We start from the raw sequence: 114,485 nt of genomic DNA, 5'->3' as shown, positions 1-114,485 counted from the left end.
AGGGCGGCTCGATCGATGAAGTTCAGCAGTACGAGGATCCAGAGCACGCCGAAGATCTGGAAACGAACGCGCGAAGGCCGCACGGTGGAGGGCAATGACATGAGGACGACTCCTTTGTCTCTCGGGGAATGACGTCAGTCGGGTACCGACGTCACGGGGTGCTGCGAACCATGCAGCGGTCGGGTCAGATCCGCGAACCCGCGACGGCCACGGCGATGTCGAAGGCGTTGTTCGTCGACGTGGGGTCCGCGATGCCCTGCCCGACGATCTCGAACGCGGTTCCGTGCGCGGGCGTGGAGATCGCCACGGGCAGGCCGCCCTGGATCGTCACTCCGCCGCTGAACCCCAGCAGCTTCATCGCGATCTGCCCCTGGTCGTGATACATCGTCACGATCCCGTTGAAATCGCCGCGCTTGGCAGCCAGGAAGATCGTGTCGGAGGGGAACGGCCCCTTGACGTCGATCCCCTCGGCGGCGGCCGCTTCGACGCCGGGGCGGATCTCATCGATCTCCTCGCGCCCGAAATTGCCGTTCTCGCCGTTGTGCGGGTTCAAGCCGCACACGCCGAGACGGGGCTCGATCCCGGCATCCGTCAGCACGCCGTGGAGCAGACGGATCGCGGCGGCGACCTTGTCCGCCGTGATGCCCTGCGCCACCTGCGAGATCGGGATGTGGGAGGTCACCCGCGCGGTCCACAGATCACCGAGCACATTCAGCTCGGACGTGGTCCCGTCGAACTCGAGCCGTTTGGCGAACCATCGCAGCTCGTCTTCCTCGCGCATGCCCGCGAGGTGCAGGCTCGTCTTGTTGAGCGGCGCGAACACGATCGCTCCGACGCGGCCGTCCTTGGCGAGGTCGACGGCACGCTGCAGCTGATGCAGCGCCCGCTTTCCCGCGGCCTCGCTCACCTGTCCGACGGCCGGCGGCTCGGCCGGCGCCGTTCCGTCGTCGAGGACGGTGATCCGCCCTGGAGCCGGCTCGCCGACCGGAGGCATCGGCAGACCGGCGTCCCGGAACGCGCTCTCGACCTCGGTGAGGTCAGCCAGCACGTACACCTCCGCCTGCTCGAGCACGCCCGGGCGGGAGAGCGTCTTCGCCGCGAGCTCTGGACCGATGCCCGCCGGATCTCCGAGCGTGAGCGCGATACGAGGTCGATTCATGGTTCACTCCTGTCATTCATCGCCGTAGCGAACGGGTCGTAGCGGGGCGCCTCAGTGACCGGGGACCTGGTCCTCGACCAGCAGCGCGTCTGCCTTGGCGCTGAAGTAGCGCGTGGCCCACATGAGGATCGCGCCGAGGAACGCGAACACGCCGAGCGAGACGACACCCCACGCTCCGCTGTCGGTCGGCACGGACTCGTTCACGCCGGTGCGCATGATGGGGGCGACGAATCCGCCCAGGTTTCCCAGCGAGTTGATGAGCCCGATGCCCGTCGCCGCCGCGGCGCCGGTGAGGAACGACGTCGGGAACGACCACGTGATCGGTCCCGTCGACAGGAACGCGGCCACGGCGATCGTGATGGCGATGATGCCGAGCAGGCTCTGCCCGTTCGCACCGGCCCAGGCCGAGACGAGGATCGCGACGCCCGTGATGAGGAAGAACAGGGTCCCCCAGTTGCGGCGGCGCTTGACCGAGGTCGCGAACTTGCCGACGTAGTAGCAGGCGAACAGGCCCACCGCCCACGGGATGGCCGAGACGAGCCCGACCTGCCAGCCGACGTCCTGTCCGATGAGGCCGGACACCTGCTGCGGCAGGTAGAACGTGGTGCCGTACACGGCGATCTGCAGGCAGAAGTAGATGATCGTGAAGTACCAGACCTTCCAGCTCACCAGAGCCGGCCAGATGCCTCGTGGACCGTCGGACTCCTTGACGGAGTCCTCGTGCTCCATGACCGACTTCAGAGCGTGCTTCTCCTCATCCGTGAGGAACTTGGCCTTCTGCGGCGAGTCGACCAGGAAGTAGAAGGAGGCGATACCGGCGACGACCGCCATCATGCCCTCGACGAAGAACATGACCTGCCAGCCGGCCCACGGCGTGAACTGGTCGCCGAAGCTGATGAGCCCGCCCGACAGCGGCGCACCGAGCATCTGGGAGAACGGCTGCGCCAGGTAGAACAGCGCGAACATCTGCACGCGGCGCTTGTTCGGGAACCACTGCGCCAGGAACATGATGACACCCGGGAAGAGACCGGCCTCGGTCACGCCGAGCAGGAAGCGCAGGATGATGAACATCGTCTCGCCGTTCACGAAGGCGAACAGCGATGCGACGATGCCCCACGTGATGGCGATCCGGGCGAGCCAGAAGCGGGCGCCGAACTTGTCCAGCAGCAGGTTCGACGGGATCTCGAACAGGGCGTAGCCGATGAAGAATATGCCGGCGCCGAGCGCATACGCGCCGGCGGAGATGCCGCGGTCGACCTCCATGGCGGCTTCGGCGAATCCGACGTTCGTGCGGTCGAGGAACGCCACGAAGTAGAGGATGATCAGCATCGGCATCAGGCGGAACGTCGCCTTGCGGATGCCGCTGGCGAGGTGCGGGCTGTTGAGCAGGCCCTGCGCGACGGTGACGTTCGCGCGCGTCGTCTCGCCGAACTCGGATGAGGACACGATGAGGCTCCTTTGAGCGGTCGGGTGGGTCGGGTGGGTGGGGGGGACAGGCCTCAGCTTCCCAGCGCCGGGATGATCATGACGAGGCCGACGGCCACGCAGATCACTCCGAGCACCAGGAACGCGATGCGGCCTTTGGACCAGGGTCGGGACATCAGGTCACCGTCCTCTCGTCGGGACGGTGACGGACCGCCACTTCTCGTGTTCGAGAGCGCGGGGATTGAGAACCGTACGCGGCGCTCCGCCGCGGGACGCCGTGATGATGGCGTGGTTCGCACTGGCGACGACGGCCTCGGTGTAGTCCGCGGTCCAGCACAGCGCATGAGGAGCGAGCGTGACGTTCTCCAGAGAGAGCAGCGGATCGTCGGGAGCCGGCGGCTCAGGCTCGAAGACATCCAGTCCCGCGGCGCGGATCGTTCCGTTCTGCAGAGCAGCCGTGAGCGCATCCTGATCGATCAGAGCACCGCGCCCGACGTTGACGATGGCGGCCGTGGGCTTCATCCGGGCGAGCTCCGCGCGCCCGATCATCCCGCGGGTCGATGCGTTCAGGGACGCGCACAGGACGACCACATCGGCGTTCAGCGCCTCCCCGAGGGAGACCAGGGGAACGCCGAGGAGCTCGGCCTCGGGGCTCGATCCGCGGCGATTGACGCCGATGACCCGAAATCCGGTGGCGAGGAGCATCCGGGCGAGTTCTGCGCCGACGCTCCCGAATCCGACGATCGCGACAGTCGAGCCATCGGTCGCCGTACCGCGCCAGCGCCCGCGATCGCCCCAGCGGTCCTCCGTCACGATCGTGTGCTTCTGCACCAGGTTGTGCGTGACGGCCAGCACGAGAGTCAGCGCGGCCAGCGCCAGCGGGCGCCGGATCGCGTCCGGTGTGTTGGTCACGATCACGCCGGCATCGCTGCAGGCGTCGAGGTCGATCGTGTCGTATCCGGCTCCGAACCGCGCGATATGCCGCAGGCGGGGCGCCGAGGCCAGGGCGGCCGCACCGAATTCGCGATGTCCGAGCGAGTACACGGCGTCGAGTTCCGCGAGGTCCGCGTCGGTTTCCGGGTGCGCGTCGATCACAGACCACTCCACGCCTGCGGCTTCCAGGTCGGCAAGACCGAGATCGCCGTGGACGCTCGTGCCGTCGGGCTCGATCGCGTCATCGGTGATGCCGAGTCGATACGTCATCAGGACTCCTTCGGGACGGCGGACATGGGCCGGCGGACGAGAACGGTGTAGGCGACAGCGGCAAGCGCCGCGATGATGCCGCCGATGATGAACGACGGCGCGTAGGACCCGGTCGCGTCGGCGATGATGCCGGTGAGCAACGGCGCGAACGCCCCGCCGAAGTAGCCGCCGAAGTTCTGGATCGCGCCGACCGACGCGACCTGCGACGAGTTGACGATGTCACCCGGCATCGCCCACGCCGCGGCCTGCATCGTGGCGACGAACCCGAGAGCCACGGTCATGACGATCATGGCGAGAGTGAGATCGCCGACGAGCGGGATGAGGCAGATCAGCGCGCCGGCGACGATCGCCGCCACCGACATGACGCGACGCTTCGCCGTGAGCGGGTCGACGCCGGAGCTCTTCGTGTAGCGCGTCATGACCCACCCGCCCGTGATGCCGAGCACGGCGGCGCCCACGTAGGGCACTGCGGCGAGCCAGCCGGAGCCGGCGATGGTCACACCGCGCTCCTCCTGCAGGTACAGCGGCAGGAACACGATGAAGATGTTCCAGATCCAGATGACGCAGAAGAACCCGGCCATCATGCCCCAGACCTGGCGGTGCGCGAACAGCCGCAGCCACGGCACCTTCGCGGCGCCGGTGTCCTGCTTCTGCTCCTCGGTCTTGATGAGCGCGAGCTCCTCGTCCGAGATGTTGGGGTGCATGTCCGGACGCCGGTAGAAGATGTAGAAGGCCGCAGCGAGCACGAGACCGAGAACACCGAGGAACACGAAGATCGCGTGCCACCCGAAGGCGAGCAGGATTCCGGTCAGGATCGGTGGCGCGATCGCGGGACCCCACTTGGATCCGGAATCCCAGATCGCCGTCGCCTGCCCTCGCTCGGATCGCGGGAACCAGTCCGCAGTCAGACGTGCGCTGGCCGGACCGTTCGGGGCCTCGGCCGCACCCAGCAGGAAGCGGAAGGTCACGAAGTGCCACATCGCCGAACCGACCGCCATGAGTCCCGTCGCGATCGACCATCCGGCGATCGCGAGGAAGTACATGCGCCTCGCCCCGAGCTTGTCGACCAGCCAGCCCGCCGGGAGCTGTGCGAACGCGTACGTCCAGCTGAAGACCGTCCCCAGCAGGCCGATGTCGGTCCGCGTCAGCCCGAGCTCCTCGATCAGTGCCGGCGCGGCGATCGAGATCGCGCTGCGGTCCATGTAGTTGAGGATGCCCGCGGCGAGTGCCCAGGCGAGGATCCACCACCGCAGATTCTTGATGGTTCTGCGGGTGGCGGATTCTCGTGCGGGCGCGGTTGTCTGACTCATGTCACTCCTTTGTGGTGGTCGTACGTGCCGGGATCGTCAGTGCATGTAGAGGCCGCCGTCGACGTTCAGGGTCTGGCCCGTCACGAATCCGGCATCCTCGCTGATCAGGTAGGCGACCGCGGCGGCGATGTCCGTCGGGGTGCCGATGCGCGGCAGCACGCCGTCGGCGGCCATCGCGGCCTTGCGCTCGTCGGTCAGTGTGCCGCCCATGATGTCGGTGTCGATGGGTCCGGGCGAGATGACGTTCGCGGTGACCCCCACCGGGCCCAGCTCGCGCGCGATGGAGCGCATGAGCCCGATGACGCCGGCCTTGGATGCCGAGTAGGGCGTCTTCGAGAACGTGCCGCCGCCGCGCTGAGCGGACACCGACGAGATGCCCACCAGGCGTCCGACGCCGTTCTCGGCCAGGGTCCGCGCGACGCGCTGGGTGATCCAGTGCACGCCCTCGAGGTTGATCGACTGCACGCGGTGCCACTCCTCGGGCGTGACCTCGAGGTACGGGATCGGGGAGGAGACGCCGGCGAAGTTCACCAGCGCGACCGTCTGAGGCAGCTGCTCCTCGAGGGCGTCGACGGCGGCGACGGCCTGCTCGCGGTCGGCGACGTTCGCCCCGACACCGGCCGCGCGGACGCCGTGCTTCTCGGCGACCTCGGCCGCGGTGCGGGCTGCGGCCTCGCCGTCGACATCGATGATGCCGATGTTCCAGCCGCGCTCGGCGAGGTAGAACGCCGTGGCGCGGCCGATGCCTCGGGGGCTCGCCGCACCGGTCAGGATCGCGGTGCGCTCTGCGGGAAAGGGAGTGGCCATCGTCGGCTCCTTCAGCTCTGTGCGGGGTGGATCGGGGCGGGGCCGAGCTCGTCGACGAGCTTCTTCATCGCGACGTAGGCCTTGTTGCGGTAGGCCACCAGCTCGGGAGTGCGATCGGCGGGGACGTCGAGGAATCCGGCGCCCGACTTCGTGCCGAGCTTGCCGGCCTCGACGAGGTCGGACAGCGCCTTCGGCGTCGCGAAGCGCTCGGGGAACTCGGTCTGCAGCGACGCGTAGCAGAAGGCGTACACGTCGAGCCCGGCCATGTCGGCGATCGCGAACGGCCCGAAGAACGGCAGCCGGAATCCGAACGTCGTGCGGACGATCGTGTCGATGTCCTCGGGGCTCGCGACACCCTCCTCGACGAGCTGGGTGGCCTCGTGGAACAGCGCGTACTGCAGGCGGTTCAGGACGAAGCCGGTGGCGTCCTTGACGCGCGCGGTCTCCTTGCCGGTCGCCGCGACGATCTCCTCGACGACGGGCAGGATCTCGGCATCCGTGCCGGCGTGCGGGATCAGCTCGACGCCCGGGATGAACGGCGCCGGGTTGGAGAAGTGCACGCCGAGGAACCGCTCGGGGTTGCTGACGGCTTCCGCCAGTCGCCCGATGAGGATCGTCGACGTGTTGCTGCCGATGACCGCGTCGGGGGCCGCGGCCTCCGAGATGCGGCGCAGGGTCGCGTGCTTGATCTCGATCTTCTCGGGCACGGCCTCCTCGATGAACGAGGCGCCGGCCACGGCATCCTCGATCGTCGCGGCGGTCAGGCGCTCCGCGATGATCGCGGGAGCGTCGGCCGGGAAGAGACCGTCCGCGGCGAACTGCTCCGCCTCGGTGATGAGACGCTCGCGGTTGCTGCGGGCGATGTCGATGTCGACGTCGGCGATGCGGACGTCGGCGCCCGACAGCGCGAGCGACTGCGCGATGCCGCCGCCCATGTATCCGCTGCCGATCACGGCGTAGACGGGGCGTTCCTGTTCAGTCATGTCAATCGTCTCCTGTCGATGTCAGACGGCGTCCGGGAGGAGCGTCCGCAGGTAGTCGCGGTTCGTGGCGCACACGCCGAGGCTGTCGCCGCCGTACTGCTCCATGAGGAACGGGCCGCGGAAGCCGATCTCGATCGCGCGCGCGACCATGGCGCGGTAGTTGATCAGCCCGAGTTCGAGGCTCGTCGGCACCGAGGTCTGCCACGTGCCGTCGGCGGACTCGTCGCGCGTGTAGTTCTTGACGTGCCAGTAGTTCGCGTACGGCAGGGTCTTCTCGTGCATCTCGCGCCAGTCCTCGATCGGACGGTGCAGACGGACGAGGTTGCCGATGTCGGGGTTCAGGCCGACGTTGTCCAGCCCGATCTCCTCGATGAGGCGCACGGCGCTGTCGGCGGTGCCGAGGTAGGTGTCCTCGTACATCTCCAGCGACATCGGCAGACCGACGGATGCCGCGTGCTCGCCGAGCTCGCGCAGGCGCTTGACCGCGAGCGCGCGAGTCTCGGCGTCATCGGGGTCGACGGGGCCCTGCGCGGTCCAGAACCACAGCGCGCTGCGCTGCGCCTCGGTGAACGGCTGGTGCAGCCCGGTCGAGAACACCTGCATGCCGAGCTCGGCGGCGGCATCGATGGCGCGGTGCGCGTAAGCGAGGTTCTCCTCGCCCTTGCCCGGCTCGATGACGCTCTGGCGCTGGACATGGACCGAGATGAGCTGGACGCCGTGACTGCCGGCGATCGTCTTGAGCTCGTCGCGGCGCTCGGCGGTCAGCTCCGATGGGCGGATGTGGCTGTCGGCGATCTCGACGGCCGTGAAGCCGAGACGCTCGATCTGGCCGAAGACGCCGTCCCAGGTCTCGGCGGACGCATCGTGCATGCGCGTCCCGTCGGGGGCGACGGGTGCGAACCCGTGCATGCAGACGGCGATGGGCCAGTTCTCACTGGTGAGGGGCGACGTTGCGGTCATGACGACTCCGTTGACGATTCTCTCCGACTTCTCGTCGGTCTTCATAGATCCTATAGGAAATAGAGCAACGCGCAAGCGCGCCTGCAACGGCCCCTGACTCACGCATCCAGAACAGCCGTGTCGCCTCTTTTGCGACACCTTTCGACAATTGCGCCAGGAAGTATCTGTGGCGGATGCCGAGAAGTGTCGCGAAACCTGCAGGGGGCTGGGAGGGACGATCGGACGATCGAGGGGATCGGGCGGTCAGGCCTGCTCGAGGTCCAGAGACCGGGCGCGCACCTGCTCGATGTGGCGCGTCATCAGTCGCTCCGGAGCATCGGGGTCTCCGCTCGCGAACGCGTCCACGATGGCCTCGTGCTCCGCGATCGCCTCGCGCACGTCGGTCACGCCGTGCATGGCGGACTGGCGCATCCGATGCAGCTGCGCGCCGAGGGAGTCCGACATCTCGTTGAGATAGCGGTTGCCGCAGTGCTGGAAGACGACGCGGTGGAACGCGGCATCCGCGGCGAAGTACGCCGTCGTCAGCTCGACATCCGACGACTCCGCCCGCAGGGCCGTGATCACGCGCTCGCCGATCCGGCGATGCTCCTCCTCGGCGATGCGCAGCTCCTCCAGCATCTCCTCGGATGCCGGCGTCGCCAGGCGTGCGGCCCGCGCCTCGAGCATGATGCGGGCCTCGAACAGCTCCTGCAGCTGTGCGAGCCCCAGCGGCGGCGCCACCCGGTACCCTTTGAGCGCCTCGCGCGTGACGAGTCCGGTGCGCTCCAGCTGCACCATCGCCTCGCGCACCGGGGTGGGCGACACGTCGAGCTGGCGGGCGATCGTGTCGATGGACAGACGCTCCCCCGGCGCCGCCTCGCCGCTCAGCAGCAGCTGCAGGATCCGCTCGTACACGTGATCGCGCAGCCCGCGCCGCTCGATCGTCGTCTCGAGGCCACGCAGTCCCCCGTCGCGCTCTCCCGCCATCCGTCTTCTCCCTCGCACCCGGCGCTCACGCCGTCAGTGATGCCGCTTCATCGAGAATGGCACGAACCGCGGCCGGCTCGTGCGCGAACCGGCCGAGGAACAGGCCGTCGACGCTGTCGGCGATGCGCGTGAGCAGACCAGGACCGGCGCTTCCGCCGTAGATCACCGACGCGTCCGCCCCCGTCTCCGCCCGCAGCCGGGCGCAGACGCCGCGGATGTGCTCGGGCTCCGCCGGCTCCGGGGCGCCGATCGCCCACAGCGGCTCGTACGCGATGACGATCGGACCCGTGATGCCGGCGTCCGCCGCATCCGACAGCGCGGAGCGGATCTGCGCGAGGCAGACCTCGGCCGCGGAATCCGGATCCCTGCGGTCGGTCTCGCCGACGCACAGGATCGGCGTGAGTCCGTTGCGCAGGGCCGCGTGCGTCTTGGCGGCGACGACCTCGTCGGTGTCGCCGAACATCCGCCGCCGCTCGGCATGGCCGACCTCGACGAAGCGGCAGCCGAGCTCGGCGAGCACCGCCGCGGACACCTCGCCGGTGAAGGCGCCGGCATCCTCGGTCGCGACGTCCTGCGCTCCCACGGCGAGCGCGCCGGCATGCTCGATCGCCGCGGGAATCGACGGATACTGCGGGATCACGAACGCCGTGACGGACTCGCGGGCCGGATGCTCGGCGAGGATCCCGGCGACTTCCGAGACCCACTGCACGGTGCGTGCGTGCGAGAAGTACATCTTCAGGCTCGCGCCGATGAGCATCCGCCCCGCCATGTCAGCGGCCTTCGTAGGCGCAGATCTCGTCGACCTTCTCGGCCGAGGCGCTCTGCGGGTCGAACGTGTACGTCAGCCATTCCTTCGCCAGTCGGCGCGCGAGCTCGATCCCGACGACGCGCTGCCCCATGCAGAGCACCTGCGCGTCGTTCGAGAGCACCGAGCGCTCGACGGAGAACGAGTCGTGCGCCGTGACGGCGCGGATGCCGCGGACCTTGTTCGCGGCGATCGCGACGCCGAGACCGGTGCCGCAGATGAGGATCGCCCGGTCGGCCTCGCCGGCGGCGACCTTCTCGGCCGCTGTCGTCGCGATGGTCGGGTAGTTCGTGTGCCCGTCGGCGTCCACGCCCACGTCGACGACGTCGGACACGAGCGGGTTGCTCAGCAGGTCGGCTTTGATGCGCTCCTTGTAGTCGAAGCCGGCATCGTCGGAGCCGATCACCAGTCGAAGTGCCATGTCAGTCATCCCCCTTCAGGATGTCGAGGACCGTGTGAGTGATGAGCGCGAACGAGACCGCGCCCGGGTCGGGAGTGCCGAGGCTCTTGTCGCCGTGCGAGCGGGCACGGCCGAGCTTCGCTGTGAGCTGCGCCGTCGCCTCGGCGGCTTCGGTCGCGGTCTCGGCCGCGGCCGTCCAGGCGGTCACGAGGTCGTCGCCCGCATCCAGCCCCTCGGCCAGGCGATCGGCGAACGGGACGATCGCGTCGATCATGGTCTTGTCGCCCACCGTGGCTTTGCCGAAGGACATCACGGCGTCCTTCATGCGCGCGACGCCGGTGCCCACGGCCGCGGAGTCGACGCGAGCGTCGTCGCCGAGCGCCGTGCCGAGGGCAACGAGCATCTCGCCCCAGATCGCGCCGGAGGTCCCGCCGCCCTTGTCGGCCCACGCGTCGCCCGCATGCTGCAGGGTCGTGCGCGCGCCGGCCGCGCCGTCCACGGCTTCGGCGGCGGCGGACGCGGCGGCCCGGCTGCCGCGCTGCATGCCGATGCCGTGGTCGCCGTCGCCGGCGATGCGGTCGATGCGGCCGAGCTCCTCGGCCTCGGCATCCAGCATCGCGGCCATGGCGGCGAGCGCCCGGCCGATCGTCCCCGCGGCTTCGCGCGACTCGTCGGTCGAGGGCCCGATGACGAGCTGCTCCTCTTCGGCCGCGACGGCGTCGACCGCGATGCGCCCCTCGACCGCCCCGCGACGGAACGCCGGAGTGTCGCAGGCGGCGTGCCAGTGCTGCTCGAGCTCGTCGTCGAGCCACAGCAGCGTCAGCGAGACGCCGGCCATGTCGAAGCTCGTGCAGAACTCTCCGACCTCGGGCGAGACGACGGTGATGCCGGCCTCCGAAAGCAGACGGTCCACCTCGGCGTAGACGACGTAGAGCTCCTCGTACTTGACGCTCCCCAGGCCGTTGAGGATGGGCACGACGCGCGCGCCGTCCCGATCGACCCCATCGGGGATCTCCGCCAGCAGCGAGCTCACGAACAGCTCCGCGAGGCCGGCGGCCGTCGGCACGTCGATCTCGTCGATGCCCGGCTCGCCATGGATGCCGAGGCCCACGGCCATGCGCCCCTCGGGCACCGTGAACAGGGGCTCGTCGGCGCCGGGCAGCGTGCACCCGCTGAAGGCGACGCCGAGCGAGCGGGTGCGCTCGTTCGCGGCGATCGCGAGGCGCTCGACGTCATCGAGACCGAGACCGGACTCGGCGGCGGCACCGGCGATCTTGAAGACGACGAGGTCACCGGCGATGCCGCGGCGCTTCTCGCGCTCGGTCGCCGGGGCGCTGGAGATGTCGTCCGTCACCGTGACCGTTCGGCAGTCGATGCCCGCCGCACGCAGGCGCTCCTGCGCCTGCCCGAAGTGCAGGACGTCTCCGGCGTAGTTGCCGTAACTGAGCAGGACTCCACGGCCCTCGTGCGCCGCCGTGGCCACGGAATGGACCTGATGCGCGGACGGCGAGGCGAAGAGGTTCCCCATCACGGCGCCGTGGGCGAGGCCGGGACCGACGAGTCCCGCGAAGGCGGGATAGTGCCCGCTGCCGCCGCCGATCACCACCGAGACCGTGGGCTGCGCCCCTCGGGTGGAGCGGACGACTCCGCCGGTGACCGGGCGGACCCATCGGGCGCTCGCGGCGACGAAGCCGGCCTGGGAATCGGTGGCGAAGTCATCCGGATCGTTGAACAGGCGCGTCATTGCGATCTCCTTAGGCGCGAACAGGCACGGCGCTTCCCGAACCTCGTGGCAATCCTATAGGAAATTGGATCAAACTGCACCCGTCTCCGCGCCGGCCTCCGCCAGCCAGTCGGCGTCGGCCTCGCGATAGTCCTCGGGGATCGCTGACGCGGGCATCGAATCGAACACGCGGTGCCACGACTCGGCACGGGCGAGCGCCGCGAGTCGATGCGCGTCGGGGAGCGCGGCGCGCAGCCGGTTCAGGGGCGCGAGGTCGCTCCACACCTCCAGCGCGGCATCCGCCACGCGCTGCACGCGCGGATCGCCCTCGGCGGCGCCGAGCGAACGCGCGCAGACTCCGAGCGGGACGCGCAGGGCTGCGAGGGGGGACGCGGCGACGGCATCTCCGAAGTCGAAGAACCGCACGCGTCCGTCTCGCGCGAAGGCGTTGTCGTCGTGCAGGTCGTTGTGGTCCAGCGCCAAGGGGAGCCCCAGCTCGGCCACCCGCTCCCCCGCGGCGCGTGCCTCCCCGAGGGCGCGGGCGACGCCGGGACGGAACTCCGCCGGGATGCTCCAGGTGTCACGCGCGCACTCCACGTACCCCTCCGCGTCCGCGGGGTCGAGCGCCGTCATCGCGAGCTCGCCCAGATGAGCGACGGACGCTCTCGCCAAGAGCATCGCCTCGCGCACGAGCACCTCCCAGCCCGCGACATCCATCCCGCCGCTCGCGCGGACCGTCGGACCCTGGTCGGCGGTGAGCAGCAGATCGCGGTCGACGTCCACGGCGACCGGCGGCACCACGCGCTCGGGATCCACGCGCGCGAGCACCGCGACGATCCGCGCCTCCTGCTGCTGCCCAGGGCAGTTCTGCTTGACGAAATGGACGCCCGACTCGGACTCGACCCGCCACACCGCAGCCCAGGGCCGATCCTTCACGCGGCGCATCGAGACGACCTCGCCGACGCCGCTCGCCACCCAGTCGCGGAGGTCGTCGAGGAACTCACGGGACGCCCAGACGTCCGGCGTCCAGGTCACGTCGCTACCTCAAGAGGCCCAGGCTCGCCAGCGCCTGGCGGATGAGCGTGCCGCGTCCGCCCTCCATCTCGGCGGACACCTCGTCGGATGCCGCGTCCTCGGGCGAGAACCACGTCACCTCGAGCGCATCCTGCCGGGGCTCGCACGTCCCCGTCACCGGAACGACGTAGGCGAGCGACACCGCGTGCTGCCGATCGTCGTGGAAGGCGCTCACGCCGGGGATCGGGAAGTACTCGGCGACCGCGAACGGCACCGGCTGCGCCGGCAGCAGGGGGAACGCCATGGGTCCGAGATCGTTCTCGACGTGCCGGAACAGCGCGTCCCTGATCGTCTCGCCGAAGCGCACGCGACCTGACACGATGGTGCGCGTCATCTCGCCCAGCGGCGTCGAGCGCAGGAGGATCCCGACCTCGGTGACCTGGCCGACGCCGTCGGTGCGCACCGGCAGCGCCTCGACGTACAGCATCGGGAGCCGGCGCCTCGCCTCGGCGAGTTCGAACTCACTCAGCCAGCCCGGATTGCCGGCGTCCGCCGGCGCATCGCCGAACCGCGGGAGGTCGTCGTCGGAGTCCTCGGGTTCGGGGTCGGGCGTGCGGACGGTCATGGGACATTTCTATCAGGCAGGATGGTCGCGTGGATGAGGAACTGAGGATCGACCCCGCCGCGACGCGCTGGACTCCCGGCGAGCGCTCGGGACGTCCGCTGCTGGTGCTCCTGCACGGCTACGGGGCCGACGAGCACGATCTGTTCGGGCTGGTGCCGTTCCTGCCGGAGGGGATCGACGTGGCGTCGGTCGCTGCTCCCCTGACACCGCCCTGGCCGACGCCCGGTCGATCCTGGTATCCGATCGAGGGGCTGACCGCGCGCACTCCCGACGCGACGACCGCGGCCGCCCGTGCCCTCCTCGCCTGGGTGGATGCCGAGGCCGCCGGCGCATCGTCGGTGGCGCTGCTCGGGTTCTCGCAGGGCGCGGCGGTGTCGCTGCAGGCCCTGCGCCTCGAACCGGAGAGGTTCGACGCCGTCGTCGCGCTCAGCGGCTACGCCACGCCGGGCGACCTGCCGCGGGACGCCGAGCTGGCCGAACTGCGACCCGCGGTGTTCTGGGGCCGCGGCACGCACGATGACGTCATCCCGGCCGAACTGATCGCGCACACCGCCGCCTGGCTCCCCGACCACGCGGACCTCTCCGGCCGCGTCTACCCCGGCCTCACGCACAGCATCTCGGAGGACGAGCTCGCCGACGTGCGCGTGTTTCTCGAGAAGTGGGTGCAGGCGAGCGCCTGAAGGCTAGCCGTTCCGCGGCTCGTCGTCGTCCGGCCCGCGTTCGCCGTCGGCCTCCGGGGCGTCATCCGGCGCGCCGTCGTCCTCGGCATCCGCTTCCGGAGGCCGGTGCCGTCCCGCCGCCCCGAAGGCCACCGCGAAGCCGACACCGATCGCGATGCCCAGCGCGATGCCCACGCCCATGTTTTCCAGCGCGACCCCCATCGCCACGCCGACGCCCATCCCGAGCGCGATGCCGATCCCCCAGCTCGCGCGCTGACGCGCCTCGTGCGGACTCATCCCGTCATCAGCCATGCCCCCACGCTACGCAGGCGCCCTCGCCCCGGCATCCCCCGCACGACGGACCCTGCAAGCCGGACGCGACACGCCCGGGTTGCACGCACGGGAGCGCCCGGGTATCCTCGACGAGTCCTGTCCGCCGTGTCTGGAAGTCCCTTGATCTGAATCGTCGCCTCCGCGCCCCTCTTCCCGCGCGCTGACCCGACGATCCTTCACGGACACGGCATCCTCCGTCCCCTCCCCGGGGATCTCCCTTTCGCGGCCCCCGACGGCCCGGGGGCGAGGAGCCCCGGTGTCAGTGCACCCCGCACTCGACAGGAGACACCATGTCAACCCCGACCCTTCACGCATCGGTCACTCTCGACCGCGTCACGTTCACCTGGCCAGACGGCTCGATCGCCCTGGACGCGGTGTCCGGATCCTTCGGCGCCGGACGCACCGGCCTCGTCGGACGCAACGGCTCCGGCAAGTCCACGATGCTGCGGCTCATCGCCGGCGAGCTCGCACCGACCTCCGGCACGATCAGCACCAGCGACGAGGTCGCGTACCTTCCGCAGCGGCTGACGCTCGACACCGGGCGGAGGGTCGCCGAGCTCCTCGGCATCGCCGACGCCCTCGACGCCGTCCGCGCCATCGAGTCCGGAGACGTCGACCCCGCGCATTTCGACGCGGTGGGCGACGACTGGGACATCGAGGCGCGGGCCGCGGCGTCCCTCGCGGAGGCCGGCCTCGATCCTTCGTTCCTGGACCGCCGAGTCGGGGAGCTCTCGGGCGGTGAGGCCGTCCTCGTCGCGATCGCCGGCATCCGCCTGCGACGCGCGCCGATCACGCTTCTCGACGAGCCGACGAACAACCTCGACCGCGATGCCAGGGCGAAGCTGGCCGACATGGTGCGCTCCTGGAAGGGCACGCTGATCGTCGTCAGCCACGACCTCGCGCTGCTCGAGCTCATGGACGACACCGCCGAGCTGTACGCGCACACGTTGAGCGTGTTCGGCGGGCCGTACTCCGCCTGGCGCGCATGGCTGGATGCCGAGCAGGATGCCGCCAGGCAGGCCGAGCGCGATGCCGCGCAGACCCTGAAGAAGGAGAAGCGTCAGCGCATCGAGGCCGAGTCCAAGCTCGCCACCCGCGCCCAGATGGGGCGCAAGGCCTTCGAGGAGAAGCGCGTCCCGAAGATCATCATGAACGGTCGCAAGCGCGCGGCCCAGGTCTCGGCCGGGAAGCTGCGCACGGAGGTCGCCGAGAAGGAGGCGGTGGCCCGCGAGGCCCTCGACGCGGCGGGCCGGCGCGTGCGCTCGGACGACTCGATGAAGATCGAGCTGCCCGATCCGCTGGTCTCGCGCAGCCGCCGCATCCTGACGATCGGCGACGGCGAGCGCGAGTGGATCGTGCAGGGACCCGAGCGCGTGGCGCTGATCGGACGCAACGGCGCGGGGAAGACCACGCTGCTCGAGCGGCTGGTCGCCTCCGGCGCGGATCTCGCAGAACAGCACGGATCTCGCAGTGGCCCAGCGGATTCCGGCGAGAAGCCCGCCGCTCTGCGAGCTCTCGCCCACACGGATCGGATCGGGTACCTGCCGCAGCGCATCGACGGGCTCGACGAGACGCGCTCGGTGTTCGACAACATCGCGGCGAGCGCACCGGGGATCGGAGAGAAGGAGCTGCGCAACCGCCTCGCGCGCTTCCTGATCCGCGGCGGGACGACCGACCGTCCGGTGGGCGCGCTCTCCGGGGGCGAACGGTTCCGGGCGGCTCTGGCGAAGCTGCTGCTCGCCGATCCCCCGCCGCACCTGGTGGTGCTCGACGAGCCGACGAACAACCTCGACCTGGACACGGTCGATCAGCTCGTCGAGGCGCTGCGCGCCTACCGCGGCGCCGTGCTCGTCGTCAGCCACGACGACGCGTTCCTCGAGCGGCTCGACGTCGATCTCACGCTCGAGATCGACGAGGAAGGGGCGCTGGTGCAGGTGAGCTGAGAGGCCTCGGCAGCGCCCGCCCCGGCGGGCCTGGATAGAAACCGGCAGCCCGGCGTCGACCCGGGAACCCGCCCGCGCCAATGCCCGCCCCCGGCGGGCCTGGATAGAGTTGAGCGCTATGGGCGCGTCACCGGATCTGTCGACGTCCGCGGCGATCGGCACGGACGCGCACGTCCCGCGCGCACAGGTGATCGCCCAGGCGTGGGCCGGTCTCGGCCCGTCCATCGCCGGCCTCAGCAACGGCAGCGGCCGTCCCCTGGCCCGCACCGTCAAGCTCATCCTCGAGCCGCTCGTGATCCGTCCCGTGCAGAACCCGCACCTGGCGGGTTCGTCCCTGTCACGGGCTGCGGCGCGCGAGCTGTCGGCGCGCATCGGGGCTGCGGCGGAGGACCTCTGCGCGACGGCGGAGTGGTTCGCGATCCTCAAGAGTGCGCGACGCGCGCTCGGCATCACGGACGGCAACCCGCAGGAGCGCTACTTCCAGCGCTGCTTCGAGCTCGCCCGCACCGAGGGCCCACCGGACGCGGACGATCCCACGACGCATGAGATCGCCACGGCGACCGTGGCGGAGATCGCCCAGGCGGACGGCGCCTCGATCCTGAACCGCATCCGGGAGGTGCTCCTCGATCCGTCCGCGGCGGCGGAGCTGGAGGCACGGCTCGCGGCGGCCTGGAGCGCGCGGCGCACCAGTGACACCGTCTCCGTCGATGCGCCGCGTGTGGCGGCCGTCCTGGAGGCGTGCGCGACGAACGGGCGGTCGGCCGCGGACTTCGCCATCCTCGTCGACGAGAGCGCCGGGACCTCCGCGTCCGGTGCTCTCGCCGATTCCGGCGCCGCGCGGCTCCTCGGGCTCACGGAGCACGATGACGTCCCGGTCCCCCGCCTCGGATCGACGGCGTCCAAGCGCGATCTGCCACGGCCGTTCGATCGGTCCGTGTTCGAGCGGCTGTTCGCCGCCCTCGCGGGCGGGGCGCCGGCGGACGTGGGCCGCGACGCCGAGGACATCCTTCACGACGAGGTCGCCCGGTGCGCCGCGCCCTGGGAACTGGCGTCCGAATCCGCCCGGGTCGTCATGCTGCTCGGCGCGGAGGCCTCGCATGCGCTCGAGCCGGCGGACCTGCTCCGTCCGACCGCCGCGCACCGGCATCTGCGGGACCGCTGGCAGCGCGAGGCGTATGTGCGCCGTGTGCTCCGGATGCCATCCGCCACGAGCGGCGTCCCGGAGGCGATCGCCGCCGACGTGCACGCGGTGCGCCAGGGATATCTGCGCCGGCTGTGGGTGCGGTTGCACGGGCGCGAGCTGCGCGGCACCGAGACCGCGGCAGCCGATCTCTGGGACACGCTCGACGGCGTCCTGCGATCTGTCATCATGGACCAGCGTCACCGCCTGAAGGCGGCGCTGGGGCGCGAGCAGGAGGGGGCGGCGTGAGGATCGGCATCCGCATCGACGGCGACCGTGCCCTCGTCGGGCCGTCGCCGGGGCCGGTGGACCAGACGGCGGGACCCGCGGAGCCCTTCACGACCGCGCTGATCGAGGCGCGTGGAGCACTGCTGGCCTGGAGCGTTCCGCCCGGACGCTTCCCGGATGCCGTGGTGCACGCCCCGGACCAGGCGGCCGAATGGCTCGCCGACGTCTACGGGCCGGGCGTGGCCGCTGCCGTCGCGGACGTCGATCGCCGCACGGAGGCCTCCGCCGAACCCGCCGCGATCGTCCTCGGCGACAGCGCCGAGCTGACCGGCCCGGTGCGCACGCTCGCGCTGCTGGGGTGGGCCGCGCGCTGGTGGCCCGCGGGAGGCTCCGTGCCGGCGCTCGACACCGGGCTGCTGGCCGCCGAGATCGCCCTCGCCGCGCACCGCGTCGACCACCTGCTGGACGATGAGGAGGCGACGGAGCGCGCGCTCGCCGAGGCCGCGGATGCGCCGAGCGCCCTGGAGCGCGTTCCGGCGCGGTTCGCAGGCGAGGCGGAGGCGCTCTCCGCTGCGCTCTCGGACCTCGCCGAGGATCACGGCGTCGTGCTGCGCCCCGTCGCGGCAGCACGCGATTCGTGGGCCCTGGCGGCGGGCGGATCCGTCAGCGCCGCCTCGGGCGTCGAGATCGCGCACGGCAGCGCTCCGGTCAGCTGGGCAGACGTCGCGCCGCAGTCCGTCGCCGCGGATGCCGAGGCGACCTGGTCGCTGCGCCATGTCGGCGGACAGGCGGTGCTGACCGTCGAAGTCGCCCCCGTGCCCGGCGCGGATCCCGCCGATCTCCGCGCGCGGTTCGGCCCCGAGGAGCGGGGCATCGACGTGCGGCTCGAGGTGGACGGCACGGTGCTGCGCGGATCGACGGAGGTCCCGGCATCCGTCGCCCTGCTGCCCATCGAGGAGCGCGTGCTCTGGGTGAGAGACGTGCGGATGACGTCGGTCCCCGGCCCCGCGGAATCGCCGGAGGCACGACAGGCCGCGCTGGCCTACGCCGCCGGTCGACGGACCGATCCCGAGGCGAGCCTCGCCGAGCGCACGGCCGGGGCTCTGCGATGACGAGCGGTCGCGACCCGCGCGCGGTCCAGGGACGCACGCCCCTCCCGCCGAGATGGCACGCCTTGCGCGACCGCAACAACGCCGCGGCGGAGCTCCTGCACGCGGGCGACGCGGCGGCGGCGCAGGACCTGCTGCGCGAGACGCTGTCCGCTCTCGAGGACACGGACGATCCCTCCGGATGGGACCTGCGGGCGCGCGTGCAGCTGAACCTCGCCGCGGCGCTGGAGATGACCGGATCCGCCGCCGACGCCGTGCGTCTCACGGAGGCCGCGGTGGCCACGGCGTCCGACGTCCTGAGCCGGCTGGGCGATGAGCACGGCACACGGACCGTGCTCGTCAACGGCATGCTCGCGCGGGCGCAGAGCCTCGCCCTGCTGGATCGGGTCGACGACGCGCTGACCCAGATCGATGCCGCCGAGGGCGTGCTCGACGCGTACGACGTGGGGCAGGAGCCCCTGCTGCGTTTCTCCTCCCGCAACACCCGCACGGGCCTGCTGATCGGCCTCGGACGACTGCACGAGGCGGAGGCGGAGGCCCAGCGGGCACTGACCGCGGCCCTCGCGGTCGACCCCCGCCTCGCCGTCCACGTGTACGTGAATCTCGGCGCGATCGCGCAGCGCACCGGCGACGAGCAGGCCGCGTGGGAGTACATGCGCATCGCCGACGGTCTGCAGGGGGAGAGCGCGGATGCTGTCGGCACCCAGCTCCTCGCCGAGAACCGCGCCCGCGTGGCGATGCAGCAGGGCCGGCTCGACGAGGCCGAGGAGGCCTTCCTCCGGGCGACGGAACTCGCGAAGGCGGCTGGGCTCGGCACCCGCCTCGCCGCGGCCAGGACCGGACTCGCGGCGGTGTATCTGCAGTCCGGCAACCCGGCTCGTGCCGCCCGGCGCCTGCGCGAGCTGATCGCCGACATGGATCCGGCCGCGGATGTGCACGAACGACGGGAGGCCTGGGGATTCCTCGGCGACGCCGAGTCCCGGCGCGGTCGATTCGCCGTCGCCGACGAGGCGTACCGCACCGCGCGGGATCTCACACGGTCGGCGCACGAGCGCTGCCGGGTCAACCTGCGGCGCGCCGAGATGCACGCCGAGTGGGCGAGCGTCACGCCTCGACCCCGCACGCGCGTCGAGCGGCTCACCGAGGGTCTGCGGCTCGCCGTCCCCGTGCTGCTGACGACGGAGGCGCTGCGCGGGGACTTCGCACCGGGTCCGGTGCGCGAGCGCTGGAGCCTGCAGGTGGCCGCACCGGCGCGCGAACTCGCGTTCCGTCTGGCCGTCGCGCTCGGGGACGGTGAGACGCTGTTCGCGCTCATCGAGAACGCCTCGGCCTCGGCGACCCTGCTGGCCGAGTCGATCGAGGCGCAGGATGCCGCGGCGGACCCCGACGCGCACGTGCCCGATCCGGCTCTCCGCGTGCTCGCACCGGTCGAGCCGGACCCGGCCACGGCCGAGGCCGCGGAGCTGCTGCCGGCGGCGGCATCCGGCTTCGTCGCCGATCAGGGTTCCTCCACGGCGGGGCTGCGGTTCGCACCGCCGCCGCGCGTCGTGGCGATCCCCGGCCGGCCGCCCGTGCTCGAGGAGCACATCCGCGCGGCGGAGGAGGAGTACGGCGTGACGATCCGCTCGGCCCATGCGGTGGTGTCCTGGTGAGGAACTGGCGCGACCTGAAGCATCTGGGGCCGGTGCGCGTTCCGCAGCGCATCGACGCCGAGCAGGTGCTGCGCGATCTCCCCGCCGGACGCGCTCCGCGCGCGCGGTTGCGCTATGTCGACGGCGACGACCTGTTCGTCAACTGGATCTGGGACCATCAGCCCGACTCGCCTCGCATGACGGTCATCGAGCGCCGACTCGTGGCCCCCGCGCTGGAGGCCCTCGCCCTGGCCGTGCCGACTCCGTTGCCCGGGGAGAGCGGTGAGCAGGCCCTGGTGCGGGCGTTGTCCAAAGGCCCGCTGATGGACCTCGAACGCGAGCAGCGGCTGGCCGAGACGCTGACCGCCGCACTCGTCCCGGCGTGGCTGGGCGCGGAGCTGAACGTCCTCGAGGCGGCCGGCCTGCGGCCGCACCTGCGCGTGCAACTGTCGCCGTCGACGTCGCACCTGCCGTGGGAGCTGCTCAGCACGTCCGACGGCGAGCGCGGCATCGACATGGTCGACGTCTCGGTGCTGCTGCCCGCGACGCTGCGCAACGACCCCGCACGCCGCGTGGCGCCGCCGTGGCGGCCTGGCGCCCCGGTGGCCGCGGTGCTGGATCCTGTGGTCCCCGGCTTCCCGGCGCACAGCGATCTCGGCAGCGTCCTGGGTCCGGTCGCGCCGGACGCGCCGCTGGCCGCGATGGTGCGGCGCCTCGGCGACCGGGTGCGACCCGCCGGAGACGCGTTCCGCCGGGCGGACATCGATCGCGCCGCGCTCGCGGATGCCGCGGCCGACGCCGGACGCCTCCTGTACGTGGGCCATGTGACGGCGTCGACGCATGCTCTCGATGCGCGCATGCATCTGTCCGACGGCCTGGGCTCCCCCGGGCTGGCCCAGCCGCTGGGCCCCCACCGCCCGTACACCGCCGCCGACATCGCCCTCGGCGCACCCGGTCTCGACCCCCTCGACGCACCGAACCGCGTCGCGCTGATCGCATGCGATTCCGGCGGCGATGCGCGCTTCGCCGAGCCGACCGGCCTCACCGCCGCCTTCGTGCACCGCGGAGCGGAGTACGTCACCGCGACCCGGTGGACACTGCCCACCGAAGCGGGTCTCGCCCGTTTCGGCACCGATCTTCGGGGCGATGCAGAGGGGATGCTGAGCGAGGCCGTCATCGCGGTGGACGCCGCGCACGAGGCCTCGGATCCGGTCGCGGCCCTCGGTGCCTGGCAGCGAGAGCAGAGGCGGCGCTGGACCGCGACCGGCGATCCGCGGTTCTCTCCGGTCATCTGGGGGGCGCTGGCGACCGCGTGGGCCCCGGCGGCTCCGCGCTGAGCCGCCGCGGACGACTCAGCGCGGAGCGCGTCGCGACCGCATGGCCCTGGTGTGCCCGAGGGCGGGATCGGCGGCCAGCGCCGCGTACGTCTGGGACTCGCGCGCCACGAGCGCGACACGCCCCTGCTCGTCGCTGAGGATCCCCCAGCCGTAGCGCTTGCCGAGCGGCGAGGACCGCAGGCACGGCTGTCCCTTCGAGAAGAACTCCTCCCGCGCGGCGGAATCGTCCGGGTCCATACCCCGACGCAGTGCGTGGACCGCGAAGACGACGTCATCGGACGTGTGCGCGTACGGCTCCTCGGCGATCAGCCGGTACTGCAGCGCCGCGATCGTCGGCGGATCGCCTGCCGGCGGCTCGGTCGCGTGGTCGGTCGGACAGTCCTCGGCGACCTCGATGAACGTCGCGCGATAGTTCGTCGTGTGCGTCGCCATGCTCTCAGGATGCCGCGTGCCGCCGACATCGTCGACCCGATGTCCGGGGCACGGACCATGATGGAGGGATGGGCGATGTGCTCGAACGCTTCACGCCGGCGACCCAGGACTGGTTCCGCGGCGCCTTCGCCGCACCCACCGCCGCGCAGGCCGGCGCCTGGGACGCGATCTCGGCCGGCAAGCACGCGCTCGTCGTCGCGCCGACCGGATCGGGCAAGACGCTGTCGGCTTTCCTGTGGGCGATCGACAGCATCTTCCGGGAGCGGACGGAGACGGCATCCGGATCGACGGACGAGGGCCTCCCGCGGACGCGCGTGCTCTACATCTCGCCGCTGAAGGCGCTGGGCGTCGACGTCGAGCGCAACCTCCGCTCCCCGCTGGTCGGCATCGGGCAGTCGGCCAGGCGACTCGGCATCCCCGCCCCGTCCGTCACGGTCGGGGTGCGCTCCGGCGACACCACCTCGAGCGACCGCCGCAAGCTGGTCGCCGATCCACCGGACATCCTCATCACGACGCCGGAGTCGCTGTACCTCATGCTCACCAGCCGAGCGGGCGAGACGCTGCGCGGCGTGCACACGGTCATCATCGACGAGGTGCACGCGGTCGCCGCGACCAAGCGCGGCGCGCACCTGGCCGTCAGCCTCGAACGGCTGGACGCCCTGCGGCGCGCGCGGGGGGCCGAAGGTCCGGCGCAGCGCATCGGCCTGTCGGCGACCGTGCGCCCGATCGACGAGGTCGCCCGGTTCCTCGGCGGCTCCGAGCCGGTCGAGATCGTCGCACCGCGCGCGAGCAAGACCTTCGAGCTCGGCGTGGTGGTGCCGATCGAGGACATGACCAACCCGCCGGCACCGCCCGGAGCGCCGCCCCCCGTCGACGGCGAGCCCGCCGAGTACTCCGAGGTCACCGGATCGGTCTGGCCGCATGTCGAGGAGGCGATCGTCGATCGCATCCTGCAGAACAACTCGACCATCGTGTTCGCGAACTCGCGCCGACTCGCCGAGCGGCTCACCGGCCGGCTCAACGAGATCTATGCCGAGCGCATGGGCGAGAGCCCGCCGCCCGCTGCGGCACGACGCGTCCCCGCGCAGATGCCCGCTCAGGGCGGAACCACCGCGGGCGCCGACCCTGTGCTCGCCAAGGCGCACCACGGGTCGGTGTCGAAGGAGCAGCGCGCACAAGTCGAAGAAGAGCTGAAGTCCGGCGTCCTGCGCTGCGTCGTGGCGACCAGCAGCCTCGAACTCGGCATCGACATGGGAGCGGTCGATCTCGTCATCCAGGTCGAGGCGCCGCCCTCCGCGGCATCCGGACTGCAGCGCGTCGGACGCGCGGGCCACCAGGTCGGGGAGGTCAGCCGCGCCGCGCTGTTCCCCAAGCACCGTGGAGACGTGCTGCACACCGCGATCGTGACGGAACGGATGCTGGCCGGCAGGATCGAGGCGATCGCCGTGCCGCGCAACCCGCTCGACATCCTCGCCCAGCAGACGGTCGCCGCGTGCGCGATCGATCCGATCGGCGTCGAGGACTGGTTCGAGACGGTCCGCCGCTCGGCGCCGTTCCAGTCCCTGCCGCGCTCGGCCTATGAGGCCACGCTGGATCTGCTCGCCGGACGCTTCCCGTCCGACGAGTTCGCCGAGCTGCGCCCGCGGCTGGTGTGGGACCGCGACGCCGGGACGCTCACCGGACGCCCTGGGGCCCAGCGCATCGCGGTCACCAGCGGCGGGACGATCCCGGATCGCGGTCTGTTCGGCGTCTTCGTCGCCGGCGAGTCGACTGGAGCGCGCGTCGGCGAGCTCGACGAGGAGATGGTCTACGAGTCCCGCGTCGGCGACGTGTTCACGCTCGGCACGACGAGCTGGCGGATCGCGGAGATCACGCACGATCGCGTCAACGTCATCCCCGCCTACGGCCAGCCGGGGCGCGTGCCGTTCTGGCACGGCGACGGCATCGGCCGACCCTTCGAGCTCGGCGAGGCGCTGGGCGCCTTCTCGCGCGAGGTCTCCACCGCGGAGCCCGCGAAGGCGACGCAGCGCCTGATGGATGCCGGGCTCGACGCTCTCGCCCGCGACAACCTCATGGCCCACCTGACCGAGCAGCGCGCCGCCACGGGGACCTTGCCGACCGACCGGACGCTCACGGTCGAGCGCGGTCATGACGAGGTGGGCGACTGGCGCGTCATCCTTCATTCCCCGTACGGAATGAAGGTGCACGCGCCCTGGGCGCTGGCGATCAACGCCCGCGTCCGGGAGCGGCTGGGCGTCGAGGGGTCGGCGGTCGCGAGCGATGACGGGATCATCGTGCGGATCCCGGATGCCGAGAGCGAGCCGCCAGGGGCGGAGCTGTTCGTCTTCGACCCCGACGAGCTGGAGCAGCTGGTGACGGAGGAGGTCGGGGGTTCGGCGCTGTTCGCCTCCCGGTTCCGCGAGTGCGCCGCGCGGGCGCTGCTCATGCCGCGCACGAATCCCAACCGCCGCACCCCGCTCTGGCAGCAGCGCCAGCGCTCCGCGCAGCTGCTGGAGGTCGCACGTCGTCACCCCACGTTCCCCGTCATCCTCGAGACGCTGCGCGAAGTGCTGCAGGACGTCTACGACCTGCCGTCGCTGCGCCGACTCGCAAGCTGGATCGCCGACCGGCGCGTGCGGCTCATCGAGACCGAGCCGGCGCAGCCGTCGCCCTATGCCAGAGACCTGCTGTTCGGCTACGTCGGCGCGTTCATGTACGAGGGCGATTCGCCGCTCGCGGAGCGACGGGCCGCGGCGCTCTCCGTCGACCCGGCGCTCCTGGGCGAACTGCTCGGCACGGTGGAGATGCGCGAGCTGCTCGATCCGGACGTCATCGCGCAGTTCGAGCGCGAGGCCCAGCGGCTCGACCCGGCCCGCCGCACCCGCGGCCTCGAGGGCGTCGCCGACCTGCTGCGGATGCTCGGGCCCCTGGATGCCGCGGAGGTGGCGGAGCGCCTGGCGGACGAGGACGACGCGGCCGACGACACCGGTCCGTCGAGCGAACGCGACGCCGCGGACGCCGTCGCGACGCCCGCGCGACGTGCTGCGGCATCCGCTCACCTCGACGACCTCGTCGCGGCCCGCCGCGCGATCGCCGTGACCGTCGGCGGCGTTCCGCGCATCGCCGCGATCGAGGACGCTGCGCGCCTGCGCGACGCCCTGGGCGTCGCCCTGCCCACCGGCATCCCGGTGGCGTTCCTGGAGCCCGTCGCCGATCCGCTCGGCGATCTGGTCGCGCGCCATGCGCGCACCCACGGCCCGTTCACGACGGAGGCCGTCGCCACCCGCTTCGGCATCGGAACGGCCGTGGCGCGGCACACCCTGCAGCGGCTCGAGAGCGCAGGGCGCCTCAGCAGCGGCTACTTCCTGTCCACCGCCGAGGCGGCCCCCGACGCGGGTCCCGAGTGGTGCGACACCGAGGTGCTCCGACGCCTGCGGATGCGCTCGCTCGCCGCGATCCGCGGCAGCGTGGAACCCGTGGAGCCTGCGGCGTTCGCCCGGTTCCTCCCGGATTGGCAGCATCTGTCCCGTCCGCTGGAAGGACTCGACGGCGTGCTCGCCGTGATCGAGCAGCTCGCGGGCGTGCCGATCCCGGCGAGCGCCTGGGAATCGCTCGTCCTGCCGTCCCGCGTGCGGGACTACTCTCCCGCGCTGCTCGACGAGCTCACCGCCAACGGCGAGGTCGTCTGGGCGGGGCACGGGACGCTCCCCGGCCGTGACGGCTGGGTCTCGCTGCACCCGGTCGATCTGGCTCCCTTCACGCTGCCCGACCCCGATGAGACCGAGATCGCCCCGGACTCGCTCGAGGCCCGCCTTCTCGGGGCCCTCGGTGCGGGAGGTGCCTCCTTCGCTGCGCACCTGCGGGACCGGGTCGGGGCGGAGAACGAGCAGTCGGTCCTCGACGCTCTGTGGGCGCTGACCTGGTCGGGACGCGTCACGAACGACACCTTCGCGCCGGTGCGCCAGCTGCTCGCCGGCGGATCGCAGGCGCACAAGGCCGTGCGGCGCGCCCCGCGCGCACGCACGTACCGGGGCGTGTCCTTCGGGGGGTCGACGGCGCGTCCGACGATCACGGGAGGGCGCTGGTCGCTGCTTCCGGCCGGCGAGACGGACCCGGCGCGCCGCGCCACGGTGACCGCCGGACTGCTGCTGGACCGGTACGGCGTCGTCACGCGCGGCTCTGCACAGTCCGAGGGCGTCCCGGGCGGCTTCGCCCAGGTGTACCGGGTGCTCGCGGGGTTCGAGGAGGCTGGGCACTGCCGCCGCGGGTACGTGATCGAGAAGCTCGGGGCGGCGCAGTTCGCGGCGTCCACGACGGTCGACCGCCTGCGGACCTTCGCCGGGCTCGCCGACCCTCCTCCGCGCCATGCGGTCACCCTCGCCGCGACGGACCCGGCGAATCCGTACGGGGCCGCGCTCCCCTGGCCGCGGCGCGACGGCGTCTCCCACCGCCCCGGCCGCAAGGCCGGCGGCCTCGTCGTGCTCGTGGACGGCGCGCTCGTGCTGTACCTCGAACGCGGTGGCCGCACGGTGCTCGCTTTCGACGAGAACGAGGAGACGCTGCGTGCCGCGGCATCCGATCTCGCCGCGACCTCGCGCGCCCGCCGGCTCGAGACCCTGACGGTCGAGAAGGTCAACGGCGAGCCGGTGTACGGAACCGCCTTCGCGACCGCACTCCAAGAGGCCGGCTTCGTCGCCACGCCGCGCGGCTACACACTGCGCAAAGCCGTGTGAGACAGCCCGGCGTCGGACGCGTCGACGTCCGGGCCGCCCTCTACGCTGGAGGCATGGTGCGGGAGTTCGGGATCGGAATCGGGATGCTCCTGAAGGGATTCCGGTTCTGGAGCGTGCGCCCCGGCCTCATGGCGCTCGGCCTGCTCCCCGCGTTCCTCGCCTTCCTGCTCCTCGCCGCGGCGCTGATCCCCTTCGGCCTGAGCCTCGGCATCCTCACGGACTGGGCGACGCCGTTCGCCGACGGCTGGGTCACGCCGTGGCGCGAGATCCTGCGCGTGAGCCTCGGCATCGTGATGTTCATCGCCGCGCTCGCGCTCGCGGGCGCCGTCTTCACCGCCCTTACGCTCACGATCGGCGACCCGTTCTACCAGCGGATCTGGCGCGGAGTCGAACGCGAATACGGCACGGAACCGACGGGAGAGACCGGATTCTGGGCAACCGTGGGCGAAGGCATCCGACTGATCGCCCTGGGCGTCCTCGTCGCCCTCCTGACCCTCGCGATCGGGTTCCTCCCCCTCGTCGGCGGCCTCCTCGCCTCCGTGACGGGTGTCGTCCTCAGCGGACGCCTGCTCGCCCGGGAGCTCACGGGCCGCGCCTTCGACGCGCGCGGCCTGTCGGCCTCGTCGCGGTCGGAACTGCTCTCCGTCCGCCGGGCTCGCGTGCTCGGCTTCGGCGTCGCGACCCAGCTGTGCTTCCTGGTGCCGCTGGGCGCCATCATCACCATGCCGGCGGCCGTCGCCGGGTCGACGATGCTCGCACGGTCGCTGGTCGAGCACCCCGCGGAGACAGCGGATGCCTGAGGGCGACACGGTCTTCCGGACGGCACGTCGCCTGGACGCCGCCCTCGCCGGGCAGACCGTCACGCGCTTCGACCTGCGGGTCCCCCAGGCGGCCACCGCGGATCTGACCGGACGCACCGTGCACGGATGCGTCTCGCGCGGCAAGCATCTGCTGCTGCGCGTCGGCGAGCACACGCTGCATTCCCATCTGCGGATGGAGGGCGCGTGGTACCTGTACCGCCCGGGTGAGAAGTGGCGGCATCCGGCGTTCCGCGTACGCGCCGTCGTCGGCGCCGCGCGGCGCGAAGCGGTCGGCGTGGACCTCGCGGAGGTGCAGCTGCTCCCGACACGGGACGAGGACCGGTTCCTCGATCACCTGGGCCCCGATCCGCTGGGTCCGTCCTGGGATGCCGAGGAAGCCGCCCGACGGCTGAGAGCGGACTCGCGCAGCATCCATGTCGCCCTGCTCGATCAGCGCAACGTCGCGGGCTTCGGAAACGAGTACGCCGCCGAGCTGCTGTTCCTGCGGGGGATCCTGCCCACGACGCCGGCCGCCGAGGTCGATGCCGGCGCCCTGCTCGCCCTCGGGGTGCGAACGATCCGCGCCAATCGCGATCGCGTCGACCGCACCTTCACCGGCGTCGCCCGGCGCGGTGAGACGGACTGGGTGTACGGACGCGCCGGCCGCCCGTGCCGGCGCTGCGGAACGCTCATCCTGCGGGGTGAGCAGGGCGCGGATCCGACCCGCGAGCGCGTCACGTTCTGGTGTCCACGCTGCCAGAGATGACGATCATCCCGCTGCGGGAATGAAATCGCCCCTTGCGCGGTTGTTGATATATCCGGGAGTCTCCGGAACGGGAGGAAACGTGGGCAAGAACTACATCGATATCGAGGACGACCAGGGCGAGACGCTGCGCTACCGCAAGCACGCCAACGGCCGCGGCCTCGTCGCGCACGGCGCGAAGGTGCACCCGATGGCGATCATCGAGGCCGGCGCCTATATCGAACCGGGTGCGCGCGTGGGCGCGGGGGCGAAGGTCGCCCGCGGCGCCTGGGTGGAGCCGGACGCCGTGATCGGCGAGAACGCCTCCATCGACGCGCACGCGCACATCGGACAGGGTGCCGCCGTGGGCGCCGGGGCGCACATCGGCGTCCGCACCGAGGTCGGCGCCGGAGCGCGCATCGTGCGCGGGTCCCGCATCGGCGACGACGAGACGGTCGCCGCGGGCCTCACGATCGCCACCGACCGAAAGGGCCTCTGGCTCGCGGCCTGACCGTCGTGAGAGAGAGCGACGCCGCGAGAGGAACGGTCCGAGTTCTCTCGTGCGCGAAGCGGTTCCTCGTATGACGCAGTTGGCGGCGCACACGACGAGAGGGCTTCAGCTCGCGTCCGCGATGGGCGGCCGCGCACGCTGAGACGCTCGCCCAGTCCGTCGCGGGGGCGATGCCGCGAGCGCACCGAGTAGCCTGGGGGCGTGGCGAAAGCGGGGAACGGCGCACGAGGCGGACGCGCGGGCGGTGCACGTCGCCGCACGCCGGCCGGCCGCGCGCCCGCGAACAAGACCTCCGCGAAGAACGGGACGGCGAAGAAGGCCTGCGCGAAGAAGGCCCCGGGCGTGAAGGCTCAGAAGCCGTCGCGCGACGAACGGACACCATCCCGCGCGGGGCAGAGCGCGCCCGCACCCGCCGCATCCGAGCAGCGCAGCTTCCGTCTGGGGGCGATCCCCGGTGCCACCCCCGGGAAGTGGATCGACACGTGGAAGCAGCGCATGCCGCATGTCCCGCTGGAGCTGGTTCCGATCAGCGTGGCCGGACAGCGCGAGGCGTTGCAGGACCTCGACGCGGCGCTCGTGCGGCTTCCGATCGAGGATGCCGAGCTGCACGTGATCCCGCTCTACGAGGAGCTGCCGGTGGTGGTGGCATCCGTCGACTCGCACCTGCTCGCGGCGGACGAGCTGGACGCGGCCGACCTCGACGGCGAGGGGCTGCTCCGTTCGGAGGAGGACGTCCTCGCACTCGATCTTCCCGGCACGACAGCCGCCGTCGCCGGCGCCGTCCCGACGACTGCCGACCTGATCGCCACCGTCGCGACCGGAGTCGGCATCGCCGTCGTCCCGATGTCGCTGGCGCGACTGCACCACCGCAAGGACGTCGAATACCGGGTGCTGCGCGGCGGTCCGGTCTCGACCGTGGCCTTCGCGTGGACCCGGGAGCCCGAGAACGACTACGTCGCGGTCTTCGTCGGCATCGTCCGCGGCCGCACGGCGAACTCCTCCCGTTGAGGGGGCGTCCGTCACCGTCGGACACGCGCCGTGCCGACGGTCGCGGACTGGCTAGAATCGCCGGATGGCCTCGCTTCTCTACATCAGCGTGCGCCCGGAGCGGGCCGCGGCCGATGCGGAGTACGCGTCGTTCCGTCGGGGCCTCGGCGTCGCCGAGCTCGACCGGCTGGATCTGCTCACCGCCCCGCTGGATCCCGCAGCGGTCACAGGCCACCGCGGGATCGTGATCGGCGGCTCTCCGCTGAATGTCACCGACCCCGCCCCGACCGCCGAGCAGCGGCGCGTGGAGTCCGATCTCGAGCGGATCGCCGCGGCGGCGATCGACGGCGGCACCGCCGCGTTGTTCACCTGCTACGGCATCGGCGTCGTGACGAGGATGCTGGGCGGCATCGTCACGGTGGACCACCCGGAATCCGCTTCCGCCGTGACCATCCGCGCGACCGAGGCGGCCCGGCAAGACCCGATCTTCGGCCCGAGCGGTCCGGAGCTGCACGTGTTCACGGCGCACAAGGAGTCCGCGGCGCAGACCCCGCCGACCGCCGAGCTGCTGGCGGAGGGGGATGCGTGCCCGGTGCAGGCGTACCGGGTCGGCACGCATCTGTACGCTACGCAGTTCCACCCGGAGCCGAGTCCCGCCGACTTCGCCGAGCGCATGACCTTCTACCGCACCAAGGGCTACTTCGACGCGAATGCGTTCGACGCGGTCCAGCAGCGCGTCCTGGCGGAGACCGTGACCGAGGGCGAGGCGCTCCTCGCCCGCTTCGCCGCGACGTTCGCCTCGCCGTGAGACGTCGCCTCGCCGTGAGACTTGGCCTGCTGGGTGAGACTTGGCTCACCTGACCAAGTCTCGCTCCACAAACCAAGTCTCGCGAGCCGCGGTGGGGCGGGGGCGGGCGGGGGCGAGGGTGGCGGGGACGAGGGGCGGGGGCGGGGGCGGCGTCAGGTCAGGAGGGAGAGCTGGTCGCGGAGGTATGCCTCCAGGGGCATGAAGGCTCCGGATGCCGACCATCTCACGTGCGGGACGCCGTCGATCATCGAGAGCGGACCCGAGGATCCGCCGGCATCCACGGCATCCACGTCGATGACGCTCCATCCGACATGGGCGACCTCCCCCTCTCCGAACCCGCCCCGCAGCGCCCACTCGCGGCGGACCGCCCGTTCCCGAGCCGATTCGGCCGTGTAGCCCCGGCGGCCGGCATCGGCGGCACGCAGCACTTCCGCCGTCGCGAGCGCCGCATCGTCCGTCAGCAGCAGCACTCCGACGTGCCAGGCCTCACCGACCCGCACGATGCGGTCGCCGCGGAACCGGGAGTGCCGCTCCTCGCCGAGGCCTTCCTTGCGCACGCCGGCGAGCGCCGTGCGAGCCTGCTCCAGAAGCGCGGATGCCGACATCACAGCTCGCTGACAGGCGCGTTCTTCTCGGCGGCCGCGAGCCGCGCCGCATCGCCGCGCAGCGACATCGCGATGAGCGGATACAGCAGCACCGACAGCATCCCGGCACCGACGAGCGCGGCCGCGATGCCGGAGTCGAGCATCCCCTGCTCCACTCCGATCGCCGTCACCGCCACGATGATGGGCAGGCCCGTGGCGGACAGCAGCGCCAGCGCCGAGCGTTCGCGCAGGCCGGCGCCGGCCGGAGCCGAGAACTGGGCGGCCGCGCCGCGGAACACCAGCAGAGCGACGAGGAAGACGGGGACGAGCGCGAGCGCCTCGGGCGAGGAGAGCAGCGCCTCCAGGTCGTAGGTGATGCCGGTGTAGAGGAAGAAGATCGGCACGAGGAAGCCGAACGCGATCGCCTCGATCTTGCTCTCGATCTCCTCGGCATCCTCCTTCGGCGCCCGCGCCATGATGATGCGCCAGACCGCTCCGGCGACGAACGCACCCAGCAGCATGTCGAGGTCGAGGATCACGCTGAGCGCCACGAGAGCCGCGATGAGCAGCAGCACGAAGCGGATGCCGAACTGGTCGGACGTGTGCAGCGTCGCGCGCAGGAACGCGTGCAGCCGCCCGTGCGGGGTCCGATGCGCGATGACGACGACGATCGCTGCGAGCACGACGAAGGTGAGGAGCACAGCGGTCGCGACCCAGGTCGTCCGCGTGCTCAGGAAGATCGAGATGGCGATCAGCGGCAGGAACTCCCCGACCGCTCCGATCGCCGTGACCGTGCGCCCGAAGGGCGCGGACAGCTCCCCGGCATCCCGCAGGATCGGCATCAGCGTACCCAGCGCCGTCGAGCTCAGCGCGATGCCGATCACGACCATCCCCTCGCCCGGTGCGAAGAAGAAGCCCAGCCCGATGCCCAGCACCACGCTCAGGACCCAGCCGAGCGACGCCCGCACGAGCGGCTTCCCCGCGAGACGACGGAAGTCGATCTCCGACCCCGCGATGAAGAACAGCATCGCCAGGCCGAACTCGCTGAGTTTGTCGAGAACCTCACCGGTGTCGACCCAGCCGAGCACCGCGGGTCCGATCAGGATGCCGAGGACGAGCTCGAACACGATCACCGGGACGCGCAGCACCGGTCGCACGCCGCGCGCGAGCAGGGGCGCGAGCACCGCCATCAGAGGGACGAGGATGAGACCGGCTTCGCTCGCGTTCACGGAGTCAGAGTATCGGCACCGTGCGCGTCGGACGACGGCGTCCGGCCGAGGATTCGTCACGATCGCGACCGACGGGGCAGAATCGAGCGAGACCTTCCAAGGAGCATCCATGTCCCAGCCCGACACCGCCCGTCTGCTCATCGCGTGCGACGACCAGCCCGGCATCGTCGCCGCCGTCGCCGGCGTCCTCGCCGAGCACGGCGCGAACATCATCTCGCTGGACCAGCACTCCACCGACTCCGAGGGCGGACGCTTCTTCCAGCGCACCGTGATCCACCTTCCGGGTCTCGCCGCCGCGCGACCAGCGCTGGAGGCCTCGATACAGCAGGTGGCCGATCGCTTCGGCATGGAATGGTCGCTGCACGACGCCTCCCGCCGCAAGCGCGTCGCGATCTTCGTGTCGAAGTACGACCACTGCCTCATGGAGCTGCTGTGGCGCGCGCAGCGCGGCCGGCTGGACATCGACATCACGATGGTCATCTCCAACCACCCGGATCTCGCCGACGCGGTGCGCACGTTCGGCGTCCCGTTCGTGCACATCCCTTCGGGCGACAAGCAGGCCATGGAGCGGCGCCAGCTGGAGATCCTCCAGGGCAACGTCGACCTCGTCGTGCTCGCGCGCTACATGCAGATCCTCACGGACTCGTTCATCGAGGAGCTCGCCGCCCCCGTCATCAACATCCACCACTCCTTCCTGCCGGCGTTCGTCGGGGCCAACCCGTACGCCAGGGCCAAGGAGCGCGGTGTGAAGCTCATCGGCGCGACCGCGCACTACGCCACCGCCGACCTCGACGAGGGCCCCATCATCGAGCAGGACGTCACGCGCGTGACGCACTCCGAATCGGCCGCAGAGCTGCAGAGCCGCGGCGCCGACGTCGAGCGCCTGGTGCTCGCCCGCGCGGTGCAGTGGCACGCCGAGGACCGCGTGATCGTGCACGGCCGCTCGACCGTCATCCTCTAGGCCGGTACCCCCGCCACGAGCTCGTCGAACAGCTCGGATGCCGCATCCCACCGCGCCAGCGGCGCGCCCTGTCCGAGCCACAGCGACTGCAGCTCGCCGAGGTTCTGCGCACCGGCGGCCGTGCGGAAGCGACCGGTGAGCCAGTTCTGCATGGGGAACGGCGCGATCGTGCCGCTCGCCTCGATCGCCCGGACCGCGCGGTTGCGCGCACCGCGGGCCAGGCGCCCGCTCATGGCGCGGGTCAGCACGCTGCCGTCCGCCGCCGTGCCCCGGATGGCGGCGCGGTGGGCGTCGTTCGCCGCCGACTCAGCGGTCGCGAGGAACGCCGTGCCGACCTGCACCGCGGAGGCGCCCAGTGCGAAGGCGGCAGCGACGCCGCGGCGATCCGCGATGCCGCCGGCCGCGATCACCGGCACGCCGACGGCGTCGGCCACCTGCGGCACGAGCGCGACCGTGCCGACGAGCGACTCCTCGGCAGGGCGCAGAAATGATACGCGGTGCCCGGCGGCCTCCATGCCGCTCGCGACGACAGCGTCGACGCCGCCCGCCTCGAGCGCCAGTGCCTCCGCGACCGTCGTGGCGGTCCCGACGACTCGGATGCCGCGGTCGCGTGCTTCGGCGATCAGCTCCGCGGACGGCACGCCGTAGACCACGCTCAGCACCGCCGGCGCGGCCTCCCATATCGCTTCGAGCTGCTCGTCGAGCGACGGCACGTAGCGATCGGGACGCGTGGGGACCTCGACGCCCACCGCCTCGTAGAAGGGTTCCAGCGCCTGCGCGAACACGGCGTGCTGCGGCCCCGGGTCCGCCTCGTCGCCCATCGGCAGCCAGATGTTGAATGCGAACGGGCTGTCGGTCACGGCCCGCAGCTCCGTGGCGGTGCGGAGGATCCGGTCGCCGTCGTAGCCGTACAGCCCGTACGACCCGAGTCCGCCTGCTTCGCTCACCGCGGCGGTGAGGGCGACGGACGACAGGCCTCCGAACGCACCGAGGACGATCGGATGCCGGATGCCGAGGAGTTCTGCGAAGGCGTTCATGGTCCGAGGCTACGCCCGACCTCGGCATCCGGTCGTTCCCGTGACGCGCTGTCAACCCCCTCCTGCCGCCCGGAGCCTTCGGCCTACCGTCGAGCCAGGAGGTCACCATGAGCACGCAACCCCACACCCCGACGACGACCCATGACGCCTGGGGCGCCGGAGATCCGCATCTGCGCATCACCCGCGGCGACGACCGGCTGATGTTCCATCTGCGCGACGACGTGGTGCGGATCGGCTCCGCCGCCGGCAACGAGCTCGTTCTGCCCGGCGCGGAGGCGGTCCACGCCACGATCACGCACGACGAGCGCGACGAGTACGTGCTGACGCTGCACGGCCCCGGTGAGACGAACGCGGCGTCTCAGGACGCGTCCGGCGAACGCACCGAGATCCTGCGCACCGGGGCCCGTTTCACGGTGGGCGAGTGGGAGCTGGTGTTCGGCCGCGAGGAGTCCGCGGACCACGGACGCCCGTACGGGGGACGCCAGGGCGGCGAGCTCTCCGATCAGGATCTGCAGCCGCCGCGACCGGACTACCGCGCGGACGCCGCGGCGACGAGGAAGGAGCACGCGGCAGACTCGGCGCAGGACGGGCCGGAGGCCGCCCCCGCCGAGGCCGAGGACCCCACGACATCGAACGCCTCGGGGCAGGGCGGTTCGGCCGACGGCTCCGAGCGCTCCTCGACCACCCGGCGCCTCGCGGGTGACAAGCAGGGCGCGACGGCTCCGGACGAGGACGGCGCCTCCGACGAGCCCTGGAGCTGACCTCTCCGGCCCTCACCGTGTCGACACGGTGAGGTACTCTCGGCGTATGGCGGACGCGTTCGAGCAGCTGATGAGCTTCGTGCTATCTGCGCTCGGGCTCGTGACGATCCCGGACACCGCCCTGCTGGGGCTGGCCATCGCGATCGTCGCCGCCCTGGCCGTGGTCCTGCTCTCGTGGACCGGATTCACCGCGGTCGGCAAGGACTCTCCGCCTCACCCCCTGCGCGCCATCGATGCGTCGACTCTGCTCTCGCAGAGCGATCCGGATGCCGCCGGTCATCCCCGTCCGCGAGCGCCGGGAGCCGTGCGCGCCGTGTGACCCGTCCGTTCGCGTCGGGACACGGCAGACGCCGCACCCTCCCGACGCATCGAACGGACATCCATGGACCTCTTCTCCTTCCCTCCCCTCGCCGCGCTCCTCGACGCGGCCTACGGCGCCCTTGCGGGCCTCGCCGCCTTCCTCGAACCCGCGGCCGGCGCCTCCGCCGCCGCTCTCGCGGTCGTCGTCGTCACTCTCGTGGTGCGCGCCGTGCTCATCCCGGTCGGCATCTCGCAGGCCAGGGCCGAACAGATCAGGGCGCGCCTGGCGCCGAAGCTCCGGGCGCTCCAGCAGAGGTATGGGACGAGCCCCGAGCGTCTCCAGCGCGAGACGATGAAGCTCTACCAGGACGAGAACACGTCGCCGTTCGCGGGGTGCCTGCCCGTGCTGCTGCAGGCGCCGGTGGTGGGCATCCTGTACACGCTGTTCCTGCGCACCGAGATCGCGGGGCATCCCAACGATCTGCTCGCCCACGACCTGTTCGGCGCGCCGCTCGGGACCAGTCTCGTGCACATGCTGGCGGCCGGTCCTTTCTCACTTCCGACCCTCACGGTGTTCGGCGTTCTCGTGCTCGTCATGGTCGTCGTCGCCGAGATCACCCGGCGCGTGTTCCGTCCGACGCCGGTCGAGGACTCGCCGCTGTCCTCGCCGGGGATGCTGCGGGCGATGAGCGCACTGCACTATCTGACCGCCGTCTTCGCCGTGTTCGTCCCGCTCGCGGCGGCGCTGTATCTGACGGTCACGGTCGTGTGGACGCTCGCACAGCGCGTCGTGCTGCGCCGGCGCTTCCCACTTCCGGCCTGACACGGACGCCCCGCGGCGGCGGCCACGCGCATACCGCCGGGCGGGGCGGCGGTCAACCCGTTTGAGTCCCTCCCCTCCCGGCACGCATCATGGGCGCATGCTCGCCCCCGCTGTCCGCCGCTCGACCGCCGCACTGTCCACGTGCACCCTCGCCCTCGCCCTCACCGGATGCCTCGGCACCGTGCCCGTGGATCCGGACGGGACCCTCGATGCCGCCCGGGGAGGAACGCTGCGGATCGGGGTGAGCCTGGATCCCGGGCTGGCCGAGGCGGGGCGGGACGGACCGACCGGGCCGCTCGTGGACCTCGCCGAGGGGTACGCGGAGTCGATCGACGCGCGCATCGACTGGGTTCCGGCGGGCGAGGAGACGCTCGTCGGCATGCTCGAGGAGGGCGAGGTCGACCTGGCCGTCGGCGGGTTCAGCGCGGACACGCCCTGGGCGGATCGGGTGGGCGCGACGCGAGGATACGCCGACCTTCCCGGCCTGGACGGCCGCACCGTGGTGTGGCTGGTGCCGGCCGGCGAGAACGCGCTGCTCTCCGACATCGAGCTCTACCTCGACGGCGAGGCCGGATCGTGAGCCGCGGCGACCCGCATCGTTTCGGTCGCACCGACCTGCCGCCCGAGCAGCATCGCGCCCTGCATTCCGCGATCCGGTGGGAGTACTTCACGATCGGGTACACCATCGTGACGATCACCGTCGTGGCCTTCGTGGTCGGCGGTTCGCAGTCGATGCGCACGGCGTGGATCGAGGACATGCTGTCGCTGCTGCCGCAGATCGCCTTCCTCACCGCGCTGCTCCAGGTCCGCCGCCGCCCTGACGTCGATCACCCGTACGGACGGCACAGGGCGATGGGGGTCGGCCATGTCGTGGCCGGGGTCGCCCTCGCGACCGTCGGACTCAATCTCGCCTTCGAGGCCGTCTCGGGCCTGGTCACCGGTGACCATCCGACGATCGGCACCGTGAAGCTGTTCGGGGTCACGGTGTGGCTCGGCTGGCTGATGGTCGCCGTCATGTCGGTCATCGTGATCGGTCCGGTCTTCTTCTATGGCCCGGCCAAGGCGCGCCTCGCACCCCTGCTGCACAACAAGCTGCTCTACGCGGATGCCGACATGGCCAAGGCCGACTGGCAGACCAATGCGGCATCCATCGTCGGCGTCATCGGCATCGGCCTCGGCGTGTGGTGGCTGGACGGCGTGGCCGCCCTGTTCATCTCGATCGGCATCGTCCGCGACGGGTTCCGCAACACCCGGTCGGCCGTGGCGGATCTCATGGACCAGCGCGCCCGCACCTACGACGACGAGGAACCGCACCCGCTGGGCCGCGAGGTGACCGAGTACCTGCGCGGGCTGCCCTGGGTCGACGAGGCCGCCGTCCGCATGCGTGATGAGGGCCAGGTGTTCCACATCGAGGCGTTCGTCACGACGCGGCGCTCCCGCGTGCCGCTGCGGTGGCTGACGGAGGCGTCCGCCGGGATCGCGGCGCTGGACTGGAAGGTGCAGGACGTCGTCGTGATCCCGGTCGAGGAGCTTCCCGACGAGGCCGACCGCGGCACGGACGACTCACCCGCGCTCCGTCGCTGACCGGACCCCGGCTCGTCGGAGGCCCGGTCGGCGACGGGTCGTCATTTCTCGGGAGGGAAGTGCGGGATCTCGAAGGGCCGCGTCGAGCGGTCCACCTCGGCGGCGGCGACGGCCGCGTCGAGATCCGCGAGCAGTTCGTCGAGGTCGCGGTAGCGCGAACGGTTCGGGCACGGGCTGCGCAGCCACAGCACCTCGATCGCGCCGATCTCGCTCTTCTCGGCGTAGGCGACCATGCGTGAGGGGTCCGTATGACCGCGCGTGGCGTCGCAGATGCGCCAGCCGGTGTGCCCCAGCGGGACGATCTCCCAGGCGGGAGTCGCAGGCGACGGAGGGTCGGTGGGGGCCACGATGCTCACAGCGCCTTCCCCCCGGTCACCGCGAGGACCGCTCCGGATGTGTACGATGACTCGGCCGAGGCCAGGTACACGTAGGCTCCCGCGAGCTCGGCCGGCTGCCCGGCGCGACCGAGCGGGGTGTCCGAGCCGAAGTGCGCGACCTTCTCGCCGTCCCAGCCCGTGGCGGGGATCAGCGGCGTCCAGATCGGCCCCGGCGCCACCGCGTTGACCCGGATGCCGCGCGATCCGGCCTCCTGCGCGAGCGCCTTGACGAACGCGACCTGAGCGGCCTTGGTCATGGCGTAGTCGATGAGTCCCGGCGACGGCTCGGCGGCCTGGATGGAGGCGGTCACGATGATGGACGCGCCCGGTTCCATGGACGGATAGGCGGCGCGGGCCGAGAAAAGGAGTCCGGCGAGGTTGGTGTCGAACACGCGGCGCATGTCCTCGGTCTTCAGGTTCGCGAAGCCGCCGACGTCGTGCTGGTAGGCGGCGTTGAGGACCAGGACGTCGAGTCCGCCGAGGGCACGGCGGGCCTCGACGACGGCGTCTGTGGCGAAGGCCTCGTCGCGGACGTCCCCGGCGAGGCTGAGCCCCGTGCGTCCGGCGTCTCTCACGAGGCCGAGCGTGTCCTCGGCATCCTCCTGCTCCTCGGGCATGTGCACGATCGCGACATCCGCTCCCTCTCGGGCGAACGCGATCGCGACCGCTCGACCGATGCCGGAGTCGCCCCCGGTGATGAGGGCGCGGCGCCCGGCCAGGCGACCGTGGCCCACGTAGCTCTGCTCGCCGTGGTCCGGGGTGGGGCGGGTCTCGTCGGTCTGCCCCGGCTGCGTCTGCTGCTGGGGCGGGAACGGTCCGTCGGTGTGCGCGTAACGGGGGTCTTCGGCGATGTCGGTCATGTCGTCCTCGCGTGTGGGGTTCGCTCGTGGGGGAGGGTCGTTTCCGAGCATCTCCGCCCGAGGAGCGGAGAACCAGGGGGTTGACAGGGCGGATCCGCATCGCCTTCGCGCGGGCCCGCGCGCGAGAGCGCTCGACGGGGATCTGTCAACGGGGCTGACCTCGCCCCCTGGCAGCGCGAACCTGAGGATCCGCCGACGAGAGGAGCCGTCATGTCCGGAACACGCGCCATCCCCGAAGAGGAGCTGCCGTTCCCGCCCGAGCGCCGAGAGGAACGCGATCCCGAGAACACGGATCCCGCGGACGCGGAGGCTATGCCCGGCGGCGTCGAGCAGCCCGACACCCAGGGCACCGACCCGCTCGACGCCGAGATCGGCGAGGAGGGCCAGGGCGACCTCTCCCCCGAGGACGAGCCGGATGTGCTGGCCGCCGATGCGGACCGCGCCGACGCCGAGCCGACCGATCTGCGCGACGAGGCCCCGTGAGCGGGGTCGGCGACCAGGGGCTGCGCCCGGAGCACATCCAGTCGCAGCCCCCGGACGACGAGCAGCTCGCGGCGGAGGCCGAAGAGGCCGAACGGCGTCCGCGCGCACCGCGTCGGCCGGACGAGCCTCCGGTGGAACCGGCGGATCAGGGACGACGCGCCGACGGGGGCAGCCTCCGCACCCAGCGGAACCCGTAGCCCTCCAGTTCGACGACGACGCGACCGTCACGCGTCTGCACCGGCTCGGCCGACAGGAGATCCGTGACGGTCGCGTCGTCGTCGATGCCGAGCGGTACCTCGATCTCGACCGTCCGCGCATCCTCGACGAGGTTGTGGACCGCGAGGAAGACGATGTCGTCGGCTCGGCAGGCATGGGCGAGCACGGCGTCGTCCCCCGTCTCGGGCAGCGAGAGCTCGCCCCACGCGATCTCCGGTGCCGACCGGTAGCGGGCGATCAGGAGCCGGATGAACGAGAGCAGCGAATCCGGATCCCGCAGCTGATCGTGGACGTTGACGTGCGCCGGGGCGTATCCGTCGCCGGGGATCGGCGGCACGCGCGACGGCCGAGCCGTCGAGAAACCCCCTGACGGTCCGCCGTGCCACTGCATCGGGGTCCGGATCGCCGCGCGGTCCGGGGTGGCCGGGATCTCGCCCATCCCGATCTCCTCGCCGTAGAGCAGCACCGGGGCCCCGGGAAGGGAGAAGAGCAGGCTGTACGCCTGCCGGATGCGACGCGGGTCGCCGTGCAGCATCGGCGCCAGCCGCCGGACGATCCCGCGCCCGTATACGCGCTGCCGTTCGTCCGGGGCGAGCGCATCGAACACCTGCGCGCGCTCCTTCTCGGTGAGCTGTTCGAGCGTCAGCTCGTCGTGATTGCGCAGGAACATCGCCCAACCCTGACGCTGGTCGATCACGGGTCGGCCGCCCAGCACGCGCGCGAGCGGTGCGGCCTCCCCGCGGACCAGGGAGAGGAACACCGCCTGCATGGTGGCGAAGTCGAACTGGAGCTCGAGCTCGGTCGCCCCGTCTCCGAAGTAGGCCAGCTGCTCGTCGTGCGGCAGCCCGACCTCGCCGAGCAGCGCGGCGCCGCCGCGCCGACGGCCCACGAACCGGTGCAGTTCACGCAGGAATGCGTGAGGGTCGGTGTCGTCGGCCGCCCCGGGCGGCGAGATGAGGAACGGGACGGCGTCGAGCCGGAAGCCGTCGACGCCGAGCTCGGTCCAGAACCCGACGACCCGTGCGATCTCCGCCCGCACGGCGGGCTCGGCGAGGTTGAGGTCGGGCTGGTGCCGGTAGAAGCTGTGCAGATAGTACTGATCCGTGCGCTCGTCGTGCTCCCAGACGCTGTCCTCCTCTCCGGGGAAGACCGTCTTCTGAGAGGTGCGCGGCGGCCGATCGCGCCACACGTAGTAGTTCCGGTGCCGTGAGGAACGCGAGCGTCGGGCCGAACGGAACCAGGGATGCCGATCCGAGGTGTGGTTCACGACGAGATCCATGATCACCCGGATGCCGCGGTCGTGCGCGATGCGCAACAGCTCGACGAAGCCGCCGAGGTCTCCCAACCGCGGATCGACGCCGGTGAAGTCCGTGATGTCGTAGCCGTCGTCGAGGTCGCGGGTGGGCTGGAAGGGCATGAGCCACAGACAGGTCACACCCAACTCCGAGAGATAGTCGATCCGATCGCACAGCCCGGCGATGTCGCCGACGCCGTCGCCGTCGGAGTCCTGGAACGTCTCGATGTCCAGGCAGTAGATCACCGCCGTGCGCCACCACAGGTCGCTCGTGTCCGCCGGTCTCACAGCAGCCTCCGCAGCTCGGGGAGCAGCTCCCTCTCGCACCGGGCGAGGAAGTCCGCCTGGTCCTGGCCGACGTGGTGCAGGTAGATCCGGTCGAAGCCCTCGGCCACGGCGGCGACCCGCGCCGCGAGAGCGGCGGCCGAGCTCTCGACGAGCACTCCGGCGCGCAGCCTGTCCTCGGTCGGGTCCGCGAGCGCGTCGAACTCCTCGGGCTGCTCGAGATCCCACATCCGATCCGGCGGGATCGTCGAATGCGCCCACTGGTCGCGGGCGAGCGCCAGCGCCTCGGCATCCGATTCCGCCAGGCTCACGTGGATCTGCACCGCCGTGGGCCCCGTGCCCCCGGCCGCCCGGTACGCATCGTGCGTCTGCGCCGCGGCGGCGGGGTCCGTCCCCACCGTGATCAGGCCGTCCGCCCACTCGGCGACCTCGGCCGCGGTCTCCGGGCTCACGGCCGCCGCCAGCAGATCCGGTGGTGCATCCGGTCTGCTCCACACCCTCGCCTCGTGGACGCGCACCTCGCCGTCCGCGTTCACCCGCTCTCCGGCGACGAGCGCGCGGATCACCTCGGCGCACTCGCGCAGCCGCCGATCACGGTGCTGCTTGTCGGGCCACGCATCGCCGGTGACGTGTTCGTTGAGCGCCTCCCCGCTTCCGAGCGCGGCCCAGAAGCGTCCGGGGAACATCGCGCCCAGCGTGGCGACCGCCTGCGCCGTGATCACGGGGTGGTAGCGCTGACCCGGAGCCGTCACGAGACCGATCGGGAAGCGCGTGAGCGCCAGGGCGGCACCGATCCAGCTCCAGGCGAAACCGGACTCGCCCTGTGCGAGGGACCACGGCGCGAGGTGATCCGAGCACATCGCGGCATCGAAGCCGGCGGCCTCGGCGTCCCGCACCGCCTGCAGCAGTGCTTCCGGCGCCACCTGCTCGTGCGAGGCGTGGAATCCGATGACGACCATGGCCGCGATCAGAGCACGGTGTCGGGCTCGGCGCCGCGTGCCTCGCCGCCGCCGCCCTCCATCAGGTCCTTGAAACGTCCGAGGTCCCGCTCGGCCGCGCGCTCGTCGAGACCGATCAGCGCGCCGGCCTTCTCCGTGAAGGTCTCCGGGACCCACGCCATCTCCAGCGCGACGCGCGTGCGCTCGGCGTCGATCGAGGTGAACTGCACGACACCGCTGTGCACCTTCTCCCCCTCGCTCGCCCAGGCGATGCGCTGGTTCGGCACGGCGTCCGTCACGCGCGCGTCGAACTCGCGCTCGACCCCGCCGACGTTGACCACCCAGTGCGAGCGGTCGTCCCCAAGGCGCTGCACGCTCTTGACCATCGACATGTAGTACGGCATGTCCTCCAGACGCGCCCACTGCTCGTACACGGCGCCCAACGGCGCCTCGACCTCGGTCTCGGCCTTGATCACTTCGGCCATGTCACTCATCTCCTCACTCGGTTCCCTTGTTCCGGAACGGATCAATCTACGGATGCCGGGCCCGGCGCCGGCCCGGGGTTGACCGCGTCGGCTCGAGCGCGTACGGTCCCCTCCCTGGTAGGCAGATCCCGTTTCGCCGGGCCCTCGATCACGCGTCCGTCCGGCGCGAACCGCGAGCCGTGCAGCGGGCAGTCCCAGCTGCGCTCCGCGGTGTTCCACTGCAGCACGCCGCCCAGGTGCGTGCAGACGCCGGACACGGCGCAGGCCCGCCCATCGACGACAGACTCCGCCACGGGTTCGAGACCGCGCCGTGTCATGCGCACCCGATCCCGACCCTCGGCGTGCGACTGCTCGGGACGCGCCCAGCCCCGGGCGGCTTCCCCGGCCACGCGCGCGTTGCTCGCGATCATGGCGGCCGCGCCGGACGCACCGACCCTGCCGTGCGCGAAATGCTCGGACCACGCCGGGGCGACCCCCTCGATGATGCCCGTCAACGCGAGAGCACCGGCCACGGCGTTGGTCATGCCCCACTTCGCGAACCCCGTCGCGGCCAGGACCCTCCCGTGCGTGCCGGGCTGGATGCCGAAGAACGGCCGGTCTCCGGCCATCCGGTAGTCCTGCGCCGCCCACCAGCGGTCGCGCACCGCGCCGGGGAAGGCCTGGGCCGTCCAGCGGTCGATCGCCTGCAGCCGGATGCGCGTGTCCGCGTCGCGTCCGGTCGGGTAGGAGCTGCCGCCGACCACGAGCAGCGGGCGCTGCTGCTCGTCCCGGCCTGATCGCAGGGAGCGCGTCACCTCGTCGACGCAGAGGAACGAGCCGTCCGGGATCATCGCGGCATCGGGCAGCCGGTAGGCGGCGACCATCTGCCTGGTCGGCGTGAGCTTCGCGAAGAACGCCCGACGATCGATCACCGGGAACCCGGTCATCACGAGCAGGCGCTCTGCGCGCAGCTCCCCCGTCGTGGTCGTGACGCGCACACCGCTTGCGGTCGCGTGCGCGCCGGTGAGCCGGCAGCCTCCGATCAGGCGCACTCCCAGGGAGACGGCCTGGTCCGCCAGTGCCCCGAGCACCCGCATCGGATGCAGCTGGGACTGATCTCGCAGCAGCAGAGCCCGGGAGACCGGGAAGGGGAGGCCGATCCGTCCGGAGTCCTCCTCGACGGCGAGGCCCGCTGCACGGCAGGCCTCCGCCTCGGCGCGCACGGTCTCGCTGCCCGCCTCCGTCATGGCGTAGGTGACAGAGGTCCGGCGCTCCTCGGCATCCGGGATCGCGGCGATCTCCGCACGCAACCAGTCCTGACCGTCGATCTGCGCCTGGGCGTAGGCCGCCAGCGCACGATCGCCGGCGCTGCGGCGCAACCGGGAGTACACGGAGCCCTGCAGCAGGCTGAGCTTGGCGGTGGACGCGCCGGTCGTCCGGGCGCCGGCCTCCGCCGCGTCGATCACGGCGACGCGGCGGCCGGCGCGGGCCAGCATCACCGCAGCGGCAAGGCCCGCGAGACCGGCGCCGGCGATCACGACCTCGCTCTCGACGACGGCCTCGGCGGCCATCCGGATCCGCGGCCCCGTGTCGCGCCACAGCGCGCGCGGGCGTGGTGTCGTCGTCACGTGGATGCTCCCTTCGTCGTCCGTCGATCCGACACCGCGGCGGCGGGTGGGGACAGGGCCTTGACATTCCGTACCGCCTAACCGGCCGCCGGGTCGCCGTCAATCCCCTCCGCCCGCGGCGCGCGCGTCGCTACCGTGAGCGCATCGCATCCGCGTCCGAGCACCAGGAGGAATCATGGACACGACGACGACCCGCTATGCGGGCAGCGCGATCCAGGTGATCGCGCTCATCTTCGGCATCGTCTTCGCCATCGTCGGCATCGCCGGGTTCGTGCCGGGTCTGACCCACTCGGCGGAGCACCTCGGCGCTGCGGGCGCCGGCTCGGAGGCGATGCTGGTCGGCCTGTTCCAGGTCTCGGTGCTGCACAACATCGTGCATCTCCTGTTCGCCGTCGCCGGCATCCTCTCCGCGATCGGCCCCGCGGCGTCCCGCGCCTACCTCTTGTGGGGAGGCGTCGTATACCTCGTCGTCTGGATCTACGGCCTGTTCGCCGTGGGCGATGACGCGATCAACATCATCCCCGTCAACCACGCGGACAACTGGCTGCACCTGGGCCTCGCGATCGTCATGATCCTGCTCGGCCTGCTCGTCGGGCGGGCGCCCCGCGCACGGCCCGCCGAGGCGCCGCCGCTGCGGTGAGGCCGGGCATGAGCGATGTCACGGTCTTCGCCCCGTCCCCGACGCTGACCATCACCGTCGAGGATCACCCCCAGGGTTCCGAGATCCACGTCCACGCCGGCGGGCAGGGCGTCTGGCAGGCCCGGATGCTGCGCCGGTTGGGCTGCGAGGTCACGATGTGCTGCGTGCTCACCGGCGAGATCGGCAGCACGCTGGGCCACCTGCTCGAGGACGAGGGGCTCCGCGTCGTCTCCGTGGAGCGCGCGGGACGTGGTTCCGCGTACGTCCACGATCGCCGCGGCGGGAAGCGCGTCGCCGTCGCCGAGGAACAGGGCGATCCGCTGGGCCGGCACGACCTCGACGATCTCTACACCCGCATGCTGGATGCCGGATCGCGATCGCGCATCTCGATCCTCAGCGGACCGGCGGGCGACGAGACGGTGCCGGCGGACATGTACCGGCGGCTCGCCGCGGATCTCCGCGACGAGGAGCGCCGGGTCGTGGCCGACCTCGCCGGGGACCGCATGCGCGCCGTCCTCGCGGGCGGCGTCGACGTGCTGAAGATCAGCCACGAGGAGCTGGCCGGCGACGGCCTGATCACGGACGACTCGACAGCGGGCATCCGCGCCGCCATGCGCCGGCTGCGCGAAGAGGGAGCGGGCACGGTCGTCGTCACGCGCGCCTCCGATCCGCTGCTGATGATGGACGACCGCGGCACCGTGGAGGTGTCGCTGCCCGCGTTCGCCGAGGCCGAGACCCGCGGGGCGGGCGATTCCCTCACCGCCGGGGTCGTCGCGGGTCTCGTGCGGGGAGAGCCGCTGCGCCGCGCCATCACCCTCGGCGCGGCGGCCGGAGCGCTCAACGTGACCCGGCACGGTCTCGGGACCGGCGACGGGGCGGCCATCCGGAGCCTGCGCGACCGCGTGCGCCAGCGCACCGTCGACGCGGAGGAGGCGCCGGTCGCGGAGGAGCGCACGAGCCCGGACGGCCTCGCCGCGCGCGCTGCTCCCGAGGAGGACCGATGACCCGCGTGCTCGTGACCAACGATGACGGCATCGACGCACCTGGACTGCACGCCCTCGCCGCCGCTGCCGTCGACGCCGGCTTCGACGTCGTCGTGGCCGCACCGGCCACGCAGTCCAGCGGGTCGAGCGCCTCGATCCTCGCCGAGGAGGCGGACGGGCGGATCCGCATCGAACGCCGAGAGCTCGACGGACTGGAGGATGTGCCGGCTCACGCGGTCCGCGGCGGCCCCGGTCTCATCGCACTCATCGCGGCGCGCGGAGCGTTCGGAGTCCCTGCCGACCTGGTCCTGTCGGGCGTCAACCACGGCGCGAACGTGGGCCGGGCCATCCTGCACTCCGGGACCGTCGGCGCGGCGCTCACCGGAGGCATCGGCGGAACCTGGGGCCTGGCCGTCTCCCTCGACGTCGGCATCGAGCCGGCAGCGTGTCATTGGCGCACCGGAGCCGACGCCGCGCTGCGGGTCGTCCCCGCGCTGCTGCAGCGCCCGCGCGGCGCCGTCGTGAACGTCAACGTTCCCAACGCTCCGGAGATCCGAGGGTTCGTCGAGGCACCTCTGGCTCCGTTCGGCATCGTGCAGACCACGCTGACCGAGGCCGATGAGCACTACGTCCGGCTCGCCGTGGAGGACCTGCCGCTCACGCCGACCGAGGACAGCGACGCGGCTCTGCTCGCCGACGGCTGGGTGACGGTCACCGGGATCGATCCGGTCTCGAGCTGCTCCTTCCCGTTGCCGGACGAACTCGCCGGCCGGGATCAGAGGACCGGGTTCTCCGCGGTGACGGGTTCGCCGCCGTCCGCGGGCTCCGGCACGAGGTAGAGACCGCCCGGCGCATTGGCGGTGAACGCCAGAGCCTCGATCCAGGCGCGATTGATCGCGGGCGAGCGGCTGCCGTAGTACTTGAACACGAGCGAACTCGACGAGTGCACCCACACGGTCGTGCGCCCGCCGCCGACGCTGGCGTCCTCGCGCCAGGAGAACGGGAACGGCTCCCCGCGGCGCAGCTTCGCGCTGATGACGAGCTGGATGTGCGTCAGAGCGCGGTCCTCGATCTCGACCTTGACGCCGCCCTCGTAGATGAACTTTCCCATTGCGGCATCCTTTCGTCGTGAGCCTTTCGGCCCCGGCTCTGTCGTGCTGGCTCCCCCCATGGGTAGCGTAGCCGTATGGGCATGCTCTACTACGGTTCCGCGTCCGAGCCGATCCAGATCGAGGACCGGGCGCTGGCGCACCTCAAGGTCGTGATCGCGACGAAGCTGCGCCGCAACGAGAGCTTCACGTTGTCCTGGCGTCACCCGGACGGCGACGATCCGGGGCGGTCGACCATCTGGCTGCATCCGTCGATCCCGATGCGGTTCGTGTTCGACGACCCGGAACCGCCGGAGCTGCACGGCGAGTGGATCACCGCCATGGCGAACTCCGCGAACTCGAGCGGCGGCATCACCCTCGTGCCCGAGGATCTCGAGACCGACTGACCGGAATCACTCCGACTCCCACGCCGAGACCCTGTGCGGGGCACCGACCGGCTTGGACTCGGCGGAGCCCCGCTGGCGCAGCACGATCGACAGCAGCACCATGGCCGCGACGGCCAGGAACTCCGACTGCCAGTTCTGCAGCGTGCGGTCCCAGAAGTCCGGGCTGACGAGATACTCCGACCAGGTCAGCGGGGCGGCCCCGTGCTGGGCGTTCTCCTCGTTGATGACGGCGACGCCGGCCAGCGACTGCACCAGCCATGACAGCACGAACACCGCCCCCATCACGATCAGCAGCGAGTTGCCGTACAGCGTCGTCCGCCATCCGCCGGCCCGGGCCCAGGCAGGGGAATCCGGGCGGGCGTAGCGCCCCACGAGCTGGTCCTCATCGCTGCCGGGCCCCTCGTCACCCGGTTTCTTCGACTCCGGCGACCCGCGCTGCACCAGCCAGATCGTGGCGGCGATGAAGAAGAAGAACTGCAGGAACTCGGACTGCCAGTTCTCAGCCACGTCGACGACGAAGTCGCTCGAGAACACGAACTCCCAGAACCCTTGCGCCGCCTGCCCGTGGTGCAGCAGTTCCTCGTTGGTGCGCAGGTGCCCGGCGATCGCCTGCCCGATCAGCGCGAGCAGGAACAGGACGATGAAGAAGAGGCCCAGGGCGTTGTCGCGCAGTATCCGTCGTGTCATGAGTCCGACCATGCCGCTCGACGCTGACGGGTACAAGGGGTTGACGTGTCCGGCGCCGCGTGTCAACCCCCGTGGGCGGCCCGGCGCCCGCTCGTATCGTGGCGCACGTCCACACGAGAGGAGCACCATCATGACCCTGGTCAGCGACATCATGACGCCGGGCGCGCGATGCATCGGCGAGAACGACTCGCTGCACGTCGCGGCATCGGTCATGGCAGAGCTCGACGTCGGATCCCTGCCGATCTGCGGCGAGGACAGCAGACTGAAGGGGATGCTGACCGACCGCGACATCGTCGTCAAGGCCGTCGCGAGAGGCATGGACCCCGAGACGACCCGCGCAGGCGTGCTGGCCGAGGGCAAGCCCGTCACCGTCACGGCAACCGACGACATCGCCATCGCGCTCGAGCGCATGCAGGAGCATCAGATCCGCCGTCTGCCGGTGATCGACGATCACCTGCTGGTCGGCATCGTCACCCAGGCCGACATCGCGCGGTCGCTCCCGGCGACCGACACCGGCGAGACCGTCGAGCGCATCTCGCTCTGACACGGAAAGAGACCGACACGGGCGAGACCGTCGAGCGCGTCTCGCTCTGACAAGAAGGAGAGCAACATGCCACGCAATCAGCGTTCGCGTCTGAAGGACCCCGAGCTCTACGAGGAACTCCGCGAGGACGGCGCGTCCAAGGAGAAGGCCGCACGCATCTCGAACGCCGCCGGCGGCACGAAGAAGGGCCGGTCCGAGGTGGGCCGCCGCGGCGGCGAATCGGGCAGCTACGAGGACTGGACGGTTCCCGAGCTCAAGAAGCGCGCCAAGGAGCTGGGGCTGAGCGGATACTCGGACAAGCGCAAGAGCGAGCTCATCACGGCGCTGCGGGATCACTGAGGGGTCCGCGTTCCGCCGCGCCGCGTCGCGAGGTCCGGCCGCGTGCGACGCTCACCCCGATGCTGGCGGTGACGACGAATCCGATGGCCACGAGCCTCAGTGCCCTGGCGTGCTGGCCGAGCACGACCCAGCCCGCGAACGTCGCTGTGGCCGGCTCGAGGCTGAGCAGGATGCCGAACACGCGCTGCGGAAGGCGACGCAGAGCGGCGAGTTCCAGCGTGTACGGGATGATCGAGCCGAGCAGCGAGGTCACGGCCGCGAGTGCCAGAAGAGCCGGGTCGGCCGCGACGGCGACGGCCGCCGGGACGCCGAAGGGCAGCAGGACGGCCGACGCGACGACGAAGGCGACCGCGAGTCCGCCGCTTCCGGGGATCACGGCACCCGCGTGAGCGCTCGCGCGGATGTAGAGCGCCCAGAAGGCGGCCGCGACGAGCGCGAACAGCACGCCGAGCGGATCCAGCGGGTCCGCCCCGATCAGGCCGTCCACCCCGAGCAGACCGATCCCGATCACGGCGAGCGCCAGCCACCCGGCATCCCGCAGGCGCCGGGTGAGGAGCGCCGAGAGCACGAGGGGTCCGAGGAACTCGATCGCGACGGCCGGACCGAGCGGGATCCGTTCGATCGCCGCGTAGAAGGCGCCGTTCATGCCCGCCAGGGTCAGCCCGAACAGGATCGACGCCCGCCACTGCCGACGCGTCCAGCCGCGGACGGCGGGGCGCACGACCAGGATCATCACGAGCGCTGCGATGCCCAGGCGCAGCGCTGTCACGCCCCACGCGCCGAGTGCCGGGAACAGCTGCGCCGCGACGGCTGCGCCGAAGGACAGCGAGACGCAGGATCCGAACACGAGCGCCGCGCCGAGATACGGGCCGGAGGGAGTGCTCGGGGGCATGTGCTCCAGACTGCCATGTGCGCGGCAGCTCAATCGCCCGGACGCGGGTCCGCCTTCGTCTGCGGCATCCGGCGAGCGCGCACCCGGACGACCGCAGGGATCGCGTGCCTCAGCGCGGCGCCAGCCCGACCCGCAGCGGGGCACCGGGCGCTGCGGCCGCGGCGAGCGCGACATCGGCGTCGCCGAGCGGATGGACCGCTCCGACCATGTCCGCGAAGGGGTACGCCCTCCCCCTCCCGGCGAGGAACGCGACCGCATCGACCAGGTCCGTGCCGGTGTAGTTGTGCACCCCGGTGATCGTGACGAGGCGTCGCACGAGGTCCTCGGCGTCCAGGGCGACCGGTGCTGCGGGGAACACGCTGCCGACGAGGATCACGGTCCCGCCGACGTCGACGGAGGCGATGGCCTCGGCGACCGCGTGACCGGAGGCCTCGATGACCACGGTCGGCGCGGCATCGTCCGCATCCGGCTCCGCGCCGAAGCGCTCGGCGAGCAGCCGCCGCTGGGCCGAAGGATCGACGACCGACACACGCGCCCCGAGGTCCGCCGCGATCGCCGCCGCCGAGAGACCGACCAGCCCCGCCCCGTACACGCGCACGGAGACGCCCTCGAGATCGCGGCCGGCACGCGCGACAGCCGCCCAGGCCGTCGCCGTCGCGCAGGACGCCGGAGCGAGCGCCGCGGCCGGCAAGGATTCCGATGCGCGCACGATCGCGGTTCCGCGACGCAGGTGCACGTGCGTGGCGAAGCCGCCGGTCAGCTCCCAGCGCGGTTCGATCCGCTCGTGACCGTACTTGGCGAGTGTGCGGCACTTCTGCGGCAGACCGCACTCGCAGCGGTTGCACGTCCCGCAGGAGACGGTGACCGACCAGACCACACGATCCCCGACGCGCAGTTCACCGCCGTCCGCGGTGCGCGCTCCGCCGTCGCCGAGCGCGATCACGCGCCCGACGCTCTCATGACCCAGCACGACCGGCACGGGAGACGGGCGATCACCGCGGACGGTGTGCACGTCGGATCCGCAGATCGTCGACAGCTCCACGGCGACGAGCACATCGCCGCTCGCGAGCGCCACACCGGGGACGGCCACGGTCTCCAGCGGCATCCCCGCACCCAGCCAGACGCGCGCCGTCGCCGCCGGTCGCAGCGCGACGTCGCGCAGCTCGGCGTGCGGCAGCAGGGTGCGCACGTCAGCCTGCCAGGGCGGGAACGGCGAGCAGTCCGCGGGCGCTCAGCGCGGGAAGAAGGCGGAGCTTCATGAGGACCTTTCGGTGTGGGAGGGGTGATCCGCATGCCACTCTGACACCGACGACGCCGAGATATATACCTACGTCGGAAGAGTTCAACCTGCGTTCACCTGGACTTCTCCGAGGTGAACTCGGGAAGAACTCACCATCGACTCCGCGTTCGGACAAGTAGTATGCCTATGTGGCTGAAGCTGTGTACACCCAGATCGCCGACGACCTGCGCGAGCAGATCGCGTCGGGAAACCTGCGACCCGGCGACGACGTCCCCACCGAAGCGGAGCTCGCCGCCCGATGGAGGACCTCTCGCGGGCCGATCCGCAACGCGCTGGCCGCGCTGCGCGGCGAAGGGCTCATCGAGACGACGCGTGGTCGTCCGGCCCGGGTCGTCGCGCGCAAGGCCGATCAGGCCGTGGACGTCTCGGTGCCGTTCACGCGCTGGGCGCGCGAGCTCGGCGTGACGCCGGGGGCGCGAACCCAGCAGGTGAGCCTGCGCCGGGCCGGCGCCGACAAGGCAACCGCCCTCGGCATCGACCCCGACGACACCGTTGTCACGGTGGTGCGCCTGCGTCTGCTCGACGGCCGCCCGACCATGCTCGAACGGCTCTGCTACATCGAGCCCGTCGGCCGGCTGCTGCTTGACATCGATCCGGATGCCGTGTCGATCACCGAGTTCCTCGGCTCGAAGGGGCATCCGATCGTGGGACTGCAGCACGAGATCGACGCCGTGGCGGCGGATGCCGAGGACGCGGAGCTCCTGCGCGTCCCCCTGGGCACGCCCATCCTGCGTCTGAGCCGCATCTCGCGCGGCCCGGACGGCCGCATCTTCGAGGCCTCGGAGGACCGCTACCTCAGCGATGTCGTCCGGTTCACGGTCGCGGCATCCGGGATCTCGGACGACGGCCACTACATGCGCGCCGTGGGCGGGTGAGGGGGGCACCACCCCGTTCAGGTGGTCGGCCCCGAAACAGACGATCGCGAGCGCGCATCCATGGGAAGCCGTGATGCCGCGCCCGCGATCTCGGCGCTGGGGACGCCGTACTCTGGGGAGCTTTCAGGCTATGCGGACCCCGAAGGGGCCCGATAGCGCCGAACGTCGAGTCCGTCTACGACTTTCGTCCAGTTCCTCGCGCTTTGCCTCTTTCCCGCGCGCGAGGCGCTCTCAGCCGGCAGGGCGGATCTCGGGTTGCGGGCGGGCGATGGGAAGCCGGGCGACGACCCGCCACAACCCGTCGGATTCCCCGGCGCTGAACTCGCCGCTCGCTCCGAGCACCCGCTCGGCCATCCGTCCGATGCCGGTGCCGCTGGACGGCAGGTCGCGGCGCGGTGTCGCCGGCAGCGGGCTGCTGATCATGAGGCCGACCGCGTCGTCGTCCACGCTGAGGCGCAGCTCGATCGCACCGGGCCCGGCATGCTTGAGGATGTTCGTGGCCGATTCACGCACGATGCGGGCGAGGATGATCTCCGCGGATCGCGGGATGCGCTGGTCGGCGGGGTCGGCGTCGGCAGTGACAGCGTGGCCGGCAGCCTCCAGCTCCTCGCGCGCCTCGTCGATGGCCGCCGCGAGGTCGCCGGTCTGCATTCCGGCCGAGCGCGGCCCGTCGTCGGCGAGCTCGATGACGAATCGCAGATCCGTCATCGCCTTGCGGGCGGCCGCGCGGATCGCCTCCTGCGACTCGGGGCGGGTCTCGGCGTCGTCCAGCATCTGCACGTGCAGCGAGATCACCGTGAGGTGATGCGCGATGCTGTCGTGCAGTTCGCCCGCGATCCATCGTCGCTCGGCGAGCACGGCCTGGCGCTCCTGTTCCGCGCTCGCGGCGAGCTGCTGCTCCAGACGCCGGCCGCGAGCGAACGCGAGCCGCAGAGCGAAGCCGACGCCACCGGCGACGGTGGCGAAGATGAGGTAGATGCCGACGTTGACCGGGACTCTCGTGTCGCCGTACGCGATGATCGCGGCTGCGAGGAGGAACCCGCCGGTGTAGGACAGGATCAGCGATGTGCGCCCGAGGCGCATGACCAGGGCCGCGGCCACCGCTGCGGTGGTCAGGACCTGCGTCTCCGCCGAGACGAGAAACGACAGCGCGAAGGCGAGGCCCAGCGCGCATGTCGCCAGCAAAGGCGAGACGAGGAAGAGGGCGAGGATCGCCGTGGTGAGGATGCTCACGATCGACCGTGAAACGTCCGCCCCCGGCGTGGAGATCAGACCGATGACGTCGAGGAGGACGATGCCGACGATGATCGCCAAGACGACGATGCGCTCGATGGCGCTCAGCTTCTCCCCCGGACCCAGCCGGAGGACGTCGGGCGCACCCCGGGCCGACCGGTCTGAAGCCATGGTTCAGTATCTCCTATTCGCCAGGTACTCTAGCGATAGAGGCCGAAGAAGCGTCCGAACTGCTCCCAAAAAGACATAGTGATTCACCTCCCGTGATTGGTCGTTCGTCCAGCGATGACTTCATCTTCTCGGTGGAGCGCGAGCGGCACATCTGACTCCTGGACAGACTTCATTGGCCAAAGGTCCAGGTCGCTTCGCGTCGTCCGCTCAGCCGTTAGGCTTCCTCCATGCCGGAAATCCGCGTCCTCATCGTCGATGACGACCCTTTGGTCCGCACGGCTCTCGCCCACTTCGTGGCGCGCGATCCCGAGATCGACGTCATCGGCCAGGCCGAGGACGGGCGGGAGGCGATCGGCATCGTCGAGCGGGACCGCCCTGACGTGGTGATGATGGACGTGCAGATGCCGGAGATGAACGGCATCGAGGCGACCACTGTGATCGCGCAGCGCTGGCCGGACATCCGGGTGCTCGCGGTCACCACGCTCGACGGCAGCGACACCGTGCTCCCGATGCTCAGTGCCGGCGCGGCGGGGTACCTGCTCAAGGACTCCACTGCCGAGAGCATCGTGGCCGGCGTCCGCGAGGTGCACGCCGGCGGCAGCTCGCTGTCTCCGCGCGTGGCATCCATGCTCATCAAGCACGTCCGCGACACCGAGCACTCCGGCGCGGACCGGGAGGCGCTCGAAGCGCTCACCGACCGCGAGACAGAGGTCCTGGATCGTCTGGCCGCGGGCATGTCGAACGCCGAGATCGCCCGGGCGCTGATCGTGTCCGAGGGGACGGTCAAGGCGCATCTGGGGCGGATCATGTCCAAGTGGCACGTGCGCGACCGCGTGCAGATCCTCGTCACGGCCGCACGAGCGGGCCTCGTCGACTTCCGCTGACACACCCCACCGGTGTGCGCGCCCTCACAGGGCGAGCAGCACGATCCCCGCCACGACGACCGTCGAGGCCGCGATCCGCCGAGCGGGCCGGGGCTCACGGAGTGCGAAGGCACCGAACAGGCTCACCAGCACGACGCTCACCTCGCGCAGCGGCGCGACCAGGGCGACCGGCGCGAGCGTCATGGCGTCACACGACTCGGGTCCGGCGCACCCGGGCGATCACCAGCGCGATGAGTCCGAGCGCGATCAACAGGACAGCCCAGCCGAGCCCCGCGACGATTCCGCCGGTGACGGCGAGCTCGGGGAGGTCGACGGTCACGGAATCGGATGCGGTCACCGCCGTCGACCCGCTCATCGCCGACGCGGTCGCGGCGTTGACGACGGCGTGCGCCTTCGCCTCTTCGGCCGTGACCGTGTACGCCACCGGACCGCACTCGGCGGAATCCCCTGGTGCCAGATCGCCGATCTCGCAGGGGATCGCGCCACCGAGCTTCGGGTCGTCGATCGTGATGTCGGTGAGCGTGACCGCCCCGGTGTTCGTCACCGTGAACCGGAACTGCACCGTGTCGCCGGCACTGACCTTCGCGTCGCCGTTCGCATCCACGTAGTCGCCACCGGTCTTCTCGACGGCGATCGCCGGCTGCGCCTCGATCGGCGTCGTGACGGTGTCCGTCGCGGTGACCGGCGTCCCGCCGGCACCCCCTGCCGTGGCCGTCGCCGTGTTGACGATCTGTCCTGCGTCGATCTCGGCCTGCGTGAGCGCCACCGGGTCGGCGCGGCAGATCACCATGTCACCGGGCGCGATATCGGTCGCCTCGCAGACGATGTCGCCGTCGACGCGGGCGTCCTCGATGACCACGCCGGTCGCGGTCGTCGTCCCGGTGTTCGTCACCGCGAACGTGTAGGCGACGGTGTCCCCGGCATCCGCCTGTCCGCTGCCGTTCGCGTCCTCGATCGCCGCGGCGGACTTGACCAGCGAGATGCCGTCCTCGCCGCTCACCGGCACGTCCGCCGTCGCGGAGTCCTGCACTGCGCCGCCAGCGCCGGCGCCGGTCACGGTCGCCTCGTTGTGCACGCTTTGCGCGTCGACGTCCTCCTGTGTGAGCGTGTACACCACTGGACCGCAGACGATCTCATCACCGGGGACCAGTTCGGCTCCCTCGAGGGCGGTGCAGTCGATCGCGCCGCCGAGCAGCCCGTCATCGATCGCGACCTCGTCGATCACGGTCGTCCCCGTGTTGCGCACCGTGAAGGTGTAGGAGATCTCGTCGCCCGCGCCGATCCGTCCGTCGCCGTCGGCGTCCACCGGCGCCGCGCCGACCTTGTCGAGGGCGATCGCGTCGGTGCCGGAGATCACGACATCCGCGCTCGCGTCGTCCGCGACCGCGCCGACGACGCCCTGCGCCGTGACCCTGGCCTCGTTGTGCACGACCTGCGCCTCGACGTCGTCCTGCGTGATCTCGTACGGGTACGGGCCGCACGCGATCTCGTCGCCCGGGGCGAGGGATGCGCCGACCAGCGCCGGGCAGTCCAGTGCACCGCCGAGCCTGTCGTCCGTGATCGCCGCATCCGTGAGCGTCGTCGTTCCCGTGTTGATCACCGTGAACGCATAGGAGATCTCGTCTCCCGCGCCGATGAGTCCGTCACCGGTCGTGTCGACCGCGGCGCTCGGCGTCTTGGTCACCTCGACGGCGTCCGTTCCCTCGATCGTGGTGTCGGCCTGGGCGGTGTCCTGCACATCCCCGTCCGGTGCCTGCGCGTCGACCGTCGCCGTGTTGCTCACGACGCCCTGGTCGACGTCGTCCTGGGTCAGCGTGTACGCGATCGGCCCGCACACGATCTCCCCGCCTGGGGCGAGTGGCCCCGCAGCCGGGCAGGGGACGGGTCCGCCCAGCATCGGGTCCGTGACGAGGATGCCCGTCAGGGTCGTCGTGCCCGTGTTCGTCACCGTGAACGTGTAGGCGATGCCGTCGCCCTCGCCGAGCGCCCCGTCGCCGTCGGCGTCGACCGGTTCGCCGGCCGTCTTGGTCAGGCTCACACCGTTCGCACCGGTGATCGTCACGGTCGCCTGGGCGTCGTCGGTCACCGGGCCGGAGGGTCCGGATGCCGTGACGGAAGCCGCGTTCTGCACATTGCCGGCATCCACGTCGGCCTGGGTGAGCGCGTACGCGACCGGCCCGCAGTCCGCCGAGTCGCCCGGCGCCAGCACCGCCCCGGCGAGCTCAGGGCAGTCCAGCGGCCCTCCGAGCATCGGGTCATCGATCGACGCGCCCGTCAGTGTCGTCGTACCGGTGTTCGTCACCATGAACGAGAACGCCACCTCGTCTCCGGCGCCGATGCGACCGTCGCCGTCGACATCCGTCGGAGTGCCCGCGGACTTGACGAAGGCTGTGGCGTCGGTACCCGTGACCGAGACGTCCGCCTCGGCCTCGTCCGTCGCCGAACCCGTCTCCGAGGTCGCGTTCACGGTCGCCGTGTTGTGCACGGCGCCTCCGTCGATGTCCTCCTGCGTCAGGGCATAGGTCAGCGGGCCGCACTCGGCTTCGTCGCCGGGCGCGAGGCTCAGCCCTTCCAGAGCCGGGCAGTCCAGAGCCCCGCCCAGCAGCGGGTCGTCGACCGATGCACCGGTGAGCGTCGTCGTACCGGTGTTCGTCACCGTGAACGAGTACGTGATCTCGTCGCCCGCACCGATCATGCCGTCGCCGTCCGTGTCGGTCGGCGCCGAGGCGTCCTTCGTGAGCGCCACGCCCGTGGTGCCCGCGATGAGCACGGTGGCCGATGCCTCGTCCTCGACGGGGCCCGACCCCTGCGCCTCGACCGTCGCGGTGTTGTCCCGTTCAGCGGCGTCGATGTCGGCCTGCGTCAGGGTGTAGACCACCGGCTCGCAGTCGAGCTCGCCTCCGGGCGCGAGCGTGGCGGGCCCGTCGGCGAGGCATCCGATGTCACCGCCGAGAAGCGGGTCCTCCACGGCGGTGACGGAGAGGGTCGTGGTGCCCGTGTTGCGGACCGTCAATGTGTAGGAGACCTCGTCGCCGGCGCCGAGGAGCCCGTCCCCGTCGGCATCCGTGATGTCACCCGCGGTCTTGATCAGCTCCACCGCGTCGCTGCCCGCGACGTCGATGTCGGCCTGCGCGGTGTCGGTCACCTCTCCGCCGAGCGCCTCCCCTGTCACGCTCGCCTCGTTGTGCACGGTGCCGGCGTCGACGTCCTCCTGGAGCAGCGCATAGGTGATCGGGGCGCAGTCGACCGCGTCGCCGGGTGCCAGCGCGACACCGGCGAGCTCGGGACACGCGACCGCTCCTCCGAGCATCTCGTCCGTGATCTGGACGTCGCTGATCGTCGTCGTGCCGGTGTTGGTGACGGTGAAGGTGTAGTTCACGGTGTCTCCGGCGCCCAGCACCCCGTCGCCGTCCGCATCGACCGGGTCCGCCGCCTGCTTGTCCAGGCTGATCGCGCTGACGGACGGAACCGCGGTGGTGACCGCGTCATCGTCCGAGACGGGTCCGCGCGGCGTGCCGGCCGTGGCGGTGGCGGTGTTCACGACCTGCCCCGCGTCGATGTCCTCCTGCGTGAGCACATGGACGATCGGGCCGCAGGCGGCATCGTCGCCCGGCGCGAGGGTGACGCCGTCGAACGCCGGGCAGTCCAGTGCGCCGCCGAGGAGGGGATCGTCGACGGTCAGATCCGTCGCGGTCGTCGGTCCGGTGTTCGTCACCGTGAAGTCGTACGCGATCTCGTCACCGGCCCCGATCGCGCCGTCCCCGTCCGCGTCGACCGGCGTCCCGGCGGTCTTGACGAACTCGATCTCGCCGCTGCCGGTGATCGGCGTCGTCGTCGAGCTGGTGTTGTCGTCGGGGTCGGGGTCGGCCGTGGCGGAGGCGACCGTGACGGTGTTCGTCACCTCGGTGGCCGCGGTGGCGGGATCGACCGTCGCCGAGTACTGCAGTGTGCCGCCGGAACCGGACGGGAACGACGCCACGACGCAGCGGAACTCGCGGCCCTCGATCGTGCAGCCCGGGGTCGTCGTCGTGATGTCTATGAGCTCGGGCGGAAGGGGATCGGAGATCACCATGTCCACGGCGGCATTGGGTCCGCTGTTCTGCACCGTGAGCGTGTAGGTGATGCGTTCGTTCACCGCCACGGGATCCGGCGTCGCGGACTTCACCACGGAGAGATCTGCGGACGCGGCGACGACGACATCGGCCGTGCCGGTCAGGTCGACGCTGTCGGGATCGGCGGTCTCCGAGGCGGCGACGGCCGTGTTGGTGAACGTCCCCTCGGCCGTGCCGACCGCGGAGATCGCGAGGGTCTCCTCTGCACCGGGCTGCAGCGCGCCGACCGCCCAGCCGTCGATCGACCAGGTGCCGACGGATGCCTCGGCCGAGACGAGCGCGATGCCGTCCTCCACGGTGTCCGTCACGAACACCCCCGTGGCGGTCGACGGCCCGTCATTGCGCACCGTGACGAGGTACGAGATCGTCCCGTCGAGCGCCACGACGGGGGTCGACGTCGTCTTCGTCAGCGACACGTCCGCCGAGGGGGCGAGGGGCACGTCCACGGTGCTCGAGTAGTTGGCGTCGTTGGGATCCGGCGTGGCCGACCCGACCGTCGCGGTGTTGCTGAGCACTCCTGTCGCGTCGGCGGCGATGACGCCGTCGATCGTGACGGTCACGGACTGATCGGGTTCGAGGTCGCCCAGCAGGCAGCTGCCGATGGAACCGGTGATGCGGCATCCGTCGGTCGGAGTGGAGGGATCGAGATATGCCGTCGGCAGGAAATCGGCGACCGTCACGCCGCGTGCGACGGAGGGTCCGTCGTTCGTGACCGTGATCGTGAACGACTGGGGCGTCCCCGGGACCCCCGTCGCGGGGGACGCCGTCTTCTCCACGCCGACGTCCGCGCTCTGCGCGACGGTGACCGTCGCCGAGGCCGAGTTGTTCGCCGTGTCCTGATCATCCGCCGGCGCTGCGACGGAAGCGGTGTTGATCAGCTCGCCCGCCGGCGCGTCGGCAGCCACCGCGACGCTCAGCACGATCGTCTCTTCGGCTCCCGGTGCGAGGGCGTCCCAGTCGCAGCGCACCCGGGTACCGCCCTCTTCGACGCACGTCCCGGTGCCCGGCTGGGACAGGCCCAGGACCGTGATGCCGGCGGGAAGCGCGTCCGTGAGCACGACGTTCGCCGCCGTGGAGGGGCCGGTGTTGCTCACTCCCAGCGTGTAGGTGAACGTGTCCCCGGCGGTGACGGTCTCGGCCGATGCGGTCTTCGTGACGGCGACGTCGGCGATGATCGTCGGGTCGAAGGCTGCCGAGCTGGCGTTGTCGATCGTGTTCCGCTCGGAGGTCGAGGTCGTGACCGTGGCGGTGTTCTGCACGGCGCCTTCGGCATCCGGTGCGAGCACGACCGTCACGGTGGCCTCGGCCGATGCCCCCGGCGCGAGCGTGCCGACGGCGCAGGACACGACCGATCCGTCGAACTCGCAGGTGGCGGCATCCGAGTCGACGCTGACGAATGTCGTCGCCGGGTCGAGCGGATCCGTGATCACGACGTCCGTGGCGGCCGAAGGACCGCCGTTCGCGGCGGTGAGCGTGTACGTGACCTCACCGCCCGAGACCGGGACCTCCGGCGAGAAGGTCTTCTCGATCGAGACGTCCGTCACGGCCGTCACGGTTCCGGATGCCGTCGCGCTGTTGTCGCTCGGATCGGGGTCCGTGGTGCTGCCGGTCGCCTGCGCGGTGTTCACGAGGGCCGATCCGGGGACCGCGCCGGCGGACAGCGTGCCGGTGACCGTGATCTCGGCCGAATCGCCGACTCCGAGCGGACCGCCCGTGCAGTCCACGGTCGTGGTCACGGTGCACGTCCCGGACGCGGTCTCGGCCTGGACGTCTTCGAGGCCGGCCGGGACCGGATCGGACACGGTGAAGTCCGCGGCCGACTGCGGTCCGTCATTGGTCACGGTGATCGTGTACGCGACGGGTTGTCCCGCCACGAGCGGCGAGGTGTCGAGGGTCTTCGCGATCGCGAGATCCGCCGCGTCGCCCACCGGCGTCTCGGTCGTCTGCGTCGTCGACACGCGGTCCTGCGCGACCACCGGGTCACGGAAGGCGACCTGGGCCTCGTTCCGGATCGTGCTCGCGGCACCGGCGACCGCCACGGTCGCGTCGAAGGAGAACGTCGTGGAGGAGCCCGCAGGCAGAGCTCCTCCGGAGGTGGCGGTGGCGAGATCGCCCAGTCGCACACGGACCGTGCGATCGCCCGCCGCGTACTCGCCGCGGTCGTCCCCCGCGGCGTCGGTGAGCGCTCCGGCACCCGGGCCGTTCACGATGCGCAGCGACCCGGGGACGAACTCCAGTCCGGGGTCGAGCACGTCGGTCGCCACCGACTGCGCGGCCGGGTTTCCTCCGTCGTTGCGGGTCGTGATCGTGTAGCGGAGCACATCGCCGACCTCGGCAGCGGTGCCCGCGGTCGTGAGGTTCTCCACGGTCTTGTCGCTGATGAGGCACGGACCGGTGCCGAAGGTGATGTTGTCGAGCAGGTTGCCCACGGCCGCGTTGCCCCCGGCGGAGCTCACGGCCTCGAAGGCGAACCGTGTCGTCGTCTGACCAGCCGGGACGACGTACGTGCCGGAATGCGTTCCCCAGCTCAGGCCGTCAGAGAGGTTCGGTCCGTTCTGCACCGGCGCAGCGGGCGGACCGATGAGCACGCGCATGACGTCGGTCCCCTGACGGCCGCGGTGGTTCAGCGACCACGACAGCGTCTGCCCGGGGGTCGTCGCGACATCCTGGTAGAGCCGGCTCGCGCTGTACGCGTTCAGTTCGGCGAACTGCTTGCCCTCGGCCGAGGCGACACCGTTGAACCCGCTGCTCCAGATCTCGATCTTGTTCTGGACGTCGTTCGTGAACCAGCCGGGCACCGCCGACTCGTCCAGGAGCGAATAGCGCCCGGCCGGGACGGTGGGCTGCTCGAATCCGCCGTTGACGAGAGCCACCGAGTCCTGGCACATCGTCGGATCCTGCGCCGCCACGGCGGGGACGGGCGCCGCCGTGTCGACGACAGCGCCGAGCAGCGAGGCCAGCAGCAGGGCGCCGGCCGCCATCGCCGCGCCGCGGAAGGTCTTCGTTCGGGTCACTGCGGGCACGACAACGTCCTTTCGGGGCCTGCGGCCATGGTAGCGACAGGGCCGTCGGTGCAGAACCGCGAGTAATACGATCGAGGTGATGCCCGCGCACGGAAGGTCCCCCATGCCCGCTCCCTCTCCCGCCCTCGCGCACGCCGAGGATCTCGCCGACTTCGTGTCGGAGTCGCCGTCGAGCTACCACGCCGCCGAGGAGGTCGCGCGCCGTCTGGAGGCCGCCGGATTCACCCGCCTGGACGAGGCCGACCCCTGGCCGGCGCAGCCCGGTGGACGGTTCGTCGTCGTCCGCGACGGCGCGGCGATCGCGTGGGCCGTGCCGTCGGACGCGCAGGCGACGACCCCGGCGCACATCTTCGGCGCGCACACCGACTCCCCCGGCTTCAAGCTCAAGCCGAAGCCCACCACGGGAGCCCGCGGCTGGCTGCAGGCGGGCGTCGAGGTGTACGGCGGGCCTCTTCTGAACTCCTGGCTCGATCGCGAGCTGCGGCTGGCGGGTCGCCTCGCCCTCGCGGACGGACGCGTCGTGCTCGCGGACACCGGCGCGCTGCTGCGCCTGCCTCAGCTCGCGATCCATCTCGACCGCGAGGCGAACAGCGGTCTCGCGCTGGACAAGCAGACGCAGACGCAGCCGGTGTGGGGCCTCGGCGACCCGACGGCCGAGGACCTGCTGGGCGAGCTCGCGGGCTCCGCCGGGGTGGATGCCGCAGACATCCGCGGTTTCGACGCGGTCGTGGCGGATGCCGCGCGCGGCGCCGTCTTCGGCAAGGACGACGTGTTCTTCGCCTCGGGCCGCCTGGACGACCTCGCCTCCGTGCACGCCGGCGTCGCCGCGCTCGGCTCGCTGGCGTCCGACGCCCTGGCCGGCGGCGTGATCCCGGTCCTCGCCGCTTTCGACCACGAAGAGCTGGGCTCGGCATCGCGATCCGGCGCGGCCGGCCCCTTCCTCGAGGACGTGCTGGTCCGCGTCTACGCCGGCCTCGGCGCCGACGCGACCGAGCAGCGCCGTGCGTTCTCCGCATCCTGGTGCCTGTCCAGCGATGTCGGGCATTCGGTGCACCCGAACTACGCGCACAAGCACGACCCGGTCGTCCAGCCGCTGCTCGGGTCGGGCCCGATCCTGAAGATCAACGCGAATCAGCGCTACGCGACGGATGCCGTGGGATCGGCGGCCTGGAGCTCGTGGTGCGACGCGGCCGGCGTCTCGTCGCAGGAGTTCGTGTCGAACAACGCCGTCCCCTGCGGGTCGACGATCGGACCGATCACGGCCACGCGCCTGGGCATCCGGACCGTGGACGTCGGCGTCCCGATCCTGTCCATGCACTCGGCGCGAGAGCTCGCGGGGGTCAGCGACCTGCACGACCTCCGTCGCGTCGCCGAGGCCTTCTTCTCGGCCTGACACTCCGCGTGATCGAGCAGAGACCGGATCGATATATCGGATGGGCTCGGCCCCGGATATATTGAAGTGCCCCTCTGTCCCGAACCGGAAGACGACACGATGGCACGCACGACGACGACCGCCTCAGAGCCTCGACGCGGACGGCGTTCGATCCTCGCCCTCTTCGCCGCCGGGATGCTGGCGGTGACAGCCGCCGGTGGGACGCTGCCGGCCTCTGCCGCGACGACCACGACGTGGGCGACCTGGGCACCCCTCTCCGGGAGCGCCAACGCGTACACCACGGACATCTCCTTCGTGGACCGCCCGGCGCTGAGCGCGAGCGTCACGAGCGACTCCCGAGCCGGGCAGGTGGGCGTGATCTCGGGCGCCTCGACCTGGCTCTCGGAGGGGACGCCCGTGGGCGCGAAGTACGGCACGAGCCGGAACAGCCCGTACCTCAACCTCCGGCCGAAGGCCGACAACGCCTCCTCCCCATCCACCACGACGTACTCGTTCGACCGCCCGACCCCGGCATCCGGCTGGGCGTTCGTGCTCGGCGACATCGACGCCGACGCGGTCCGTCTGTCCGGCGTGACCGCATCGGGGGCCGCGCTGACCGCCGCCGACCTCGGCTTCCAGGGCGGTTTCAACTACTGCGCCGACGGCGTCGCCGGCAAGCCCTCCTGCACGGGGGCGGCCGACGACGTGCCGACCTGGGATCCGGACGCGCTGACCCTCACGGGCAACGCCGCGGCCCTCGACACCTCGGGTGCTGCGGCCTGGTTCGAGCCGACCGTCGCGATCTCCTCGCTGACCGTCGAGTTCACGCGCCGCTCCGGCTTCCCCGTCTACCAGACGTGGTTCACCATGCTCGCCCGCGACATCACCGGGACCGTGTCCGACACGGTCGCCGGGGACCCGGTTCCGGGTGCGACTGTGACCCTGGTCGACGCGAACGGCTCCGTCCTCGGGACGACGACGACCACGGCGGACGGCACCTACCAGTTCCCCGGCCAGGTCGCCGCGGACGGGTACACCGTGACGGTGACGCCTCCCGCCGGGAAGATCGCCGTCACTCGCTCCGGCACTGCGGACCTGCGGACCGCCGATGCCGCGGTCGATCTCACCGTGCGCGACATCGTCCCGGTGGCGGTGTCGGGCACCGTCCTCGATGAGGCGGGCGACCCGATCCCCGGGGCCACGGTCACGATCCCGACGGATGACGGCCCTCTGACCACCACGACCGGGCCGGACGGCACCTACCTGTTCGACGAGGTGCCGGTGGGAACGTGGCAGGCCGAGATCACCGTGCCCGACGGCTACACGCTGAGCGAGGGCCCCGGGCCCTTCACGGTGCCGGCGGGGGACGAGACGCCGATCGAGGGCCAGGACTTCGTGCTGGCCGAGAATCCCTCCCTGTCCGGCCAGGTGACGGCGGCCGGGGTCGGGGTCCCCGGCATCACGCTCCAGATCGACGGGCCGAGCGGTCCGCTGACGACGGTCACGGACGCGGACGGCAACTACGCCTTCCCGCGCCTGGACAGCGGGGACTACGTCGTGCGCATCGTCCAGGAGGACGTCCCGGCGGGGATGTATGTCTACACCGCATCTCGCTCTCATCCGGTCGGGGACGAAGACGTGGTCGACGCCGACTTCGCGCTCGGCCGGTTCGGCACGGTCGCCGGAACCGTCCGGGACGACTCGGGCGCCCCCGTCGAGGGCGTCACCCTCACGCTGACCTCCGTCGGCGGGCAGGAGACGCTCACCACCGACGCGGAGGGCGCGTACAGTGCGACGACGCTGCGCAACGGCCGCCACACGGTCGAGGTGACGGCCCCCGAGGGGTACGAGATCTCGGGCCCCGCGACGATCACCGTGACGGTGACGGACGCCGGTGAGGTGTACGTCGAGCAGGACTTCACGCTCATCGCGGTCGACCCCGGCGGAGCCGACGCGGATGCCGACGCTGACGGCGGGGACGCCGACGCGGGCGGCTCGGCGGACGCCGGCGGCTCGGATGCCGACGCCGCCGGTGCGGCGGACGGCTCCGGTGGCGACGCCGAGGGTGCCGGCGGAAACGACGGATCCGACGACCTCGCGACGACCGGGTCGGCGCTGCCGATCACTCTGCTCGCCGTCGGCGGAGCCGCCCTCGCGGTGGGTGCCGCTCTGACGCTGCGCGGAAGGCGCGCCGCCGGCCGCTGATCCCCCGGGGTCCCGCTGGTGCCATGATGAGTTCCAGCGGGGCCGGGGATGGCCCCATCAGGAGGCCGCCATGTCCGACAAGATCGCGACGGTCCCGGGGCTCGTCGAGCGCGCCGGCATCGAGATCATCCCCGAGTCCGACCGTACGGCGAGACCGCGCGACCTGTTCTGGCCGTGGTTCGCGGCCAACGTGTCGGTCTTCGGGATGTCCTACGGCTCGTTCGTGCTCGGCTTCGGCATCTCCTTCTGGCAGGCCACCCTGGTCTCGGTGGTCGGGATCGTCGTGTCGTTCCTGCTGTGCGGTCTGATCGCGATCGCCGGCAAGCGCGGCTCGGCGCCGACCATGGTGCTCTCCCGCGCGGCGTTCGGCGTGCACGGGCAGAAGGTCCCCGGCATCGTCTCGTGGCTGACGTCGATCGGCTGGGAGACGTTCCTTGCCATCATGGCCGTGCTCGCGACGGCGACCGTCATCACGCAGCTCGGCGGCGACGGCGACAGCGTGGGGCTGAAGATCGTCGCGACCGTCATCGTCGCGGCGCTCATCGTCGCGGCATCCGTGCTGGGCTATCACACGATCATGAAGCTGCAGTCGGTGCTCACCTGGATCACCGGCGCCGTCACGATCGTGTACATCGTCCTCGCGGCGCCGAGCATCGACCTGGCGACCGTCATGGCACTGCCCGCGGGCAACCTCGGTCAGGTGACAGGCGCGCTCGTCATGGTCATGACCGGGTTCGGTCTGGGCTGGATCAACATCGCGGCGGACTGGTCGCGCTACCAGAAGCGCACGGCGTCGGACGGCGCGATCGTGGCCTGGAACACCATCGGCGGATCCGTCGCCCCGGTGATCCTGGTGGTCTTCGGGCTGCTGCTGGCAGGGTCCGATCCCGAACTGAGCGCGGCGATCGCCGCCGATCCGATCGGGGCCCTGGCGACGATCCTGCCGACCTGGGTGCTCGTGCCGTTCCTGCTGACCGCCGTGCTCGCGCTGGTCTCCGGCGCGGTGCTGGGCATCTACTCCTCCGGGCTCACGCTGCTCAGCCTCGGCATCCGGATCCCCCGTCCGTCCGCCGCGGCGATCGACGGCGTGATCCTGACGATCGGGACGATCCTCGTCGTGTTCTTCGCGCCCGACTTCCTCGGGCCGTTCCAGAGCTTCCTCATCACGCTCGGCGTGCCGCTGGCATCCTGGGCCGGCATCCTCATCGCGGACATCCTGCGGCGCAGGAGGGACTACGACGAGGACGCGCTGTTCGACAGCCGCGGCCGGTACGGGTCCTGGGACTGGACCTCGATCGGCACCATGATCGTCGCGAGCGCGATCGGATGGGGACTCGTGATCAACACCTTCGCCGAGGCGGCTCCGTGGAACAACTGGCAGGGCTACCTGCTGTTCCTCGTCGGCGGACGCGACGGCGAGTGGGCGTACGCGAACCTCGGCGTGTTCTTCGCGCTCGTGCTGTCGTTCCTGGTGACCTGGTTCGCCAGGGCCGGGAGGATCCGGCGTCAGGAGCAGGCGTGAGCGACTGGCTGGTCGTCATCGATCCTCAGGCCGTCTTCGCCGCACGGGACTCGGAATGGGGATCGCCGTTCTTCGACGAGGCCATGCCGCGCATCCGCGCGCTGGCGGAGGCGTTCCGAGACCAGGTCGTCGTGACCCGGTGGCTGCCGACAGCGGACCGGTCGACCTCGTGGGGCGACTACTTCGCGGCGTGGCCCTTCGCGGATCGCCCGGCGGACGACGCGCTGTTCGACCTCGTCCCGGCGGCCGCCGGCCTGTCCCGGCATCCGACTGTCGATCTGCCGACGTTCGGCAAGTGGGGTCCCGAGCTCGAGTCCGTCGTCGGCCGAGGCGCACGCGTGGTGCTCTGCGGAGTCTCGACGGACTGCTGCGTGATCTCGACGGCGCTGGCGGCGGCGGATGCCGGGGCGCACGTGACCGTCGCCGCTGATGCCTGCGCCGGATCGACGGCAGAGAACCACGCCGCGGCGCTGCAGGTGATGGGGCTCTATCCACCGCAGATCGTCGTCACGGACACGGCAGACGTGCTCGCCGGGCGCTGAGCGGCTCCCGTCAGGCTGCGCGCGTCGCGGCGACGAGTTCCGCGGGGCGCCCCTTCCAGGGCGCCCCGTGTCCGGGGAGGATCCACGACGCCTGCACCGCACTCAGGCGGTCCAGCGACGCGTTCGCCTCCGCGGCGTCGTCGGTGAACGGCGCCGGCTGCGCGCCGGCGCGCCCGGTGAGCACATGGCGCGTGGTGAGCGCGTCGCCGACGAACACGGCGTCCACCGCGGGGATGTGCACGGCGACACTGCCGGGCGAGTGTCCCGGCATCCCGATGATCACCGGCGCGCCGGGCAGGTCCAGCACGTCGCCGTCTGCGACCTCGACGACCTCCGTCAGGAACTCGGGCTTCATGCCCTTGCGGATCCCGTAGGCGAGAAAGCCGAGCGTCGGACCGATCCTGGCCGGCCCCATCGGGGTCTTGGGCTTCTCGCCGGTGCGGGCGCGATGCGCGTCGGCGGAGTGGACGAAGATCGGGACGCCGGTCTCACGGCGCAGTCGCTCGGCGAAGCCGATGTGATCGCTGTCGCCGTGCGTGAGGACGAGCCCGCGGACGTCCGAGAGCGGGCGCCCGATCGCGGCGAGCTCCTCCTGCAGATCGCGCCAGTGCCCGGGCAGCCCCGCGTCCACGAGCGTGATGCCCTCGGGAAGATCGATGAGATAGGACGCGACGATGTCGTTTCCGAGACGGTCCAGCTGCGGGGCGATTTCCATGACATGTCCTTCCAAGACCGGGCATGGCTACGATACGTAGCTATGATGGCTAATGTCAATAGCCATCATCAGGAGGACGGAATGCCGACACCGGAACGCACCACGTACGCGGACGTCGTCGCCGCGGGACGCTCGATCCTCGAGGCCGCGGGTTTCGAGGGGCTCACGATGCAGGCCGTGGCCGCCCGGGTCGGCGTTCGACCGCCGTCGCTGTACAAGCGGGTGCGCGACCGGGAGGCGCTCGTGGCGGCGATCGCGGAGTCCGCGATCGATGACCTCACCGGCCGTCTGCACTCCGCAGGCGGCGACCTCCCCACCCTCGCCATCGCCTACCGCGCCTTCGCGCACGCCTTTCCGGAGAGCTTCCGGCTGATCTTCACGACCGCCGCGCCGCAGGCCGCCCTGCGGCGGGCGTCGGAACCAGTTCTCGACGCGTGCGCTGCACTCGTCGGCGAACAGGACGCCCTCGAGGCCGCTCGACTGTTCACCGCCTGGGCGACTGGGTTCCTGCAGATGGAGCTGGCGGGCGCGTTCCGCCTGGGAGGCGACGTCGACCGCGCCTTCGCCTACGGCCTGCATCGGATCATCTCGAGCCTGGAGGGCTGACATTGCGCCCCATGACTCCCGCATGCGGTAAGAATATGTCCGTGCGGTGAGCCGTGGTCCGGTGCCGATCACCGCTGGGGAGGGAGCCCTGCAGTGATTCGCGTGCCCGAGGATGCCGGGACGGCCGCCGTCGCCGGCGTCGTCGATCGTCCCCGCCTGTATCGGATCCTGGACGCCCCGGGCATCCGGCTGTGCGTGATCCAGGGACCGAGCGGGATCGGCAAGACCACTCTGCTGCGCAGCTGGGCGCTGCAGCAACCCGACGACCAGCCCCGCTCCTGGATCGCCCTCGGGTCGGGGATCGGGAGCCGGCAGGCGTTCTGGCAGCACGTCGTCGCGACCGCTCGCCGACTGGGAACGCTGCCGGAGGAGGCGGCGGGCCGGGTCGGGGGCATGCTCGGCGACGGTGCCGATCCCGTGGACGTCGCGATCGATCTCCTCACCGGCGCCGGTGCCGTCACCCTGATCCTGGATGCCTACGAGCACCTGGGCGACGCGATGGCGGAGATCGATCAGGATCTCGTGCGGCTCGTCGCCGCCGTGCCCGCCGTCCGCCTGCTCATCACGACCCGATCCCATACCGCCCTGGCGGAGCTCGCTCTCCAGGATGCCGGGGCGACACGGATCATCACGATGACGGATCTCGCCTTCACCGAGGACGAAGTGGGCACCCTCATCGCGGAGCAGACCGGGGTCGATGATCCCCGCATCGTCCGCTCCATCCTCCGCTCCACGCACGGGTATGCGCTCACCGTGCGCGCCGCGACGCTCGCGCTCGCGCACCTCGGCCGCATCCCGCATGTGGGGACGATGGAGTGGGATGCGGTGATGGCCGCCAAGCTCGAGGCACAGCTGCCCGACCCCGAAGCCGTGCGGTTCGTGACAGCCGCGAGCGTGCCGCCGTACGTCGATGTCGAGCTCGCAACACGCTTGACCGGCCATCTGGACGCCGGGGCGGTGCTCGACATGCTGGAACGGAACGGCTTCGGGCGCTGGATTCCGTACGCGCGCAACCGGCCCGTGTTCCAGTTCGTCGAGACGATCCGTGACTCCTTCCGATCGCGGGCGTCCGATGACACCGAGGGGTTCCTCACGTCCTGCGTCACCACCGCCCTGTGGCTGCGGGAGAACGACGACGTCGACCAGGCGCTGCTCTTCGCGATCGAGGGCCGCGCTTTCGACCTGGCCGATGGCATCTACGTGCAGGTCGTCACGACGAATCCGGACAGCTACATCACCGACCGCTTCCTTCCCTCGCTGCGGACCGTGCCCGAGACCGTTCTTTCGGAACGACCGATGCTGGCGTTCGGGCTGGGGCTCGCCCTCACTGCCCACCCTCTGCTGCGATCCCAGGCTCCGCGCATCTTCCGCATCGCCGTGGAGTCCTCGGCACGTCCGTCGTACATCGAGCCCTCGGTCGACGCGTTCACCCTCGCCGCCATGCGTGCCATCGCCCGCCGACTGGCACTGTCGTTCCGCGACTCCGCGGAAGCCGGCATCCCGGCGGCACGACTGATCGACGAGATCGATCCCGCTGTGCTCGCGCACGCCGGCGATCACGTCGGGACCGTCCTGCGCCAGTTGAGCTACAGCCTCTTGCAGGGAGGACGGATCGAAGAGGGGCTCGCCGCGATGACCCGCTCCGTGACGCTGTGCACGAGCCAGACCGCACGGAACTACTCGATCGCCTACGCCGCCGGAGGCGCCGCGTTCACGGGAGACCTCGTGCATGCGCGCTCGCACCTCGCGGCCATCGACCGGGACGCCTGGCCTCAGGAACTGCGCCGCTCGTACATGACGGGACTCGGCCTCGTCGCCGAAGCGTACCTGCTCCTCGACGCGCTGGATTTCGCAGCCGTGATCGACCTGCTGCGCGGCATCGACACCTACATGCCGCTCGCGGAGTTCTGGCCGTTCCACACCGCCGTCTCCGTCGTGGCCCGGCACGGACTCGGGCAGGGCAGAGCTGCGGCCGATCGCGTGACCGCAGCCCTGGCGGCGCCGTTCCCGCCGCCAGGGGTCGGCGACAACGTGGCGACCGAGCACCTCCTCGCCGTCCTCGCCCATGTGCGCGTCGTCGTGGGCGATGCGCGTTCCGCAGCGGGGCTGCTGGACGGGCAGCCCACGGACAGCGTCCATCTCGCGAGCGCCCGGATCGCGGTGCTCCTGGCCGCCGCCCAGGACGCCGCAGCGCTGCGCGAGGCGCGCGCCGCACTCGAGTTCCCGGGGCACACCGCACGCACACAGGCGGCGACCCAGACCTTCGCCGCCGTCGCCGCGCTTCGGCGGGGCCAGGATGCGGACGCCTGGGACTGGCTGGGATCTGCATCCGTGATCGCCGACACCCACGGGGCGCGAGCGCACGTCGCACTGCTGCCCGTCCACGACCGGTCGCTGCTGGTCGACTTCGCCCGCAGACGGGGATCGACGCATCTGCAACGCTATCTCGACGTGCCCTCGCTCGCCGCCTCCCCTCGCTCGTCGCCGTCCGTCACGCTCACGCCCAGGGAGGGCGCCGTGCTGGAGGCGCTCGCCGAGCACGGCAGCATCCGCGAGATCGCGGCAGCCCTCGTCGTCTCCCCGCACACCGTCAAGACGCAGCTGCAGGGGATCTATCGCAAGCTGGGCGTGTCGTCACGGCACTCTGCCGTCGCCGTCGCGCGCGACCTGGGCCTGCTGGGTTCTCGCCCGCACCGGGTGGATTAGTCCCGGTACCAATTCCGCGGCATCCCGGGTGAAACGTGTCATCCGCACTGTCGTCGCCTCCGTCGATCACGCCAGAGTCGTCAGGTAATCGAACCAGGGGGAGGCCTGACGTGGCATTCATCACACGTGCGACAACGTCATCATCAGCGCACCGGACAAGAAACGGACGAGCCGCCGCTGTGGCGGTGCTGCTCGCCGGAGCCGTGGGGATCGGCGGCTCGATCGTCGCGGCGTCGCCGGCATATGCGGCACCGATCCACGAGATCACCGGCGAATGGCTCAGCCCGCCGGCCGAGATGAAGTCCGGCGACCCCGTGGTCGCCGACTGGCGGGTCAACGTGAATGACGACGCGCAACCGCCGACCAACGAGCCGGTCGAGAACGTCATCGCGACCTTCCTGATCACCAACGGCGAGTTCGCCGAGATCCCGGACATCTGCCTCACCGAAGGCGTGGATCCCGTCTCTGCCGTCTCCGAGGACGGGCTCGTCCTGACCTGCAACCTCGGCACCGTCGACATGGGCACGGCCGTCGCAGTGCAGACCCCGGTGCTCGCGGACGGCCCGACGGGAAGCGAGCTGACTCTGGGCGGAGAGATCGACGGGCAGGCCGTCGATCTCGATCCGATCCCGATCGTCAACCCGTTCCTCATGGACGTCGACGTGACGAACCCGCCGGCCCGCGCGCTGTGGGACGAGGACCGAACCACCATCACGATGGACTTCCCGTGGACCGTCTACCTCGGACGCAACAGCGACCAGGGTCCGGCTGATGTGACCTACCCGCTGCGGATGACCTCGTCGACGGGATCACCGATCTCCATCGGCACGAGCTTCGACACGACGACTCCTGGGGGCGGGTGCCTGCCGCGCCATTCCGGCAACGGCAGTCATCCGCTGACCGTGGGGGCCACCGCTGACGAGGACCGGCTCGCCCCCTTCGTCGGATCGTGCGAACTGGTCGAGGTCGACGCCGCAGCCGGTCGCTGGGATCTCGTTCTGACCGGACTGGACTACTCCCTCGAGCAGGTGCCCACCCTCTCGGGCGACGGCAGGGCGCTCCCCGTCGACCGCAACGCGATCGCGACAGGAACGCTGTGGTTCCAGGTCGACACGGTCGAGGCGGGATCGCTGCGGATCGATGTGCTGCCCGTGACATACACCGCACCGGGCGGCCAGACGATCGCCGACGACGTCGCGAACAACACGACCGACAAGGCGTACACCCGCGCAGGCTCGTGGACAGCGGCCTGGAACCGCACGTACACGGACAGCGGCGGCACCAGCTGGGACGACTCGTACCGCGTCGCGCCGGGCACGCTCGTGAACCAGCTGGTGAACAACAATCACCGCACCTGGGCGCCTCCGGGTTCGACGCTGCCGTTCGGGAACTGCCTCGCCCTCGACACACGATGGGTGAGCTTCGAATCCGCGGACGTGCGCAATGTCGCCGATCCGAGCGCGCTGCCGATCGAGTACTACACCGGCGACAGCCCGTTGCTGGACCCCGAGAACGACGCGTACGATCCCGACGTCTTCGACTGCGGCACCGCGTCCGGATGGAGCACCTCGGCGCCGGCCGACCTCTCCGAGGTCCGCGCCGTGCGGGTGATCTACCCGTTCACCGAATACGCGAGCACTCCGAATCTGAACGCGCCGATCCAGTTGTTCGCCTTCACCCGCATCTCCGAGGACGCGCAGCCCGGCCAGGACATCTGGATGTTCGGGTCGGTGCTCCGCGGACAGGGCGAATGGGTCGGGCCCGACGGCGGGAACTCCCTCACGCCGACCCCGGACGCCCGCTACCCCGACACGAACGGACGCCGCGACATCCTGCGCATCGCCACGGTGTTCCCGGCGATCGAGAAGGACGTCGAGCGCGCGACCGTCGTCGCCGGGGTCCCGGTGGAGTACACGCTCACGTACTCCGGCAACGGCACCGGCATGGTCCCCGAGAGCGTGGACGACTACGTGATCGAGGACAGGCTGCCGGCCGGCATGTCGTACGTCCCCGGATCCGGCGACCCCGAACCCCAGTCGGTGGAGCTGGTGGACGGGCAGTACGTGCTGCGCTGGGTGCTCGACGGCGTCGAGACGAACACCGAGCACGAACTGACGTACGAGGCCGTCGCCGACAGCAGCATCGCTCCCGGTCAGCAATTGACGAACACCGCCGTCGCCGAATACGGACCCAGCGCATCGCAGCCGGCCGATGCGACCGTCACGACCTCGAGCAACGGCTACACCACGATCCTGAAGACCAGCGACGTGGACTACATCCGCAACGACGCCGGCGACGGCGTCGGCACCGGATCCTGGACGGTCGAGATCGAATCGCACGATCCGTTCGACCAGGACTTCACCGACACCATCGACATCCTGCCGTACAACGGCGACGGCCGCGGCACGTCCTACTCCGGCTCGTATTCGCTGGACGAGGTGGTCGCGCCGGATGACGCCACGGTGTACTACACCGACGCCGACCCCGAGACGCTGTCCTTCGATCCGGCCGACGCCTCCAACGGCGCCGCAGGTGCTCCCGACGGGAACACGGTGGGCTGGACCACGACGAAGCCGGAGAACCCGACCGCCGTCCGTGTGATCGGCGGCACGCTCGAACCGGGCGGATCGTTCTCCTTCCAGGTCGTCATCACGACGGACGGCGCCCAGCCCCGCGACACGTACGTGAACAGCGCCCAGGCGCGCGCGGAGCACACCACCCTGGTGATGCGCACGTCGGCCTACCTCGCGATCACCGACTACACGGTGGAGAAGACCTCGAACCCGCGCGGCGAGACGGTCGTTCCGGGGCAGGTCGTCGAGTACGAGGTCACCGTCACCCAGCAGGGAGAGGTCCCCGCGGGCGCGGTGTTCTCCGATGACCTGTCGGACGTCCTCGACGACGCCACGTACAACGGCGACGTCTCCGCCAGCATCGGCACGGCGACGATCACCGGTGACCGGCTCGCATGGGAAGGAGAGATCCCCGTCGGCGGGACCGCGACCATCACCTACTCGGTGACGGTGAAGTCCACGGACCTGATCGAGGCCGAGGGCGACTGGATCCTGCAGAACGTCGTCAGTTCTCCGGGCTGCCAGTCGGAGGGCGATTGCCGCCCGCCGCACAACCCGGTCGGCGACTTCCGCTTCTCCAAGACGTCCGATCCCGCGTCCGGTTCGGACGTCGTCATCGGCGACGTCGTGGACTACCACGTGCAGGTGACCCACATCGGCGAGGCCGCAGTCCCGGGCGCGAGCCTGGTGGACGATCTGACCCAGGTGCTCGACGACGCGGAGTGGAACGACGACGCGGCCGCCAGCGCCGGTGAGGTGGAGTACGCCGACGGCGAGCTCACCTGGACGGGGGATCTCGCAGTGGGGCAGGTCGTCGACATCACCTACTCGGTGACGGTCACCGGCTACGGCGACTGGCTGCTGTCGAACCTGGTGACCGACGGCTGCGCCGAGGGCGATGACGACTGCGTGCCGCCGCCCCCGCCCGGACGCTGCGTCCCCGCCCCCGATGAGAACCCCGACTGCCGCACCGAGCACCGGATCGGCGGCTACGAGATCTCGAAGTCGTCCGACCCGGTGACCGGCTCCGAGGTGCAGACCGGTGACACGGTCGCGTACACCGTCACGGTGACCCACGTCGGGGAGGCATCCGTCCCGGCTTCCTTCACGGATGACCTGAGCGACGTGCTGGACGACGCGATCTGGAACGACGACCTGGCGGCCTCGGCCGGCGAGGCCGCCTTCGAGGGGAGCGAGCTCGCGTGGTCCGGCGACCTGGGCGTCGGAGATGTCGCGACGGTCACCTATTCTGTGACCGTCGTCCCGGAGGGGGACCTCACGCTGCGGAACGTGGTCGCACCGCCGCCCGGCATCCGCTGCGTGCCGACGGAAGGTCAGGACGAGGCCTGCACCACCGAGCATCTCAAGGGACGATTCGAGTTCTCGAAGACCTCGGACCCGGCCCCGGGCTCCGAGGTGCACGAGGGCGACATCGTCACCTACACGGTGACGGTGGCGCAGGTGGGGCCCGCGGCGGTCGCCTCGGCCTCGGTCGTGGACGACATCTCGGCCGTCCTGCCCGTCGCCTCGTGGAACGACGACGCGAAGGCCTCCTCCGGCACGGTGACCCGCATCGGGGACGAGGTGCGCTGGACGGGCGATCTGGCCGTCGAACAGGTCGTCACGATCACCTACTCGGTGACCGTCGGCGATGAGCAGGATGCCGAGTTCCGCAACGTCGTGACCAGCGACGATCCGCGCGGCACCTGCGTCGACGCCGCAGACGGCAACCCCGACTGCGAGACCGCGCACCGCACCCCGGGTCCCGGCCTCGCCGGCACGGGCCTCGAGCTCTCCCCCTGGGTGCTCGCGTCCGCGACGGTGCTGCTGGGCGGCGGCCTGCTCGTCCTCCTGTCGTCGCGGCGGCGGCGCATCGTCGCGCAGATCGAGGATCACGACGACCTGTCCTGAGGACCGCACGTCGTGATCGAACGGCGGATGGGGCACCCGAGGCCTCATCCGCCGTTCGCCCGTGACATCTCATCATTGTGACGCCCGCCAAATCCACGTAATATTTTCGGCATGAGCACCGAGAACGAGCGCGCGCTCGAGGACGGCATCGTCACGGACCTGCGCGACAGGATGACCTACGGCTCCTATCTCGAACTGGATCGGCTTCTGGATGCGCAGCATCCGGTCAGCGACCACCACGACGAGATGCTGTTCATCATCCAGCACCAGACGACCGAGCTCTGGCTCAAGCTCGTGCTGCACGAGCTGTCCTCCGCGCGGGACCTGTTCGCCGCGGACGATCTCCGCGAGGCCCTCAAGCGCATCGCGCGCGTCAAGCGCATCCAGGACGTCATGACCCAGCAGTGGTCCGTGCTGGCGACGCTGACCCCGACCGAGTACGCGCAGTTCCGCGGGTCGCTGGGCAACTCCTCCGGTTTCCAGTCCGTCCAGTACCGCGCGGTCGAATTCGCCCTCGGCAACAAGAACGGCCGGATGCTCCAGGTGTTCCGCGACCATCCGGAGAACCTCGCGCTGCTCACGGCGGAGTACGAGCGGCCCACGCTGTACGACGAGTTCCTGCGCTTCGCCGCACGGCGCGGACTTCCGGTTCCCGCCGAGATCCTCGACCGCGACGTCCGCGAGCCCTACCGTCCGCAGCCCGAGCTCGTTCCCGCCATCCGACTGATCTACGAGGACCCGCAGACGCACTGGGACCTCTACGAGGCGTGCGAGGACCTCGTCGACCTCGAGGACAACTTCCAGTTCTGGCGCTTCCGGCACCTCAAGACCGTGACGCGGACGATCGGAATGAAGACCGGAACCGGCGGATCGACGGGTGCCGCCTTCCTGCAGCGCGCCCTGGAGCTGACGTTCTTCCCCGAGCTGTACACGGTGCGCACCGAGATCGGCGGCTGAGGTGCCGGCCTTCCGGCAGGTGCCCGGCGGACTGGTCTGCGGCGGGTTCACCGACCACCACGTTCACCTGCAGCTGGTGGACGCGGCGGCCCTCGCGACCTCCGTGCTCGGCACGGTCGTCGATCTCGGCGGGAATCCGGCCGTGCTCGCCGATCTCGCCGGTCGCGCTCCGGCGGCGCAGGCACGACCGCGGATCGACATCGAGTTCGCCGGGGCCTTCCTCACCGCGCCCGGCGGCTACCCGTCCGACCGCGCCTGGGCCCCCGCCGGTTCGGTCCGCGAGATCCCCGACGCCGATGCCGCGGCCTCCGCCGTGTCCGAGATGAGAGCCGCCGGCGCTTCCGTCATCAAGGTCGTCGCCCACAGCACGGCGGGCCCGGTGCTCTCGGACGCACTGTTCGCCACCGTCGTCGACATCGCCGCGTCGTACGGACTGCCGGTCGTCGCGCACGCCGAGGGCGCCGGCGAGGCGCAGCGTGCGGCTCGCCTCGGGGCACGGATGCTCGCGCACGCCCCGTTCAGCGAGAGCCTGACCGAGTCCGAGATCGCCCAGCAGGCGGCATCCGTCGAGTGGATCTCGACGCTCGCGATCCATGACGGCGACACCTACCGGATCGCGGTCGACAACGTCCGCCGGTTCCACGCCGCCGGCGGTGTGGTGCGCTACGGCACCGACATGGGCAACGGGCCGACGCCGGTCGGGCTGAACCCGCGGGAGATCGCCGCTCTGCGCGAGGCGGGCCTGGACGACGCCGCCCTCCTGCGCGCCCTCGCACCGCAGGACCCGGCGGACCCGGCATCCCGCCTCCTCCTGCTCCCCGGCGCGACCGCCGAGTCCGCCGATCCGCTGCTCGCCCGACCGCTCGCTCCCGAAGACCTGGAGGCCCTGAGATGACCGATCTGCTCGCCCTCGCCCGCGACCTCGACGCCGCAGACCCGCTCGCCCCTCATCGGCGCGCCTTCTCCGAGGCGCCGGGCGTGCGCGCGTACCTCGACGGCAACTCGCTCGGCCGGCCGCTCGCCGCGACCGCCGACCGGATCGCCGGCTTCGTCCGAGACGACTGGGGAACCCGCCTGATCCGCTCGTGGGACGAGCAGTGGATGCAGCTGCCGCTGCAGCTGGGCGATCGCATCGGCCGTGCCGTCCTCGGCGCCGATGCGGGACAGACCGTGGTGGCCGACTCCACCAGCGTCCTCATCTACAAGCTCCTGCGAGCGGCCGCAGGGTACGACCGTGCGCGGACGGAGATCGTGATCGAGACGGGCAACTTCCCCACCGACCGGTTCCTCGCCGAGGGCGTCGCCGCGGAGTGCGGCCTCACGCTGCGCTGGCTGGAGCCGGATGCCGTGACCGGCGTGACGGGCGACGATCTCGCCACCGTCCTGTCGGAGCGCACCGCACTGGTGTGTCTCAGTCACGTCGACTACCGCTCTGGGACCGTCGCCGACATGCCCGCGATCACCGCTCTCGCGCACGAGGCGGGCGCGCTCATGATGTGGGATCTGTGCCACTCCGTGGGCGTGATCCCGATGCAGCTGGACGCCTGGGGCGTGGATATCGCCGTCGGCTGCACCTACAAGTACCTGAACGGCGGACCCGGCTCCCCCGCCTTCGCGTACCTGCGCCGCGGGCTGCAGGGGATCCTGCGGCAGCCGATCCAGGGCTGGTGGAGCGCCGCGGATATCTTCGCGATGGGCCCGGAGTACGTGCCCTCCCCCGACATCCGGCAGCTGCTCAGCGGAACCCCTCCCGTGGTCTCGATGCTCGCGATGCAGGACATGCTGGGCCTCATCGAGGAGGCCGGGATCGAGGCGATCCGCGCGAAGTCCATCTCCCTCACCGATCTCGTCCTGCGCGCCTACGACGCGGAGCTGGCGCCGCGCGGGGTCCGACTGCTCAGCCCGCGGGATGCCGCCGTGCGCGGGAGCCACGTGTCGATCGGGCATCCGGACTTCCAGCGCGTGACGCAGCAGCTGTGGGCGGACGGCGTGATCCCGGACTTCCGCTTCCCCGACGGCATCCGTCTGGGGCTCTCCCCGCTGAGCACCTCGCACGTCGAAGCCGTCACAGGGCTCCTCGCGGTGCGGGACGCCCTGTGAGCGAGGCCATCCCGCCCGTCGCATCGGAACTCGCGAGCGAGGACGACTTCGATGCGCGCCCCGGCAGCACCGTCTCGCTGCTGCGCACGATCGTGGGGCTGTACCTGCGTCCGCTCGGCGGCTGGATCGCCGCCGCCGACCTGGTGCGGCTAGCCGGCGATCTCGGCATCCCGGAGTCCCGGGCGCGCACCGGGATCGCCCGGCTGAAGCAGCGCGGGCTGCTGCAGGCCGAGCGCGCGAGCAGGGCGGGGTACCGCCTGAACCCGACGGCGCTGCGGATGCTGGAGCGCGGCGACCGCCGGATCTTCGCCGTGCGCCGCATGGCACCCGGCGACGCGTGGTGCCTGATCTCCTTCTCGGTCCCCGAGTCCCGGCGCGACGTGCGCCATCGGCTGCGACGACGGCTGCAGTGGATCGGCGCCGGCCTCGTCTCCCCCGCACTGTGGATCTGCCCGGCCTTCCTGCAGGACGAGGCCGACGAGATCCTCGTCGAGCTCGGCATCCGCGACTCCGCCGTGCTGTTCCGCACCGAGACGCCGCAGGTCGCCGGTCGGCTGGCGGACGCCGTCGGGCAGTGGTGGGACCTGGCGGCGCTGCGCGCGGAGCACGAGGCGTTCCTGTCGGCGGTCGCGGAGCTTCCAGATGCCGCGACCGACCGCGACGCGTTCGCCGCGTACGTCCGGCTCATCGACGCGTGGCGCGTGATCCCCTATCTCGACCCCGGTCTGCCGACCGACCTGCTGCCCGCGGACTGGCCGGGCGAACGCAGCTTCACGGCGTTCGCGACGCTGTCCGCCGCACTGGCCGAACGCGCCCGCGCGCACGTCGGTCTCCCGGACTGACTCGGGCTCGGGCTCGGACACCGGCTCGCCGCCGCGGCGCCCGTAGGATGGTGCCGAACGCATCGGCGGACCGGACGGGAGCAGCATGTCGACACCGCGTCGCTTCCCTGCGGCCGTCTACCGCCACGGCGAGGAGCCCGATCCCCGCTTCACGCTCGCGAACGAGCGCACGCTGCTGGCCTGGATCCGCACGGCGCTCGGCCTGATCGCGGGAGGCGTGGCGCTCGAGGTGCTCGGTCTCGACCTGCATCCGCAGCTGCGCCTGGCCGCCTCGCTCGTGCTCATCGTCGCCGGGATCGCGACGCCCGTCCTCGCGTGGCTCGGGTGGGTCCGCGGCGAGCGCGCCATGCGGCTCTCCGCACCCCTTCCCGGGTCGCTGCTCGCGCCGGTCGTCGCGGTCGCCGTGACCGTTGCCGGCGTCCTGGTGCTCATCGCGGCGCTGCTGTGACGCGATACGATCCGGGACTTCAACCGGAGCGGACGCAGCTCGCGTGGCGCCGCACCGCCCTGTCGATCGCGGTCGTCTCCCTGATCGCCGCCAGGGCGCTGCCGATGATCCTCGGCTCGGGTGTGTGGGTCGTCCCCGGGATCGCGGGTGTCGCGGCATCCGGAGCCCTCTGGGTCCTCGCCGCGCGCCGCGCCCGCGCGGTCGACCGCGCCCTGTCCCCCGTCCCGCATCCCGATCGGATGCCGGACGGGAGACTGATCGTCGCCCTCGTCGGGTTCACCGCCGCGGCCGGCGCGCTCGCACTGATCGTGCTGCTCGGAGTCGCGCGCTGAGGCGGCGCACCCGTCGAGCGACCGGGTTCAGCCGGCGATCTCGCGGAGGAACGCCGCGACGTTCTCCTGCAGCTTCAGGATCCGCAGATCCCGGGCGGTCTCGCGGTCGTAGCCCTCGTATGCGAGCGGCGGCAGCAGCCGCACGGTGCGGGAGCAGCCGAACTCGGCGCACACGAGGGTGCCGATCGTGTCGCCGTTGCGGCCGCGCGGACCGGCCAGGCGCGCGGCGTAGAACTGGACGTCGTTGCGCAGCGTGACGTCCTCGCACCACGTGCACTGCGCCCGGGTCCGGATGCGCTGCTCGGCGCGCTGGAGCAGCGCCCCGGTGAGGACGCCGTCGACCTCGGCCACGATGCAGGCGCGGCGCGGATGCTTGGCGTCCACCCAGCCGAGATAGTCGAGACGGTCGAAGTCGAGTTCGGCGAAGCCGGCTGGCAGAGTCAGAGTGGCGGCCTCCTTTCGGGAGGCGTTGAGAAGGGAGGCGCGGATCTCGCGCTCGTCGATGGGACGCATGATGAGGTGCTTTCGGATGGCGGCCGAGTGCGGCCTGCGGAAGGTTCAGGGCTCGGCATCCGCGCAGAGGGATGCCGGGTACGACGCTGCGCCGGGGACGGGGGTTCCGCCTCCGGCCGGTCCTCAGCCTCTGCCGCCGGCGCGGAGCGCGCCTGCGGCCACCTTCCGCGCCCTGAGGGCGCTCGTCATGAACAGCACCCGGCGAGTTTACACCCGCCGGATGCGCAGTTCCCGAGCGCTCAGCCCATCGGCGCCAGCGTAGGCACGTCGTAGCGACGCGGAGTGCCGAATCGGTGCGCTGTGATCGACACCGCCTGCTCGCGCAGGAAGGTCAGCAGCTCGACCCGTCCCGCCGCGACGACCGGGTTGGCGTAGATCGCCAGGCTCGGCGCTCCGTCGACCGCCTGCGCCGTCGCCGTCGCGGAGGCGCCGATCAGGCGAACGCGCCCGTCGGTCGCCGCCAGCCGCCGCGCACGCGCGGCCCACGCCTCGTCGTCCTCGGTGACGAACGTCACATCGTGCGCGCCCAGCCAGGTCACCACGTCCGCGGGGAGCTCCCCGGCGGCACTCACCGTGAGCCGCGCACGGGCACGGCGCCCCGCAGCGGCCACGCGCAGCAGCTCGGCCGGCCGCGAGCCCTCGTACCGCACGGTCACCGGCACGGCCTGGTACCGCAGCAGGTTCTGCTCGGTGACGAGCCCGGTGGCATCGCGGACCACACCGAACTCGCTCTCCCAGGCGTCGATGTCGGTGGCCAGCGCTCCGCGCAGCCACTCGGCATCCTCTCCCTCGACCAGAGACACGGCGGAGGACCCGAGGTCGTCGAGCGCGGTCGTGGAGGCCACCGGGGCATCCGCCCACTCCGAGAGGCCGACGAGGTAGTTCGGGCCTCCCGCCTTGGACCCGGCTCCCACGGCGGCCTTCTTCCAGCCGCCGAACGGCTGGCGCTGCACGATCGCTCCCGTGGTTCCGCGGTTGACGTAGGCGTTCCCGGCCTGGACCGAGGCGAGCCAGTGCTGGATCTCGTCCTCGTCGAGCGCGTGGATGCCGCTGGTGAGCCCGTAATCGATGTCGTTCACGATGTCGATCGCCTCGTCCAGCGTCTCCGCGGTCATGATGCCCAGTACGGGCCCGAAGTACTCCACGCGGTGGAACTCGCTGCCGCGCGCGACGCCGTCGCGGATGCCGGGACGCCAGAGCTGTCCGGCGTCGTCCAGCTTCTCCGGTTCGAGCAGCCAGGACTCACCGGGGTGCAGCGTCGTCAGGGCGTCCAGGAGCTTGCCCTCCGCGGGTCCGATCAGCGGGCCGATGCGGTTGGTCCCGTCGGCCGGGGAGCCGACATCGTAGGAGCGCACGGCGTCCACCAGCTGGCGCCGGAAGCGCTCGGAGCGGGCGGCGGATCCGACGAGCACCACCAGGGACGCCGCCGAGCACTTCTGTCCCGCGTGACCGAAGGCCGAGTAGGCGACGTCCTTGGCCGCGAGATCGAGGTCGGCCGACGGGGTGACGATGATCGCGTTCTTGCCGCTGGTCTCGGCCAGCAGCGGCAGGTCGGGGCGGAAGCCGCGGAACAGCTCGGCGGTCTCGTAGCCGCCGGTGAGGATGACGCGTCCGACGGCGGGATCGCTGATCAGCTGCGTGCCGAGTTCGCGCCCGTCCAGTTGGACGTACTGCAGAACGTCGCGCGGGACGCCGGCCTCCCACAGCGCCTCGACCATGACGGCGCCCGAACGGCGCGCCTGACGGGCTGGCTTGATGATGACCGGTGAGCCGGTCGCGAGCGCCGACAGGGTGGATCCGGCCGGGATCGCCACCGGGAAGTTCCACGGCGGCGTGACGACGGTCAGCCCGACCGGCCGCATCTCAGCGCCGTCGACGTCGGCGAGCCTCTTCGCCGACTCGGCGTAGTAGTGGGCGAAGTCGATCGCCTCGGAGACCTCCGGGTCGCCCTGCTCGATGACCTTGCCGGCCTCGGAGCCCATGACCTCGAGGAGGTCGGCACGACGCGCCTCGAGGACGTCCCCCGCGCGGTGGAGGACGGCGGCGCGCCCCTCGGCGCCGAGTGCGCGCCAGGCCTCGCCCGCCGCGACGGCCGACGCGATCCGCTCGGAGACCTGCTCGCTCGTGGAGAGCGTGTTGTCGGCGACGGTCGCGTCTCCGAGCGTCGAATCGGTCATGCGCGATCGGATGCCGTCGGCCCACTCCCGGTTGGCCGCCAGCGAGGGGTCGGTGTCCGGGGTGTTGTCGAAGCCCTCCGTCGATGCCGGCTCGGCGGGCAGCTGCCTGTTCTGCGTGCGATTCGGTGCGGGGATCCCCGTCGGGATGCTGCGCACGGACGCGAGGAACCGCTCCTTCTCGCGGTCGAACAAGGCCGGATCCTCGTCCAAGTCGAACACGGCGGACATGAAGTTCTCCTGCGATGCGCCCTCTTCGAGTCTGCGGATCAGATACGCGATCGCCACGTCGAACTCGTCGGGGTGCACGACCGGCGTGTAGAGCAGAAGGGAGCCGACCGTGCGCTTGACGACCTGCGCCTGGGCTGCGGCCATGCCGAGCAGCATCTCGAACTCGATCCCCTCAGTCACTCCGCGACGCTTCGCGAGCAGCCAGGCGAGGGCGATGTCGAACAGGTTGTGCCCGGCCACGCCGATCCGCACGCTGCCGATGTGCTCGGGGCGCAGCGCGTACTCGAGCACCGCCTTGTAGGAGGCATCCGATTCCTGCTTGCTCGACCACGTCGCCAGCGGCCAGCCGTGGGTCTCGGCATCCACGGTCTCCATCGGCAGGTTCGCGCCCTTGACGACGCGGACCTTGATCGGCGCACCGCCGTCGGCCGTGCGGGCGGCGGCCCAGTCCTGCAGGCGCGTCATCGCAGCCAGGGCGTCGGGCAGGTACGCCTGGAGCACGATTCCGGCTTCGAGCCCACGAAACTCCGGACGGTCCAGGATGCCGGTGAACACCGCGATCGTCAGGTCGAGGTCCTTGTACTCCTCCATGTCGAGGTTGATGAACGTGCCGCTGCGCGCCGCGAGCTCGTACAGCGGGTGCAGGGCCTCCGTCGCGTGCGCGACCGCCTCGTCGAACGCCCACGGGCTGTGCGGCGCGACCGTCGAGGACACCTTGATCGAGACGTAGTCGACGTCGTCGCGCTCGATCAGCCGGCGCGTGCCCTCGAGACGTCGCGACGCCTCGTCGCGGCCGAGGATCGCCTCTCCCAGCAGGTTGACGTTGAGTTTCACGCCCTGGGTCTCGCGGATGTGCGCGATGGCGGCGCCGAGCTTCTCATCACGCGCGTCCACGATGAGGTGTCGGACCATCTGGCGCAGCACGGCGCGGGCGGCGGGCACGACGATGCCGGGGAGCATCGTGGAGGTCGCGCCGCCGAGACCGATCGCCGCACGCATCGGGGCGGGGAGGAACCGCGGGGTGAGCGGGACGAGCTCGGCGAGTCTGCGCGCCGCGACCCGGGTGTCCTCGGGGCGGACCACGCCGTCGACGAACCCGACCGTGAAGTCCAGGCCGTGCGGATCGCGCAGCACGCCGGCGAGGCGCTGCCCCGCGGCATCCACCGGGATCTCACGGCTCTCGACGAGCCACTGGCGGACGAGCGCGACGGCGTCGTCGGCGAGGTCGGCGAGGTCGGTCGCGGCGGGGCTGGTCTGGGCGGACGGGGTCATCGGGCATCCTCACTCGAGAGCGCGAGGGATCGCGCGTGCTGCTCCCAGTGTGCGCCGACGCATTGATCATGAAAAGCGCAGGTTTACGATAGATATCGTTCGGGTTTTGCGATGATCGGATGAGCGGCCTGCGGAGGGGCGATGTTCGAGTTGAGGCGGCTGCGTCTGCTGCACGAGTTCGCCCTGCGGGGGACGATCGCCGAGGTGGCCGCGGCGCTGTCGTACAGCCCGTCCACCGTGTCGCAGCAGCTCGCGCAGCTGGAACGCGAGGCCGGTGTCGCGTTGCTCGAGCCGGACGGCCGGCGGGTCCGGCTGACGGCGCAGGGACGGCTGCTCGCGGCGCACGCCGCGCGTGCTCTGGAACTGGACGAGGCGGCACGTGCCGAACTGTCGAGCTCCGCGGACTCTTCCGCCGTCGTGCGCATCGCGGTCATGCCGACCGCCGCGGAGGCCCTCGTGCCGCCTGCGCTGACGATCCTGTCGGAGCGGATGCCCCGACTGCGCGTCGAGATGCGCGAGATGGCCCCCGAGGTCGGGCTGTTCGAACTGCAGGCACGGGGCTTCGACCTCGTGGTCGCCGAGCAGTATCCGGGATACACGCGTCCGGTGAGCGAGGGGATCGAGCGCACGCTGCTCGGGCGCGACCCCGTCCGCGTCGCGTTGCCGCGCGGCGATCGCGCGCGCGGGCTCGCCGACCTGCGCGATCGCGCCTGGGTGCTGGAGCCCGAGGGTGCGGCCGTCAGGCAGTGGGCCGTGCAGCAGTGCCGTGCGGCGGGGTTCGAGCCGGACGTGCGATACGAGGCGACCGATCTCGTCGCGCACGCGCGACTGGTGGCGGCCGGGCACGCGGTCGCGCTGCTGCCGGATCTGATCTGGACCGGCGACCATGCCAGCGTCCGACTGCTGGACCTGCCCGGTTCTCCCGTGCGGGAGATCTTCGCCGCGACGCGGGCGTCGTCGCGCGACAGCGCGCGGGTGGGCGCTGTGCGGGATGCGCTGGCGGAGGCGCTCGCGGCGCACGCCCCGCACTGAGGGCGGCGCCAGGCGGAGGCGGGTCACGCAGCATTGTTTCGCCGCGTGTCGCGGCGGCTTCTCGTCCACGCGGAGGCGACCTACTCTTGCGGGAACGCCTCGACCGACAGGAGATCATCGTGTCCACCCCGCAGCCCGCCTTCTCGCCCCTTCAGGTGCGTGAGCGTGCGGCGTGCATGTGCGACCACGGTGACGTCTGCTCCTCGTTCGCGCCCGGACACGCGCTGCACCTCATCCAGGCCCGTCTCGCCTCCGCGACCCCGGCCGAGTGGATCGACGGGATCGTCGAGTCCGCGGATGCCGTGACCGGTGCCCTCGTCGTGCGAGACCTCGAGGGAGCGGCGCACGCGCTGTGGAACGGGTCGGGGGCCGCGCTCGAGGCCGGCGTCGGCACGCCGGTGGCCCTGCACAGCCGCTACCACGTGCTCGCGGTCGGCCGCGTGCAGTTCAACGTCGCGACGGTGTGATCCCGTCGGGGCTCAGGCCGCCGACATCATCATGTTCTTCATCGCCACGCACGCATCCATGCAGGCCTGGCACGACTGAGCGCACATCCGGCAGACCTCGCTGTGCTCGGCGTGCTCCATGCAGGCGTCCATGCACATCTGGCACATGGCGATGCACGCGTCGAGCATGGCCATCATGGTCGCCGGCGCCATGCCCTGCATCCGCATCATCGAGCGCATCATCGTGTTGCACATGTCGGCGCAGTTCATGCAGGCCGGGGAGCAGTCCATCATCTGCGTCGAACAGACCGTACAGGCCTGCTCGCAGGCGGAGCACGCGTCCATGCAGGCCTGCATGACGGACATGTCCATCATCTCCATGCCGGGCATCGACATCATGTCCTTCGACATGGCGCCCATCATCATCGAGTCCATCTCATACCTCGCTCGTCGTCGCGGCTCTCGCCGGTGAGAAGCGGGCAGGAGACCCGCCTGACGCCAGAGTAACCCTCGGCGCTCCGCGCGTCGATGGGGAATCCGGTTCGGGATCGCACGCGGCGGCTCATGATTGCAAGCCATGCAGGCTCATGATCACCATCCATGTCGACCCACGATCCCCGCCGCGGCTCTCCGGCCACGGACACCCGAACGCGCGGCGTGGGACATCTCGTAACAGACCCCGCCGCGCAATCGGACGCGCCGTCGGGACCTCTCGTGACAGACCCGCCGCGGGGGCGCTCCCCCACCCGAACGCGCCGGGCCGGATCCCCACCGCGGCGGGCTCGCCGGTCACCCGGAACGCACCGCCTCAGACGGCGAGGTCGTATCGGGCCCGCCCGCCCAGGCGCGGGGTGCGATCGGAGTCGACGTGCGGAGGCGGGATGAACCACACCTTCGCCTGCACTCCGGCCCCGTCGACGCGGATCTCCCAGCCGTTGTCGTGGATCCGATGGTGACACGACTCGCACAGCAGCACGCCGTTGGCGAGATCGGTCGGACCCGCGTCGCGGTTCCACCAGCGCAGGTGGTGCGCTTTCGTCATCGACGGCGGCAATCCGCACATGGCGCAGCCGCCGTCGCGCTCGGCGAGCGCCAGTCGCTGCGCGAGGGTGAAGAGCCTCTTCTCACGCCCCCAGTCCAGGATCTCGCCGTCGCCACCGCACACCCAGGGGATGATTCCGCCCCCGGCCGCCAGCCGCCGCGCCTCGGCGACGCTGATCGGCTGATCGATGCCGTCGATCGTCGCGGATCCGACGCCGGACTCCAGCTGCGCGAGGTCGATCCTGACCACGACGCGCGCCCCGTTCAACGGCACATCGCGCTGCGCGCAGCCGAGCACATGCTCGGCGAAGGCGACCAGCGCATCCGCGCGCAGCTGCGACACAGTCCGGCGGTCCTCGGCCAGCGCTTCGGCGGCCCCCGCGCCGTCCGACGCCGCCGCGAACTGCGCCGAGACGAATCCGTCGAGCGCGGTCTTCACCTGCGCACCGCGCGACGCGCTGAGCACGGCGGTGAGGTGCAGAGCACCGTCCCGCTCGAACATCGTGACGGACTCCTGCGCGCGGACGTCGGCCTCACGCGGCTCGACGCCGTCGGGATCCAGCCAGGCCTCCACGCGGGCGACGAGCTTCGCGACCTGATCGAGGCTCAACCCCGGCGCCTGTTCGGCGAGCAGGCGCTCGCCCTCCAGCATCCGCTCCAGTCCCGCGGCCATGGCTACGCGATCCAGCATCGCGACGATCCTCGCCGCAGCCTGAGCCCCGAGCCGACCGCTGTGGACGGCTTCCGCGACATGCGGATGACGGGCAGGAGCCGCGCCGCCACCGAACGTCGACCGCGGCGCCGTCGCCTCGCCGACCTTCACCAGTCGCGAGGCGTCACCGGTGGATCCGCCCGTCCCCGCCGCGACCAGCAGGGCCGCGTTCCGGAACCCGTGCTGCCGGGCCAGCGACTCGGCTCCGAGCTCCGTGCGCGACTCCTCGGCGATGCGCGCGGCGATCTCGGAGTGCGCCGCATCCGTCAGCCGGTGCACGACCCCCAACGCGTCGCTGACCGCCACCAGCGCGGACCCGGTCAGCGAGGACGCGTCCGCCGCATCGCCCCACACCGTGCGCGCGGCGTCGACTGCCGCAACGAGGGCTTCGAGGGGATGATTCATACGAATCAGCATACTCCGATCATCCGCTTGTGTCGATACTTTGTTCTATTTTCCCCTCTCGAGCGCTCCCCTCATGCGAACTCGCGCACCATCGGCCGGGAACCGCCGGCTCGGGCGTAGTCTCGGCCTGTGACCTCGGCCTCCCTCTCCACGACCCAGCGCCTGGTTATCGCCATCGCCGTGCTCGCCTCATTCGTGACGTTCCTCGACGGCACGGTGGCGACGGTGGCGCTGCCCGCGATCAGCGAAGAGCTCGGCGGAGGACTGACGACGCAGCAGTGGGTCGTCGACGCGTACCTCATCACCTTGAGCGCCCTGATCCTGCTGGCCGGCTCGGTCTCCGACGCCTACGGTCGCGTGTTCGTGATGCGCATCGGCCTCATCGGCTTCGGCATCGCGTCCGTCGTCGTGGGCATCGCCTTCGACCCCGTCATGCTCATCATCGCGCGCGCGGCCCAGGGGGCCGCCGGAGCCCTGCTCGTGCCGAGCTCGCTGGCACTCATCACCGCGACCATGCGCGGCGAGATCCAGGCCCGAGGCATCGGAGTGTGGACGGCGTTCACCACCTCGGCGCAGCTGGTCGGACCCCTGCTGGGCGGTCTTTTCGTCGACTACCTGTCCTGGCGGTTCGTCTTCCTCATCAACGTGCTGCCGATCGCGGTGACCCTCGTGCTCCTGGCCCGACTGCAGCTGCCGGAGCACCCCAAGGGCGCGAGGGTCGACTGGCTCGGCGGCATCCTGTGCGCGGCCGGCCTCGGCGGAATCGTGTTCGCCCTGATCGAGCAGCCGAACCTCGGATGGTCCGCTCCCGGCATCTGGATCCCGGCCGTCCTCGGCATCCTGCTGTTCGGGCTGTTCCTCGGACGCCAGAGCACGGAGAACTCGATGATGCCGCTGTCGCTGTTCCGCATCCGCAACTTCGGCTGGGGCAACCTCGCGACGCTCTTCGTCTATGCGGCCTTGTCGCTGAACGGGTTCGTGATCGGCGTGTATCTGCAGCAGGGCGCCGGGCTGGGTGCGACCGCTGCCGGCCTGGCGAGCCTGCCGATGACGATCCTCATGATCCTGATCAGCTCGCGCGCCGGAGCATGGGCGGGGCGGCTCGGTGCGCGGCTGTTCATGACGCTGGGCCCGCTGATCATGGCGCTCGGCGCCCTGCTCCTCCTGACGGTCTCCGCGGATTTCGACTACTGGTGGCAGGTGCTCCCCGCCATGATCGTGATGGGCCTCGGGCTCTCGCTCACCGTCGCACCACTGACGACCGCCATCCTCGGCGCGATCGACGAGCGCCGCAGCGGGATCGCGTCGGCCATCAACAACGCCGTCTCGCGCGTCGCGGGACTGCTCGTCGTCGCGATGCTCTCGACGATCGTCGGAGGCGCGCTCGACCTGGACGGATTCCACAGCGCAGCCTGGGTGACAGCCGCGCTGTTCGCGGTCGGCGGCGTGGTCTCGTGGATCGGGATCCGCCGTCCGGCTCCGGAGGCGGATCCCGAGACTCCCCGTCCTATCTGACACATGTCGGATAGACTGTCCTCATGGACGCACGGGCGCGACGTTCGCGGGAAAGCCTTCGCAGGGCCGTCCTGACTCTCGCCTCCCTGGTGCCGATCACCGAGGTGAGCGTGTCCGCCATCTGCCGCGAGGCGGGCGTCACGCGCGACACGTTCTACCGTCACGCCGACAGCCCGGCCGACCTGCTCGCGGACGCACTCGCGGCCGAGATCGCCGAGGTGATGCAGGTGCTGCCCGAGACCGACGCGATCGGCGACGGCGAGCGCGCGCTCATCGGCCACGTGCACCGGCGTGCCGCCGTCTACCGCGGCGCCATGCGCCCGTCGCTCGCCGCCCCCGTCCGCAGCACTCTGGAGAGCTCGATCCGCTCGGGACTGGAGCTGTGGACCCGGCTGCACCCCGGCATCCTGCCTGCGGCCTTCGTCGACGACGACGCGGCTCTGCGACTTGCGATCGCCTACGCGGCCGCCGGCACCGTCGGTGCGATCGAGGAATGGCTGCGCCAGGAGGACGACGACATCGACCGCGCCGTCGAGCTGATCCTCGCGGCGTCATCCGAATGGTGGCTGGCGAACCCGGCCACTCGAGAAAGGAGAGAACGATGAAGGCTGCGGTGTTCCACGCCCAGGAGGACCTGCGGGTCGAGGAGGTCGAGGAGCCGTCCCCCGGCCCAGGACAGGTGAAGCTGCGCAACGCGTTCGCCGGCATCTGCGGGTCCGACCTGCACGTGTACTACTCGCCGGAGGCGGCGGGGCTCGATTTCGACCACCCGCATCCCGTGACCGGCTCGACGCTCCCGCAGATCCTCGGGCACGAGTTCTCCGGCACCGTCGTGGAGCTCGGCGAGGGGGTGACTGATGTGAAGGTCGGCGACCGCGTCGCCGTCTGGCCGATCTACTACTGCGGCGAGTGCCCGGCGTGCCGCAAGGGCATGTTCAACGCGTGCCAGAAGATCGGCTTCCATGGGCTGAGCTCGCACGGCGGCGGCATGGCCGCCTTCACCACGGTGGATGCCGCGAAGCTGCACGTCCTGCCCGACAACGTCGACCTGCGCATGGGCGCCCTCGTCGAGCCGATGTCCGTCGCGTGGCACGCGGTCTCGCGCGCGAACCTCGAGGCCGGACAGACCGCGCTCATCGCCGGAGCCGGCCCGATCGGCATCGGCGTCTGGTTCGCGCTCAAGGCCCGCGGGATCGATAAGGTGCTCGTGTCGGAGCCCTCGGCCGACCGTCGCGCCATCATCTCGGCGCTCGGCGCGACCGTCGTCGACCCGGTGAATGAGGACCTCGCGGCCGCGGTCACCGACCTCACCGGCGGCACGGGCGTGGACGCTGCGTTCGACGCGGCCGGCGCGGGACCCGCGATCACCTCGGCTCTCGCGAACCTGACGCCCGGTGGCCGGGTCGTCGTCGTCGCGATCCACGAGCGCCCGATGGAGTTCCTGCCCACCCAGTTGGTCATGGCCGAGACCGAGATCGCCGGAGCGCTCGCCTATCTGCCCGAGGACTTCGACGCGGTCATCGCGGCGATGGCCGCCGGCGTCTATGACACGACGGGGTGGGTCCAGGAGGTCCCGCTCGACGGCGTCGTCGACGCGATCCACGCGCTGCGCGGAGGCGCGGGCGCGAAGATCCTCGTCCAGGCCGACTGAACGCCACCCGCCGGTCGGGCCTCAGAGCTCGACCGGCGGAGCCTCCGGCTCCGTGTCGGCGACCTCCGGGTGCCGCGCGAGGTTCACGATGGCGGCCACAAGCCCGCCCCAGACCGTGACCATCGCGATGATCATCATGATGACGGCCGCCGCGGTCATGCGCCCGCTCCCTTCTGCGCCGCCGGCAGATGCACGGCGCCGGTCTCGGCATCCGGCTCGTACCGCTCCTCGACGAGGAACTCGTCGTACTCCGGATCGTCCTTGGCGTGCGAGCGCCTGCTCCACGGCACCAGCGAGAGCAGGATCGCGAGCACGACCAGTGCGACGACCATCCCCCAGCCGAAGACCCCGAGGAACCAGATCGGATACCCGCTGTACGGCTCGGCGATATTCTCGATCAAACCGGTCACGAACAGGTATCCGAGCACGAGCGGTGCGAGCACCGCGACGAGCAGTCGCCAGAGGATCCCGACGCGGAAGCTCGAGCGCCGGTTGAGATGCTCCTGCAGTTGGGGCAGCCGGTGCAGGAGCCACGCCACCACGATCACGGCGACCAGTGCGACCGCCATGATCCCGAAGGCGTTGACGAAGGCATCCGTGGTGTCCAGCACCGTCAGCGCCGTGGTCGTGGAGAACAGCGCCATCGAGATGAGCGCGAGCGGGATCGTCACCGTGAGCGTGGTGCGCACGCGTCCCCAGCCCAGCTTGTCCTGCAGTGCCGCCACGATCACCTCCAGGATCGAGATCATCGAGGTGACGCCGGCGAAGACGAGGGCGCCGAAGAACAGCACGCCGATGATCGAGCCGCCGGTGGCCTGCGAGACGATCGTCGGGAAGGCGACGAACGCGAGCCCGATCCCGGAGGAGGCGACGCCCGCGACCTCCGCGCCCTGCGCCTGCGCCATGAACCCGAGTGCCGCGAACACGCCGATGCCGGCGAGGATCTCGAAGCCGGAATTGGCGAAGCCGACCACGAGGCCGGATCCGGTGAGATCGGTGCGGCGCTTGAGGTACGACGAATAGGTCACCATGATGCCGAAGGCGACCGACAGCGAGAAGAAGATGTGGCCGTACGCGGACGCCCAGACCGCCGGGTCGGCGAGCGCCTGCCAGTTCGGCGTGAAGAAGGCGTTCAGCCCGTCCATGGCCCCCGGCAGGAACAGCGATTGCACGACGAGGATCGCGAACATGACGGTCAGCAGCGGCATGAGCACGGTGTTGGCGAGGCCGATGCCGCGCTTGACGCCGAGCGCCATGATCACGACGACGCACACCCACACCACGGCGAGCGGGATGCCGACCTGCGGCACGAAGGTCGTCGACAGGCCCACGTCGGCCACGTTCTCCGACTGCAGGAAGTCGACGCCGAAGAAGGCCTCCTCGTTGCCGGGTCCCCAGCTCAGCTGCGCCGAGAACCAGGTGTACATCGCGGCCCACGCGATGATGACGGCGTAGTACGCGGCGATGACCACGCAGATGAGCACCTGCCACCACCCGAGCGGCTCGGCGGCGCGATGCATCCGCCGGAACGCGAGCGGCGCGGATCCGCGGAAGCGGTGCCCGATGGCGTAGTCGAAGAAGAGCAGCGGGATGCCGGCGGTCAGCAGTGCGCACAGGTACGGGATGAGGAAGGCACCGCCGCCGCCCTCGTACGCGACGTACGGGAAGCGCCAGATGTTGCCCAGGCCCACGGCGGATCCGATCGCCGAGAGGATGAACACGTTGCGCGAGCCGAACGCCTCGCGCTTCGACCGTCGGGAGGGCATCGTTGCGGCGTCCATGGTCCCGACCCTAGCCGACGAGGTGCGCGGCGTCAGCCGGGCTCGCGTCACGACAGCAGAGTCGTGATCTCCTCGACCGCGGGCGAGCTGCGGTGCTCCGGGACGGCCAGGCCGCGCGCGGCGAGCCAGGCGTCGTCGTAGAGCTTGTCGAGGTAGCCCCGTCCGTGATCCGGCAGCAGGACCACCACCACGTCGTCCTCGGTGAGGTCCTCGGCGACCCGGAGGGCCGCGACGACGGCCATGCCGCTGGAACCTCCGACGAACAGTCCCTCCTCGGCGGCCAGGCGACGGGTCATGGCGAAGGACTCGGCGTCCGAGATCCGCTCGTACCCGTCGACCACCGACGCATCGAACGTGTCGGGGAGGAAGTCCTCGCCGACTCCCTCGACGAGGTAGCCGTGGATCGGACCGCCGGAATAGATCGATCCCTCCGGATCAGCGCCGATGACCTGCACGCGACCGGCGCTCTGCTGCTTGAGGAAGCGCCCCGTCCCGCTGATCGTGCCGCCCGTGCCGATGCCCGCGACGAAGTGGGTGACCTGGCCGTCGGTGTCGGCCCAGATCTCGGGTCCGGTGGTCTCGAAGTGCCCCTGCGGCCCGTTCTGGTTCGCGAACTGGTTCGGGTTGAAGGCGCCCGGGATCTCGGCGGCCAGCCGCGCGGCCACGCTGTAGTAGGAGCGCGGGTCGCTCGGCTCGACGTTCGTGGGCGTCACGACGACCTCGGCGCCGTAGGCGCGCAGCGTCGCCACCTTCGCGCCCTCGAACTTGTCCGGCACCACGAACACCATGCGGTACCCGCGCTGCAGGGCGATCAGTGCGAGTCCGACCCCGGTGTTCCCGCTCGTCGCCTCCACGATCGTTCCACCCGGCCTGAGGTGTCCGTCGCGTTCGGCGGCGTTGATGATCGATGCCGCGATGCGATCCTTCGCCGACCCGCCGGGGTTGAAGTACTCGACCTTGGCGAGGACGGTGGCGCGGATGCCGGCGGTGACGGCGTTGAGCTTGACGAGCGGGGTGTAGCCGACGAGTTCGGCGATGTGGTTGGCGTAACGCACGCGAGGGTCCTGACAGGAGAGCGCCGACGGCGCGGATGATCTGGGGTCGATGAAGCGGAGCGGAGGCTCAGCGACAACAACGACAGGTCAGGGACACGCCCCGAGACTATCACCGTCCGGGTCGGCACGACGAGAAACGATCGCGGCCTCGAGAAACCGCCTCCGCCGTCGCTTCCCGCGTCGCGCGATTCTCTCGACGTCCGTCAGAACCCCTCGGGGAGGCGCGGCGTGTAGGGCGCCTCGAGACGCTCCAACTCGTCCGCGGTGAGCTCGAGCTCGAGCGCGGCGAGCGCATCCGCCAGGTGATGCGGCTTCGTCGCCCCGACGATGGGCGCGGTCACCACCGGCTGCTGCCGCACCCACGCCAGCGCCACCTGGGCGCGCGAGACGCCGCGCTCCTCCGCGACTGCGCGCACCGCGTCCGCGATCGCGCGATTGGAGACCTCGGCCGAGTGGTACATGCCCTGGGTGACGAGATCGGTGCTCGAGCGGTTCGTCTCGGCATCCCAGTCGCGCGTGAGCCGGCCGCGCGCCAGCGGCGACCACGGAAGCACGCCGATGCCCTCGTCTGCGCAGAGCGGGTGCATCTCGCGCTCCTCCTCACGCTGGATGAGGTTGTACTGATCCTGCATCGACACGAAACGGGTCAGGCCGTTCACCTCGGCGGCGCGCTGCGCCTTGGCGAACTGCCACGCCCACATCGAGGACGCACCGATGTAGCGCGCCTTGCCCGATCTGACGACATCGTCGAGGGCCTGCATGGTCTCCTCGATGGGCGTCTCCGGATCCCAGCGGTGGATCTGGTACAGATCGATGTAGTCCGTGCCGAGGCGGCGCAGGCTGTCATCGATCGCCGACAGGATGTGTGCACGCGACAGGCCACGGCGGTTCGGGCTCTCGCCCATCTTGCCGTGCACCTTCGACGCGATGACCACGTCGTCGCGACGGGCGAAGTCCTTCAGCGCCCGTCCGACGATCTCCTCGCTCGTACCGTCCGAGTACATGTCGGCTGTGTCGAACGTGGTGATGCCCGCTTCCAGCGCCTGACGGATGAACGGACGACTGGTCTCCTCGTCGAGCGTCCAGGCGTGGGGCCCGCGGTCGGAGATCCCGTAGCTCATGCATCCGAGGACGATCTCGGAGATCTTCATGCCGGTGCGGCCGAGGTTGACGTACTTCATCGTGACTCCTGTCGTACGGGGGCGCGGCAGTCAGACGGCCAGGACCGCGTCGGCCTCGCGGGCCTCCTGCTCGCGCAGCGCCCGCTCCACGCGATCGACGTCGCGCACGGCTCCCTTGTCCGCCGACAGCGCCATGGCCCCGTACGCGCGAAGGGCCGGCGACACCACGCGCTCCCGGTCGCGCGGGCGGTACCCGCCGGCGTCGATGAGCCGGCGGCGCCGCGCCTCCAGCTCCTCTTCGGAGACCTCGAGCGTGATGCCGCGCGTCGGGATGTCGATCGTGATGATGTCGCCGTCCTCGACGAGGGCGATGATCCCGCCCGAGGCCGCCTCGGGCGAGACGTGCCCGATCGACAGACCGGACGTCCCGCCCGAGAACCGGCCGTCGGTGATGAGCGCGCACTTCTTGCCGAGCCCCCGCCCCTTGAGGAACGAGGTCGGGTACAGCATCTCCTGCATGCCCGGCCCACCCTTGGGGCCCTCGTACCGGATCACCACGACATCGCCCTCGGCGACCTCCTTCGCGAGGATCTTCGCCACGGCCTCGTCCTGCGACTCGCACACCACGGCGGGCCCCGAGAAGGTCCAGATCGACGGGTCGACGCCCGCGGTCTTCACGACCGCGCCGTCCACGGCGATGTTGCCGCGCAGCACGGCGAGTCCGCCGTCCTGCGAGTACGCGTTGGCGACGTCGCGGATGCAGCCGCCCGCGGCGTCCAGATCCAGGTCCTCCCAGCGCGCGGACTGCGAGAACGCCGTGGAGGAGCGCACGCCGCCGGGTGCCGCGTGCCACAGCTGGAACGCCTTCTCGGACGCCGAGCCCCCGCGGACGTCCCACTCGTCGAGCCAGGCGCCCATGGTCGCGGAGTGCACGGTGTGGACGTCCTCGTCGAGCAGGCCTCCGCGACGCAGCTCGCCGAGGATCGCGGGGATGCCGCCGGCGCGGTGGACGTCCTCCATGTAGTAGATCTTCCCGGCGCCCGCGGCGTTCGGCGCGACCTTCGCAAGACACGGCACGCGGCGCGACACGGCGTCGATCTCGTCGAGGCCGAACTCGACACCGGCCTCGTGCGCCGCAGCGAGCAGGTGCAGGATCGTGTTCGTCGATCCGCCCATCGCGATGTCCAGCGCCATGGCGTTGCCGAAGGCCGCGGGGGTCGCGATGCTGCGCGGCAGCACCGACGCGTCGTCCTCGTCGTAGTACCGGCGAGCGATGTCGACGACGAGGGCGCCGGCGTCCTCGTACAGCGCCTTGCGGGCCGTGTGCGTGGCGAGCACCGAGCCGTTGCCCGGCAGGGACAGCCCGATCGCCTCGGTCAGGCAGTTCATCGAGTTCGCGGTGAACATCCCCGAGCACGAACCGCAGGTCGGGCAGGCCGCCTCTTCGATGCGCTGCATGTCGGCATCCGAGATGTTCTCGTTGACCGCGTCCGAGATCGCGTCGACGAGGTCGAGCGAGCGGACCGAGCCGTCCACGAGCGTCGCGCGGCCGGACTCCATCGGACCGCCGGACACGAACACGGTGGGGATGTTCAGGCGGAGGGCCGCCATCAGCATTCCGGGGGTGATCTTGTCGCAGTTCGAGATGCAGATGAGGGCATCGGCGCAGTGCGCGTTCACCATGTACTCGACCGAGTCGGCGATCAGATCGCGCGAGGGCAGCGAGTAGAGCATCCCGCCGTGCCCCATCGCGATGCCGTCGTCGACAGCGATGGTGTTGAACTCGCGCGGGATGCCGCCGGCGGCCGTGATGGCGTCCGAGACGATGCGGCCCACCGGCTGCAGGTGCGTGTGGCCGGGAACGAACTCCGTGAAGCTGTTCGAGACCGCGATGATCGGCTTGCGTCCCAGGTCGGCGCCGTTCACACCGGCGGCGCGCAGCAGTGCGCGGGCGCCGGCCATGTTGCGGCCGTGGGTGATGGTGCGAGAGCGAAGGGGGGTGGGCATTCCACCATTGCGCCACGGATTCGCCGGCGTCGCCAGACGGCGGTGATACTGGTAGTGATACCACCACCCAGGAGGACGAATGGATGCCGACCGCCGACGCCGCGAGGAGCTCGCCGCGTTCCTGCGTGACCGGCGCGCGCGCCTCGATCGCACGGCCCTGGGCCTCCCGGATGCCCCGCGCGGGCGCGTGCAGGGACTGCGCCGCGAGGAGGTGGCGACGCTCGCGGGCGTCAGCGTCACCTGGTACACCTGGCTCGAGCAGGCGCGCGACATCAACCCGTCCCGCCAGGTGCTCGAGGCGCTCGCGCGCCTGTTCGGGCTGCGTCCCGTCGAGCTGACGTACCTGCTGACGCTCGGCGGCCACGGCGAGATCGCCCCGGTCGCCGAGACGACGTCCCATGCTCCTGAGCGCCTCCGGCGCCTGCTGGAGTCCTTCCCGTTCCCGGCGTTCCTGCTGGCGGGCGACTGGTCGATCATCGGCTGGAACACCGCGTACGCGCACCTGTATCCGCGCATCGAGAGCCTGGATGCCGAAGACCGCAATCTCCTCTGGCTGCTGTTCACGGACCGTGAGCTGCGACGGCTGCTGCCGGACTGGGAGGAGCAGAGCCGGCGCTTCGTGGGCGAGTTCCGCGCCGAGGCCCGACGTTGGCTGGGCGCCTCGCGGGAGGACGGCATCGTGGCCCGTGTGAGCGCGGCATCCGAGGAGTTCGCGCGGATCTGGCAGGAGCGCGACGTCGAGGGGTTCGTGTCCAGGGAGCGCTCGTTCCGGCATCCGCTCGCGGGTCTCACGGCCTACGAACAGCACGGAGTCGTGCCGAGCGAGTTCCCCGATCTCGAGCTCATCCTGTACGTGCCGATCTGACGCCCCCTTCCGTGTCGCGGCGGACCGGAGCATGCTGAGAGGCATCCGCATCCGCACCCGCACAGGAGGGACCCGTCATGACCACGTACCAGGTCGGCTACTTCGTCGGCAGCCTGTCGACGGCATCCATCAACCGCACTCTCGCGAAAGCGCTCATCCGGCTCGCTCCGGACGATCTCGCCTTCACCGAGATCGCCATCGGCGACCTCCCGCTGTACAACCGCGACCTGGACGACGCCTATCCGCCGGCCGCGCTCGCACTGAAGGACGCCATCGCGGCGTCGGATGCCGTGCTGTTCGTGACGCCCGAGTACAACCGGTCGATCCCGGGTGCGCTGAAGAACGCGATCGACTGGGCTTCGCGCCCCTGGGGGCAGAACTCGTTCGATCACATCCCCGCGGGCGTCATCGGCGCTTCGATCGGCGCGATCGGAACGGCCGTCGCCCAGCAGAGCCTGCGCGCCGTCCTGAGCTTCTGCAACGCCCGCCAGATGACCTCGCCCGAGGCGTACATCCACTTCTCGCCCGAGACGTTCGCGGAGGACGGCGAGGTGCTGGTCGACAGCACGCGGGAGTTCCTCACGAACTACATGAGCGAGTTCCGGGACCACATCGAGCGCGTGCTCACGGTGCTGCCGCGCACCTGAGGATCCGCGTCAGCGCGAGAGCGCGCCGAGCAGATCGGCGAAGTGATCGAGGTCGGCCGCCGACCACGCCCGCAGCCGGTCGCCGATGCGCGCCTCGTAGTTCGCGCGAGCCAGCGCGACCCTCTCCTGCGCGAGGGGCGTCGCGACGAGGACGCGTGCGCGGCGGTCACCGGGATCCGGGATGCTCTCGACCAGCCCGAGCTCCTCGAGCTGGCGCACCTGCCGGCTCACGGCGGACTTGTCGGTCTGGAGTCGCTCGATGATCGCACCGGCGGACGTCGCCTTGCCGCTCGCGATCGACGTCAGCACCTGGTACCCCAGCGGCTGCAGATCCGGATGCACGGTCACCGCGGCTTCCCGCCAGCCCACGCGGATCCGCGCGAACAGCCGGCCGAGCTCGTGCTCGACACGGCCGATGGCCTCGTCGAGCGCGTCGTCCGCGAGTTCGGCGGGCGCGTCGGGGTCGGCGGAGTCGCTCATGTTCGCCAGCATACGGCGAACGGATCCTGCGCCCCTCCCACGGCCCGGATCGCGCGGGAGGGCGCGGGATTCAGATCTCGGCGAGGAGGCGGAACACCTTGGACGCCACCCGGACCTCGTCCGGCGTCAACTCGGTGAGCGCCGTCCGCAACCGCTGCGCGTGGGAGCCGCGGATGTCGGCGAGCGCCGCGCACGCGGCCGGTGTCGCCGTCAGCACCCGGAGTCGCCCGTCGTTCTCGTCGGGGCGGGACTGGAGGAGCTCGAGCTCCTCCAGCATCCGCACCTGACGGCTCACGACCGACTTGTCCATCTCGAACCTCTCGGCGAGCTGGTGCGCGTTCGTGCTGCCCTCGCGGGCGATGAACGTCAGCAGCTTGTAGCCGGCCGGCTGCAGTTCGGGGTGGATCCGCGCGGCGGACTCCTTCCAGAGCGAGCGGGCCCGCGTGAAGATGAGGTTCAGATGCCCCTGGAAGTCGGCGAGCGCCTCATCGACGTCGCCCGGCGCCGCGGCGGGAGCGGCGACCATGTCAGCGCTCCCGCTCCCGGTCCTCGCGTTCGAGGACGCGCACCGAACCGGTGGCCGTCTGCGCCCCGTCGATCCGGATCGCTCCGGTCGAGTTCAGCGATGCCGCGACCTCGGCCTCGGCCACCTCGATGACCGACTCCTCGGCCTGCTCGCGCAGCTGCTCGGCGGCGTTCTTCGTCGACAGCGGCTTGTTCTTGATGAACGCGATCGCGATGACGCCGATCACGGCGAGCGGGACGGCCAGGATGAACGCGTCGGCGATGCCGTGGCCGTAGGCCGACTCGACGAGCTGCCGGATGGTCTCGGGCAGCTCCCCGACCTTCGGCACATCACCGGAGGCGAGGTGCTGCAGGGCGTCGAGCTCCTCCTGCGAGGTCGGCGTGAAGCCCGACAGGCCGTCGGTGATGTACGTCGCCACGCTGCTCGACAGGATCGAGCCCATGACCGTCACGCCGATGGTTCCGGCGATGGTGCGGAAGAAGTTGACGTTCGACGAAGCGGCGCCCAGCTGGGCGGGCGAGGTGTCGTTCTGGACGATGAGCGTGAGGTTCTGCATGACCATGCCGAGGCCGGCCCCGAGCACGAACATGTACACCGCGACGAGCACGAAGGGGGTGTCGTAGCGCAGCGTGGCCATCAGGCTCACACCGACGACGGTGAGCACGGAGCCCGCGAGCATCCAGCCCTTCCACTTGCCGAAGCGGCTCACCAGCTGTCCGATGATGATGGACGCGCCCATCTGGCCGACGATCATGGGGATCGTCATGAGACCGGACTCGGTCGGCGTCGCACCGCGGGCGAGCTGGAAGTACTGCGCCAGGAACACCGACGTGGCGAACATCGCGACACCGATGGCGATCGAGGCGATCACCGAGAGCGTGAAGGTGCGATTGGCGAAGAGCGACATCGGGACGATCGGCTCGGTGACGAAGAACTCGACGATCACGAACGCCACGATGGCGACACCGGCGATCACGGCGAGGGCGATGCTGGTCACGGAGTCCCACTCGAACTGGCTGCCGCCCATCGACACCCAGATCAGCAGGGTCGAGACGCCGACCGCGAGCAGCACGATGCCGAAGTAGTCGATCGAGACCTTGGCCTTCTGCGGCTTCGGCAGGTGCAGCGTGAACTGCAGCAGGATGAGCGCGACGATCGCGAACGGCACGCCGACGAAGAAGTTCGCGCGCCATCCCCAGAGATCGGTGATGAGCCCGCCCAGCAGCGGGCCGCCGATCGTGCCGAGGGCCATGATGCCGCCGACGACGCCCATGTACTTGCCGCGCTCGCGCGGCGAGATGATGAGGGCGACGGCGATCATCACGAGCGACATGAGCCCGCCGACGCCGATGCCCTGGATCACGCGCACGGCGATGAGCATGTTCGTGTCGGTCGAGAACCCGGCGATGACGGTGCCGACGGTGAAGAGGATCAGCGAGATCTGGATGAGGATCTTGCGGTCGACGAGGTCGGCGAGCTTGCCCCAGATCGGGGTGGAGACGGCCGTCGCCAGCAGGCTCGCCGTGATGACCCAGGTGTACTGGGACTGCGTGCCGCCGAGGTCGGCGATGATGACGGGCATCGAGGTCGACACGACCGTGCCCGAGAGCACGGCGACGAACATTCCGACGATGAGGCCGGAGATCGCGGTGAAGACCTCGCGTGCCGAGCGCGTCTCGGACGAGGAGGTGGTGGTGGAGGTCAAGGTGTCTGCTCCTGCATAGGAAAGTTGATCTGGGTCAACGATACACCTTTAGTTGCCAAACAGCAACCATTGCCCTTGGTCAACCGATATAGGCGATGTGCACCTTCTCGATCGATCCGTCGAAGGCGAAGGGCATCCGGTCCGCGTACACGCGCGAGACCGCTCCTCCGTACGCCCGGCCGATGTCGAGGCAGTCGTTCGCCGTGAACAGCAGCGGGGCGCTGACCGGCACGACACCGGAGCCCACCTCGGCACCGTCGATGCGCAGGGCGACGGAGAGCGGCCCGCCCGGCCGGGTCTCGACATAGCGGGTGTCGACCTCGATCGTGACTTCTCCGGCCGCCAGCGGCTCGGCGGAAGCGATCCTCGTGCGCTGCACGAGGAACAGGTTGTACTCGTAGGTCAGCACGCCGTCGACGAGGAAGAGGGTCAGCCCGCCGCCGGCGCCGCCGAGCTTGTACAGCACGCCGTTCGCACGTTCCGGCAGGGTCGCCCTGACCGTCACCGTGTTCGGCGTGTTGCCCAGGGCCGGTGCGCAGAACTCCGGAACCCGCACGGTGTCGCCGGTCATGTCCCACTCGGTGTACGGCACGGAGATGCGGTACTCAGGGTGATAGACCGGCACCCACAGACCGGCGCCGACCGGCAGAACCTCGTTGCGGGCGGCTTCGATCGCGAACAGCTCCTTGAGCTCGGCGAGCTTCTCTGGCTGCTCGCCGGCGAGGTCGTGCGCCTGGCTCCAGTCCTCGTCGAGGTGATAGAGCTCCCACGGGTCGTGATCGGGCGTCCAGGTCGCGATTCCGGGAGGAGCCCCGGGGACCCACGGGAGGCGCGGCCCCGTGGCCGAGGCGATCCAGCCGTCGGAGTAGATCGACCGGCTGCCCATGATCTCGAAGTACTGCGTCCGGTGGCGCCCATCGGCTGCAGCGTCGTCGACGGCGTACACGAAGCTGGTCCCGTCGATCCGGTCCTGCGGGATCCCGTTCACGGACTCGGGGGCGGTGATGCCGAGGATCTCGTACACCGTCGGCACGAGGTCGATCACGTGGTGGAATTGCGTGCGCGGCTCGGGGTCGTGCGGGATGCGCGAGGGCCAGCGCAGGAACATCGGATTGCGGGTCCCGCCCAGGTGCGAGGCCATGAGCTTCATCCCCTGATACGGCGTCGAACCCGCCCAGGCCCATCCGGCGTGGTACTGGTTGTCCGTGGCCGACGTGCCGAGGGCGTCGAGTCCGCCGAGCTCGTCGAGCGCCGCGAGATGCTGGTCGATCGTGGTGGGGATCATGTTCTGCGCGAGCAGCTCGCTGATCGTGCCGTTCTGCCCCTCCCCGGAGGAGCCGTTGTCCCCCCAGATGTAGACCACGAGGGTGTTGTCGGCGTACCCGAGCTCCTCGAGCGCGTCCACGACCCGGCCCGCCTGGACGTCGGCGTGCTCGCCGAAACCGGCGCACACCTCCATGAGCCGCGCCTGGAACGGCTTCTGGTGATCCGGGATCTCGTCCCAGCCCTGAAGGCTGTCCGGACGCGGAGTGAGCGCGGCATCCTGCGGCACCCATCCCGCGGCCTTCGCCCCTTCCAGAGCGCGCTCGCGATAGACGTCCCATCCGTCGTCGAAGGCGCCCGCGTACCTGTCCGCCCACTCCTTCATGACGTGGTGCGGGCCGTGGATCGCCCCGGTCGCCCAGTACATGAAGAACGGCTTGTCCGGTGAGAGCGCCTTGTGATCGCGCAGCCAGCCGATCGCGTCGTCGGCGATGTCCTCGCTGAGGTGGTAGCCCTCCTCGGGCGACTTCGGCGGCAGCACGGAGGTGGTGTTGCGCACGAGATTCGGCTCGTACTGCGAGGCCTCGCCCGCGAGGAAGCCGTAGAAGTACTCGAAGCCGTATCCGGTCGGCCAGCGGTCGAAGGGACCCGCGACCGTGGTCTCCTCGGCGGGCGTGTTGTGCCACTTGCCCCAAGCGGCGGTCGAGTAGCCGTAATGGCGCAGCACCTCGGCCATCGTCGCGCTCGACTTCGGGATGTGCCCCGAGTAGCCGTCCCAGTCGTTCGCGAGCTCGGCGATCTGTCCGTTGCCGACGCGGTGATGGTTGCGTCCGGTGAGCAGGGCGGCCCTGGTCGGCGAGCACATCGCGGTGGTGTGGAAGCGGTTGAAGCCGATCCCCTCGGCACGGATGCGTTCGAGGGTCGGTGTGGAGACCGCGCCGCCGAGCGGGGCCGGAAGGGCGGGGCCGGCGTCGTCGATCAGGATGACGAGGATGTTGGGCGCGTCCTCACCGAGGCGGCGCTCGGGCGCTCGGGGCGCATAGCTCGAGTCCGCGAGGGTGCGTCCGGCGATGCTTCCCGACCGCTTCGGCGGAAAGGGGAGCGTCCTGCTGGGCGGGAGGGGTTCCGCCGCGATGGTCGCACTGACGTCGGTCATGTCCGTCTCCTGTTCTCGCCGCGACCGTCGCGGCGGAGGATCCCACCACGGCGAGATCGGGAGACGACCGCTTCGACGCCGGTTCCCGCACCGGTGCCCGCGCAGTCTCCTCGCGAAGGAGCCCCGCCATGCTCCGCATCCTAGGGTCCGCCGCGGCGCGGCACCAGAGCCCTCAGCGGGTCCGTCAGCTGAACAGGACGAGGACGTACGCGGCGAACATCACCAGGTGCGCGGCGCCGTGCAGCGCGGTGACCTTCTTCGACGCGAACGTCGCGACGGACAGCACGAGGGTGCCCGCCAGAAGCATCAGGTCCGCCGGTGTCTCGGCGAGCACGACGGTCTGTCCGGTGAACAGGCCGATGACGAGCACGGCGGGGATGGTGAGTCCCACCGTCGACACCAGGGCGCCGTGGCAGAGGTTGTTCACCCGCTGCCCTTCGCCGCCGAGGGCCGCGCGCACGGAGGTGATCGACTCGGGAAGGAACACGATCGCCGCGATCAGCACGCCGGCCAGCGCGGGAGGGGCCCCGAGGCGTCCGAGACCGTCGTCGAGCAGCGCCGCCATGTCATGCGAGAGCAGCACGATGGGCACCACGGTGACGACGAGCAGGACGAGTCGCGTGATGATCTCGCGACGATGCGCGGACAGGATCTCGCCGATCGGCGGGGACGCATCCGCATCCGGCTTCGAGGATGCGGATGCCGCGGCATCCGGTTCGGTGAAGTCGACGGCGCGCGCACCCATCTGCTGGAACAGGAAGAAGGCGTACACGGCGAGGGTGAGCAGGATGATCGGGATCGCCTGGGCGGTCGTGAACGCGCCGTTCTCGCCGATCGTCGCCGGGAGCCCGAACGCGAGGGCGCTGAGAACGATTAGCATCGTCAGATAGGCGGAGGTGCCCACGCGGTTGTGCCGCAGTCCGCCGTGTCGGAGCCCGCCGACCAGGAGGCACAGGCCGATGACGAGGTTGAGGATGATCATCGAGACGGCCATGACGGAGTCGCGGGCGATGGTCGTGTGATCGCCGGGGCCGAGCATCACGGCGGAGATGAGCACGACCTCGATGAGGACGATCGACAGCGTCAGGACGAGGGAGCCGTACGGATCGCCGAGGCGGTGGGCGAGGGCTTCGGCCTGCTTGACGACACCGAACGCGCAGAACAGGATCACCGCGACGATCCCGGTCAGCACCAGGATCAGCACGACGGCTGGCGCGGGCGCTTCCAGAAGCGGATGGATCAGGAGCAGGACGACGAAGGCGCCCCATCCGGATCCGATGCGGGTGAGTTCCGCGGGGCCGACGAGGCCTGCGGGGATGAGGCGTCGCATTGCTGTCTCCTTCGAGGCGGGGCCGTCCCCGGACGAATGTCACGATCCGGGTCGTCCCGGGTCGCGGCATGCGAGCGCACTGCCCTTCCATGGTACGCAGGATGCCGCGATCCGGCACGATGGAGGCATGGCTGACGGCTACGACCCCGCGTTCCTGGATACGGAGGTCGTCCTGCCGCGGCCGACCCGCGACGTGATCGATCTCCCCTATCCGCGCTTCTCGGTCCTGCTCGACCCCGGCCGCCGGCTCGCGGCCGTCACTGCGGTCAACATCGACGGAGCGTCCCTGCGCGAGGTGCCCCGCACGGGCGACTGGCGGTTGGATACGCGCGTCGCCGCGGAGGCTCAGGCCGGCCCGGAGATCTACGCGCGCAACGACCTGGACCGCGGGCATCTGGTGCGGCGGCGCGACCCCGGCTGGGGCGAGCCCGACGAGGCGCGCGCGGCGACCGAAGCGACCTTCTTCTATCCGAATGCGGCTCCCCAGGCCGCCGGATTCAACCAGTCGAAGCAGCTGTGGCTGGGTCTCGAGGACCACGTGCTCGACTACGCCGAGACGACCTCGCAGCGGGTGTCGGTCTTCACGGCTCCCGTGCTCGGGACGGACGACCCGCTGTATCGCGGCATCCGGGTCCCGCTGCGGTTCTGGAAGGTCGCGGCCTGGCACGGCCCTGGAGGATTGGCATCCGCCGGGTTCGTTCTCGATCAGTCCGAGCTCGTCGACGTGCGCGAGGGAGTGCTCGCCGCTGGCCCGCTCGGGGCGTTCCGGACGTTCCAGGTGCCGGTCGGAGACATCGCGGATCTGGCCGGCGTGGACCTCGGGGAGCTCCGGGAGGCCGATGTTCTGCGACGTGAGGGGGTACGGCCCGACGGATGGCGGGAGCTGGACGGATACGGCGACGTCGTTCTGTAGCCCGGAATCCGCTTCCGCCCCCGCATCCGACGCGGATCAGGCCGGAGTCCTGCCCGAGGCGATCTCGGGATCGGAGAGGATGCGATGCAGCGTGCTGCGTCCGAGAGCGCTCATGTCCGGGTTGGATTCCCGGTAGTACCAGACCAGGCCCATCGCCTGCTGGAACGCCCAGGCCGCTCCGCGCCACCACTCGATCTCCGTCGCGTCCAGACCGCTCCGGAGGATGCCGCGCGCCTCGGCGTCCAGGAGGTGCCATGCGGCCACCAGATCGAGAGAGGGATCCGCCGCAGCGAAGCCGCCGGTGTCCAGCACCCCGGCCAGGCGCTCGCCGCGCACGAGCAGGTTCGCCGGAGTCAGGTCGCCGTGCGTCATGCGGTCCGGTCCGGATACCGGGAGGTCCCGGAGCAGCATCCAGAGCCGGAGCAACTCGTCCACGGGGAGCAGATCGATGCTCTGCTCGAGGCAGTGCTCGATCCATGCATCGGAGTCGCGGAGGTCTCCGCCCCGGCCGGAGCCGCGGAACCGTCGGCCGCGCGTGTCGGCCGCACGGAGCGCACCGAGAAGACCGACGAGATCCCGCGCGAAGACGTCCGAGCGCGCCAGCCCGTCCGGCGTGGCCACGTCGCCCGGCACCCAGGACTGGATCGACCACGGCTGCGGATAGTCCTCACCCGGCGCACCCTGCGCGACGGGAACCGGCGCGGGCACCGGACAGGCAGCGGCGAACTCGGTCATCGCAGCGGCCTCCGCCGTGAGTTGGGCGCTCAGTTCGGCGGTGTCCGCGGGTTCCAGCGGAAACCGCGCGGAGAGGTGCTCGCCCACCCGGAAGATCGCATTGACCGTGCCCGCACCGGGGACATGCCGCACGGGCTCATCGCGCCACTGCGGGAACTGGTCGCCGAGGAGCCGCCGCGCGATCTGCTCGTCGACGTGCAGCTGTCCGGGATGCATCCTCACAGTGCGAGGGTAGTGGGTCGGAAGATCACTCCTGCGCCGCGAGCACGGTGTAATGGATCGTCTGCAGGACGATCGCGCCGTCCCGGACCACGAAGCTGTCGGCGCCGTCGCCCACGTGGACCTCATCGTTGTGCGCCGTCCACTCCAGATACGCGAAGTCGCCGTCGATGAGCGTGTGGGTATAGGTGAACACCGCGGGTCCGACCAGTCTCGCCAGCTCCTGCGCGCAGCTGCGCACGCCGTCGTGCCCGCGGTAGATTCCCGAGCCGGTCAGCTCGACGACATCGGCGTGATAGTTGCGGATGTCCTTCTCGACATCGCCCGCCAGCCGGTTCATCAGGTGGTCGTGGATCACTTCCGTCGTTGTTCGCATCGCTCCTCCGCGGTCCGCTCCAGCCTCGCAACTGCGGCGACGGTGCATACTCCCTTGACAGGGACGGATGCCTGTGAGCTCGTCGAGCTCGGATGCCAGAATCGGAACATGGCCGACTCCTTCGAAGACCTGATCGCCGCCGGCGCCTCGGCGGACGTCTCCGGGTGGGACTTCTCCTGGCTCGACGGCCGCGCCACCGAGGAGCGGCCTCCCTGGGGCTATGCGCGCCGGCTCGCCGACCGGCTGAAGACCGCTTCGGCGTCGCTCGACATCCAGACCGGCGGCGGCGAGGTGCTCGCCGAGGCCTCTGCATTCCCAGCGGTCGCTGTGGCGACGGAGTCCTGGCCGCCCAACATCGCCCGCGCCACGCGTCTGCTGCATCCCCGAGGCGTCGTCGTCGTCGCGGACCCGGACGAGCCGCCGCTTCCGTTCGGGGACGAGGCGTTCGACCTCGTCACGAGCAGGCACCCCGCCACGATCTGGTGGGAGGAGATCGCGCGGGTCCTTCAGCACGGCGGCACCTACTTCGCACAGCACGTGGGACCCGCCAGCGCTTTCGAGCTGATCGAGTTCTTCCTCGGTCCGCAGCCCGAGGCGCGGAACCGGCGGAGTCCGGATGCCGAGGCCGCGGCGGCGGAGGCGGCCGGGCTCGAGATCGTCGATCTCACCACGGCATCGCTGCGGATCGAGATCCACGACGTCGCCGCCGTCGTCTACCTCCTGCGCAAGGTCATCTGGTGGGTGCCCGGATTCACGGTGGACGCGTACCGCGACCGGCTCCGCGACCTCCACGACCTCATCGAGCGCGACGGTCCGTTCGTCGCGCATTCGACGCGGCACCTCATCGAGGCGCGCAAGTCCTGACCGCTGTCGATGCGCACACCCATCCGGGTTGTCAAGGGGCGGACGCGGGATGCCACGGTCATCGTATGCTCCCGGGACACGACCTTTGGGCCATTGGAGAGGAAGTCGCCGTGGGCATCGACAGCGATCGCAACGACATCAGCACGGAGCCGTCCCCGGACGCATCCGAGAACGACAATCTCGGCGCTCAGGACGGCAAGGGCACACCGCCCACCGTCCCGCCCAACGAGGACGACGATTCCGTCGACGCCGAGGACCCCGCGGACGGCTGAGCCGCGTCCGCAGCGTACGCTTTCGGCATGGTCAATCTCGACGCTGCGGCGCAACCGCACTGTCCCCACGACGACGTGGCCATGCGCGATATCCCCGGTGGGTACGAGTGTCCCGTGTGCGGTCATCGGCGGCCGGTCCCCCAGAGCCCGACGCCGCCGAAGCTCGATGATCCTGGATCCCGCGACTCCTGAGCGGTTGTCCCTCAGTAACCCGGCCCTGGTCGTCGGGTCGGGTGCTGCTACGCCCCGGGCAGGCGGTGATCCGGTCCTTCCGGGGCGTGTTCGCCCTCGAACGCCCCTCGCGCGGCCGCGATCACCCATCTCTTCTGCGCCGGTGTCTCGACTGCGCGCCGGTGGTAGCGCTCGCGCACCCATCCGACGGCCGCGTCGGCGGGCACGCCTCCCCACGCCGCCAGCAGTGCCAGAGCCGTTCCTGTGCGTCCGACCCCTCCGCCACAGGCGATCTCCACGCGTTCCTGCTCCGTTCGCTCGAGGGCTTCGCGCAGAACCCGTATCGCCTGCTCGGACGAGCGCGGAACCCGGAAATCGGGCCAACTGATCCACCGATGCGGCCATCCTTGCGCACCGGGATCGCGAGACAGCAGGTAGACGGCGAACTCCGGTTCCTGATCGGCATCACGTGGTCGGCGCGTGCCGGAACCGCGTACACGACGCCCGTCAGGAAGCTGGATCACGCCCGGTTCTTCGCCCCATCTGCCCATAGGCCAAGAGTAGAAGCGCGGCGGAATCTGCGTGTCGATTCGGCATCGAACGTGGGGTTATCCGCACCTGTCCCGAAGGCTTCCCGCAGTGACCTCCCGCCGGGCAGATTCCTAGCGTGGAAGTCATGGACGATTCCGAGAACCTGAACCTGTTCGCGCAGTGGGCTGTCACGCTCATGGAGGTCCTGGGCAGCTTCGGCGCCGGCGTTGCGGTCGCGGTCGAGAACCTCTTCCCGCCGATCCCCAGCGAGATCATCCTGCCCCTCGCCGGCTTCACCGCCAGCCGCGGGTCCTTCTCGCTCTGGGAGGTGCTCGTGTGGACCACTCTCGGATCGCTCGTCGGCGCGATCGCGCTCTACGGGCTGGGCGCGTGGCTGGGGGCGGCGCGCCTGCGCCGGATCGTGGCGCGAGTGCCGCTGATGAAGGTCTCCGATGTCGATCGGGCCGAGGCATGGTTCGCCCGGCACGGCGACAAAGCGGTGTTCTTCGGGCGCATGATCCCGATCGTGCGCAGCCTGATCTCCATCCCGGCTGGGATCGAGCGGATGCCGGTGCTCCGGTTCGCCGTGCTGACCACCGCCGGCAGCGCGATCTGGAACAGCGTCTTCGTGCTCGCCGGATACTTCCTGGGCGAGAACTGGTCGAGCGTCGAGCGTTATGCCGACGTCTTCCAGCTCATCGTCGTGATCACCGTCGTGGTGGCGCTGGTGGCCTTCGTCGTGCTTCGACTGCGCCGTCGCAGGCGAGGCACAATGGTGTCATGAGGTCCCCCACCCCCGCGTCGGCCGGGCTCTCGAACAGGTCGGCGGTCGGTCAGGTCGGCCGTGTGGCCGTCGGCACGGTGGCCGGGATCGTCCTGGTGCCGGTCCTGCTCGTGGCGCTGGCTGCGGCTCCCATCGAGCCGGCGGGGACGGTGGCAGGCTGGATCGGGAGACGGCTGACCTGGATCGACGGAGTACCGCGCACCGTGCTGCCCCATGGGGGACGACGTTTCGGGCTGCTCGCCGTCTTCGCTCTGCTCGGCGTGCTCACCGCCTGCATCGTCGCCCTCATCGTGCTCGGCATGGTGGTCAGCACGCAGATGACGATCGCCGCGATCACCGGTGGACCCGTCATCCTCTTCGAGGCGGATCCGGGGCGCGTGACCTGGTCCACCCTGGCGATCTTCGCCGTCCCCGGCTTGGTCCTCCTGTTCCTCGCCGTCTCCGGGATCGCAGGCATCGCCTGGCTCGAACGGCAGACCTGGAAGGCCTTCACACGACCGGGAGTTGAGGAGCTCGCGCAAGAGGTCAACCGATTGCACACGACTCTCGACGACGTCGTCGCGGCCGTCGACACCGAGCGGCGACGGATAGAACGAGACATCCATGACGGCGTTCAGCAGCGCGTGGTCGCCCTGTCGATCCTTCTGGCACGGGCCGAGCGCGCATCCGACCCCCAGGACCGGGTTCAGCTTCACCGCCGCTCCCGCGAGGAGGCGCAGCAGATCCTCGACGACCTGCGAGACGTCGCATGGCGCACCTACCCGGCCATGCTCGCTCGGGACGGACTCGCTGCAGCGCTCGAAGCGCTCCGCGACCGAACCTCCATTCCGGTGCGGCTCGATGTCGAGCATGATCGGATCCCCGATCACGCCGTGGAGACGGCTGCGTACTTCGTCGCCAGCGAAGCCGTGACGAACGTGGTGAAGCATGCGAACTCGCAGCGGATAGACATCCGCTCCCGACTCGAGGGAGACCGATTGATCGTCACGGTCAGCGACGACGGGGTCGGCGGCGCGAATCCCGAGGGGCCTGGACTGTCGGGTATCGCCTCACGCGTCGCGGCGCGGGGAGGACGGCTCCTCATCGACAGCCCGGTGGGAGGCCCGACGAAGATCGAGGCGGAGATCCCGTGCGGATAGCAATCGCCGAGGATTCCACGCTGCTGCGCGAGGGGATCGCTCAGCTTCTCGTCGCGGAAGGGCACACGATCACCGCAGCGGTCGACACTGCCGACGAACTGATCGCGGCCATCACGACGACGCCCCCGGATCTCGTGATCGTCGACGTCCGGATGCCGCCGGACTTCGTCGATGAGGGCGTGCGCGCCGCCCTCGAGATCCGCACCGCGTTCCCGCATGTATCCGTCATCGTGCTCTCCCAGCACGTGGAGCGGAGGCACGCGCGCGAACTGCTCGACGGGCGGGGTGGAGTCGGATATCTGCTGAAAGACCGGGTCTCCGACATCTCCGGCTTTCTCGAAGCGATCCAGCGCGTCGCCGACGGCGGCACCGCCTTCGACCCCGAGGTGATCCGTCAGCTCCTCGCCGCCCGTGTCGAGCCCGACGCCCGCCTCGCCACGCTCACCGACCGCGAGAAGTCGGTGCTCGAACTCATCGCTCAAGGACAGAGCAATGCGGGGATCGCGAAGCGCCTGTTCGTGAGCCAGAGTGGTGTCGAGAAGCACATCAACACCATCTTCACCAAGCTGGAGATCGCTCCGGGAACGGACTACAACCGCCGGGTGCTCGCCGCCCTCGCCTTTCTGGACGGCAGCGGCTCGCCTTCGTGAAGCCCGGGTCACTCCAGGTGTCCGTCGCGCAGCGCCCGGAGGACGGCGTTGGTGCGGTCGCGGGCGCCCAGCTTGGCCAGGACCGCGGAGAGATGATTCTTCACCGTGCCCTCGGCGAGATAGAGCGCGTCGGCGATCTGTCGATTGCTGTAGCCGCTTGCGACAAGACGCAGCACTTCCGTCTCGCGTTCCGTGAGCCGCTGGGTGACGAGCGCATCCCCGGTCGTCGGATGAGGAGACGTTCGGATGGCGCGCAGAAGTCGGTCGGTGACCGTCGGCGCGATGAGCGTCCCGCCATGAGCGAGCACGTGCACGGCGTTCGTGAGCTGGTCGAGCGTGACGTCCTTGAGCAGATACCCTCGAGCGCCGGCTCGCACGGCATCCAGCACGAGGTCGTCGTCGTCGAAGGTGGTCAGAACGAGTACGGGAACGTCAATACCTCGTTCCTGGAGCTGTCGAAGTGTCCAGACACCGTCGAATCGGGGCATCCGCATGTCGAGGAGGACGACATCCGGACCCGTCCTCTCGATCATCTCGACGGCGCTCATCCCGTCGTCCGCCTCGGCCACCACATCGATGCCGGCCACGTGAAGCAGGCCGATGATCCCCTGCCGGACGAGGGCCTGATCGTCCGCGACGACGACTCGGATCATGTGGACGGCATCCTGGCCACCGCTTCGAAACCTTGCCGGCCGTCGAACGCGACCGTTCCGCCGAGTTCGGCGAAGCGCTCCTGGAGGCCCCGTAGTCCGTTCCCGAGTTCGAGATGGGCGACGCCCCTTCCATCGTCGCGTGCCACGAGGATCACCTCTTCCGCCTCCGCCGTCACCTCGATCCGCAGCGAGCGCGCTTCGGCATGGCGGAGGGTGTTGGTGACGAGTTCCTGCGCCGCGCGGATCAGCGCCGCACTCTGCTCTTCGCCGATTCGCACCCGCGGCGAGACCGAGACGGACACGTCCAGACCGGGTAGCGCGTCGGTCATCGTACGGATGGCGCGCTCGAGGTCGGGAGATTCGGTCCGCAACCGGCCGACGGTCGCCCGCACGTCGCCGAGAAGTTCGCGAGCGACCCCGTCGGCGCGATCGATGTGCATCCGCGCCTGCGAACCCTCGACGTGCTTCGCCGTCTCCAGCTCCAGGGTGAGGACGGTCAGTTGATGGCCGATGAGGTCGTGAAGCTCCCGCGAGATGCGCAGCCGTTCCGTCGTCCGGGCGGATTCGGTCAACAGGATGCTCGCCGCCTGAAGCTCGAGGTGCGCCTCCGCGAGTTCCTGCCGCAGCCGTTGCTCCCGGGTCAGAGTCGCAGAGCTGAGCAGCGCCGCCGTTTGGATCAGGAAGTAGAACCCGGCGAGGATCAGAGTCTCGATGGCATCCGCCGCCGGCACCGTCGCGGCCGCGACGACCGCGGTATTGAGCACGATGACGACGAATCCCACCCTGATCGGGACCACGTAGACGCTCGTCGCGGCGGTGACCACCAGCAGGATGAGCAGCAATCCGGTGCTCTGCGCGGTGAGCACGGTGGCCCATCCGGTGACGACGGCAGCGGCGAAGCTCCCGTATCGAAGCCATGACGGTCGAGACACCGCCGTGGCCGCCAGCGTCGCCGCCAGGAAGCAGACGAACAGAACCGTCCACCAGCCCCGAGCGATCGCCGGTTCGATGAGACCGAACAGCGTCGGCGCGGCGACGCCCACGGAGACGGCGAGCATCGCGAGACCCGCCCATCCTTCCGTCCCGATCCGCCGCATTCCTCCACCCTAGGATGCGCCGGAACGGCGGCACCCGTGCGGAAAGTCATGGTCGGATCACATGACTTCCGGCACGCGCGCACTCGCCCAGCGCCTTCCTACGGTGGTGCCATGACCACGAAGGAGCCGGCGATCATCGCCGACGGCATCGCGAAGAGCTACCGGCGCACGGTCGCCGTCGCGGATGTGAGCATGCGTGTCGAGCCGGGGGAGGCTTTCGGGCTGCTGGGTGCGAACGGTGCGGGCAAGACGACCACCGTCGAGATCGTCGCGGGTCTGCGTCGTCCGGAGCGAGGGCGGGTGCGGGTGCTCGGACTGGACCCACAACGCGACCGTGCGCGGCTGCGTCAGGTCCTGGGCGTCCAGTTGCAGCACGCGTACCTGCACGGCGCGCTTCGCGTCTCCGAACTGGTCGACCTCTACCGCAGCTTCTATCCCGACCCACGCCCCGCATCGGAGCTGCTGGAGATGGTGGGTCTGACCGAACAGCGTCGTGAGCGCTTCGAG

General features: G+C 70.8%; 106 protein-coding genes (2 of these 106 running past the window's edge). 54 read left to right on the top strand and 52 right to left on the bottom strand.

The genetic code is table 11. The features are described from left to right. From KYX17_RS22975 to KYX17_RS22910, 14 genes are all read right to left on the bottom strand, one after another. Positions 1-101: the start of an MFS transporter gene (locus KYX17_RS22975; protein WP_243229740.1), read on the bottom strand. Its footprint begins 1,207 nt before the window's first position; only the first 101 of its 1,308 coding nucleotides appear in the window; it begins with the start codon at positions 99-101; its stop codon lies beyond the left edge, outside the window. A gap of 83 nt (positions 102-184) precedes the next feature. Then, positions 185-1,159 (bottom strand): 4-hydroxythreonine-4-phosphate dehydrogenase PdxA, encoded by a 975-nt coding sequence (locus tag KYX17_RS22970; protein ID WP_243229739.1) that lies wholly within the window; start codon positions 1,157-1,159, stop codon positions 185-187. A gap of 51 nt (positions 1,160-1,210) precedes the next feature. Further along, on the bottom strand, positions 1,211-2,605 hold the full coding sequence (locus KYX17_RS22965) for an MFS transporter (protein WP_243229738.1): 1,395 nt from the start codon (positions 2,603-2,605) through the stop codon (positions 1,211-1,213). A gap of 159 nt (positions 2,606-2,764) precedes the next feature. Beyond that, positions 2,765-3,787 (bottom strand): D-isomer specific 2-hydroxyacid dehydrogenase family protein, encoded by a 1,023-nt coding sequence (locus tag KYX17_RS22960; protein WP_243229737.1) that lies wholly within the window; start codon positions 3,785-3,787, stop codon positions 2,765-2,767. Further along, positions 3,787-5,097 carry an MFS transporter gene (locus KYX17_RS22955; protein ID WP_243229736.1) on the bottom strand — a complete coding sequence of 437 codons (1,311 nt, stop codon included), beginning with the start codon at positions 5,095-5,097 and terminating at the stop codon, positions 3,787-3,789. Before KYX17_RS22955 ends, KYX17_RS22960 begins: the two co-directional genes overlap by 1 nt. Before the next feature lie 36 nt (positions 5,098-5,133). After that, entirely contained in the window at positions 5,134-5,904 is a 771-nt protein-coding gene (locus tag KYX17_RS22950; protein WP_243229735.1) for an SDR family NAD(P)-dependent oxidoreductase, read from the bottom strand. An 11-nt stretch (positions 5,905-5,915) separates the two neighbouring features. Further along, entirely contained in the window at positions 5,916-6,887 is a 972-nt protein-coding gene (locus KYX17_RS22945) for a 3-hydroxyacyl-CoA dehydrogenase family protein (protein WP_243229734.1), read from the bottom strand. Positions 6,888-6,908: 21 nt separating this feature from the next. Then, a complete protein-coding gene (locus KYX17_RS22940) occupies positions 6,909-7,847 on the bottom strand; it encodes a sugar phosphate isomerase/epimerase (RefSeq protein WP_243229733.1) in 939 nt (312 codons plus the stop codon). 243 nt (positions 7,848-8,090) lie between these two features. Beyond that, complete coding sequence (locus KYX17_RS22935) at positions 8,091-8,813, bottom strand: GntR family transcriptional regulator (protein ID WP_243229732.1); 723 nt, start codon at positions 8,811-8,813, stop codon at positions 8,091-8,093. A gap of 25 nt (positions 8,814-8,838) precedes the next feature. Continuing rightward, on the bottom strand, positions 8,839-9,582 hold the full coding sequence (locus KYX17_RS22930; protein WP_243229731.1) for a triose-phosphate isomerase family protein: 744 nt from the start codon (positions 9,580-9,582) through the stop codon (positions 8,839-8,841). A gap of 1 nt (position 9,583) precedes the next feature. Next, on the bottom strand, positions 9,584-10,039 hold the full coding sequence (locus tag KYX17_RS22925) for a ribose-5-phosphate isomerase (RefSeq protein ID WP_243229730.1): 456 nt from the start codon (positions 10,037-10,039) through the stop codon (positions 9,584-9,586). Position 10,040: 1 nt separating this feature from the next. After that, on the bottom strand, positions 10,041-11,762 hold the full coding sequence (locus tag KYX17_RS22920; protein WP_243229729.1) for a dihydroxyacetone kinase family protein: 1,722 nt from the start codon (positions 11,760-11,762) through the stop codon (positions 10,041-10,043). A 69-nt stretch (positions 11,763-11,831) separates the two neighbouring features. Next, positions 11,832-12,776 carry a hypothetical protein gene (locus KYX17_RS22915; RefSeq protein ID WP_243229728.1) on the bottom strand — a complete coding sequence of 315 codons (945 nt, stop codon included), beginning with the start codon at positions 12,774-12,776 and terminating at the stop codon, positions 11,832-11,834. 4 nt (positions 12,777-12,780) lie between these two features. Beyond that, a complete protein-coding gene (locus KYX17_RS22910) occupies positions 12,781-13,380 on the bottom strand; it encodes an NUDIX hydrolase family protein (RefSeq protein WP_243229727.1) in 600 nt (199 codons plus the stop codon). Positions 13,381-13,409: 29 nt separating this feature from the next. Between KYX17_RS22910 and KYX17_RS22905 the strand changes: the two genes are divergently transcribed. Beyond that, on the top strand, positions 13,410-14,060 hold the full coding sequence (locus KYX17_RS22905; protein WP_243229726.1) for an alpha/beta hydrolase: 651 nt from the start codon (positions 13,410-13,412) through the stop codon (positions 14,058-14,060). A 3-nt stretch (positions 14,061-14,063) separates the two neighbouring features. Here the strand turns inward: KYX17_RS22905 and KYX17_RS22900 are convergent, their stop codons facing one another. Beyond that, a complete protein-coding gene (locus KYX17_RS22900; protein WP_243229725.1) occupies positions 14,064-14,351 on the bottom strand; it encodes a hypothetical protein in 288 nt (95 codons plus the stop codon). 311 nt (positions 14,352-14,662) lie between these two features. Here KYX17_RS22900 and KYX17_RS22895 point away from each other — a divergent pair, with 311 nt between their 5' ends. The 5 genes from KYX17_RS22895 to KYX17_RS22875 all read left to right on the top strand — a co-directional run bounded on the left by KYX17_RS22895 (position 14,663) and on the right by KYX17_RS22875 (position 21,800). Continuing rightward, positions 14,663-16,315, top strand: a complete 1,653-nt coding sequence (locus tag KYX17_RS22895) for an ABC-F family ATP-binding cassette domain-containing protein (RefSeq protein ID WP_243229724.1) — start codon at positions 14,663-14,665, stop codon at positions 16,313-16,315. Between the two features lie 118 nt (positions 16,316-16,433). After that, positions 16,434-17,744, top strand: a complete 1,311-nt coding sequence (locus KYX17_RS22890; protein WP_243229723.1) for a hypothetical protein — start codon at positions 16,434-16,436, stop codon at positions 17,742-17,744. Further along, on the top strand, positions 17,741-18,835 hold the full coding sequence (locus KYX17_RS22885; protein WP_243229722.1) for a hypothetical protein: 1,095 nt from the start codon (positions 17,741-17,743) through the stop codon (positions 18,833-18,835). Before KYX17_RS22890 ends, KYX17_RS22885 begins: the two co-directional genes overlap by 4 nt. Further along, the gene (locus KYX17_RS22880) at positions 18,832-20,484 is read left to right on the top strand and encodes a tetratricopeptide repeat protein (RefSeq protein ID WP_243229721.1); all 1,653 of its coding nucleotides are present in this window, start codon (positions 18,832-18,834) and stop codon (positions 20,482-20,484) included. The genes KYX17_RS22885 and KYX17_RS22880 overlap by 4 nt, the downstream gene beginning before the upstream one ends. Then, positions 20,481-21,800, top strand: a complete 1,320-nt coding sequence (locus KYX17_RS22875) for a CHAT domain-containing protein (protein ID WP_243229720.1) — start codon at positions 20,481-20,483, stop codon at positions 21,798-21,800. Before KYX17_RS22880 ends, KYX17_RS22875 begins: the two co-directional genes overlap by 4 nt. 15 nt (positions 21,801-21,815) lie before the next feature. Here KYX17_RS22875 and KYX17_RS22870 read toward each other — a convergent pair whose 3' ends face one another. Beyond that, positions 21,816-22,232 (bottom strand): DUF6157 family protein, encoded by a 417-nt coding sequence (locus KYX17_RS22870; protein ID WP_243229719.1) that lies wholly within the window; start codon positions 22,230-22,232, stop codon positions 21,816-21,818. 68 nt (positions 22,233-22,300) lie between these two features. On the opposite strand from KYX17_RS22870, the gene KYX17_RS22865 reads away from it, so the two are divergent. From KYX17_RS22865 to KYX17_RS22840, 6 genes are all read left to right on the top strand, one after another. Further along, the gene (locus KYX17_RS22865; RefSeq protein WP_243229718.1) at positions 22,301-26,965 is read left to right on the top strand and encodes an ATP-dependent helicase; all 4,665 of its coding nucleotides are present in this window, start codon (positions 22,301-22,303) and stop codon (positions 26,963-26,965) included. Between the two features lie 53 nt (positions 26,966-27,018). Next, positions 27,019-27,765, top strand: a complete 747-nt coding sequence (locus KYX17_RS22860; RefSeq protein WP_243229717.1) for an EI24 domain-containing protein — start codon at positions 27,019-27,021, stop codon at positions 27,763-27,765. After that, the gene (locus KYX17_RS22855; protein WP_243229716.1) at positions 27,758-28,531 is read left to right on the top strand and encodes a DNA-formamidopyrimidine glycosylase family protein; all 774 of its coding nucleotides are present in this window, start codon (positions 27,758-27,760) and stop codon (positions 28,529-28,531) included. The genes KYX17_RS22860 and KYX17_RS22855 overlap by 8 nt, the downstream gene beginning before the upstream one ends. 79 nt (positions 28,532-28,610) lie before the next feature. Beyond that, positions 28,611-29,018: a transferase gene (locus KYX17_RS22850; protein WP_243229715.1), complete on the top strand. Its 408-nt coding sequence runs from the start codon at positions 28,611-28,613 to the stop codon at positions 29,016-29,018. A 201-nt stretch (positions 29,019-29,219) separates the two neighbouring features. Further along, the gene (locus KYX17_RS22845) at positions 29,220-30,026 is read left to right on the top strand and encodes a LysR family substrate-binding domain-containing protein (RefSeq protein WP_243229714.1); all 807 of its coding nucleotides are present in this window, start codon (positions 29,220-29,222) and stop codon (positions 30,024-30,026) included. Positions 30,027-30,090: 64 nt separating this feature from the next. Then, positions 30,091-30,813 (top strand): GMP synthase, encoded by a 723-nt coding sequence (locus tag KYX17_RS22840; RefSeq protein ID WP_243229713.1) that lies wholly within the window; start codon positions 30,091-30,093, stop codon positions 30,811-30,813. 152 nt (positions 30,814-30,965) lie between these two features. Here the strand turns inward: KYX17_RS22840 and KYX17_RS22835 are convergent, their stop codons facing one another. Both KYX17_RS22835 and KYX17_RS22830 read right to left on the bottom strand, forming a co-directional pair. Then, positions 30,966-31,418: a glutaminase gene (locus KYX17_RS22835; RefSeq protein WP_243229712.1), complete on the bottom strand. Its 453-nt coding sequence runs from the start codon at positions 31,416-31,418 to the stop codon at positions 30,966-30,968. Then, positions 31,418-32,626, bottom strand: a complete 1,209-nt coding sequence (locus KYX17_RS22830; protein ID WP_243229711.1) for a cation:proton antiporter — start codon at positions 32,624-32,626, stop codon at positions 31,418-31,420. The genes KYX17_RS22835 and KYX17_RS22830 overlap by 1 nt, the downstream gene beginning before the upstream one ends. A 109-nt stretch (positions 32,627-32,735) precedes the next feature. Between KYX17_RS22830 and purU the strand changes: the two genes are divergently transcribed. After that, positions 32,736-33,587, top strand: a complete 852-nt coding sequence (gene purU, locus KYX17_RS22825; RefSeq protein WP_243229710.1) for a formyltetrahydrofolate deformylase — start codon at positions 32,736-32,738, stop codon at positions 33,585-33,587. Here the strand turns inward: purU and KYX17_RS22820 are convergent. Continuing rightward, entirely contained in the window at positions 33,584-34,624 is a 1,041-nt protein-coding gene (locus KYX17_RS22820; RefSeq protein WP_243229709.1) for a nitronate monooxygenase family protein, read from the bottom strand. The genes purU and KYX17_RS22820 overlap by 4 nt on opposite strands. A gap of 107 nt (positions 34,625-34,731) precedes the next feature. On the opposite strand from KYX17_RS22820, the gene KYX17_RS22815 reads away from it, so the two are divergent. From KYX17_RS22815 to KYX17_RS22795, 5 genes are all read left to right on the top strand, one after another. Beyond that, on the top strand, positions 34,732-35,385 hold the full coding sequence (locus KYX17_RS22815; RefSeq protein ID WP_243229708.1) for an FHA domain-containing protein: 654 nt from the start codon (positions 34,732-34,734) through the stop codon (positions 35,383-35,385). Between the two features lie 46 nt (positions 35,386-35,431). Next, positions 35,432-35,704: a DUF6412 domain-containing protein gene (locus tag KYX17_RS22810; RefSeq protein WP_243229707.1), complete on the top strand. Its 273-nt coding sequence runs from the start codon at positions 35,432-35,434 to the stop codon at positions 35,702-35,704. 63 nt (positions 35,705-35,767) lie between these two features. Then, the gene (locus KYX17_RS22805; protein WP_243229706.1) at positions 35,768-36,508 is read left to right on the top strand and encodes a membrane protein insertase YidC; all 741 of its coding nucleotides are present in this window, start codon (positions 35,768-35,770) and stop codon (positions 36,506-36,508) included. 97 nt (positions 36,509-36,605) lie between these two features. Further along, positions 36,606-37,088, top strand: coding sequence for a hypothetical protein (locus KYX17_RS22800; RefSeq protein WP_243229705.1), 483 nt, complete (start codon positions 36,606-36,608; stop codon positions 37,086-37,088). Further along, positions 37,085-38,092, top strand: coding sequence for a cation diffusion facilitator family transporter (locus KYX17_RS22795; RefSeq protein ID WP_243229704.1), 1,008 nt, complete (start codon positions 37,085-37,087; stop codon positions 38,090-38,092). Before KYX17_RS22800 ends, KYX17_RS22795 begins: the two co-directional genes overlap by 4 nt. A gap of 41 nt (positions 38,093-38,133) precedes the next feature. Here KYX17_RS22795 and KYX17_RS22790 read toward each other — a convergent pair whose 3' ends face one another. Continuing rightward, positions 38,134-38,448, bottom strand: a complete 315-nt coding sequence (locus tag KYX17_RS22790; RefSeq protein ID WP_243229703.1) for a hypothetical protein — start codon at positions 38,446-38,448, stop codon at positions 38,134-38,136. Further along, on the bottom strand, positions 38,445-39,329 hold the full coding sequence (locus tag KYX17_RS22785) for an SDR family oxidoreductase (RefSeq protein WP_243229702.1): 885 nt from the start codon (positions 39,327-39,329) through the stop codon (positions 38,445-38,447). Before KYX17_RS22785 ends, KYX17_RS22790 begins: the two co-directional genes overlap by 4 nt. Positions 39,330-39,539: 210 nt before the next feature. Here KYX17_RS22785 and KYX17_RS22780 point away from each other — a divergent pair, with 210 nt between their 5' ends. Continuing rightward, positions 39,540-39,812, top strand: a complete 273-nt coding sequence (locus KYX17_RS22780; protein ID WP_243229701.1) for a hypothetical protein — start codon at positions 39,540-39,542, stop codon at positions 39,810-39,812. A 145-nt stretch (positions 39,813-39,957) separates the two neighbouring features. Here the strand turns inward: KYX17_RS22780 and KYX17_RS22775 are convergent, their stop codons facing one another. The 4 genes from KYX17_RS22775 to KYX17_RS22760 are packed head-to-tail and all read right to left on the bottom strand — an operon-like array spanning position 39,958 to position 44,637. After that, on the bottom strand, positions 39,958-41,610 hold the full coding sequence (locus tag KYX17_RS22775; RefSeq protein WP_243229700.1) for an alpha-amylase family protein: 1,653 nt from the start codon (positions 41,608-41,610) through the stop codon (positions 39,958-39,960). Then, positions 41,607-42,566: a TIGR03885 family FMN-dependent LLM class oxidoreductase gene (locus tag KYX17_RS22770; RefSeq protein WP_243229699.1), complete on the bottom strand. Its 960-nt coding sequence runs from the start codon at positions 42,564-42,566 to the stop codon at positions 41,607-41,609. The genes KYX17_RS22775 and KYX17_RS22770 overlap by 4 nt, the downstream gene beginning before the upstream one ends. Positions 42,567-42,574: 8 nt before the next feature. Further along, positions 42,575-43,030 (bottom strand): SRPBCC family protein, encoded by a 456-nt coding sequence (locus KYX17_RS22765; protein WP_243229698.1) that lies wholly within the window; start codon positions 43,028-43,030, stop codon positions 42,575-42,577. A gap of 41 nt (positions 43,031-43,071) precedes the next feature. After that, the gene (locus tag KYX17_RS22760) at positions 43,072-44,637 is read right to left on the bottom strand and encodes an FAD-dependent oxidoreductase (protein WP_243229697.1); all 1,566 of its coding nucleotides are present in this window, start codon (positions 44,635-44,637) and stop codon (positions 43,072-43,074) included. 175 nt (positions 44,638-44,812) lie between these two features. On the opposite strand from KYX17_RS22760, the gene KYX17_RS22755 reads away from it, so the two are divergent. The 3 genes from KYX17_RS22755 to surE are packed head-to-tail and all read left to right on the top strand — an operon-like array spanning position 44,813 to position 47,099. Continuing rightward, a complete protein-coding gene (locus tag KYX17_RS22755; RefSeq protein ID WP_243229696.1) occupies positions 44,813-45,277 on the top strand; it encodes a DUF4383 domain-containing protein in 465 nt (154 codons plus the stop codon). An 8-nt stretch (positions 45,278-45,285) separates the two neighbouring features. Further along, on the top strand, positions 45,286-46,281 hold the full coding sequence (locus tag KYX17_RS22750) for a 1-phosphofructokinase family hexose kinase (protein WP_243229695.1): 996 nt from the start codon (positions 45,286-45,288) through the stop codon (positions 46,279-46,281). Continuing rightward, positions 46,278-47,099 carry a 5'/3'-nucleotidase SurE gene (surE, locus tag KYX17_RS22745; protein WP_243229694.1) on the top strand — a complete coding sequence of 274 codons (822 nt, stop codon included), beginning with the start codon at positions 46,278-46,280 and terminating at the stop codon, positions 47,097-47,099. The genes KYX17_RS22750 and surE overlap by 4 nt, the downstream gene beginning before the upstream one ends. On the opposite strand, the gene KYX17_RS22740 is transcribed toward surE, so the two are convergent. Continuing rightward, on the bottom strand, positions 47,036-47,371 hold the full coding sequence (locus KYX17_RS22740; protein ID WP_243229693.1) for an ATP-dependent DNA ligase: 336 nt from the start codon (positions 47,369-47,371) through the stop codon (positions 47,036-47,038). The two genes, surE and KYX17_RS22740, sit on opposite strands and share 64 nt — an antisense overlap. Positions 47,372-47,446: 75 nt before the next feature. Between KYX17_RS22740 and KYX17_RS22735 the strand changes: the two genes are divergently transcribed. Further along, a complete protein-coding gene (locus KYX17_RS22735) occupies positions 47,447-47,755 on the top strand; it encodes a hypothetical protein (RefSeq protein WP_243229692.1) in 309 nt (102 codons plus the stop codon). 6 nt (positions 47,756-47,761) lie between these two features. Here the strand turns inward: KYX17_RS22735 and KYX17_RS22730 are convergent, their stop codons facing one another. Further along, positions 47,762-48,442, bottom strand: coding sequence for a DUF6766 family protein (locus KYX17_RS22730; protein WP_243229691.1), 681 nt, complete (start codon positions 48,440-48,442; stop codon positions 47,762-47,764). Between the two features lie 130 nt (positions 48,443-48,572). Between KYX17_RS22730 and KYX17_RS22725 the strand changes: the two genes are divergently transcribed. Together KYX17_RS22725 and KYX17_RS22720 are read left to right on the top strand one after the other, a co-directional pair. After that, on the top strand, positions 48,573-48,986 hold the full coding sequence (locus KYX17_RS22725; RefSeq protein WP_243229690.1) for a CBS domain-containing protein: 414 nt from the start codon (positions 48,573-48,575) through the stop codon (positions 48,984-48,986). 66 nt (positions 48,987-49,052) lie between these two features. Next, positions 49,053-49,325 (top strand): Rho termination factor N-terminal domain-containing protein, encoded by a 273-nt coding sequence (locus tag KYX17_RS22720; RefSeq protein WP_243229689.1) that lies wholly within the window; start codon positions 49,053-49,055, stop codon positions 49,323-49,325. Here the strand turns inward: KYX17_RS22720 and KYX17_RS22715 are convergent. Next, a complete protein-coding gene (locus tag KYX17_RS22715) occupies positions 49,303-50,217 on the bottom strand; it encodes a DMT family transporter (RefSeq protein ID WP_243229688.1) in 915 nt (304 codons plus the stop codon). The genes KYX17_RS22720 and KYX17_RS22715 overlap by 23 nt on opposite strands. Positions 50,218-50,326: 109 nt before the next feature. Beyond that, positions 50,327-51,406: an alcohol dehydrogenase catalytic domain-containing protein gene (locus KYX17_RS22710; RefSeq protein ID WP_243229687.1), complete on the bottom strand. Its 1,080-nt coding sequence runs from the start codon at positions 51,404-51,406 to the stop codon at positions 50,327-50,329. 239 nt (positions 51,407-51,645) lie between these two features. Here KYX17_RS22710 and KYX17_RS22705 point away from each other — a divergent pair, with 239 nt between their 5' ends. After that, a complete protein-coding gene (locus tag KYX17_RS22705) occupies positions 51,646-52,392 on the top strand; it encodes a GntR family transcriptional regulator (RefSeq protein ID WP_243229686.1) in 747 nt (248 codons plus the stop codon). A 231-nt stretch (positions 52,393-52,623) separates the two neighbouring features. Here the strand turns inward: KYX17_RS22705 and KYX17_RS22700 are convergent, their stop codons facing one another. Then, positions 52,624-53,796, bottom strand: coding sequence for a sensor histidine kinase (locus tag KYX17_RS22700; RefSeq protein ID WP_243229685.1), 1,173 nt, complete (start codon positions 53,794-53,796; stop codon positions 52,624-52,626). Positions 53,797-54,023: 227 nt separating this feature from the next. Here KYX17_RS22700 and KYX17_RS22695 point away from each other — a divergent pair, with 227 nt between their 5' ends. Next, complete coding sequence (locus KYX17_RS22695; RefSeq protein ID WP_243229684.1) at positions 54,024-54,680, top strand: response regulator transcription factor; 657 nt, start codon at positions 54,024-54,026, stop codon at positions 54,678-54,680. Between the two features lie 24 nt (positions 54,681-54,704). Here the strand turns inward: KYX17_RS22695 and KYX17_RS22690 are convergent, their stop codons facing one another. Together KYX17_RS22690 and KYX17_RS22685 are read right to left on the bottom strand one after the other, a co-directional pair. Then, entirely contained in the window at positions 54,705-54,863 is a 159-nt protein-coding gene (locus KYX17_RS22690) for a hypothetical protein (protein WP_243229683.1), read from the bottom strand. 4 nt (positions 54,864-54,867) lie between these two features. Next, complete coding sequence (locus KYX17_RS22685) at positions 54,868-61,815, bottom strand: hypothetical protein (RefSeq protein ID WP_243229682.1); 6,948 nt, start codon at positions 61,813-61,815, stop codon at positions 54,868-54,870. Between the two features lie 103 nt (positions 61,816-61,918). Here KYX17_RS22685 and KYX17_RS22680 point away from each other — a divergent pair, with 103 nt between their 5' ends. The 4 genes from KYX17_RS22680 to KYX17_RS22665 all read left to right on the top strand — a co-directional run bounded on the left by KYX17_RS22680 (position 61,919) and on the right by KYX17_RS22665 (position 67,456). Further along, positions 61,919-63,208, top strand: coding sequence for a M18 family aminopeptidase (locus KYX17_RS22680; RefSeq protein ID WP_243229681.1), 1,290 nt, complete (start codon positions 61,919-61,921; stop codon positions 63,206-63,208). A 99-nt stretch (positions 63,209-63,307) separates the two neighbouring features. Then, positions 63,308-65,392, top strand: coding sequence for a collagen binding domain-containing protein (locus tag KYX17_RS22675; protein WP_243229680.1), 2,085 nt, complete (start codon positions 63,308-63,310; stop codon positions 65,390-65,392). A gap of 70 nt (positions 65,393-65,462) precedes the next feature. Continuing rightward, positions 65,463-66,914 carry a cytosine permease gene (locus KYX17_RS22670; RefSeq protein WP_243229679.1) on the top strand — a complete coding sequence of 484 codons (1,452 nt, stop codon included), beginning with the start codon at positions 65,463-65,465 and terminating at the stop codon, positions 66,912-66,914. After that, complete coding sequence (locus KYX17_RS22665; RefSeq protein WP_243229678.1) at positions 66,911-67,456, top strand: cysteine hydrolase family protein; 546 nt, start codon at positions 66,911-66,913, stop codon at positions 67,454-67,456. Before KYX17_RS22670 ends, KYX17_RS22665 begins: the two co-directional genes overlap by 4 nt. Before the next feature lie 10 nt (positions 67,457-67,466). On the opposite strand, the gene KYX17_RS22660 is transcribed toward KYX17_RS22665, so the two are convergent. After that, entirely contained in the window at positions 67,467-68,171 is a 705-nt protein-coding gene (locus KYX17_RS22660; protein WP_243229677.1) for an MBL fold metallo-hydrolase, read from the bottom strand. Positions 68,172-68,252: 81 nt separating this feature from the next. Between KYX17_RS22660 and KYX17_RS22655 the strand changes: the two genes are divergently transcribed. From KYX17_RS22655 to KYX17_RS22615, 9 genes are all read left to right on the top strand, one after another. Next, entirely contained in the window at positions 68,253-68,777 is a 525-nt protein-coding gene (locus KYX17_RS22655; RefSeq protein ID WP_243229676.1) for a TetR/AcrR family transcriptional regulator, read from the top strand. A gap of 93 nt (positions 68,778-68,870) precedes the next feature. Then, complete coding sequence (locus tag KYX17_RS32355) at positions 68,871-71,483, top strand: LuxR C-terminal-related transcriptional regulator (RefSeq protein ID WP_243229675.1); 2,613 nt, start codon at positions 68,871-68,873, stop codon at positions 71,481-71,483. A gap of 179 nt (positions 71,484-71,662) precedes the next feature. Continuing rightward, positions 71,663-75,967, top strand: a complete 4,305-nt coding sequence (locus KYX17_RS22645; RefSeq protein WP_243229674.1) for a hypothetical protein — start codon at positions 71,663-71,665, stop codon at positions 75,965-75,967. A 111-nt stretch (positions 75,968-76,078) separates the two neighbouring features. After that, positions 76,079-76,924, top strand: a complete 846-nt coding sequence (kynA, locus tag KYX17_RS22640; protein WP_243229673.1) for a tryptophan 2,3-dioxygenase — start codon at positions 76,079-76,081, stop codon at positions 76,922-76,924. A gap of 1 nt (position 76,925) precedes the next feature. Further along, positions 76,926-77,819 carry a hydrolase gene (locus KYX17_RS22635; protein WP_243229672.1) on the top strand — a complete coding sequence of 298 codons (894 nt, stop codon included), beginning with the start codon at positions 76,926-76,928 and terminating at the stop codon, positions 77,817-77,819. Further along, on the top strand, positions 77,816-79,024 hold the full coding sequence (locus tag KYX17_RS22630) for a kynureninase (protein WP_243229671.1): 1,209 nt from the start codon (positions 77,816-77,818) through the stop codon (positions 79,022-79,024). Before KYX17_RS22635 ends, KYX17_RS22630 begins: the two co-directional genes overlap by 4 nt. Continuing rightward, complete coding sequence (locus KYX17_RS22625) at positions 79,021-79,866, top strand: PaaX family transcriptional regulator C-terminal domain-containing protein (RefSeq protein WP_243229670.1); 846 nt, start codon at positions 79,021-79,023, stop codon at positions 79,864-79,866. The genes KYX17_RS22630 and KYX17_RS22625 overlap by 4 nt, the downstream gene beginning before the upstream one ends. An 85-nt stretch (positions 79,867-79,951) precedes the next feature. After that, on the top strand, positions 79,952-80,314 hold the full coding sequence (locus KYX17_RS22620; RefSeq protein WP_243229669.1) for a YidH family protein: 363 nt from the start codon (positions 79,952-79,954) through the stop codon (positions 80,312-80,314). Then, a complete protein-coding gene (locus tag KYX17_RS22615; RefSeq protein ID WP_243229668.1) occupies positions 80,311-80,646 on the top strand; it encodes a DUF202 domain-containing protein in 336 nt (111 codons plus the stop codon). The genes KYX17_RS22620 and KYX17_RS22615 overlap by 4 nt, the downstream gene beginning before the upstream one ends. A 27-nt stretch (positions 80,647-80,673) precedes the next feature. Here KYX17_RS22615 and KYX17_RS22610 read toward each other — a convergent pair whose 3' ends face one another. Together KYX17_RS22610 and KYX17_RS22605 are read right to left on the bottom strand one after the other, a co-directional pair. Continuing rightward, entirely contained in the window at positions 80,674-81,159 is a 486-nt protein-coding gene (locus tag KYX17_RS22610) for an FBP domain-containing protein (RefSeq protein WP_243229667.1), read from the bottom strand. 239 nt (positions 81,160-81,398) lie between these two features. Further along, on the bottom strand, positions 81,399-84,836 hold the full coding sequence (locus tag KYX17_RS22605) for a bifunctional proline dehydrogenase/L-glutamate gamma-semialdehyde dehydrogenase (protein ID WP_243229666.1): 3,438 nt from the start codon (positions 84,834-84,836) through the stop codon (positions 81,399-81,401). Between the two features lie 141 nt (positions 84,837-84,977). On the opposite strand from KYX17_RS22605, the gene KYX17_RS22600 reads away from it, so the two are divergent. Together KYX17_RS22600 and KYX17_RS22595 are read left to right on the top strand one after the other, a co-directional pair. After that, positions 84,978-85,868, top strand: a complete 891-nt coding sequence (locus KYX17_RS22600) for a LysR family transcriptional regulator (RefSeq protein WP_243229665.1) — start codon at positions 84,978-84,980, stop codon at positions 85,866-85,868. Between the two features lie 119 nt (positions 85,869-85,987). Beyond that, positions 85,988-86,335 carry a DUF1380 domain-containing protein gene (locus KYX17_RS22595; RefSeq protein ID WP_243229664.1) on the top strand — a complete coding sequence of 116 codons (348 nt, stop codon included), beginning with the start codon at positions 85,988-85,990 and terminating at the stop codon, positions 86,333-86,335. 12 nt (positions 86,336-86,347) lie between these two features. Here KYX17_RS22595 and KYX17_RS22590 read toward each other — a convergent pair whose 3' ends face one another. Next, a complete protein-coding gene (locus tag KYX17_RS22590) occupies positions 86,348-86,725 on the bottom strand; it encodes a hypothetical protein (RefSeq protein ID WP_243229663.1) in 378 nt (125 codons plus the stop codon). A 397-nt stretch (positions 86,726-87,122) separates the two neighbouring features. Then, the gene (locus KYX17_RS22585; RefSeq protein WP_243229662.1) at positions 87,123-88,472 is read right to left on the bottom strand and encodes an HNH endonuclease signature motif containing protein; all 1,350 of its coding nucleotides are present in this window, start codon (positions 88,470-88,472) and stop codon (positions 87,123-87,125) included. Between the two features lie 129 nt (positions 88,473-88,601). On the opposite strand from KYX17_RS22585, the gene KYX17_RS22580 reads away from it, so the two are divergent. From KYX17_RS22580 to KYX17_RS22570, 3 genes are read left to right on the top strand one after another with little or no spacing between them, the layout of a single operon-like run. Next, complete coding sequence (locus KYX17_RS22580) at positions 88,602-89,987, top strand: MFS transporter (protein ID WP_243229661.1); 1,386 nt, start codon at positions 88,602-88,604, stop codon at positions 89,985-89,987. 23 nt (positions 89,988-90,010) lie between these two features. Further along, on the top strand, positions 90,011-90,592 hold the full coding sequence (locus KYX17_RS22575; RefSeq protein ID WP_243229660.1) for a TetR family transcriptional regulator: 582 nt from the start codon (positions 90,011-90,013) through the stop codon (positions 90,590-90,592). Next, entirely contained in the window at positions 90,589-91,638 is a 1,050-nt protein-coding gene (locus KYX17_RS22570) for a 2,3-butanediol dehydrogenase (protein WP_243229659.1), read from the top strand. Before KYX17_RS22575 ends, KYX17_RS22570 begins: the two co-directional genes overlap by 4 nt. 21 nt (positions 91,639-91,659) lie before the next feature. Here KYX17_RS22570 and KYX17_RS22565 read toward each other — a convergent pair whose 3' ends face one another. From KYX17_RS22565 to ilvD, 5 genes are all read right to left on the bottom strand, one after another. After that, positions 91,660-91,797 carry a methionine/alanine import family NSS transporter small subunit gene (locus tag KYX17_RS22565; RefSeq protein ID WP_243229658.1) on the bottom strand — a complete coding sequence of 46 codons (138 nt, stop codon included), beginning with the start codon at positions 91,795-91,797 and terminating at the stop codon, positions 91,660-91,662. Next, positions 91,794-93,419 carry a sodium-dependent transporter gene (locus KYX17_RS22560; RefSeq protein ID WP_374208983.1) on the bottom strand — a complete coding sequence of 542 codons (1,626 nt, stop codon included), beginning with the start codon at positions 93,417-93,419 and terminating at the stop codon, positions 91,794-91,796. Before KYX17_RS22560 ends, KYX17_RS22565 begins: the two co-directional genes overlap by 4 nt. Before the next feature lie 47 nt (positions 93,420-93,466). Further along, positions 93,467-94,474 carry a PLP-dependent cysteine synthase family protein gene (locus tag KYX17_RS22555; RefSeq protein WP_243229657.1) on the bottom strand — a complete coding sequence of 336 codons (1,008 nt, stop codon included), beginning with the start codon at positions 94,472-94,474 and terminating at the stop codon, positions 93,467-93,469. Positions 94,475-94,677: 203 nt separating this feature from the next. Then, positions 94,678-95,655 (bottom strand): aldo/keto reductase, encoded by a 978-nt coding sequence (locus KYX17_RS22550; RefSeq protein WP_243229656.1) that lies wholly within the window; start codon positions 95,653-95,655, stop codon positions 94,678-94,680. 30 nt (positions 95,656-95,685) lie between these two features. Beyond that, positions 95,686-97,602, bottom strand: a complete 1,917-nt coding sequence (ilvD, locus tag KYX17_RS22545) for a dihydroxy-acid dehydratase (RefSeq protein ID WP_243229655.1) — start codon at positions 97,600-97,602, stop codon at positions 95,686-95,688. Positions 97,603-97,681: 79 nt separating this feature from the next. Here ilvD and KYX17_RS22540 point away from each other — a divergent pair, with 79 nt between their 5' ends. Then, a complete protein-coding gene (locus KYX17_RS22540) occupies positions 97,682-98,467 on the top strand; it encodes a helix-turn-helix transcriptional regulator (protein WP_243229654.1) in 786 nt (261 codons plus the stop codon). A 77-nt stretch (positions 98,468-98,544) separates the two neighbouring features. Beyond that, the gene (locus tag KYX17_RS22535; protein WP_243229653.1) at positions 98,545-99,114 is read left to right on the top strand and encodes an NADPH-dependent FMN reductase; all 570 of its coding nucleotides are present in this window, start codon (positions 98,545-98,547) and stop codon (positions 99,112-99,114) included. Positions 99,115-99,123: 9 nt separating this feature from the next. Here the strand turns inward: KYX17_RS22535 and KYX17_RS22530 are convergent, their stop codons facing one another. From KYX17_RS22530 to KYX17_RS22510, 5 genes are all read right to left on the bottom strand, one after another. Next, positions 99,124-99,594 carry a MarR family winged helix-turn-helix transcriptional regulator gene (locus tag KYX17_RS22530; RefSeq protein WP_243229652.1) on the bottom strand — a complete coding sequence of 157 codons (471 nt, stop codon included), beginning with the start codon at positions 99,592-99,594 and terminating at the stop codon, positions 99,124-99,126. Positions 99,595-99,664: 70 nt separating this feature from the next. Next, positions 99,665-100,120 (bottom strand): MarR family winged helix-turn-helix transcriptional regulator, encoded by a 456-nt coding sequence (locus KYX17_RS22525; RefSeq protein ID WP_243229651.1) that lies wholly within the window; start codon positions 100,118-100,120, stop codon positions 99,665-99,667. A 1-nt stretch (position 100,121) separates the two neighbouring features. Further along, positions 100,122-101,825, bottom strand: a complete 1,704-nt coding sequence (locus tag KYX17_RS22520; RefSeq protein ID WP_243229650.1) for a DHA2 family efflux MFS transporter permease subunit — start codon at positions 101,823-101,825, stop codon at positions 100,122-100,124. 79 nt (positions 101,826-101,904) lie between these two features. Continuing rightward, positions 101,905-104,244, bottom strand: coding sequence for an arylsulfatase (locus KYX17_RS22515; protein ID WP_243229649.1), 2,340 nt, complete (start codon positions 104,242-104,244; stop codon positions 101,905-101,907). Between the two features lie 184 nt (positions 104,245-104,428). After that, positions 104,429-105,574, bottom strand: coding sequence for a calcium:proton antiporter (locus KYX17_RS22510; RefSeq protein WP_243229648.1), 1,146 nt, complete (start codon positions 105,572-105,574; stop codon positions 104,429-104,431). A gap of 127 nt (positions 105,575-105,701) precedes the next feature. Here KYX17_RS22510 and KYX17_RS22505 point away from each other — a divergent pair, with 127 nt between their 5' ends. Continuing rightward, a complete protein-coding gene (locus tag KYX17_RS22505; protein WP_243229647.1) occupies positions 105,702-106,487 on the top strand; it encodes a DNA/RNA non-specific endonuclease in 786 nt (261 codons plus the stop codon). Positions 106,488-106,523: 36 nt separating this feature from the next. Here KYX17_RS22505 and KYX17_RS22500 read toward each other — a convergent pair whose 3' ends face one another. Both KYX17_RS22500 and KYX17_RS22495 read right to left on the bottom strand, forming a co-directional pair. Then, entirely contained in the window at positions 106,524-107,438 is a 915-nt protein-coding gene (locus KYX17_RS22500; protein ID WP_243229912.1) for a phosphotransferase, read from the bottom strand. A gap of 31 nt (positions 107,439-107,469) precedes the next feature. Beyond that, positions 107,470-107,817, bottom strand: a complete 348-nt coding sequence (locus tag KYX17_RS22495) for a nuclear transport factor 2 family protein (RefSeq protein WP_243229646.1) — start codon at positions 107,815-107,817, stop codon at positions 107,470-107,472. Between the two features lie 108 nt (positions 107,818-107,925). Here KYX17_RS22495 and KYX17_RS22490 point away from each other — a divergent pair, with 108 nt between their 5' ends. Together KYX17_RS22490 and KYX17_RS22485 are read left to right on the top strand one after the other, a co-directional pair. Further along, the gene (locus KYX17_RS22490) at positions 107,926-108,681 is read left to right on the top strand and encodes a class I SAM-dependent methyltransferase (RefSeq protein WP_243229645.1); all 756 of its coding nucleotides are present in this window, start codon (positions 107,926-107,928) and stop codon (positions 108,679-108,681) included. 110 nt (positions 108,682-108,791) lie between these two features. Then, positions 108,792-108,953 carry a hypothetical protein gene (locus tag KYX17_RS22485; RefSeq protein WP_243229644.1) on the top strand — a complete coding sequence of 54 codons (162 nt, stop codon included), beginning with the start codon at positions 108,792-108,794 and terminating at the stop codon, positions 108,951-108,953. A gap of 239 nt (positions 108,954-109,192) precedes the next feature. Here the strand turns inward: KYX17_RS22485 and KYX17_RS22480 are convergent, their stop codons facing one another. Next, positions 109,193-109,675 (bottom strand): protein-tyrosine phosphatase family protein, encoded by a 483-nt coding sequence (locus tag KYX17_RS22480; protein WP_243229643.1) that lies wholly within the window; start codon positions 109,673-109,675, stop codon positions 109,193-109,195. Positions 109,676-109,800: 125 nt separating this feature from the next. On the opposite strand from KYX17_RS22480, the gene KYX17_RS22475 reads away from it, so the two are divergent. From KYX17_RS22475 to KYX17_RS22465, 3 genes are read left to right on the top strand one after another with little or no spacing between them, the layout of a single operon-like run. After that, the gene (locus tag KYX17_RS22475) at positions 109,801-110,439 is read left to right on the top strand and encodes a DedA family protein (protein ID WP_243229642.1); all 639 of its coding nucleotides are present in this window, start codon (positions 109,801-109,803) and stop codon (positions 110,437-110,439) included. After that, positions 110,436-111,578: a sensor histidine kinase gene (locus KYX17_RS22470; RefSeq protein WP_243229641.1), complete on the top strand. Its 1,143-nt coding sequence runs from the start codon at positions 110,436-110,438 to the stop codon at positions 111,576-111,578. The genes KYX17_RS22475 and KYX17_RS22470 overlap by 4 nt, the downstream gene beginning before the upstream one ends. Further along, the gene (locus KYX17_RS22465; protein ID WP_243229640.1) at positions 111,569-112,228 is read left to right on the top strand and encodes a response regulator transcription factor; all 660 of its coding nucleotides are present in this window, start codon (positions 111,569-111,571) and stop codon (positions 112,226-112,228) included. Before KYX17_RS22470 ends, KYX17_RS22465 begins: the two co-directional genes overlap by 10 nt. An 8-nt stretch (positions 112,229-112,236) precedes the next feature. Here the strand turns inward: KYX17_RS22465 and KYX17_RS22460 are convergent, their stop codons facing one another. Both KYX17_RS22460 and KYX17_RS22455 read right to left on the bottom strand, forming a co-directional pair. Continuing rightward, positions 112,237-112,881, bottom strand: a complete 645-nt coding sequence (locus KYX17_RS22460) for a response regulator transcription factor (protein ID WP_243229639.1) — start codon at positions 112,879-112,881, stop codon at positions 112,237-112,239. Beyond that, a complete protein-coding gene (locus tag KYX17_RS22455) occupies positions 112,878-113,978 on the bottom strand; it encodes a sensor histidine kinase (protein ID WP_243229638.1) in 1,101 nt (366 codons plus the stop codon). Before KYX17_RS22455 ends, KYX17_RS22460 begins: the two co-directional genes overlap by 4 nt. A gap of 111 nt (positions 113,979-114,089) precedes the next feature. Between KYX17_RS22455 and KYX17_RS22450 the strand changes: the two genes are divergently transcribed. Next, positions 114,090-114,485, top strand: partial view of an ABC transporter ATP-binding protein gene (locus KYX17_RS22450; RefSeq protein WP_243229637.1) — the 5' portion only. The gene runs 342 nt beyond the window's last position; the window shows 396 of its 738 coding nt (coding positions 1-396); it begins with the start codon at positions 114,090-114,092; its stop codon lies off the right edge, out of view.

The sequence above is a fragment of the Microbacterium sp. CIAB417 genome, assembly GCF_022788845.1.
Note: the sequence above shows the minus strand (reverse complement) of the source record. Positions and strands in the feature narration are given on the sequence as shown.

Excerpts from the sequence above, each read along its gene's own strand:
- KYX17_RS22575 (WP_243229660.1), top strand. The coding sequence starts at position 90,011 with ATGGACGCACGGGCGCGACGTTCGCGGGAAAGCCTTCGCAGGGCCGTC.
- KYX17_RS22570 (WP_243229659.1), top strand. The coding sequence starts at position 90,589 with ATGAAGGCTGCGGTGTTCCACGCCCAGGAGGACCTGCGGGTCGAGGAG.
- KYX17_RS22800 (WP_243229705.1), top strand. The coding sequence starts at position 36,606 with ATGCTCGCCCCCGCTGTCCGCCGCTCGACCGCCGCACTGTCCACGTGC.
- KYX17_RS22740 (WP_243229693.1), bottom strand. The coding sequence starts at position 47,371 with ATGGGAAAGTTCATCTACGAGGGCGGCGTCAAGGTCGAGATCGAGGAC.
- KYX17_RS22515 (WP_243229649.1), bottom strand. The coding sequence starts at position 104,244 with ATGACCGACGTCAGTGCGACCATCGCGGCGGAACCCCTCCCGCCCAGC.
- KYX17_RS22605 (WP_243229666.1), bottom strand. The coding sequence starts at position 84,836 with ATGACCCCGTCCGCCCAGACCAGCCCCGCCGCGACCGACCTCGCCGAC.
- KYX17_RS22525 (WP_243229651.1), bottom strand. The coding sequence starts at position 100,120 with ATGGTCGCCGCTCCCGCCGCGGCGCCGGGCGACGTCGATGAGGCGCTC.
- KYX17_RS22505 (WP_243229647.1), top strand. The coding sequence starts at position 105,702 with ATGGCTGACGGCTACGACCCCGCGTTCCTGGATACGGAGGTCGTCCTG.
- KYX17_RS22855 (WP_243229716.1), top strand. The coding sequence starts at position 27,758 with ATGCCTGAGGGCGACACGGTCTTCCGGACGGCACGTCGCCTGGACGCC.
- KYX17_RS22770 (WP_243229699.1), bottom strand. The coding sequence starts at position 42,566 with ATGGTCGTCATCGGATTCCACGCCTCGCACGAGCAGGTGGCGCCGGAA.
- KYX17_RS22600 (WP_243229665.1), top strand. The coding sequence starts at position 84,978 with ATGTTCGAGTTGAGGCGGCTGCGTCTGCTGCACGAGTTCGCCCTGCGG.
- KYX17_RS22720 (WP_243229689.1), top strand. The coding sequence starts at position 49,053 with ATGCCACGCAATCAGCGTTCGCGTCTGAAGGACCCCGAGCTCTACGAG.
- KYX17_RS22460 (WP_243229639.1), bottom strand. The coding sequence starts at position 112,881 with ATGATCCGAGTCGTCGTCGCGGACGATCAGGCCCTCGTCCGGCAGGGG.
- KYX17_RS22955 (WP_243229736.1), bottom strand. The coding sequence starts at position 5,097 with ATGAGTCAGACAACCGCGCCCGCACGAGAATCCGCCACCCGCAGAACC.
- KYX17_RS22815 (WP_243229708.1), top strand. The coding sequence starts at position 34,732 with ATGAGCACGCAACCCCACACCCCGACGACGACCCATGACGCCTGGGGC.
- KYX17_RS22890 (WP_243229723.1), top strand. The coding sequence starts at position 16,434 with ATGGGCGCGTCACCGGATCTGTCGACGTCCGCGGCGATCGGCACGGAC.
- KYX17_RS22840 (WP_243229713.1), top strand. The coding sequence starts at position 30,091 with ATGGCCTCGCTTCTCTACATCAGCGTGCGCCCGGAGCGGGCCGCGGCC.
- KYX17_RS22880 (WP_243229721.1), top strand. The coding sequence starts at position 18,832 with ATGACGAGCGGTCGCGACCCGCGCGCGGTCCAGGGACGCACGCCCCTC.
- KYX17_RS22495 (WP_243229646.1), bottom strand. The coding sequence starts at position 107,817 with ATGCGAACAACGACGGAAGTGATCCACGACCACCTGATGAACCGGCTG.
- KYX17_RS22940 (WP_243229733.1), bottom strand. The coding sequence starts at position 7,847 with ATGACCGCAACGTCGCCCCTCACCAGTGAGAACTGGCCCATCGCCGTC.
- KYX17_RS22510 (WP_243229648.1), bottom strand. The coding sequence starts at position 105,574 with ATGCGACGCCTCATCCCCGCAGGCCTCGTCGGCCCCGCGGAACTCACC.
- KYX17_RS22620 (WP_243229669.1), top strand. The coding sequence starts at position 79,952 with ATGTCGACACCGCGTCGCTTCCCTGCGGCCGTCTACCGCCACGGCGAG.
- KYX17_RS22560 (WP_374208983.1), bottom strand. The coding sequence starts at position 93,419 with ATGGACGCCGCAACGATGCCCTCCCGACGGTCGAAGCGCGAGGCGTTC.
- KYX17_RS22470 (WP_243229641.1), top strand. The coding sequence starts at position 110,436 with ATGAGGTCCCCCACCCCCGCGTCGGCCGGGCTCTCGAACAGGTCGGCG.
- KYX17_RS22530 (WP_243229652.1), bottom strand. The coding sequence starts at position 99,594 with ATGAGCGACTCCGCCGACCCCGACGCGCCCGCCGAACTCGCGGACGAC.
- KYX17_RS22870 (WP_243229719.1), bottom strand. The coding sequence starts at position 22,232 with ATGGCGACGCACACGACGAACTATCGCGCGACGTTCATCGAGGTCGCC.
- KYX17_RS22730 (WP_243229691.1), bottom strand. The coding sequence starts at position 48,442 with ATGACACGACGGATACTGCGCGACAACGCCCTGGGCCTCTTCTTCATC.
- KYX17_RS22655 (WP_243229676.1), top strand. The coding sequence starts at position 68,253 with ATGCCGACACCGGAACGCACCACGTACGCGGACGTCGTCGCCGCGGGA.
- KYX17_RS22550 (WP_243229656.1), bottom strand. The coding sequence starts at position 95,655 with ATGAAGTACGTCAACCTCGGCCGCACCGGCATGAAGATCTCCGAGATC.
- KYX17_RS22970 (WP_243229739.1), bottom strand. The coding sequence starts at position 1,159 with ATGAATCGACCTCGTATCGCGCTCACGCTCGGAGATCCGGCGGGCATC.
- KYX17_RS22675 (WP_243229680.1), top strand. The coding sequence starts at position 63,308 with ATGGCACGCACGACGACGACCGCCTCAGAGCCTCGACGCGGACGGCGT.
- KYX17_RS22660 (WP_243229677.1), bottom strand. The coding sequence starts at position 68,171 with ATGGAAATCGCCCCGCAGCTGGACCGTCTCGGAAACGACATCGTCGCG.
- KYX17_RS22865 (WP_243229718.1), top strand. The coding sequence starts at position 22,301 with ATGGGCGATGTGCTCGAACGCTTCACGCCGGCGACCCAGGACTGGTTC.
- KYX17_RS22835 (WP_243229712.1), bottom strand. The coding sequence starts at position 31,418 with ATGTCGGCATCCGCGCTTCTGGAGCAGGCTCGCACGGCGCTCGCCGGC.
- purU (WP_243229710.1), top strand. The coding sequence starts at position 32,736 with ATGTCCCAGCCCGACACCGCCCGTCTGCTCATCGCGTGCGACGACCAG.
- KYX17_RS22735 (WP_243229692.1), top strand. The coding sequence starts at position 47,447 with ATGGGCATGCTCTACTACGGTTCCGCGTCCGAGCCGATCCAGATCGAG.
- KYX17_RS22480 (WP_243229643.1), bottom strand. The coding sequence starts at position 109,675 with ATGGGCAGATGGGGCGAAGAACCGGGCGTGATCCAGCTTCCTGACGGG.
- KYX17_RS22920 (WP_243229729.1), bottom strand. The coding sequence starts at position 11,762 with ATGACGCGCCTGTTCAACGATCCGGATGACTTCGCCACCGATTCCCAG.
- KYX17_RS22765 (WP_243229698.1), bottom strand. The coding sequence starts at position 43,030 with ATGGCCGAAGTGATCAAGGCCGAGACCGAGGTCGAGGCGCCGTTGGGC.
- kynA (WP_243229673.1), top strand. The coding sequence starts at position 76,079 with ATGAGCACCGAGAACGAGCGCGCGCTCGAGGACGGCATCGTCACGGAC.
- KYX17_RS22585 (WP_243229662.1), bottom strand. The coding sequence starts at position 88,472 with ATGAATCATCCCCTCGAAGCCCTCGTTGCGGCAGTCGACGCCGCGCGC.
- KYX17_RS22565 (WP_243229658.1), bottom strand. The coding sequence starts at position 91,797 with ATGACCGCGGCGGCCGTCATCATGATGATCATCGCGATGGTCACGGTC.
- KYX17_RS22695 (WP_243229684.1), top strand. The coding sequence starts at position 54,024 with ATGCCGGAAATCCGCGTCCTCATCGTCGATGACGACCCTTTGGTCCGC.
- KYX17_RS22935 (WP_243229732.1), bottom strand. The coding sequence starts at position 8,813 with ATGGCGGGAGAGCGCGACGGGGGACTGCGTGGCCTCGAGACGACGATC.
- ilvD (WP_243229655.1), bottom strand. The coding sequence starts at position 97,602 with ATGCCCACCCCCCTTCGCTCTCGCACCATCACCCACGGCCGCAACATG.
- KYX17_RS22900 (WP_243229725.1), bottom strand. The coding sequence starts at position 14,351 with ATGGCTGATGACGGGATGAGTCCGCACGAGGCGCGTCAGCGCGCGAGC.
- KYX17_RS22475 (WP_243229642.1), top strand. The coding sequence starts at position 109,801 with ATGGACGATTCCGAGAACCTGAACCTGTTCGCGCAGTGGGCTGTCACG.
- KYX17_RS22590 (WP_243229663.1), bottom strand. The coding sequence starts at position 86,725 with ATGTCGAAGGACATGATGTCGATGCCCGGCATGGAGATGATGGACATG.
- KYX17_RS22895 (WP_243229724.1), top strand. The coding sequence starts at position 14,663 with ATGTCAACCCCGACCCTTCACGCATCGGTCACTCTCGACCGCGTCACG.
- KYX17_RS22785 (WP_243229702.1), bottom strand. The coding sequence starts at position 39,329 with ATGACCGACATCGCCGAAGACCCCCGTTACGCGCACACCGACGGACCG.
- KYX17_RS22950 (WP_243229735.1), bottom strand. The coding sequence starts at position 5,904 with ATGGCCACTCCCTTTCCCGCAGAGCGCACCGCGATCCTGACCGGTGCG.
- KYX17_RS22820 (WP_243229709.1), bottom strand. The coding sequence starts at position 34,624 with ATGAACGCCTTCGCAGAACTCCTCGGCATCCGGCATCCGATCGTCCTC.
- KYX17_RS22715 (WP_243229688.1), bottom strand. The coding sequence starts at position 50,217 with ATGCCCCCGAGCACTCCCTCCGGCCCGTATCTCGGCGCGGCGCTCGTG.
- KYX17_RS22700 (WP_243229685.1), bottom strand. The coding sequence starts at position 53,796 with ATGGCTTCAGACCGGTCGGCCCGGGGTGCGCCCGACGTCCTCCGGCTG.
- KYX17_RS22610 (WP_243229667.1), bottom strand. The coding sequence starts at position 81,159 with ATGCGTCCCATCGACGAGCGCGAGATCCGCGCCTCCCTTCTCAACGCC.
- KYX17_RS22910 (WP_243229727.1), bottom strand. The coding sequence starts at position 13,380 with ATGACCGTCCGCACGCCCGACCCCGAACCCGAGGACTCCGACGACGAC.
- KYX17_RS22750 (WP_243229695.1), top strand. The coding sequence starts at position 45,286 with ATGAGCGATGTCACGGTCTTCGCCCCGTCCCCGACGCTGACCATCACC.
- KYX17_RS22810 (WP_243229707.1), top strand. The coding sequence starts at position 35,432 with ATGGCGGACGCGTTCGAGCAGCTGATGAGCTTCGTGCTATCTGCGCTC.
- KYX17_RS22670 (WP_243229679.1), top strand. The coding sequence starts at position 65,463 with ATGTCCGACAAGATCGCGACGGTCCCGGGGCTCGTCGAGCGCGCCGGC.
- KYX17_RS22630 (WP_243229671.1), top strand. The coding sequence starts at position 77,816 with ATGACCGATCTGCTCGCCCTCGCCCGCGACCTCGACGCCGCAGACCCG.
- KYX17_RS22925 (WP_243229730.1), bottom strand. The coding sequence starts at position 10,039 with ATGGCACTTCGACTGGTGATCGGCTCCGACGATGCCGGCTTCGACTAC.
- KYX17_RS22500 (WP_243229912.1), bottom strand. The coding sequence starts at position 107,438 with ATGCATCCCGGACAGCTGCACGTCGACGAGCAGATCGCGCGGCGGCTC.
- KYX17_RS22690 (WP_243229683.1), bottom strand. The coding sequence starts at position 54,863 with ATGACGCTCGCGCCGGTCGCCCTGGTCGCGCCGCTGCGCGAGGTGAGC.
- KYX17_RS22540 (WP_243229654.1), top strand. The coding sequence starts at position 97,682 with ATGGATGCCGACCGCCGACGCCGCGAGGAGCTCGCCGCGTTCCTGCGT.
- KYX17_RS22455 (WP_243229638.1), bottom strand. The coding sequence starts at position 113,978 with ATGCGGCGGATCGGGACGGAAGGATGGGCGGGTCTCGCGATGCTCGCC.
- KYX17_RS22945 (WP_243229734.1), bottom strand. The coding sequence starts at position 6,887 with ATGACTGAACAGGAACGCCCCGTCTACGCCGTGATCGGCAGCGGATAC.
- KYX17_RS22680 (WP_243229681.1), top strand. The coding sequence starts at position 61,919 with ATGCCCGCTCCCTCTCCCGCCCTCGCGCACGCCGAGGATCTCGCCGAC.
- surE (WP_243229694.1), top strand. The coding sequence starts at position 46,278 with ATGACCCGCGTGCTCGTGACCAACGATGACGGCATCGACGCACCTGGA.
- KYX17_RS22725 (WP_243229690.1), top strand. The coding sequence starts at position 48,573 with ATGACCCTGGTCAGCGACATCATGACGCCGGGCGCGCGATGCATCGGC.
- KYX17_RS22805 (WP_243229706.1), top strand. The coding sequence starts at position 35,768 with ATGGACCTCTTCTCCTTCCCTCCCCTCGCCGCGCTCCTCGACGCGGCC.
- KYX17_RS22780 (WP_243229701.1), top strand. The coding sequence starts at position 39,540 with ATGTCCGGAACACGCGCCATCCCCGAAGAGGAGCTGCCGTTCCCGCCC.
- KYX17_RS22535 (WP_243229653.1), top strand. The coding sequence starts at position 98,545 with ATGACCACGTACCAGGTCGGCTACTTCGTCGGCAGCCTGTCGACGGCA.
- KYX17_RS22960 (WP_243229737.1), bottom strand. The coding sequence starts at position 3,787 with ATGACGTATCGACTCGGCATCACCGATGACGCGATCGAGCCCGACGGC.
- KYX17_RS22930 (WP_243229731.1), bottom strand. The coding sequence starts at position 9,582 with ATGGCGGGGCGGATGCTCATCGGCGCGAGCCTGAAGATGTACTTCTCG.
- KYX17_RS22490 (WP_243229645.1), top strand. The coding sequence starts at position 107,926 with ATGGCCGACTCCTTCGAAGACCTGATCGCCGCCGGCGCCTCGGCGGAC.
- KYX17_RS22755 (WP_243229696.1), top strand. The coding sequence starts at position 44,813 with ATGGACACGACGACGACCCGCTATGCGGGCAGCGCGATCCAGGTGATC.
- KYX17_RS22860 (WP_243229717.1), top strand. The coding sequence starts at position 27,019 with ATGGTGCGGGAGTTCGGGATCGGAATCGGGATGCTCCTGAAGGGATTC.